Raw genomic sequence first — 115,343 nt, 5'->3', positions numbered from 1 at the left:
TTCGACCTCCTGCGCAATACGCCGCACCGCCTCGAAGTCGCCGGGAGAGCTATAGGCAAATCCCGCTTCAATGATATCGACGCCGAGCCGGGCCAGCTGCTTGGCGACCATGACCTTTTCTTCCACGTTCATGCTGGCGCCGGGCGATTGCTCGCCGTCCCTCAACGTCGTATCGAAAATTCTGATCATGCGTGCCATGGTGCCACCTCTTCTTTTATACAAGATCGCTCAAAATGCCTTTCCAGCAAGGCCGCAGGGAGCGGGACGACAGAGGCGTACCTCCAAGGTACGTCGCAGGGAGGCACGCGACCGAGAACACCGCTGGAAGGCATTTTCAGCGATCTAAAAATAGAAAAGCCTTCATCCCCCATAAGACCCAGGGACGAAGGCTTCACGCACTCCGTGGTACCACCCTGATTCAGCCTGAGGACCGACAGGTCGTCAGACCCTTCATTCTGCCTCTTACGGAGGCAAGGCGGAATCTCTTACTTCATGTTCAGAGATTCGGCTCGGAGGCGAGTTCGGCGACGCTTAGGCTGGTTTGCACCATCCACCAGCTCTCTCTGCAGAATGTTGACACCGGATCCAGCTTCGTTCTCGCACCGTTCAAAGGCTCAACGTACATCAAAACCGTACGCCTCGCCTTTTCACTCGCTGCGGCCCTGCTGGATAGCCGCTTTGAACATTCTGCTTTCTAAACGACTCGCGTACTACTCCTCGTCTTAGCCGTTCAAACCTTTTCAGTTCCTTCCACTGTCGCTCACCGTTATGAGTTCGATTCGATCGGCGAAGGCTCGGCTTTGCCGATGCTTTTTTTCCCGGCTGCCGGGACGACCATCGAAACGACTTTTTCGACCGGCCCCATCAATGCATAGCCGGCAAAGATGACGAATAACATGACCGCCGGCCAGGCCGCCACCATCATCAGCGTCAAAATGCCCCAGACCAGGTACGTGATCTGCCGGTGCCCCTTGAATTTCAGGTCTTTAAAGCTGCGATACTTAATCGTGCTGACCATCAAAAACGATAGCGCCAACGTCATCAACAAGACCACGATGGACCTGACGTCTCCTCCCATCTTGAGAAGATAATGATCAAAAACCACGAGGGACGCCACCACGCCTGCAGCGGCTGGAATAGCCAGACCGGTAAAGTATTTCCCATCTGCCAGCGCAACGGTAGAATTAAACCGCGCCAGCCGCACCGCACCCATGGCCACATAGGCAAACATCACGGCCACGCCAAACGTACCCTGCCCACTCAAGGCCCATGAGTAGATCAACAAACCCGGTGCGACACCGAATGACACCACGTCGGACAGTGAATCATACTCCAGCCCGAACTGACTCGTGCTGTTGGTCAATCTCGCCGACTTGCCGTCCAATACGTCAAAAATCATGGCGACAAAAACCGCGATGGCCGCTTCCAGGTAGTTGCCGTTGAAGACGGATAAGATCGCAAACACGCCGCAAAACAGGTTGCCGGTGGTAAAGAGGTTTGGAATGAGATGCATGGCGGCTTTTCGCCGTTTCCCATCTTTCCCAAAAGAATTCTTGAAACCTGCCGTTTTCATGGCAACTCTCCAATAATGGTTGCGCCGCCTTTCACGCGCTCACCAACCGCCACTCGAATCTGCGTGCCGATCGGCAGAAACGTGTCCATGCGCGATCCGAACCGAATCAAGCCGAACCGCTCACCGCGTATCGCCCGTTCCCGCTCGGAAATCCAACAAACGATCCGCCGAGCGATCAGTCCCGCGACTTGCACACAGAGTACCTTAATGCCCTCGTGCGTCTTGATCATGACGGCGTTCTGCTCATTCCTCAGCGTCGCTTCCGGTTTACTCGCAACTAAAAACAACCCCGGCTGATACTGGATACCTTCGACGACGCCGTCACAGGGCATCCGATTGATGTGCACATCGAACACATTCAAGAAGATCGTGAGCCGGATGGCGCGTTCTTTCAGATATCGCGGCTCGAACTCTTCTTCGATCGCGATCACCTTTCCGTCGCCGGGCGCAACGATCAGATTCGGACCTTGTGGGATAACCCTGGCCGGATTCCGAAAAAACCAAGCGGAAAACACGGTCGCGACGGCGCCGATACATGCGACGACCGGCCACCCCAGCCATGCCGTCACCAGTGTAACGCCGGCAGGAACCACAATGAAGGGAATTCCTTCTTTGGCAACGGGAACACCGACCGCTTGATCTGCCACGGCATCGCCTCAGTTTTTTGTTTTGTCGACGAGCTGATCCTTCTTGAGCCACGGCATCATCCCACGCAGCTTGGCTCCGACGGCTTCGATAGGATGGGCCTCGCCCTTCGCCAGGAGCGCATTGTAGACCGGTCGATTGGCTTGATTCTCCAAGACCCACTCTTTGGCGAACCGTCCGGTCTGGATCTCCTCAAGGATCTTCTTCATTTCCTGCTTCGTCTGTTCAGTCACCACGCGCGGACCTCTGGTCACATCACCGTATTTCGCCGTCGTGCTGATCGAGTAGCGCATGTTGGCGATCCCGCCCTGATAGATCAGATCGACGATGAGCTTCACCTCGTGCAAACATTCGAAGTAGGCCATCTCCGGCGAGTACCCGGCTTCGACCAGCGTCTCGTACCCGGCCTGGATCAGCGACGTCAGCCCACCGCAGAGCACGGCTTGTTCGCCGAAGAGATCAGTCTCGGTTTCCTCGCGAAAATTCGTCTCGATGACACCGGCTCGTCCACCGCCGATCGCGCTCGCATAAGCCAATCCGACCTGCTTCGTGGTGCCGCTGGGATCCTGATGAATCGCCAGTAGACAAGGTACCCCGCTGCCCTTCGTATATTCGGAACGAACGAGATGTCCCGGCCCTTTCGGAGCGACCATGAAGACATTGATAGAAGCCGGAGGCGCGATTTGACCGAAGTGAATATTGAAACCATGTCCGAACGCCAAATAGGATCCGGCTTTAAGATTGGGCGCCACGTCTTGCCGATAGATGGCGGCTTGCGCTTCATCCGGCGCAAGAATCATCACAACGTCGGAAGCCTTCACAGCATCGGCGACCGGCATGACCTTGAGTCCGCTCTGCTCGGCTTTTTTCCATGAGGCGCCCTCACGCAATCCAATGACGACACTCACCCCGCTCTCCTTCATGTTGAGCGCGTGCGCATGCCCCTGGCTTCCATAGCCGATCACAGCCACGGTCTTGTTTCGAATCTGCTGAATATCGGCATCCTTATCGTAGTAAATTTTCATGACCAACCCTTTCCCTTATCTTATCAGTATAAAGCAAAACGTGGCGTGCAGCGGGACGTTAGTCTCGGGCGACCTTCTTCGCTTGGACAGCAACGGGACGGACCGGCTCTCGCGCGACGGCCACCCGGCCGGTACGGACCAAATCCTTGATCCCAAGGGGCTGCAACAAATTGATGATCGCCTCAATCTTCTTGGGGTCTCCGGATACTTCGATGGTATAGGTGCTCGGGGTCGAATCGATCACGTTCGCCCGAAAGATATCCACGATTCTGAGCGCCTCAGCTCGATCCGCATCCTTCGTGTGCACCTTGATGATCGCCGTCTCTCGTGAAACGAACTCCGTTTCGTTCAAATCCACGACTTTGATGACATCGATGAGTTTGTTCAACTGCTTGACGATCTGCTCGATGATCCGCTCATCCCCCGAGGTCACAATCGTCATCTGAGACATGGACGGATCCAGCGTCGGTGCGACCGACAGGCTCTCGATATTGAATCCGCGACCGCTGAATAGCCCAGCGACCCGCGAGAGGACTCCAAACTTATTTTCGACCGTCACTGAAATAATGTGTTCCATACAACGCTTTCAACTGAGAGCCGTTCGCCGACGGTTTCCCCTATGCCGTGAGAACCGTATCCTTATCCTCCGGCGTCACCTTTTCCGCACCGACTTGTTTCTTTTTCAACTCCGGTGGATCTTCCAGGAGCATTTCGTGGTTGCAGCCGCCGGCCGGGATCATCGGATAACAATTCTCATAGGGATAGGTCGGCACATCCACGATGACGGGTTTATCCGTCGCCAAGGCTTCTTTCAGGACCGCATCGAGGTCTCCGACCTTCTTGACCCGCAACCCCACCGCTCCGTAGGCATCCGCGAGTTTGACGAAATCTGGAGTGGTGTCCAGATAGCTCGACGCGTAGCGTCCTTCGTAGAACAGATCCTGCCATTGGCGGACCATGCCGTGAAATCCATTGTTCAAGATAATGATCTTCACCGGCAACTTACTCACGACCGCCGTGGCCATTTCCTGCATATTCATCTGAATGCTGCCGTCTCCCGCAATACACAGGACCAGTCGGTTCCGGAACGCGGCTTGCGCCCCCATTGCGGCAGGGAATCCGAACCCCATCGTGCCAAGCCCGCCCGATGTCAACCATCGGTTTGGCTTTGCCAGCTTGAAATACTGCGCGGCCCACATTTGATGTTGTCCGACATCCGTCGAGACGATCGGATCCCGGTCCTTGGTCAGCTCATACAGCCGCTTGACCACCTCCTGCGGCTTGATCGGCCCGTCCTTCTCTTGGCGATACGCCAAGGGATGGGCCTGCTGCCATTCCTGAATTTGATCCCACCAGGGCTTCCGCAGATCTTTCTGTTCCCCGTTGACCGTCGCGCGCAAGATCTGATTCAACTCACGGAGCACGGTCCTACAGTCACCCACGATCGGAATATCGACATGGATGTTTTTCCGAATAGAGGTCGGATCGATATCGACATGAATCACTTTCGCATGGGGACAGAACTCCGACACCTTGCCCGTCACCCGATCATCAAACCGTGCGCCGACGGCGATCACCAGATCGGAGTAATGCATGGCCATGTTCGCCTGGTAGGTCCCGTGCATCCCGAGCATCCCGAGCGATAACGGATGCTCGCCTGGAAACGCGCCAAGCCCCATCAACGTCATGTCCACCGGAATCTGTGTCATCTCGGCCAGTTCAAGCAGCTCCTGTGAAGCACCAGAAAAAATCACCCCACCGCCGACATACAGAATCGGCTTCTTGGCCTTCATGATCGCTTCGGCTGCCTGTTTGATCTGCCATTTATTTCCGTCGTAGGTCGGGTTATACCCTCGAATCGAAACCGAATTTGGATAGGTGAATTCCGCTTTGGCCATCGAGACATCTTTCGGGATATCCACCAAGACCGGACCAGGGCGGCCGGTCGTCGCAATATAAAATGCCTCTTTGATTGTCGCCGCCAAGTCGTTCACGTCCTTGACGAGAAAATTGTACTTCGTGCAGGGTCGGCTCAATCCGATGTTGTCGGCTTCCTGAAAGGCATCGTTTCCGATCAAATTAGTCGGGACTTGGCCGCTGAAACAGACCACAGGAACAGAATCCATATAGGCATCGGCTAACGCCGTGATGACGTTGGTCATGCCAGGGCCCGAGGTGACCAGACACACGCCGGCCTTTCCAGTCGCCTTCGCATATCCTTCGGCCATATGGCCCGCGCCCTGTTCATGGCGCGTCAAAATCACTTCAACATCCTTCTGCTGATGGAGTGTATCGAAAATCTTCAAGACGACTCCGCCAGGAAGCGCGAAGACGGTCTTCACGCCTTCACGCTTCAAGCATTCGATGAAGATTTCAGCACCGGTGAGTTTCATACCAACCCTCCCTCCGATTGCATGATACGATCTGCCCTGAACAGTCAGATAGTAAAAGGACACGTCCGGCGGAGGACGCATCATCATGCAGAAATATCTTTGAAATCAAGGGGAAAGATTTGAGATCCTAGCATCCCCATCAAGACCCGTCAATACAGCGCCACGTGAATCACCGAGAGTGCCGGCCAAGGCGTTTCAGAAGAAGCGTGAGCGGAAGACCTATAAGCCGGATTCTGTCCCGCAAAGAAGTTGCCCTCTTTGCCTGGATGATCATTTCTCTGGGACTCGAGTTACCTCGAACCTCAAGCGACCTACCCGAAGACCTCGACCGGGCCGATCGGCATGCAACCGTCCGTGAGGAGCGCTGCATATGTCTTCCTATTTGGCCTTGCACCGGGCGACGCTTACCATGCCGGTGATGTCACCACCACCGCGGTGGGCTCTTACCCCACCGTTTCACCCTTACCTGAGCCGCAACGACCAGATGGGATCTCGTCGCTTTGGCCATCGGCGGTTTGATTTCTGTGGTGCTGGTGTCGGATTGCTCCGCCTGGGAGTTACCCAGCGCCCTGCCCATGGAGTCCGGACTTTCCTCTCGATGGAAACCCACCGAGCGACCATCCAATCTTCCACCCACGCAAAGTCAGTATAAAGAATGATGCGGGTCCGGGACAAGCATCCAGCAATCCCTCTTACAACCAGCCACCGACGACGTAGGCCTTTATCTGCCGCCTATTTCCGGGAGCGGTGCGGCCGGCATAGGAGCTCGTTTCTGGTAGATGGCCATGGCCTCCGGCATCCACTCCTTCAGCTGTTCGATTCGGGTACCGTGGCTGGGATGGGTGGATAGGAATTCAGATTGCCCCCCGCCGCCCGATGCTTGCCCCATTCGTTCCCAGAGCGCAACCGATTCACGCGGATCATACCCGGCATCGGCCGCGAGGAGGATCCCCACATAATCGGCCTCAGATTCATGTTTGCGGCTGAAGGGCAGCAACACACCGACCTGCGCCCCTGCGCCAAGCGCCGCCATCGTCGCCTGGCCAAGCACGGGATTGCCGCCGCTGAGCCCGATCGCCGCGCCCGCCACCTGCAACACCGTGTTCGTCAGTTGCCCCTGACTCATGCGCTCGGCGCCATGGCGGGCCAAGGCATGCACCACTTCATGCCCCATCACCGCCGCCAACCCCGCTTCCGTCTTAGCCATGGGAAAGATCCCGGTGTAGACCGCCATCTTTCCGCCAGGCAGCGCAAACGCGTTCGCGGTGTTGTCATCTTTAATGACCGTCACTTCCCACTGAAACTGCCGGGCCATCTCCGCATACTTCGACCGTTTTGCGGCTTCGACGATCCGAGCCGCAACCCGCGTCACCGGTTCGATCTCACGAGGATCTTGTGACGGTCTCATCTTGGGGTCGCTCTTGACCTGATCGTACGCCTGAGCTCCCATTTGCACTTCTTGACGCACCGACGTCATAAGTAACTGCTTCCGGCCGGTATAAGGATTGGTCTCGCATCCCACTAGGCCGATCCCCCCTAGGAGGAGACAGCAGATCGTCACTGCCCTCAGGTGTCGTGGCGCATCCATTTTCGATCCTCCAGCCAAGCGAGTCCGCAATAGATCCACGATGCTCGATTGACCATCATGCGATCCATTGGTAGATTACCGCGCCCTAGGAGGGATTTCCAGAGGAAGCGCGAGCCCCATGACAGCGTCACACCACGGCGACACGATTGAACGCATCGGCATCGACGAATCCGGGAAGGGTGATTACTTCGGCCCCCTCGTCATCGCCGCCGTCTTTGTCGACAGCACGACCCAAGGGGAACTCAGGCTCATGCAGGTCCGGGACAGCAAGAACATTTCGGATGGGCGGATTCTTGAGATGGCCCCCGACATCAAGACCATTTGCCCACACAGCGTCATCGCGATCGGGCCACAAAAGTACAACGAACTCTACGCCAAGATCAAAAATCTGAACCGCTTGCTCGCCTGGGGCCATGCCAAGGCGCTGGAAACCCTGCTCGCACAAGTGCATTGCGAGCGAGCCATCTCCGATCAATTTGGAAACGAGCGGTTGATTCTCAGTGTGCTGCAGGAAAAAGGACGAAAGATCGTATTGGAACAACGAACGAAAGCCGAATCGGACGTAGCCGTCGCCGCGGCATCGATCTTGGCACGGGCTGAATTTCTCCTTCGCCTCAAGCGCCTCTCCGGCGAAGTCGGCACCACTCTCCCCAAAGGCGCCTCTCCAGCCGTCGAACTCGCCGCGAAGATGATCATTAAGAAACACGGGCAGGATCGGCTGGGGTCGGTGGCGAAACTGCACTTCAAAACTACGAAGGCCGTGCTGGCGGGACTCGTCTAAACCGATTCCCCTACTTCGAGTTCGGACGTCTTACTGCCCGGCGAAGACGGCGTTTCCGCGACCGGCTCTCCTTCCCAGTAGAGAATCCGTCGGCAATAGGGGCAGACGTGAAGATCGTCGGAGCGTTTGACTTGCGCAATGAGCTGCGGTGGGATCTGTAGACGGCAGCCGAGACAGATGCCGTCACGCACGGCTGCAAGCGGCTGATCTTTCCGCGACGCTTTGACCTGGTTGTACCGATCAAGCAAAACTTTCTCAACCCGCGCTGAGGCCTCTCGATGGCGGAGTTCGAGTTGAGCCAGTTCCGCCGCCAACTCCTTATCCTGCGCGTCCAGTCCCTGCTTCTCCCCGGTAAACGCTTTCTCAAGCGCGGTCTTTTTCTCCTGAAGCTCTTTGACGGTCTTCTGAAGTTGATCGGCCTTGTCCATTGCCAAGAGAATCTTCTCTTCAAAGTCTCCCCGCTTCTTGTTCGCCAACTCGATTTCGAACAAATGCGCCTGATACTCTTTGTTGGTCTTCAGATTCGCCGCGTGCAATTTCATCTTCTCGGTGTGCGCTTCATGAGCTTCGAGATCCTTTTCGTAAGCACGCCGTTCCTTGACGGCGGCATCGCCGATGGCTTTCGTGTCATTCAGAAGCTGGGCTGCCTCTCGAAGAGGAGCTTCCGCATTGTGAAGACGTTCGGGAATTTTTCGGCGAATCTCGGTGATCTCCATGATCCGGAGATCGAGTTTTTGCAAGTCGATGAGCGGGGAAAGCTTTGGGTTCAACGTATCCTTTCCATCAATGCTGATGCACCGACATGGGTCAGACACCGGTTCGGACTGGTGGGCCCACTAGGACTTGAACCTAGGACCAGCTGATTATGAGTCAGCCGCTCTAACCACCTGAGCTATGGGCCCGACTCGGAACGCTTCGAACTCAGGCTGATGTCTCGTTGAGTGAATCATCCATCCTTAACGGCTTCGTCGGTTTCAGCCTCAACAGGGGTCCCGACCCGAATCGCAATTCTAGGCCGCTGCTCCGAGGAGAGTCAATTCATGCCGTCTCAGGCCTAGATGCTCTCGACAAAACTCCTCAGCTTTTTACTGCGGCTCGGATGTCGTAATTTCCTCAAGGCCTTGGCTTCGATCTGCCGGATGCGCTCGCGCGTCACTTCGAAGTCCTGCCCGACTTCCTCCAGCGTATGGTCCGTCGCCTCTCCGATACCGAACCGCTTGCGCAGCACCTTCTCCTCGCGAGGCGTCAAGGTCTCCAAGGCGCTGTTGATCTGGCGCTGCAAATCATAGCGAATGGCGGCTTCCAACGGAGACACGGCCTTCTTGTCTTCGATGAAATCCCCCAGATGGCTGTCTTCCTCTTCACCGATCGGTGTTTCGAGCGAGATGGGCTCGCGGGCGATCTTCAGAATCTTCCGAACCTTGTCCAACGGAAGGTCCATGCGCTCGGCAATCTCTTCCGGAAGCGGCTCACGACCCAGCTTCTGCACAAGGTGCCGGGAGGTTCGAATGAGCTTGTTGATCGTTTCGATCATGTGAACCGGGATCCGGATCGTTCGGGCTTGATCGGCAATCGCTCGGGTGATCGCCTGCCTGATCCACCAGGTCGCATAGGTGCTGAACTTATACCCGCGCTTATACTCGAATTTGTCCACCGCCTTCATCAGTCCGATGTTGCCTTCCTGAATCAGGTCGAGGAACTGCAGACCGCGATTCGTGTATTTCTTCGCGATGCTGACCACCAGCCGCAAATTCGCCTCAACCAGCTCAGCCTTCCCCCGCTTGACCTTTTCTTCCGCAAGATCCAGATGCTTGACGGCATCCTTGATCTCCTCAGCCGGAACGAGCGCCTCTTCCGTTTCCAACTGGCGAATCTTCGCTTTGGCGTTTTGGTAGACCTTCCGGATCTCCACCAGCGCTTCTTCCGACACCCCGGTCTTCCGCTTGACCGCCAGGAAGTCCGGACGGCTCCGGCACATCTTTCTCAACAGCTCGGCGCCTGCCTCTCCGCCCACGCCGATCCGCCGTTGGCAGCTGACCGCTTCCCGTTCGGCGACCCGAATCTGCACGGCCAAATCTCGGACACGCTGCACCATGCGGTCTTTCAGCACGCCATGGAGGTTGACCGATTCGATTTTATCGACGACTTGCTGGCGGATCGCATCGAACTGCTTCTTGAACTTCTTCTGCTTGACCGGATCACTGCCGAGATGCTTGCCTTTCTCGGCCAATGCCTTCAACGCAAGCGAGACTTTCCGCACGGCATTGAGCGACTCGAGGGTCTTGACCCGCAACTCCTCATAATCCCGTTCCACCGGCGGCTGATCTTCCTCAAACTCCTCTTCGGTCTCCTGGATCGGCACAATCTCACGCACGTCGATCTTGGCGTTCTTGAGCTGATCTCGGAGCGCCAACACGAATTCGATGGTCATCGGCATGCCGTAGATCACCGACGCGATATCTTTTTTCCCCTCTTCGATCCGTTTGGCGATTTCGATCTCGCCTTCGCGGCTCAGGAGCGCCACACTCCCCATTTCCTTGAGGTAGAGCCGCACGGGATCGTCGGTGCGGCTGAGCGCGCCCGGCGTCAGATCGATGGCCTTCTCGTTTTCCTCCTCGGAATCCGACTCGGCCTCTTCCACCTCTTCGCCGACTTCGCCTTCAGACCGTTTCTGAATCCGGTCGCCATCGCTTGCCTCGATGATTTCGATATCCATTTCACCGAACATCGCCATGATGCTGCCAAACTGATCCGATGACACGACTTCAGCGGGCAAGGTGCTGTTGAGCTCGTCGTACGTCAGAAAGCCTTTTTCCTTCCCGATCGTAATCAGCTTCTTCACCTCACCGAGCAACTCTTGTTTCGACATGACTACTCCTTCACCAATGAAACCACACCGGCGGTCGGCGTGCCGGCTTTCCGCATCCGTACCTCGTTGATCTGCATATTCAGCATGCGCGCTTCGTCCATCTGGCCTTCGCGCTCAGCCGTTTTCATCCTGGCGATCAGCTCTCTCAGGACCTGCTCCGATCGTTTTCGGTCCAGACAATCCAAACAGGCCGTGATGTGCGCCGGCGCGTCGTCGAAATGATCGTCACGAAGCGAGAGTTCCGCGGCCAGAGCCCCGCACTCGGGGTCGTCCATCGACGCATCGAGCAGCGCCTGGACCTGAACACGTCCATCGCGATCCCTATGAGTCAGAGCCAGCTCCGCAAGCTTGCGACAGGCTCCGACCGAGAACTGCTCAGGCCGGAGTCGGCGGACATCGGCCGGGGACAGCTTCCCCTGCAACAAGAGAAGCATAAGGTCTCGCTCTTCGGGAATTCCCTTGAAGAGGGAGTCATCCGACTTCCCGGCAAGAGGCGGCCGAAGCGCTCCCGAACCTTGCTTCTGCTGGGCCACGAGCGCAGGATACCGTTCGATCAGCCGTGACTGATTGATTCCCAATCGTTCCGCAACGAGCTTGAGTCGCTCCTCTCGCTCGATCGGATGCTCGCTCTTCTGCAGAATGCGCAGAAGCTCATCCACGCTCCGGATCCGTCCTTCGATCGTGCTGATTTCCGTCGCCTTGAGACTGTTTTCCAGCGCGAAGTCCAGCAGACTGGGGGCTTGCTCCTCCAATCGGGCAAAGGAGTCAGGACTTTCCTTTCGAATATACGTGTCGGGATCTTCCCCCGCAGGGAGCGTCACCACTTTGACACCCAACCCACTGTTCACAAACAAGTCCAATCCCCTCAACGCCGCTCGAACGCCGGCGGCATCCGGATCGAACAGCAACACCACCTTCGATGCAAACCGTCGGAGAACTTGAATATGTTCCGGCGTCAAGGCTGTACCCAATGTGGCCACCGTGTGCGTCAACCCAGCCTGATGAAGCGCGATCGCGTCGAAATAGCCTTCCACGACGATCACGGTCTTGATCCGGACGATGGCTTCGCGGGCTTGATCGAAGGCAAACAGCGTCTGCCCTTTCTTAAACAGAGGCGTATCGGGGGAATTCAGATACTTCGGCGTGCCGTCACCCAGCACGCGGCCGCCGAATCCGACCACGCGCTTGCGCAAATCCATGATCGTGAACATCAGCCGCGCATGAAACTTATCGTAGTAGCCATTCCCGTTGGTTCTCGCGCTGATGAGCCCGGCTGCCATGATGTCGCGGTGGGAGAACCCTTTTCGAGAAAGAAATTTAAACAGCCCATCCCAATCCGGAGATGAGACGCCGATTCGAAACGACTCCACCGTCGGTTCTTGTATGCCTCGTCCGACCAGATACTCGCGAGCCGTCGCGCCGATTTGTGGATCGCGCAGATTAGATTGAAACCACGTGAGGGAGGCCCGATTGATTTCTTCGATGCGATAGGCGTGCCCGCGTTGCGCTCGATCTATAGGCGACTCCTCCACCACAATGCCCACCTTGTCTCCAAGCTCCCGCAGCACTTCCGGAAAGGTTGCCCCTGTAATCTTGGTCAGAAAGGCAAAGACATCTCCCCCGGCCTTGCAGCCGAAGCAGTAAAACATTTGCTTGGAAGGACTGACGGAAAAAGAAGGGCTCTTTTCTTGATGAAATGGGCACAACCCCACCAGGTTCTGACCTGCCCGCCTCAGCGAGACGTGCTGACCGACGACATCCGCGATATCCGCCCGATCTCTTATTCGATTCTTGATATCGTCGGAAATCAAGCTTCGGCCCACCAGAGTCGCAGCTCCTACGGTCCCGTCACGCACGACCGGACGAGTCGGTTGCTAAGCAATAGGAATAATTGACCGTTCAGATTAACAGACGGGTGGAAAACCTGTCAATTCGACGAGATCCCCCTCATCCCGGAGGCCAAGCCATATGCCGGCCACCCATCACGTGGAAATGGAGATGGAAGACGGTTTGTCCGGCATCGCGACCGGTATTCGCAACCAGCCGATAACCGGACTCCTGCAGCCCTTTCAAAGCCGCGACTTTCGTACAACTCATCAACAACCGCGCCAGCAACGCCGCATCCTCCACCCCTAAATCTTGAACGGCCGAAACATGCCGCTTGGGTATCACCAGCGTATGGACGGGCGCCTGTGGATTGATATCGTCAAACGCCACTGTGTGCTCATCTTCTTGAACCAGCTTCGCTGGAATCTTCTTTTCCACAATCTTGCAAAAGAGGCAATCACTCATGACGCGCCGTTCACGTTGCTCGTAGACCGGACTTGCCGAACCGCTTTCCCAATTCGTGAAGAACCTCCTGAAGACTCACCCCGTGGTATCCCAACACCATAAGGGTGTGAAAGAACAGATCGGCTACTTCGTACACGATCTCCTCTTTCTTGCCGCCTTTGGACGCCAACAGGACTTCTCCGGCCTCCTCCGCCACCTTCTTCAGAATCTTGTCATGCCCCCCTTCGAACAGCTTTGAAGTATAGGAACCGGTCCGGGGGTTCGAGCGACGTTCATCAATCGTCCGCAAGACACTGTCAAGGATTCCGCCATGTGCGTCCTGTGGGTTGGAACGAACGACCTCGCCCTGTTCATCTAACCTGGAAAAAAAACATGCCCGCTCGCCTGTATGACAAGTCGGTCCCGCCGGTTGCGCTTTCACCAAAATGGTGTCGCGGTCGCAGTCGACAAAGAGTTCCTTCACATGCAGCGTATGACCGGAGGTTTCGCCTTTTTCCCAAAGCGTATTTCGAGACCGACTCCAAAAGTGCACCCTCCGTGTGGCGACCGTCTTCGCGAGGGCCTCTTGGTTCATGTATCCGAGCATCAAGACCGTTCCGTCAAGCCAATCCTGAATGACGGCCGGAAGCAGGCCGTGCCCGTCGAATTTCAACTGATCTGCGGATCCCTGACTCATCGTGTCAAGCCACTCGAGAAAGACTTTCTGATCGAACCGGGACGCCACGTTCCCGCAAATATGCCTTCGCCTGGGAGATTGTATAGGTCCGAAAATGAAAAATCGACGCCGCCAAGACCGCGTCGGCCTTCCCCTTCACAAAGCCCTGGTAGAGATGATCGAGCGTGCCGACTCCGCCGGAGGCGATCACGGGAATCGATACAGCCCCGGACACCGTCGCTGTCAGGTCCAGATCATATCCGGTCTGCCGGCCGTCCTGATCCATACTGGTCAATAAGATTTCTCCGGCGCCATACTGCCCCATCCGCGTGGCCCACTCCACCACATCCAGTCCCGTCGCCCGGCGACCGCCGTGCGTGAAAACCTCCCAGCGATCACCCCCTGCGCGCTTGGCATCGATGGCTACGACGATGCATTGCGTCCCAAAACGCCGAGCAGCCTCTTGCACGAACTCGGGCCGTCGGACGGCCGCGGTATTGATGCTCACCTTGTCCGCCCCGGCATTCAACAAGGCTCGAATATCGTCGAGCGTTCCCACGCCCCCTCCGACCGTTAGCGGCATGAATACCCGGGCAGCCGTCCGCTCAACGACCTCGATGATCGTTTTCCGGTTTTCATGCGAAGCGGTGATATCGAGAAAACACAGTTCGTCCGCTCCTTCGTGATCGTACCCCACCGCGGCTTCAACCGGATCTCCGGCATCGCGGAGATTCACAAAGCTGACGCCCTTGACCACGCGGCCTTCTTTGACGTCCAGACAGGGAATGATGCGTTTGGTCAACATGGCAACGCGTGAAATGTAAAACGTGAAACGTGAAACGCGCTCGATTCTCTTCGTCGCGTCATCCCTTACTCCTTGCCAAGGACCGCGAGAGCGGCCCGGAAGTCCAGTTTTCCATCGTACAGGGCCTTCCCCACGATCGCGCCCTCTATTTTTGGACCGAGTGATCGGACGGCTCGCAGGTCTTCCAGACGGGTGATCCCTCCCGAGGCAATCACCGGGAAGGAAGAGCATTCGACGATCTCCTTCAAGGCGGGCAGATTTGGTCCGCTGAGCATGCCGTCACGCGCGATGTCCGTATAGACCACGGCGGCAATCGAGCAGCCTGACAGCTCCTTCAACAAATCGATCGCTCGCACATCGGATACTGCGGTCCAGCCTTTCACAGCGATTCGACCGTCACGAGCGTCGAGCCCAAGGATGATCCGCCGCGGAAATTCCAGGCAGGCCCGTTCGAGAAAGACGCGATCAGTGATCGCAGCGGTGCCGAGCACAACGCGAGACACCCCGACATCGAGATACCGGCGAACCGTGTCGATTGTTCTGATGCCGCCGCCGACCTGAACCTTTACGCGAACTGCCTGTATGACGGACTCAATGTGAGGCAGATTCTTGGGCTCGCCATCGACGGCGCCGTTTAAATCCACGACGTGAATCAAGCCGGCTCCCTGTTCCTGCCACCTACCGGCCACCGCCGTCACATCGTCGGAATAGACCGTTTCCGCCGCCATATCGCCTTGACGTAATCGCACACAACGCCCATCTTTCACATCGATGGCAGGAATGATCAGCACCCTACTTCCCCTCCCTCGTACCAAACGGAAAATCGCTCAGGACTTCATCAACCCCATACTCTGCCAATTCTTCCGCCGTCACGAAGGCCCATCGCTGCAAAAATCCCATGAGATCCTCGGTCATCGGCCGCTGCCGTTCATAATAGCCCCCGACCCAGAGTACTTGCCCGTCAGCCGCTACGACCTTGGCCTCAAAACCAACCGTCGCAGCAGGGTTCGCTCCCAGTCGACTGCCCACCCGCTCTTGGTACACCGACACGAGACCGATCAATGCCGCATCCGCCTTCAATCGCTTCGCCACCTCAGCTGCCGCCTTTTCCATCCCCATTGTGGCCGGCTCTCCGTCGGCTGAGGAGACTCTGACCGCATCACCGGGAGCCAATACGAGAAGACCTTTCCGATCTCGGAGGCGACCCCAGAACAATTCCGTCACCTTCTCCGCCGCATACCCCGGCACCATCATAGTTTTTGTGCGCAGGGGTTGCCCTTCCGGAGGGACTCCCATGGAAATATCGGACCGACGGATGCTGTCAGGCGTCGGAAGAAAAAGATCGTCTTGATCGCGCGCTTGGGGCGTCGCAATCGACGTAAACGGGATCAAAGCAATGGACTGAATCCGGTAGCGAGAGAGTTCATTGGACGACTTCGTCGCCACCTTCGATCCGCTACACCCTGTAACGACGGCAGCCAATGCAACGGCGCTTATCATCGGAATCATGCGGGACAGGAGGCTGTGCACGATCACTTCCACGCTCCAAAATTCTTGATCAATTGCAGCCCGACCGCCTGACTCTTCTCTGGATGGAACTGGCACGCGACCACATTGTCCTTCCAAATACTCGAGGTGAAGGGAATACCGTACGTCGTGGTCGTGGCTGCGATCCGCTTGTCCTGCGGATCCACGAAAAAAGAATGCACGAAATACCAATGGGATCCGTCGACTATACCGTCGAACACCGGACAGGGGCTTTGGATCGCGATCTGATTCCAGCCCATGTGCGGAACTTTGAGCGCTTGGTCCGTTGAGAAGGCCCGAACTTTTCCAGGAAACAGGTCCAGACCTTCATGCCTGCCGAACTCTTCGCTTTCCGTAAACAACAGCTGGAACCCCAAACAGATCCCCAAGAACGGTTTTCCCGATCGAATCGCGGCCTTGATGGGCTCGATCAATCCATACTGCCGTAGATTCGCCATGCAATCGCCGAACGCTCCGACGCCCGGCAACACCACGTGGCCGGCATTCCGGATCGAAGCCGCCTCGCGCGTGACGATCGCCTGATGTCCCACCGCCTCAAAGGCCTTTGAGACACTGCGAAGGTTGCCCATTCCATAGTCGATAATGGCAATCATACATGGTTCCCAGACTCAGCGAGCCGTAACAATACCGTAACTGGAAGGTTCCTGCCACTGGCAATCTACGTCGCCGAATTTCGACTGGATATCAGCCAGCCCTTCTGAGAAAATCGAACCAGTAGCCTGCGCTGGTCCAAACAGGATTACCCGACATGAATGACAGCGCATTAATCGAATTCTTCAGCTAAGCACTACCCGACCTCATTGCTGTGTATCGATTCGGTTCACAGGCCAACGAACCTCACGCCCCGAGAGTGATGTGGACCTGCTTGATCTTCGCAGCGCCTCAACCGTGATGCGCATGCAGGTCATCTCGACCGGAGAATGCCTTGCCGCGCCGAATGAAGCGGCCCGTCGAGAATTCGAAATGTATGTGTATTCAGACTATGCCAGGCTCAATGAGGAACGGAGGGAAATTCTCAACCATGTCCGGACACGGGGGTCTGTGTATGCGGTGACGTAGTCATCAACAAGTTCGCCGGCATTGAACGATGTATTCGTCGCATTCTGGTTAGCATCTTGTGTCCTGACAGTCAGGTGTTGGAGAAACTTTTTTAAGTCCGCTTCCCATACCAGATTGCTCGGTACTTTGTGTTGAAGAGAGGTGCCGAACAACTCCTTTATCGTCAAACACAACTGTAAAAGACGATAAATTTGAAGTTGCGCCTCCTACGAAAAACCCCACGATAGGAAGAAACGTTGCTCTATCAACCTCAATAGCTATATGAGTATAATTCCACGACTCTACGAGTGTACTTGCAGAAGAAGCAGGCAATCCCGGGATTATGGCCAAACTCTCAGAATGCTTCGATGTGGAATTGGGTTATCCTAGTAGCTGTCGAACATCCTCCTTTGTGGAAACATTAGCCCGTATCTGTGACGTCAGTGTTTCATCCGTCACACTGGCGTTACCACTACTCACACATCCAGAGAGCGTGACAGCCACGCTAGCAACTAGGAGAGCACCACGCAACTTCTCTATGAGTTGGAATGAGTTGGAATCCGAATCTTTGCGCACACCTTTTCGAATAATTCGCACCAAGGATTAGCTAGAGCATCCCCTTCGTCGGCAGCACCTTTACCGTCAATCGCCCTTCCAGCAACATCGCTTGATCAAGCGCCTTGGACAGCGCCTTGAAGTTGGCTTCGATGATGTGGCGCATCACGCCGTCAGTTTTCGCGATGATTTCCTTCCAACTCGAACCAACGTTCGTAACGCTTCGTTCACGGACTCCGAAGTCCGGAATATTTTCGCAACATCGGGCGAGAGTACAACGACGTTACTGCCTTCTGCATACCGCTTCGCGTACTTCCCGCCAACACCCTTGCTGAAATCGTACTCCGGCAGCATGTCTGGTCGTCTCTCACGGACAAGCTTCTTCATAGGTTTCTTTCACGGCGCGTAGCAGGACGAGCACTGATGATACGTCCGCTCCGGTCCGTATGTACCACGATGAGCAAACGGTGCTTCGATGAATGACCCACTGTTACACACCGCTGCTCCCCCCACCGAATGGGAAAGATCGTCGATCTTAACCGACAATGTGTCGCCGATATTGTACTGGCCTCTTCAAATGAGATGCTGTGCTTGGCGAGATTCTGTTTAGCCTTCCGCTCATCCCACTCGAACAGCAACCCCATTCATTCCCCAACCAAAATCCCTACAGCATCCCCTTCGTCGAGAGCACCTTCCCCGCCAACCGCTCTTCCGGCATCGTCGCGTGATCGAGCGCCTTAGCGAGCGCTTTGAAGATGGCTTCCATGATGTGGTGGGGATTGCGGCCATAGAGCAGATTCACGTGCAGATTGAGCCCGCCGTGGGTCACGAAGGCTTGGAAGAAGTCTTCGAACAACCCGAGATCGAACGCCTTGATCTTCCGATCCGGCAGATTCACGTTGTACACCAGAAACGGCCGGCCACTCAGATCCACGGTAACCTGAGCCAAAGTTTCATCGAGCGGCGCCGAGGCAAACCCGAACCGCTTGATACCCGCCTTTTCGCCCAATGCCTGGTGCAGGGCCTGGCCCATGACAATGCCGACATCTTCGACGGTGTGGTGTTCGTCAATGTCGAGGTCGCCCTTTGCCTGCACGGTCAGGTCGAAAAACCCATGTTTGGCCAGGAGCTCCAGCATGTGATCGAAGAAACGGATGCCGGTATCGATCTTCCCCTGCCCCCTCCCATCCAAGGTCCACTCGACACGGATATCGGTCTCTTTGGTGGCTCGTTGGACACTCGCCTGTCGTGGAGTAATCCCGTTTTTCTTCATGAAAACCTACTCTGCGCTGATTTGGCGTGCGCATCGAACCCTTCGATCTGCGCCAGCCGAATCAAAGGATCTTTGACTTTGGCCAGTTCTTGTTTTGTGTAATGCACGATGTTGCTCACCTTGACATAATCATTGACGGACAGGGGCGAGAAGAACCGGGCGGTTCCTCCGGTCGGCAGGACATGATTGGGCCCTGCAACATAATCGGCCACCGACGGTGGCGTGTAGCGCCCCAAGAACAGCGCGCCTGCATGGCGGATCTTTTCCAAATAATCGAACGGATTATCCACCGAGAGCGTCAGATGTTCGGCCGCGATTTCGTTCGCCACTTCGATGGCTTCATCCATCGTGGTTACGACGAAGGCGACTGAATGACGGGCAATCGATTTCGACGCGATTCTTTCACGTTGGAGCCCTTTGAGCTGACTCTCGATCAGTTTCGACACATCCTTCGCCAATCGCTCCGAGGTCGTCACAAGGAACACCTGCGCGTCTTCATCATGCTCGGCTTCGCAGAGTAGATCCGCCGCCACGTGGGCTGGTTTCGCATCATCATCAGCTACCACGAGCAACTCACTGGGGCCGGCAACCATGTCGATTCCCACCGTGCCGTAGAGCAGTCGTTTGGCTGTGGCCACGTAGATATTCCCCGGTCCGACGATCTTGTCGACCCTCGCGATGGTGCTTGTTCCATAGGCCAGGGCCGCAACTGCTTGCACGCCTCCGACGCGATAAATCTCCGTGACTCCGGCTATGTCGGCGGCGACCAGCAAGTAGGGATTGATCCCGTCCTTCTGGGGCGGGGTGACCATCACGATGCGCGGGACACCGGCAACCTTGGCTGGAATCGCGCACATCAGCACGGACGACGGATACACGGCCTTGCCCCCCGGAACATACACCCCGACCGCGTCGACCGGGCCAACGAGCTGCCCCAAGGTGGCATCCCCGTCTTGATACATCCAGGTCTTGGTTCGTTGCCGCTCATGAAACGACGTAATCCGTTGAGCAGCCAACCGAAGCGCATCTCCCTCATCCTTTCGGATGTGGAAATAGGCATTCTTGACCTCTTCGGGAGTCACACGCAGCGCTTCCGGCTTCAACGCAACCTTGTCGAATTGCTTGGTGTAGCGGAGGATCGCTTTATCTCCTCCTCGCTCAACGCCTTTCAGGATGGCCTGCACGGTCTTTTCAACCGCCGCGCCGGTCGCCTGCCCGCGAAGCGCAACTTTTTTTAGGGATGGGAGAAAACTGCGATCCGCGTGTGTCACGATTTTCATGAACGAGCCGCCTTCCGCTTGCGCGCGCGTATGGCCGATGGGCGACCGTTGCCGGAGAGAGCGACCTGACTCCGCACCGCTGCCCGCAGTTTACGAATCAACTTCATCAACGGCTCCTGTTTGAGCCGAAAACTCGCCCGATTGACGATGAAACGGGCCGTCGATTGGGTAATGACTTCGATCTCGGCAAGATCATGGGCTTTGAGTGTGCTGCCGGTTTCGACCAAATCCACGATCCGATCTGCCAATCCCACCACAGGAGCCAACTCAATAGACCCATACAACTTGACGATCTCGACCGGAACCCCGCGCGTATTAAAATAGCGCTCGCTGATCCTCGGATATTTCGTCGCAATCCGAATCTTCGAGGAGAAGCGATCATGTGATCCCTCTCCCCGAAGCGCGGCGACGGAGATTCTACACGCTCCGAACCCTAAATCCAATGGTTCGTATACATCACTTTCCTGCTCCAACAAGACGTCTTTCCCGACGATCCCGGCATCCGCTCCCCCATATTCCACGTACGTCGGCACATCGCTGGGCCGAACGATGAGAAAGGTCATATCGTGCTCGGCGCTGACGAAGATGAGTCGACGGCTCTCGCCTGACAGCCCCCGAATGTCGTAGCCGGCTCGTCGGAAGAGATCCAGCGCGGACTCCATGAGTTTCCCTTTTGAGAGAGCGATCGTCACCATATATAACCCCTAAGGCATCTTCGTCGACGACTTTTGGCGCTGAACCTCAGCTCCCAACGCACCTAACTTTTCTTCCATTCTCTCGTATCCCCGGTCGAGATGGTACACACGCTGGACTTGCGTCACGCCCTCGGCAGCCAGTCCGGCGACGATCAACCCGGCGCTCGCTCGAAGATCCGAGGCCATGACCGGCGCCCCGGTCAGCTTCTTTCGTCCCGTCACCACCAACCGGTTTCCTTCAACGCGGATATCGGCTCCCATCCGCCGCAGTTCCTCGACATGCATGAACCGGCTTTCAAACACCGTTTCGGTCACGACGCTCGTGCCTTCGGCGAGACTCAGCAACGCCACCATTTGAGCTTGCATATCGGTGGGAAAGCCCGGGAAAGGCAACGTCCTGAGGTCGGTGCCTCGCAATTTTTCAGGCATGGTCAGACGCACATGATCGTGGCCTTCCTGCACGTCGGCCCCCGTCTCACGCAACTTCATCAGCACGGCCTCGAGATGGGCCGGACGACAATGCGTCGCGCTGACATCACCGTGCGTCATAGCCGCCGCCGCCAAGTATGTGCCGGCCTCGATGCGATCAGGAATGACTTCATGATCCCCGCCATGAAGTTCTCTCACCCCTTCGATCACAATCACATCGGTTCCCGCTCCTCGGATTCTCGCGCCGCGCTTGACGAGAAATTCGGCCAGGTCCACGATTTCCGGTTCCTTGGCCGCATTTTCTAACGTCGTCACTCCCTCAGCCAATGTCGCCGCCATCATGAGATTTTCAGTGCCGGTGACGGTCGGCGTATCGCAGTAGATACGCTCGCCTCTCAATCGTTTCGCCTTGGCCGTGATATAGCCGTGCTCAATGGAAATGTCAGCCCCTAATTTTGCCAAGCCCGCTAAATGCAGATTGACTGGCCGGGAGCCGATGGCACAGCCTCCGGGGAGAGAAACTTTCGCCTCTCCCCAACGAGCAACCAACGGACCAAGAACCAATACCGAAGCCCGCATCGTCTTCACGAGATCATAGGGAGCTTCCGTCGATTCAATGGCATCGACCTGAATGACCGCTCGATTGCCCTCATGGGATATCTTGGCGCCGAGAATCCCCAAGAGCTTTCCCATCGTCAGCACATCGACGACCCTTGGGACATTGGTGACGACGCACTCCCCGCCGCCCAGAATGGTCGAGGCCAAGATCGGAAGAGCGGAATTTTTCGCGCCGCTGATGCGAACGTCTCCGGCGAGTCTCTTGCCGCCGCTGATGATAATTTCATCCATCCCGTGGTCCTAGCCCGCCCGCCGCGCGATCACCACCCGTTCGATGCCGGCTTCATCGTTGACGGTTTGAAGCCTCGTGTAGCCCCCTGCCTGTTCCGCTGCCCGCCGCACATGTGGAGCTTGGCCCTGTCCAAGCTCCATGACGAGCAATCCACCGGGCACGAGGAATTGCCGTGCATCGTGGAGCAATCGTTCATGGAACTCCGTTCCGCTCCGTCCGGCCACCAACGCCAACCGCGGCTCAAAATCACGGACCTCCGGCTGCAAACCGGCCCAGATCTCTTCGGCGATGTATGGGGGGTTGGACACGATCGCATCCACGGCTCCGTCTACATGACATTCGCGCAAGGGGGATAACAGATCCCCTTCCTTCCAAGTAATTTTATCGCCGACCCCGTGTTTCTCCGCATTACTCTTTGCGACCGTCAACGCATCCCAGGAGCAGTCCAGGGCAAAAATTCGCGTATCGCTCAGGATAGTCGCCAAAGTCACCGCCACACATCCGGACCCTGTTCCCACATCGACCACCACCGCACCTTCTATAAATCGACCTTCTCGAAGAGTCTCCTGGACAAGAAGTTCGGTCTCAGGCCGAGGGATCAACACGGCCGGGTTCACATCAAAGTCGAGGCCGCAAAACTCCTGCGTCCCCAGAATGTACTGAAGGGGTTCATGCGCCATTCGCCTCGAGACGACTGATTCGGCAAGAGCGAGCCCTTCTGCCGACACCGTCTGGTCTCTCCGGCTCGCCAACTCGTGATGTTTCATTCCACACGCGTAAGCCACTAACCAGAGCGCTTCTTGAGACGCATTGGTCGATCCGGCTCTCTCCAAAGAGCGGTGGGCCCACGTGAGCAACATGCCAATCGTCTTCGGATCTGCGGTAATGGGGACGACTATCATGACACGTTGGCGGTTTCGGCCTGTTGCTGTTGCGCCTTCAGCGCTTGAACGATCTCGTCAAGATCACCTTCCATCACCAATTCCAGCTTGTGAAGCGTCATGCCGACTCGGTGATCCGTAACCCGATTCTGTGGAAAATTGTAGGTTCGAATTTTCTCGCTTCGTTCTCCGGTCCCTACCTGGGACTTCCTGTTCTGAGCAATCTCCGCTTCTTGCCTCTCCCGCTCAGCCTCGACAATCCTGGCGCGCAACGTCCGCATGGCCTTGGTCCGATTTTTCAGCTGAGACCGCTCATCCTGACAGGTCACGACCACACCAGTCGGCAGATGTGTAATGCGAACGGCTGAATAAGTGGTGTTCACACTCTGTCCGCCGGCTCCAGAGGAGCAAAACGTATCGATCCGCAAATCCTTTGGATCAATCTGCACGTCCACTTCGTCGACTTCCGGCATGACCGCCACGGTCACGGTGGACGTATGAATGCGACCACTCGCTTCGGTGACCGGAACCCGCTGTACACGGTGAACGCCGGCTTCATATTTAAAATGACCGTAGGCTCCTTTGCCCTCGATTAATGCGACAATGTTCTTATAGCCTCCGATGCCGGTCTCCGAAGCTTCGACGATATCGACCTTACATTTTTTCTTTTCGGCATATTTGACGTACAAGCGAAAGAGCTCCCCGGCAAACAAGCCTGCCTCGTTTCCACCGGTCCCGGCTCGGATTTCCAGCACCAGGCTCTTCTCGTCCCGCGGGTCCCTTGGAATCAAGAATTCCCTGACCTGCTCCTCGATTTCCGCCTGCTGTCGCTCCAACTCAATTCTTTCCTCCGTAGCCAGCTTGTGAAACTCACTGCCGAGCGATGGGTCGGCGAGAATCCCCCTCGCATCCTCCAGCTGCCTCGCACATTCATGATAGGTGTTAAAGAGCCTGGCCGCCGGTTCGAGATCGGTTCGCTCCTTACTCAGTTTGTGCAACAAACTAGGTTGCGTCGCGACCGACGGATCCATGAGCTGATCAGTCAACTCCTGAAACCGTGATGCGAGGCTCTCCCATTTTCTGAATAATGCCGCTTCCATCGTCTCGTACCTAAGACCTTGGTCACACCACGGCGACAAAAAAAGAGACCCTGCTTCGCACACGAAGCAGGGTCTCTTTTCTACCAAGATAGTGCGCTACTTACCCTTCTTCGCGTACTTCTTTTTGAACCGCTCCACGCGCCCTTCGGTATCGACGATCTTTTGCGTGCCCGTGAAGAACGGATGGCAATTGGAACAAATATCGACGCTGATCTCACCGATGGTGGTACGTGTCTTGAAAGAATTTCCGCAGGCGCAGTGAACCGTTGCCTCACGGTAGACCGGATGAATACCCTTCTGCATGACCTACAACTCCTTACCCAAGAATGGCTAACGCGCGTGGTCTCGTCGCTTCCTAAGGGGCAGTACTTTAACCGAAGGAAGATTAAGAAACAAGCACCACATTATCGATTCATCGACTGCAGAAACTCCTGATTGGTCTTGGTACCCCCGATTTTATCCATGAGGAATTCCATGGCTTCCATCGTCCCCAAGGGACTGAGCACCTTCCGGAGGATCCACATCTTGTTAAGACGATCCTTATCCACCAGCAATTCTTCCTTCCTGGTGCCGGACTGACTGATATCGATTGCAGGAAACAGGCGCTTGTCGGCCAAACGGCGATCCAAATGGACCTCCATATTCCCGGTCCCTTTGAACTCTTCAAAGATCACGTCGTCCATGCGACTACCGGTATCGACAAGCGCCGTTGCCATAATGGTAAGACTCCCGCCGTTTTCAATATTGCGGGCCGCTCCAAAGAAGCGTTTCGGCCTCTGCAGCGCGTTGGAATCCAGCCCCCCGGAGAGCACCTTGCCGCTGGGCGGCGCAATGGTGTTATAGGCCCGGGCGAGACGAGTGATACTGTCCAATAGGATGACGACGTCTTTCTTGTGTTCGACAAGTCGCTTCGCTTTCTCCAGTACCATTTCCGCCACCTGAGCATGTCGCTGCGCCGGCTCATCAAACGTCGAACTGATGACCTCAGCCTTCACCTGTCGCTGCCAGTCCGTGACTTCCTCCGGTCGTTCGTCGATCAATAGCACAATGAGTGTGACTTCTTTGTGATTTCTGAGAATGGCCCGAGCGATCGCCTGGAGAAGCATCGTTTTACCGGTACGAGGAGCCGCGACAATCAGTCCTCGCTGGCCTTTGCCAATCGGGGTAATCAGATCCATGACCCTGGTACAGTATTCTTCTCGATCGAATTCCACTTGAATCCGTTCTTCAGGGTACAGTGGTGTCAGGTTATCAAAGAGGATCTTATCGCGAGCGACCTCCGGATCTTCGTAGTTGACCTTCTCGACTTTCAGGAGAGCGAAATATCGTTCACTCTCTTTCGGAGGACGGATCTGTCCGGATACGATATCACCCGTGCGAAGGTTGAACCGACGAATCTGCGACGGTGAAATATAAATGTCGTCGGGACCCGGCAGGTAGTTGGAGTCCGGCGCCCGCAAGAAGCCGAATCCGTCCGGAAGAGTTTCCAGAACACCTTCCCCGAAGACCACGCCGTTTTTTTCGGTCTGAGCTTGGAGGATCGCAAAGATCAACTCCTGCTTTCTCAAATTGGCGGCCCCTTCGATTTTCAGCTCTCGCGCCACATCATTGAGGTCTGCAATTGACTTCTGTTTCAATTCTGCAAGATACATCACTTCCCCCCTAACTACTGACATACGACTCCTCTCGAACCTTGGGTTTGTTACTTTCCGGAATACACTCGAACTGAATTGGTCATGCGAAACGTGCTTTTATGTGGTGATGAGCGTTGCGTCTTGGTCTGTTTGGGTTGGAAATAGCTTGTGGAAGATTCGTTGTCCGCTTCTTTAATTAAACATTCTCTTTATGCACCGCAGGAGAACTTATGCCGTCTCTACATTGCTCCGAGGCCTACAGCCCAAGAGGACCTTTGATCGGCTCGCTTCAGTTACGTCACGCTCACTGCTGCTAGAGTTTGATTCGAGACAGGTTCCGGAGTTGAATTCTTCGATGGAGAGAATCAGCCCAGCCTTGGATGATGGGCTGATGATACTCAGGCATCGACCGGTTGTCAACTAGCATCTGGAATTTTGTTGTCCCCCGCATCATCAATCCTGCTTGGTGTCGCTCACGGGTTGTTCCCTGAATTTAAAGTGTGTTACACAGATACCCTTGAACCACCATCAGACAGCGAGCGCGACATGGCACGTGACGAAAACGAAACCAGCCCGGGCCGCACATTTTCACTCCTCGAAGCCAATCAGCTTATTCCCCAGCTCCAGTTGCATCTGTCAACCGTGCAAGAAGGTAAAACCGTCCTGATGCGAACTCGCAAGGAAGCTAGCAAAGCGTCGGCCAACGCATGTTTTGGCGGTGGGACACCAGCGGGCGTATCGTACGTGAAAAGCCTCCAGGACGTCAGCGCCAACCTCCATGCCATCCATGAGCTGGGAGTCGTAGTAAAGGACATCGACCTTGGGCTGTGCGACTTCCCACATATCCGCGATGGCCGAGTCGTCTACTTATGCTGGAAGCTTGGCGAGAAAGAAGTTCGTTGGTGGCACGAAGTCACATCCGGCTACGATGATCGTTGTCCCATCGAAGAAGATCCCGTTTAGTCCCATACTTCCTAGCAGAGCTCTGAAAACGGCGCCGAACCGCACATTGGATTTCATTAAGCATGAAGTTCGTCATCATCGGCTACGATAGCCCACAAGGGGAAGCCAAACGGAAAATCCATCGGGGCGCACACTTAGCCCACCTGGAACCGTTGGATAGCCAAGGGCGGGTCATTCTTGCAGGCCCCCTTACCGATAAAACTGGAAGCCTCCTGGTGCTGGAGTTTGAGACACAGGAGGAGGCTGAAGACTTCGCCCGCCGTGACCCCTATATGATTCACGGGATTTTTGAGCGAGTTGAAATTCACCCGTTTCTTCAGGTTCTTCCAAAATCATCTCGGCAAGCTCCGTTCATTCACTCCTAAGATTTGGCCTCCTCTTTGGAAGCATTGTCCGATGCTGAACCGAGCGGTATAGTTTCCTTATGAATGTTCGACGTGCATTAAGGATTCTTTTCGTCGTTGCCTCCTTCTTTATTCTGTATCAGTCGGCAAGTGCTTCAGAAACCACAGTAGTGACCGAGGGACGTTATGTGATGGGAGATAGCGACACTCTCGCAATGGCCGAGGAACGAGTCCTCCGGCTGGCTCAGCGCAGAGCGGTTGAAGAGGCCGGACTGTATATCGAGTCCACATTTCACGACATCGAAAAAGCCTCTCTCGGCACGAACTTCCAGTCCAGCACATTGGAGATCCGTACTATTGCTGCCGCGATAGCAAAAACCGAAATCCTGGAATTACGGCGCTCCTTCGACAACGATCGACCGAACTTTTACATCCGTATCCGCGCAGTCGTCGACCTCGACAATCTCCAAGCAGCCGTTCGACGGTGGCAATCCGAAAAGCGATTTGCCGAACATTTCCGTCGGCTTCAGAGCGAGAACGCGGAACTCAAGGCTCAGCTCCGTGAGCTAAGAACCGCTCCCACCGGCGTGCGAACTCTCACCATTGAACCGCTGGGACATTCGAAAGGTCGCGAGCAGGCTCGACTATTGGTCGAGAAAGCGATTCTCTCTCGGCATTTCCCCCAGAAGCTCGAGTTGAGTTCACAGGCGGCTGCTTGGGACCCTCAGTCTGCGGAACCTTTGATCGTGCGCGGGCAAACATATTTGCGACTCGCATCCGCTGCCTACTCCAACAAGTCCAGGCCGAGTGAATATTCCGAATATGTCGACAATGCCCGAATGGATTTCGACCGAGCCATTCTCATTGATCCAAAGAATACATGGGCGCTTCTTGGCCGAGGAGACGTCAACACGTGGCTGCATCAGCCTATGGAGGCCGCTCGCTCATTCGAACAGGCACTTGAGTTGGATCCTTTTTTTGATTTGGCGCGTCATCGCCTCATCAATCTCTATACCGCCGAGGCTCGTAGATTAGCTGCGTTGAAACAGTGGTCATCCGCCCTTACAGTCTTGCAGAAGTGCTTGCCTCCGCAAACCCCTGACAGTTGGATTCCGTATCAAAAAGAAGCCTATTTGCTCAGGAGCGGCATCTACAAGAAGCTGAACCAGCCGACCCAAGCAATCGATGACCTTAGTACGATCCTGCGAGTCGATTCCACTGATAGAGAGGCCTTACTCGCGAGAGCCGAGCTCTACCAGGAAGAGCTGCAAGGGCGTGCGGCGAAAGATGATCTGGAGCATGCGTGCATGCTCGGGTCGACGGCCGCCTGCGAACAGCTTCCATAATCACACTTCTCCCACCCTCACCAGACTTGACCGCAACCAGACTCCACGCACTCATTTGACAATCCCAAATGGCGACACCTATAATGCAGGGGGCTTCAATCGCCAAGCAGCTTCCACCAAATACGCAGACTGAGAGCAAATGGCCTACGCTATCTGCCCAAATAGTGGCCCGAAAGCTCTTTGAGTTGGGCCTTCTGTGACCTTGAACAAGAGTAGGGAAACAGCTTAGAGTAGAAAAAGAGAACCAAATGTACGTGAAAAACCACCGGTTCTTCCATTAACCAAAATTTTCACGGAGTGTAAGTTGTGATGAGTGACTATCGTGTGCTCCCAGGCCCAGAACACTTTCTTCCCCCGGCCGCCGCAAGCATGGGGATTCGCTTGCCGAATCCAGGAGAGGCCCATATCAATGGTGTGATCGCTCCAGAAGAAAAGGCTTATGAAGAAGCGGCACGTCAATTCTTAATGGCAAAAGTACCGACAATTTTCCCAGGTCCTCTCGTGTTGTGGGCCTGGAACGAAAAGGCCGCTAAGAAAGCCACCGCGGTTCGCCACCTTTTTAATACGCTCATTGAATGCGCTCAGCCTGGCCAAAAACCGATGCTGATCCCTATGCCTGATTACCGTCCAAAATATCCAAAAATCAATCCCGAAGTCGAGATCAATCCGAACCATCCGAACTTGACGATCTGGCACAACAGAATCGATTGCTGCATGTTTATCGGAGTGCATTGCCATCAAGCCAACCTGTCGCTGAAGATCATTCGCGGAGGCACTTCTTGTTACACGATCGCGATGTGCGCACAAGCCGGGCACGAAGATGCAATGCTTTCATTCCGCGATGCGTCGGTTGAGAAAATCATGAAGTTGGCCGATACAGTCAAGCGATTGAAAGGCACCGTCCAACCACGGCTGACATCGGCTAAAAATGGGGTTTCAAGTTAACGACCTGGAACCTTTCGGGCCTGTAAAAAGGAGGCTGGATCCATGGCAGATATACACTCAGTGATCGGCACAAAAAACAAAAAAGGCCAGACCTATACAGACACATGGAAAATGATGAACGAGGCTCCACGAACCCCGTCGTTCTATACGGGTTCCGAGGTCATCAAGGAAGCGGTTCGTCGGGCCAGCTGTGATGTGATGATCGCTTATCCCATCACACCGCAGAGTGAAGCCGCCGCATTGATCGGCGAGCTATTCGCTGAAGGCTACATCGGAGACTACTTCCGCGGTGAAAGCGAATTTGCCGTGATGTCGCAGTGCGCCGGTGCTGCGTTTGGCGGAGCCCGTGTATTTACCACGACTGCGGGACCGGGCACGATGCGCGCGATGGAAAACTTCCCGATGTGGTCCGGCGCAAGGTTGCCGATCCAAATGATCGTCACCTGCCGCGGGATTAACTCGCCTCTTTCGATTCAGCCGGACACTCTTGAGATTGCCTATTTGCTGAATACCGGCATGTTGGTATGGCATGCGGAAACGGCGCAGGACTTCTTTGATTGGATTTTAAAAGGCTATATGGTATCGGAAGAACCGGACGTGCATCTGCCGCTCGCGCTCTGCTGCGACGGATTCTTCGTGACGCATACGAAGGATGTCGTCAATCTCACGCCGGCCGACATGTGCTTGCCGCCGTACGATCCCTATCGCTCACCGGTGCCCTGCATGGACATGGAATGTCCGCCGGTCCGCATGATGCGCGATCCGTTCGTGATGAAGAGCAACTACATCAGCTATGCCACCCACGCGTCTTGGCAGCAAGAAATATGGGCTGCGGTCGAACGCTCGCGTAAACATTCGATCCACTGGCTGAACGGCCTGATCGACACGGAAAACACCGACGCGGAAATCATGATCGTGGCATCCGGCACTGCCGTCTCGCAGGGCCGCGAAGCGATCCGACTCCTGGAGGATGAGGGAGTACGTTGCGGACTCATCAAAGTGAAAACATTGCGTCCCTGGCCGGAAGAGGAAATCCGCGAAGCGACGAAGAACGCTAAACACATCTTCGTCCCGGAGTTCAATGTGACCGGCTGGCTGGCAAAAGAGATCAAGGCGACGATTCCCAATCATGAACGGGTGCACGCAGGACCTCATGTCTGCGGAGGCATGACGATGCCACCCGAGATCATCGTGTCTGAAATCAAGACGGCTCTGGGGATGAAAACCTTCTCCCTGGCCGGTCGTGGAAGCTGAGTTGCACTGAATTCAAACCTATGTCGCTCTGCGGAGCGACATTGAGGAGGCGATATGAGCAAAGAGCGTATACAAATATCCGAAGCCTTGTACGATATCATGCCATCGGATTATCAAGACCTTGTAAAGAGCGCCACATACGGCAAAGAAGACCGGGGCTGGAAGGATATCGGAACGTCGAAGGAACTGATTGAGCAACACTCACTCTGTGCCGGCTGTCCAGAATCGATGGCCTTCCGATACATCTTGGCCTCTCTCCCTAATCCGGAAGATACGGTTATGGTCGGCTCAACCGGTTGTACCAGCTTGGTATTTCCGATGGTCGCCGTGCATAACATCCACTCGTTGTTCGGCAACCAGAACGCCATCGCATCAGGTCTTAAACGTGCCTTGAGTGTCCGCTTCCCCGGCCGTGTCAAGGATGTCGTCGTCCTCGCCGGCGATGGTGCAACCGTCGACATCGGCTTAGATATGACGCTGCAGGCCTGGTTCCGCCAGGAGAAGTTCACGACAATTTGTTTTGACAACGAACTGTATGCCAATACCGGCGGCCAGGAAAGCGGATTGATGCAAAAGGGCTTTGTGGCCAAGATGGCACCGGTCGGCAAGTTATTCGATAAGGTGCGGTTGCCTGAAATCGCTCGGGAATCCGGCTGCCATTACGTGGTCAACTGCACGGTCAGCAAACCGTCACTGGTCGAGAAGGTCATCCGCAATGCCGTGCATATTGCCCGTGAAATCGGCCCGACCTATCTCCAGCTCTACACGCCGTGTATCCTGGAAATCGGCAAGAACAGCATGGAAGGTCTCCAGGAAATGCGCGATTCGGAAAAGCCGAACGAGCGGTTCGCCTACAAGGAATATGTCAGCGAGCCGGCCAAGCAACTGCTGGCGGAATTAGCAGCGAAGGATAAGGAACGGAAAGCGGCCGCCAAACAGCTGGCAGGACAAGCATCAGCATAAGTCAGACCGGAGGCAGACATGATTAAGAGACGATTGAATATCCGGATGTCGGGCTTGGGCGGACAGGGCGCGGTCACCGCAGCACATGTCTTGGCCATGGCCGCCAACCGGGACGGTAAGTTCTCCATCTCCAACCCGTTCTTCGGCGCCGAGAAACGTATGGCACCGGCAGAGAGCTATTGCCGCATCGGCATCGAGAGAATCTATGATCGCGGCGAGTTGGTATTTCCTGATGTCATTCAAGTTTTTCATCCCCAAGTCATCACGATGGGCAAAAGCTACACCATGCCGTTCTACTCCGGCGTGAAGGAAGGCGGCGTCGTCATTATTAATTCGGCCCAGCCGTTGCTCTCCGATGAGGATGTGGAACGCCTCAAGGACTTGAACGTCGCCGTATTTTATATCGCCGGCACCGAGTTGGCCATTGAAGTGGCCGGCACTGAGCTATCGACGAATATGGCGATGATCGGTTCTGTCTCAGGCATTACGAAATGCGTCTCGCTGGATGCTCTCGATGGCGCGCTCCAAGAGCGATTCGGAAAGAAGTTCGTGGCCTCCGGAGGAACCGCATCCTTGGACGAAGCGATCAAGAAAAAGTTCGCCAAAAAGGAAATGCTGTTGGCGAAGAACCTGGCAACGGTGAAGGCGGCGTATGAAGTCGCCAGCGAATGGGCTGAAAAGAATAAGATCGAGTTGCGCGTCGGAAATCCGGCCGTCGCCGCCTAAGAGAAGAAGGAACCAACACGTATGTATAACGTAGCGCAGGTCATCGACGAAAAATGCACAGCTAAAAAGGGCTGTCGGCTCTGCATCATGTATTGCCCGGAAGCAAATTGTTTAGACTTGAACAGCTCCAAGATGGTTGCAGAAGTTACCATCGATCGCTGCAAGGGCTGTGAGCTCTGCGTCATCGTCTGTGACGCAGCCAAACATTTCGCCATCACCATGCAGGCCGTCAGCGCGACCGGCCAACTGATGACCAAGAAGGGCGAGTCTGCAGCTTTAGGACAAGCGTATCAGGGATAATTCGTCACGGGCTGAACTTCTCAAAACCCCATGGCGTTCACGCTATGGGGTTTTTCTTTAGGCACGAGGTAACTGATGGAACACGAAGACAATATGATCGATGAGCTGCTCGGCGAGATTTCCGGCTTGATCATCCAATACCCCAAAGCCATCGAGCGGCAGGCTGCGATCATTCAAGCGACGGGCAAAGACCCTGAGCTTGTGGACAAACTGATCAAAGCGGCAGACACGATGCGTGATAGCGGCAACCTCTATCTGACATGGGCCAAACATTATGCCGCTATGGCAAAAGGCAACACAGACGCATCTTCCGATGAAGACGAAACCGAAGATTTCGACGTCTAAAAAATCTCCCTATTCCTCCAAGAGTTTTGCTAGAATAAGACAATCTTTCACTGACCCTTCTGTTCCCCGGTAGCTCAGTTGGTAGAGCAGCCGGCTGTTAACCGGCTGGTCGCAGGTTCGAGTCCTGCCCGGGGAGCCACAGCACTTTTCTCCCCCTTGCCCCTCCCCCTTCTTTCCTAATCTGTAGAAGTCAAAATTTCATCAGGGCTTGACCAGTCCGAGACGGTTTGCAATCACTCAACCAAGATCTTACAGAGCCACCGTCTGTATGAGTTCTCCAGGAAAAAAATGATACGGTTTCGCATTGAATGTCTGCATGTGAGGCCTTAGACTTGAGCCGCAAGCCTATCAGAAGCCCATTCAAGTATTTGCCCAGGCATAGCTGATAGAATGAATTATTTCACAAGGATAGATATCGCCTCGTCGTTTCATCCTCCGATCCCCCTCCGGAACGCTCATCTCATGACCGTTCTCCCTCGCTACCTGCCGCGAGATACGGCCTTGGTGGGATTACCTCAAGAGTCTCGTTTGTTTTCCGTTGAGCCACACACACAGCTTCAGGGATTCTGTCATTGGCAAAACGATCGCAAGGCCTCCCCCACAGCAGTACTCGTTCATGGCCTTGAAGGCTCCAGTGAGTCCCAATATATGCGGGGCATTGCGGTAAAGGCCTATCGAGCCGGCTTCAACGTCGTTCGCATGAATCAGCGCACCTGTGGCGGAACCGAGCATCTCACTCCGACTCTGTATAATAGCGGCTTGAGTGAAGACTACCGCACGATCCTCAATGAACTCGCTCACCGGGATGGGCTCAATCGCATATGGCTGATCGGATATTCCATGGGCGGGAATCTCGTCCTGAAAGCGGGTGGCGAACTCGGCAAGACCCAGCCGGCTCTAGCGGGAATCGCAGCAGTATGCCCGAATATCAACCCGACCATTTGCGCTCGTGCATTGGAGGAGCCTCGCAATTTCATCTATCATCGCCACTTTCTGACACGGTTGAAGTCGAGGCTGCGGAAAAAGGCGGCGCTATTGCCGGGGAAATGGGACCTTTCCCACCTCGATCGGATCGCCACGATCAGCGCATTTGATGATCGCTACACCGCTCACGACGGGGGCTACCGAGACGGAGCCGATTACTACAACCGGGCGGGCGCGCGCCATGTGCTCGATGCCATCGTGGCTCCTACGCTCATCATTACGGCACAGGACGACCCATTTATTCCGTACTCGATGTTTACCGTACCGACGATTCAGCGGCACCCGCACATCCGTTTGCTCGCGCCTCGCTATGGAGGCCATTGTGGGTTTTTCCACCGGGACAGAATCGGAGAGGACCCCTACTGGGCGGAGAACCGAATCGTAGACTTTTTGCTCGGTCGGCTATGACGGACAGTGCGCCGAACTTGCTCCCTGAGCAAAGACGGCTACACAGCTTTACGAGGCTTGAGAGGTTTCATGGCCGCAACGAGAGGAGCGCACTTCCATACCCAGCTGAGGATGAGCCAGATACTGTCGGCCACGATAGCCAGGATGAAGACCCAGTTGTAAATCGCCTTGCCTAGTTTTCCCAGAAACGGATCGAGAGCAAAGAGCAGCACGCCGTAGGCAATAGTGATCGCCAATAGCGTCGCGAGAGGCACAACCAGGCCTTGAAAGGGTACCAGCCACTTCCATTCCAGCGGCGGATTTCTCGCCAACTCTCTGGCGCCCAGCCACCCGATTACGACAGAAGCACTGTAGCCCACGAGTTGGACCAGGTCTGACGCTCGGAGTTTTCCTACCGAGGTTTCGCGAAACAACGACACTTGTCCAAGAATCATGGAAAAGAGAAATGCCAGAACCAGGGCGACGCCATATTCCATCACCCATCGCCTGGCTCCCATAACTCCCCCTCTCACGAAGCATCGCCGTCGGCGCTCACCGCTCGCCGCATGTGCCAAAGCTTAGCACGAGAGGATTCTGACTGAGAAACAAACCGTCATTCGTGAACCCCGCAGCCTAGCAGGCTGCGGGACGACTCGGTTGAGGCCCAAGGGTATGGCTGGAATGTTCCGTACAGTGCTGACGCCTGAATCACTTCAGGATGCTCAAAAAGGCTGCTGAGAACGCCGGCGGCAGACTTTTCAGCATCCCGTTAAACGATCACGCTGTCGAGATGTGTCCGCACATCTTCCACATAGGTCTTGAATGGATCCGGCATGGGAAACGGGGCACGACCCCTCACCTGGAAAATCGACCAATTAATGACATAGGCAGGAAACAATCCATCAGAGGCTGGAAGCTCATCCGTCACTGAAGCGGGCCGCTCACTCAGGAGATGTTTGACCAGTTCACTGCGGCCGTACGCACGCGTGTTCTTAGGTCCGGTTTCCATCGCGAGATCAATGAGGCCGTCCGTCGTCACACGAGGAACACGCCCCTCTTCTAATAATCCATGATACAAGCCCTTCGCCGGATTCAGATTGTGATACTCCAAGTCCAAACTCTTCAGCACAGGATCGGTCCACTCGACATGTTCCGCGTCTCGAAAGCAGTCCAACAACCACAATTTGGATGCCCAATCGACACGCCCGACGAGCTTCTGATAATCGCCGCGCAGATCATGGAGCACCGATGCCCATTGGGCAAGAACCCAATCGGTTTCTTCATCCTGCCCCCCGTAATGCCGGACGGCACAGTCAAGAAATCGTTCTTGAATGTCCACAGCCGACATCATCTTGTGAGACTGCAACCGAACCAACCAGCGCCGCTCTTGATCCTGCGAAATCTCCTGGAGCGCCTCCACCGGTTCATCGATCTCCAATTCTTGAGGCGCATGTCCCTCCTCGATCAGCTGCAGCACCAGCCCGGTCGTACCGAGCTTCAATGCCGTCGCATATTCGGTCATATTGGAATCGCCCAGCAGCAGATGAATCCGCCGGTATTGATTGGGATCGGCTAAGGGTTCATCTCTGGTATTCACAATCGCGCGGTTGTGCTGCACCCATTCGAAGAAGTCGTTCACGATATAGTCGGCGCGTTGAGAAATTTGAAAGGGCAACTCCGATACAGGCTGCGCACTGAAAGCCGAACGTGGAACAAGCAATCGATCCACCTGAATCCAGGCATCCTGCGGGGCTGCGGAACCGACACGCCCGGAGCCGGTAAAAATCTGCCTGGTCACAAGAAACGTCACAAGCGGAACCATCCCGCGTCTCGAAAAAGGGAACCGTCGAGACACCAGGTAATTCTCATGCGAGCCGAAGGTCGCATCCGTCTCATGGTCGATGTTGTTCTTGATCAACGACACCTGGTTACAGAACCCAAGCGCTTCGATCGTTCGCTGCAATAAGAGATCCCCGGCGCGGTCCGAGGCCACCACATCCATGAGGGAATGACATTCCGGCGAGGCATACTCCAAATGCCCCATGTCCAAATAAATTCGTCCGGCGTTGGTGAGAAATCCCCCATTGCCCGGAGGCTCATCATGCCCTCGATGGTGCAAGTCCGGCACACCCCGCCGTTGGACCTGGAAGAGATGGTCCCGAATCCTATGCGCAAACCATGTCGGGGAATGGTCCGGTCGATCCTCGTGGATCAAGAGTCCGTATTCAGTCTCTAAACCGAAGATGCGATTCAACATACTTTTACGAGAGTGATGGGCTTAGCTCTTTGGGGAGCACGGCTTTCAGATCATCGATCCCAAGGGCTCGATACTTGGAGGGTCCTTGCACATGGCGATCAAGCAAGGCACATTCGATCGTCTTTTCGGCAATGCACCGCCGCAGATAGGCATAGAGCGTCTCAGCGTCCGCCGCATCCTGATCAGAGCCGGCCCTCGCCTCGTCATGGCTCTCTCCCTCGTCCGTTGCTTGCCGTTGCGCTCGGTCACCGAGCGCCCAAGCACGAATCGCCGCACCCACAGCGTCCTCAAGAGAGCCGATCGACTGTTCTCGGAGATATTCGGCCATCTTCTGCTCGACCGCCGACGTCGCGGCCAGCACCGCATACCGGCTCTTTTCCTCAAAAGTCCCATCATAGTTGATCGTCAGGAAACCGTCTTTTCCGACTTTCCGGCCTAGCTCTGCCAGCAAGATTTTAACGATGAAGGGGGCCTTGAACACCTCTTCGAACGCCTGCTTGATTGTCGGCGCCATTCCGTACTTCATCAGCCGCCCTCCCGTCACATCGGAAGCTGAACGATTGAACCCTTCGACGTGAGCCATCTCCAACAGATTGAAGCGCAGCCTCTCAAGATCAGCCGGGTGCCCCATGCCCCCCAGGGCGAGACGATCGTAAATCTCATAGAGCTTGGCCGTGCCCTTGCTCATCGTCATGAGCACAATGCCGTGCGCACAGGTGACTCCGACGACAGGGGCCCCCTCCCTAAACTGCTCGTCGAGATAGGTCCGACGATTGCCGACCGCTTCAACCCATTTATATGGTTCTTCATACATGACGACTGACCTTTGCCTCGAACAGCGGCTTCAGTTGCACGTCCGGCATGGTGCGCACACCGGAAACGGTGATGAATTTGATCACCGGATAGAGACCGGCCTCGCGGTTGACTCCCCCGGTCGCGCTGTCGAATTCCGCGGCGCTCGTCAACAGTCGCAACGCCTGAACGGCCGCCTGCTCTTCCGGCATCGCACTCAGCGGCTGTTCGCCCCATGTGTTCACGTAATGGAGGATCCCGCGAATGGTCGGTGAACCGGACCCGGATACCGCGTAATCCACTCCTTCGAACTCCGCACCGAGAATGTCGTAAAAATAGATCTTTGCCGTTTCCTGCTCGAAATCGTACCCGGCAAAAATCGGCACCACGGCGCCCGTGCCAGCCAGCGCCGCCGGAACGTTGTCTTTCAGCAGTTTCGAGAGAGCCCTGAGTTTTCCTTCGAAGCTCAGTTCCTGAAGCTGCGTCCGCCGATAATACTTGAACGAATGTTCAAGGATGCGCGCCATTTCATACGCAGTCGCCGGCACTCCGGCGATCGCCATGACGCTATGTCGATCGATCTCCAACACCTTGTCGGTTCGGTCGTACATCACCATATTGCCGGCTGTCGCGCGCCGATCCCCGGCGACCAACACACCATCCCGATACTTGAATGCAAGGATCGTCGTAGCCGTCGTCAGCTCCTGCCCTCCCGCAGCCTGGCTCGACAGGCCAAACACATGCCCGTGTTCCTTCAACAACTGATAGAAATCGCTCTGCATGTCCATGCTTCTCTCCGTGATTCGGGAAACACAGGAAACGGAGTTCGCCGCTTACAACGCTTCACGATTCATGTTTAACGATTAACGCCTACTCGCCGGTTCTCTGCCGATACCGCTCTGCCTGTTTGGGATCGACCTTGCGCATCCGCTTCATGAGGCTATCCTTCTCGGGCGATCCCGTATCCGGCCGTCGCGGCCCGCCGCCTTCCTCCGGTGGACTCGGCGACTTCGGCATGGGATCAACCGGCCCCTCACGTCGTTCGGGCATCATACCCTGTGTCATGCCTGCCTATCCTTTCTATGGTTCCACGCCGCCAGCGCATCAGCCGGTGAATGGGCACACCGGAAGACATCCATGCATCGTCGAACTTCCTGTGGATCAAAGAGATCCCCCATGTCCAGACTCTGTGCGCGCAACCTTCCGACGAACTGAATCCGTTCCCATTGCATCGAGTGAATCTGATCGGAGAACCGCTGTACGCAGAGTCCGCGCAGCCCGCCACGGGTATCGCTTGGGCCGTTCCGAATCGCCTCGTTAATCGTCTCGTCGGTCGTCATCCGCCAAGCGTTTCCCTCGGCTTCCAATCCCAAGTAGAGCCCTTGTTCGGGATTGATATTGTGATACTCCAAGTCCAAGCTGGCCAACCAGGGATCATCCCAGCCGATCCGCTCTTCTCGGAGAAACGTCTCGAGCAACCACTGTTTCGTGATCCAATCCAGCTTGCCGACCAATTGGAACCGGTCATGCGCCAACAGATGCAAGGTCTCGCTCCATTCCATCAAGAGCCAGTCCGACTCTTCGTCTGATCCGGCCAACTCGCGACAGGCCGCCTCACAGTACTGCTCTTGCAGCTCCACGGCGGAAAGCCTCCGTCCGTTCTTGAGGCGAACCACCGCTTTCAAGTCCGGATCGCGCGACAACTGTTTCACGGCGCCCACCGGCTGTTCCAGCTCAAGATCAGGCGCAGCCTCTCGCTCAATGAGATCCAGCACGAGTCGCGTCGTCCCGACTTTGAGCGCCGTCGCATACTCGCACATGTTGGCATCGCCGATGATGAGATGGAGCCGCCGATACTTCTCACGATCCGCATGGGGCTCATCTCTGGTGTTGAGAATCGGTCGGTTATGCATCGTATCGACGCCCAACTCGGCTTCCATAAAGTCGGCGCGTTGCGAGAGCTGATACCGGCCTGGAACATGTCCGGACTCCTGTGCCTCAGTCCCGACCTTCCCCGCGCCGGCGATGACCTGTCGGCTCACCAAGAACGGCATCAAGCCGGCAACGAGGGCCGCAAAGGGAACGGCCCGCGAGACGAGATAGTTGTCGTGACAGCCATAACTGTGGCCGTGGAAATCCGTGTTGTTTTTGTACAGCCGGAGATGCGGGCCGCCGAGCGCCCGATTACGTCGTTGGGCGGCGCGGAGCACGATACGCTCTCCCGCGCGATCCTGGGCCAGCAGGTCTCGAAGTGTTCGGCACTCAGGCGTCGAATATTCCGGATGCGTATGATCGTTGTAGAATCGCGCGCCGTTCGGCAACACGAGGTCGCTCTTCATGTCATGGAAAGAAAAGGGACGATGGGCATCGCGTTGGGCGAACTCATCTTCCTCTCGATCTTGCTGCAAGCCCGAGGCACGAAAGCCGCGAGCATCCTCATGTGGATCCTCACCCGCATAATCCCAACGCCGCTCGAAAGAAGCGGCCAGATGGGCGCGCACCAATTCCATCGACTCGACGACCGGATCCATCTCCGGCACGTCATCGCGCGTAATCCCGTATTCTGTTTCGATTCCAAAGAGACGCATGATTCGTTATTTCGTTAAACGTGAACGGCGAAACGTAAAACGATCATCGCATTATTCTGTCAACACTCCAGCTTCTCACTTTTCACTTCTCACCTTTTACTTTTCACATTTCACATTAAATAATCTGATTCACGAGGCGTTCTTCGGTCCGACGCCCCCGCCGAAACGACGAAACCCCAACAACCTGTTCCGGGTGATGATCCAGCAGCTTCAGCCACTCCTCCGCCGCATCGTCCGGCGGCAACATTTCACCCTCTCGAAATTCCTCCGAGACGGAATCCAAGAGGTCTTTGGCCTGCAAACCGGACGGCTGCCCCGACTGAATCGTGCGGTCGATCGCCTTCTCCTTGGCGCGTTGAACGATCGAAGCCAAGATGGCTCCGCTCACCAGATCGCCGCGGTACAACACCTTGTTTTGCCCGCTCCGGAGCCGGATCGACAGAAGCCGATTATCCTCCGTTCGACGGAAGATGGACTCGATGATGTCTTCAACGAGTGACGCCACCGCCCGCACGTGCGCGCCGCCTCGTTCCTCGATCAACGCCGGATCCAGCGGCAGATCCGACGTTAAGTAAACCCTCATAATCTCAGCCGCCGCGTCCTTGTTCGGCCGGCTGACTTTGATTTTCCGATCAATGCGGCCTGGGCGCAGCACCGCTGGATCGATCAAGTCAGGGCGGTTGGAAGCCAGGATGATGACGACGTCGCGCAGCGACTCGATCCCGTCCATTTCGCTGCAGAACATCGGCACGAGCGTGTTCGAGATATTGAAGGAACGCATGGCGCGTCGCGTTCCCAAGATCGACTCCGCTTCATCGATGAAGATAAACGGCAAGGCTCCATCCCTGCGTCTCGCCCGTGCTTGCTCGAAGAGATCGCGAACCATTCGCTCGGATTCTCCCAGCCACATGTTGAGGATTTCAGGCCCTTTCACATGCAGGAATGCTCCGCTCGTCACCGGCGGACGTCTCTCCTGATCGGGCGCTTGCTGTTGCTTGGATTCGCCGACCAGCTTGGCCAAACTACCGGCCGCCGCTTGCCCGATAAGGGTCTTCCCGCAGCCGGGCGGCCCGTAGAGAAGAAAACCCTTGGGTTGCGAAAACTTGAACCGCTCGAATGTCTCGGCATGAAGCAGTGGATACTCGATCGCCTTTCGAATGGCAGCGATCGCTTCGTTCTGTCCGCCGATCTGCTCCCACGTAATGTTCGGGGTCTCGTCAAGGACATGTCGGCTTGCTTTGCGATCACTCAGTTTTTCGATCGCCACACGGTGGCTAGGATCGATACGGATTTCATCACCGGTCTTGAGCTCCACGCCGACGAGGTCGGTCGACCTCTGTAGGATCAACGATTGCCGGCCCATCTCCTGCTCAAACCGCAATCGTCCGTCAGGCATGGCCTCGGTCAGTTTCAAGATAGGGCCATTCCGATCGTACCCGAGCGTCTTGATCACTGTGTAGGCTTCGTTGACCAGAATCTGGGTTCCGACCTTCAGATCCGCAATAGAGACGCGGGGGTCCACATTGGCATAGTACTCGGCCCCACCGACGAGGATGCGGGCGAGCCCCTCACCTGGAACATCCAGCAAGATGCCGATTCGATTGGCCGGCGCCGTCAGTTTGGCAACGACCTCGCCGACTTTCTTGAATTCCACTTCACGTTGATGATGGGCGGCTTGAGAGAGCGTCACCGCATGGCGGAGCTTATACAGCAGTTTCTGTCGAGCATCCCCTTCGGGAAACAAGGCCAGACATTGCTCGATCAACTCGAGCGGATCGGCTCCTGTCTTCAGTGACGGCTCCTCGCTCCGATTGTTGGATTCATCCTGTTCAGGAGCTCTGCGATCACCCATGGAAGATCCTCCATAAAGACGGCACGGATGATCCTATCATACGCATGCCTTGAATTACCGTGGCGCTAATTGACGGCCTGAAGGACCACCGAAACCTTTTCACGCCGATTCCCGCGCAGAATTTCCACGCTCACCTGCTCACCGACTTTGTGTGCTTCCATCACATCCATCAGGTCATCGATGGTGGCTACCGGCTTTCCAGCGGCTGCGACAATGACGTCGCCGAGCTGGACCTGCCCCATCATGGTTTCACGCGCCCCCTTGAGCCCCGCGCGATCGGCGGCGCCGCCGCGCGCCACCTTGCCGATGATGACCCCCTTGATCCCCCATCGCTTCGCCATCGCGTCCGGCACGAGCGAGACGCCCAATCCGGGACGGATGAGCTTGCCGTGCTTGATGAGCTCCGGAACGATGCGGTTCACCGTATCGACGGGAACAGCGAACCCAATCCCCGCGTAGGCCCCGCTCGGACTCACGATTTGCGTATTCACGCCGATCAATCGGCCGGCTCCATCCAGAAGCGGGCCGCCTGAATTGCCGGGATTGATCGCCGCATCGGTCTGGATCACCCCTTCAATCGTCCGATTCGACATGGATTTGATGGTCCGTCCCAACGCGCTCACGACTCCGGCCGTCAACGTATGATCGAGCCCGAACGGATTCCCGATGGCCAACACCTTTTGACCCACCCGCAAATCATGCGAGGAACCAATCGCCAGCGGCTCCACATGGCCGTCAGGCACCTGAATTTGCAACACGGCCAGATCGTGATCAGGATCGGCGCCGACCAGTCTCGCCTCGTATTCGCTCCGATCGGCCAATGTGACCTTGATTGAGCTGGCCCCATAGATCACATGAAAGTTGGTGACGATATGGCCCTGCTTGCTCCATATAAAACCGGATCCCGACCCCTGCGGGACTTCCATGACATCCAGAGACCAGATATCCTGTTGGATCGCCGTATTGGCAATAAACACCACGGACTTGGTCGCCCGCTCAAACACCGCGATCGTCGATCGTTCATCGGCGCTCAGCTCCGGTGGCGGGGGCGTCAGGGGGCGTGGTTTCCCTTCAGGACCGTCATAGACACCACCGAGCGGCTTGCCCCACTCGGCGGCACCGATCGGTGAGCACAGTGTTGCCATGACCAGGAGCAGCGTCACGGACCTGACCAGGCTATTCACCCAGAACCTGCACGACGAGTTCACGGTTTCTGGCACGGGTATCGAAATCCACGACCACGATTTGCTGCCAGGTTCCGAGCAGAAGCGCGCCGGCCGCGAACGGAATGGTGACGGACGGTCCTTGGAGCTGCCCTCGAAGGTGACTGTGGCCGTTGTCTTCCCCGGGATTGACCCTGTTGTGCTGCCACCGGGGGTCAGGAGGAACGAGACGATCCCAAAACATTTTCGTGTCCGCGCGAATCCCCGGTTCGTCCTCAATGATCATGACGGAGGCGGTGGTATGTTTGACGAATACCGTCACAATTCCAGCTGTGAGATTGGAACCGGCCAGGGCATCGGCAACGGGTTTTGTGATGTTGTCGACCCGCGTGTCTCCTTCCATGCGGATCGTCAGCGAAACGGTGTGAACAGCCATCATCGTCTCCGATCTGCAAGGCTGCGAAGGTACCGGCGGTCGCTCCGGGTCAGCGGCTCGCCTCGTGCTTCTTCCAGAATCGGATCGAACACCCCTTCTGCGGTCAACGCCCGTACCGCGCTCAAGACTTGACTGCTCAGAATGCCTTCTTGGCCGAGCTTGTCGAGATAAGCAAAGGCCTCCGGCAGGCTCTCTTTGTTCCGGGCATAATAATCGCGTCCCCGGCGCTGATTGCTGTAGGCCTCAAACTGTTCGCAGGCGACAAGGATCTCCGCCAACTGTCGAACCCACGCTTTGGCCTTCGCCAGCCGTTCCGGATAATAGTAATACAGCATCACTTGCCGCATCCAAGGCTTCCACTCGATGCCCAACCTCTTCAACTTCGGCTTCACCGCCCGCAATCGTCTGGCAAGTCGCCGAGCATAGCCCAGCCGCATTTCGATCTGCTCGACCGCCCATGGGTCCATGGCCACGCCGGAGGCGATCAGATCCCGGCGATACAACGACACGAAGGCTTCGGTCTCCCGGCCATACGCCGTCCTCGGGTGAATGGCGCGCCATTCACGAGGCCTCGTCGGAATACCCCGTTGCTTGGCCCACGACCAAATCGTTCCAAAGAGTTGCCGATCGAGGCCGGCGCGGCCCAAGTCATGCAGAAGGCAGGCAACGTGATAGAGCCGGACCCGATCGCCCGGATGGCCTAGGCGATCGGCAACGGTGACGCACATCTTCGCCGTTCGCACGGCATGTGGCCGATCATAGCCGCGGATTGTGCGTCCCGGTCGGCGGGGGTGCGGATAATCGTAGAGTTTCATGAGGGCCGTCGCGAGAGGACGGGAGACTTCCAGAGGTTGTCGCCGACGAGATCCGGATAGAGCCATAGTTCACAGCATACGCGAAACGACCGAGCAGCCTGAGCGAGAATATCGTCGGCCGAAACAGCGTGTCAAGGCGACTCGTAGCCCGCATGATTCATGAGCGCTTCTACCGCCATCGCCGATCCGCTGTTCCGACGAGACTCGGCCGGCGGGCTCGCCTCTCGGGCTTCGCGCCCATCTCATGACGCGGCTTGGCGATTTCGCGACGAACTGTCATGAACCATGCGGGCCAGGGAATCGGCTTGCTTCAATTTTATGGACGTTGCCTACGGACTTTGCCCACGGACTTTGCTATGCTCGCCTACGGACCCAAGGCGCGAGGACATTGCAATGATGAACTGGTTACGACCCTGTTGCCTTGCCGCGGCTTCAGCCATCGCCACCGAACCGGTGTGCGGCTTCGCCGGAGTTCTGGATCAGTTGACCGATCTGACCGGACGGGTACAAACCATCGTGACATTGAAGGGTCGCGACAACTTCGCCAGCGAATATCGTTACGACGTGAGTGTCAGGAACCTTTCACCGGACCCGCTCACCGGCGACTCCCTGGTCATCGTGCTGGACAAGATTACCAACTTGGCCGGCGAAGATCGCGAGGGGCTGACGGGAGAATCTTTTCTGAAACGATTCGACGTGCTCGACCAAGACGGCCAGACCGACGACGGGAGGCCATACTTCCGCATTCCGGCCGGGACGTCCCCCGACCTCGTCCCGCAAACCGATAGTCTGCCCGCCGTGGTCCGAATCAGGAATCGAGATTACGTGGCGGTCTTCACCCCTTCGTTCAAAGTTCTCGGACAGAAGCGGCCTCCTCCGGAGGCGAAGCGAGCTGAGTCCCCGATAACTTCCGCAGCTCCGGCTCTCGGACCGTCGACAGCCGGCAATCGTCCTGCGGTCGACAAGCTGATTCAGCTGCTGATCAAAAAAGGCGTGTTGACTGAAGAAGAGTGGCGCAAAGCCAATCAGCCATGACGGACACCCCCTGCATGGCCTGCCAAGGAATCTGGCCGAGACAGGACCATTTCATCGCAGACCTCGGATCGTCGAAGGTCTATCTCCACGATGACCAATTCTTTCCCGGCTGGGCCGTCGTCGTATTTCAACGTCATGCGACTGAATTATTCCAGCTTGCGCCCACCGAACGCTGCGAGCTGATCGAAGCGGTCAACCGAGTGGCGGACATCTCGGCCAAAGTCCACCGAGCGAAGAAGATGAATTACGAACTCCTTGGGAACCAACTTCCCCATATCCATTGGCATATCATTCCCCGTCTGGCGGATGATCCGGCTCCACTGGAACCGGTATGGCGGGTGCCGCATAACCCTCTTCTTCTGACGGGAGCAGCGCTTCATGAAGCCATCGACCGTCTGGCACGCCCGCTTCGCCTGGCCCGGTGAATCCCTTCGTCGTCGTCCCGAATCCCTACAGACGTCATAATTTGGTTATCGTGACTCTCTTCCGATGCGTCCCGGATCGATACTGTTACCCTCCACCTTGCCGCAACCGTTAGCGCCTTCGCGCATTGACCGAATCTGGCTGGAAATGAAATGTACGGGACGCCATTTCTTATCCGTCGAAACACTGCCACAACGACACTTCCAACAGGACCGACTGGTTCGGTTCGAAGGGCAGACCAAGCGAGTCGGGACTTAGCTGAAAGTGAGGAGGCTCACGTAGCCAAACTCAGTGCCTCCCGACGAAGAACTTGTGCGCAAGATACAACACGATCATCATTACAGTACTGGCGGATCCTGCTAAGAGGATTTCGAAAGGCAACAGATTGTGTGAGGTAGGATCGCGAAACCCATCGACCACGATTCGCAGAATGACAAACGCCATCATTGCCGCCGGACCGGCTGCCGCCATTCTCCAGGCTCCGTGCCAGCGCCATACCGCCCAACCTGGCAAGACGAACCCTAAGAGTCCGGTCGCGAACGCGACCAAGACGAATCCCGTAACGAGAGCTATATCAGAGGCACTGACGGGCTCCTTCATTCGCGCTCGATAGGTCTCGTCTTGCGCCGCCTTGGCACGGGCGCTCATCTCCGCTATCCAAGCCGGCTGAGGCTGCCTCTCACCCGCCTCACTGTCTCTCACGATATCGCCGCGCCACACGGCAACAACGGATGTATTTGAGGTGCTGCCGTCCCCTGCCATAATCCGGACTTCATCCACCGCGCCCCCTTTGGAATCAAAGAAAAACCACGCAAAGGTCTCGCCGGTTCCCGAATAACTAGGCGAAGTATTAGTGCCGGCATTGACCTGCTTTCCATTGATATATGGACGAGCCCAGATATGGATAGGCTTGTCAGTCTCATATGCCAGCCGAAGATAAAAATACTCGTTCCTTCCCAAGGTGACGTAATTGCCGGGCGGCCAAGTTTCGACGACGCGAACAACCGTCTCAGCTTGAGCGCCGTCGATCGCCAAGCATGACAGCGGAAGCACAAGCAGAAGCATGAGCCGTTGCAGATGCGCGAAGACTAAAACAACGGCAGGTTTCAGATATCGGCATCGCATAGATATTGCTCGTAGACTCGAATGACGAACAGACAAGCCGTTCACAGGGGAACTCTAGCAGTCACGGACTTGCCGGCAAAGAATATTGCAAAACCGACTGAGAAGTTTGGCTGATTGAGGCGCGGCACCGAAAACTCAGGCGGCGAGCGCGTGGGTTGGTTGCGGAATTAGAGAGACATGCAGGAAGAAGACGTGACGCGGAGCACCGCTTCCTGCCGGAACCGTGTTTTGTAGGTTGTGATAATTTCCTGAACAGCCTTGTTCCGTAGCGGGTTATCCGGATGAACAAGGCTCAAGACATACGAGGGCTCGCGAATCACTTCACCGGAAGCCGAGCGCCATTGGCCGGACGCCTGCCAACTGGAGAGCCCTTCGGGGAAGCGCGGAGTGACCGTTTCACTGAGGAATTGCGTCCACTCTTCCGGCGTCACGCGACCGGATGGCGTATCTGTCCCGAAATACAGTACCTCCTGCAACGCGGTCCGGCCATCGTCGCCGCACTGACTCGCAGTCATCGCCCCACAACCCACGAGAGACACAAGGAGAAATAGCGCCTTCACCGAGGTTCGACACCGGTTTGGAATGTTCATTACTGCTCTACACTCGCCGCTCTCTCAACCGTATGAATGATACAGTGTCATCTGTGGCAGATATAGATATGCTGACTCTGTCACGCATCAACCCACTCTTGCCACCTCATCTGCGGGCGTAACCCCTCGTTGAATTCGGCTGTCGGTGAAGATTGTTCGTAGCGCTTCGCGGCGGCGTTGCCAATGGTTCTGCGCGGCCGATTCCATCCTTCCATCGACTTGCTTGGACCATCCCCACACCAACAGGCCGACGCAGGCATAGAGAACGCCGATGACGAGAGAGGGATACGGGCACCATTGAGCCATCGCGTCGGCAACCTGGGGAAACGCATACCACCCCCCAACGGCCGGGATCGAGGCCGCGACGAAGGTGTAGTACGACAGCTTTCCGCTTTTGACGGTTCCGGCCATGCCCTCCAGCACCGATTCGTTTTTCAGCGAACCAGCGACTGAATGCGCCATGCGCGGCATCTGCCGTTCAATCGCCCCCAGAGTCTGTTCCGGCGGCCATGACCGCTCATCGTTCGTCCGGACCACCTCACAGCGATGCGGAAGGTTGATAGGCGCATACCTTCCGGTGCCGTTGGCGATGCGCTCGAATACGCTGACATGGATCTTCGGACAGGCGATATTGTGGGCGTGACTGAGTGTGGCAATGTCGCGCGGTTCCCAACGATAATACACCCCTAATCCAGCGCGGGCGTCATAGAGCTCGTCATGAACATCCTGATGCGTGCGCACGTACTCGCGATCCGCCCGAATAAAGCGCAGCCCGCACCGCTCCGCTTCAGCCATCATCCAGTCCAAGGCCACGAGAGACATGCCGTGCTTCACATAACCGCCGCCCACATTTGAATGCACGCCCGCGAACCACACCTGATCCACCTGAGTCGCCGGAATCCCCTTCTCGTTCCACAACTCCGGGTAAAAGGTTCGGCGGTCGTCGTCGATCGATAAGGCATGACAGGCTCGCTTGATGCGGCTGCTGGGCGTCAATTCTGAAAACCGCATGGGGTAGATCCAGTTGAAGAGAGCGCGCAGTTCCTCAAACGGCATCCCGACCGCTCCGACCGTATCCCACACCCCGACAAAATCTATGGTCACCGCCCCGTCGGGAACAGATTCATCGTGGATGATCGCGCCGCACGATTCGCGCCGCGCGCGGTCTTGCTTGGCGATGTCGGACAACGGTTGATTGTTACGCCGTTCCGTCTCGGTCACCCGCTGGAACGCCTCTCGACGAAAGGCGGTCCAACATTCATCCACACTATTCGTGAGCACCTCATGGTCCACCTTCTTGAGGTCCAAAATGCCGCAATACTGGATAAGCCCGGAGAGGGCCCTGACCGTATAGGCGCCCCGGCTGAATCCGAAGAGGAAAATGTGATCGCCAGGCTCATAGACATGGATCAACTCCGTGTAGAGATCCTTGACGTTTTTGCGAAAGCCGTAACCGAACGCCCCTCCGATCAGCTTGAGGGGCGCCAGGCTCGAAGTTCCCACGCCATCGTCATAAAACGCGACCTGGGGCGTTAAGGTCTGATCGTACTTATGACCTTGAATGTCGACGGCCTCGTACAATTTGAAGACGTTGGTTCCTCGTGCCTTGATGGCGATATTGCCGGTTCCATCCGAACACAAGACGATGTTTTTCCCTGGCATGCCACCTCCTCTTCCTCTTGGCTGGATGGATTCACGCCATCCAAGAAACGGTAGCCACGTTCGGAACTAGACGGACATCCTGATCGGATGATCAGCAAACTTCATGCCGATCACGATAGTGAAAGAGCTTCTGCTCTGGTCCTCTCAAGTCTCCGCGAGCCATCGAACTCCGACCTTCCTGATTCAGCCTGCCGAGCCATCGCTCGGTTGCGCTGGGCAGACTACGGCACAGGCCCGGACGGTCACGACCAACCTTCAAGACGCCACCCACGCGACACAAACAATGGCACGAAGCTCGGTGGAATGAACAGCCTGTCCTCTGCATGAGGAATACGAAAATAATGCTGCGGCTGTAGCATGACATTGTCATTCCGACTCAAATCGATGACCGCGCGATCGGGGGCTTCCCGTCGCCCGAGATAGCGCACCTCGAATGCCTCGAAGCGAAGAGGGTTGGATGGATTGAAGATGCCGATTCCGCTCGCACGAGCTTGTCGAGCCAACACTCGCGCGCGGCGCAACCCTGGAGTGGACTCGGCGACCCGGTTCGCGGTGCCAGGCACGAGGACCGCATCGAGAATCGACGGGGATTCGCGGAACGGATCGATATTCGGCCATACGAAGAACGGCATGGCTGCCCCCTGTTCGAGCATCCGTTCGTTGTAGGTCGGGGGACGTGGCCCGGGACTGTTGCGGTTCGGCTGATTCCGATTGATAAATGCCAAGAAACGCCCAAAGGAATCGAAGACCTCGAAGGAGAAGGACAGAAAGTATCCGAATGTACCGGGGGTCTGCCCCAGTGCGGCCATATCGGCTTGAATCAGCCCGATCAGCGCTCGTTCGGCATTGTCACCATGGACGCGATGGTTGATACCGGCACCGGCTCCAACACGCGCGCGAAGATGGGCCGCAAGATCGGTATCGATATTAAACGGTCCGAACCGCGGGAGGAATGGATCGGTCAGATAGTCCTCCCATTCCGACGAGTCGAGGCGGCGCTGCGCGGAGGCGCCGGCGAGCGAGAAATTCTTTTCTGGCGTATCCACGCCGAGAAAGCGAACCGAACCACTCCCCTCGATATGAATCCCGGCTGTATCTCCGTCCGGGATCGAACCTTCAAGTGATTGCGGTTGGCCGTTTGCTCCACGACGGATTGATCCGATCGCCCGCACATTGCCATTCATGGTGAAAAATGCATCGGACATGACCACATCCCGCCTGTCAGTTGAGGATCAGCCACAGCTGGTACCTCCTGACTCAGGCAATGCCTGTACCGCGATTGCTAAAACATGTCTTTACCTTATTTTCCAGCTATCTGCACGGTAGCTGGACCATGGACACGAGAGGATGGCGAGGGCGCACTGTATCGGAACAGTCAACGGCAGTATCGAAAAAGATACGGGTTTATTATCGACATCGACTCGCGTCGCAGAACAATTCTCAAGCCTGTCTGCCCGATCGTGCCCCTTGCAGTCAAAGAGCCCTCTTGGCAGCGAGAAGTTGCTCGGCTTGCACGATCGCATCCCGCAAGGCCTTCAGCCTTGCATCGGGCTTCCTCGCTTTCGGAAGGCTGTTCACAAAGCGAGACGCTGCCTTGGTTAAGGCTTGCAACATCTCCCCGATATCGTCCACTTCGCGCAATTCCCCGGATGCCGCAGCGCGAGCCATCGCCAGCCGTCTTCGAGGGCCAACATATGGTTGGGGAGCGATGGGATTATCTTTTTCGAGTTCTGGGCGTCTGAATATCATGATGTCTCCTCCCAAATACGATCACAATCACGAGAACGCGCACGTTGTCTCGTACGGTGAGCCTGCGAGCCATGCGAGAGCGAAGGTGGAGAACAGGTTCAGCATCCTACTCGAATTTACAGTCATCCTCCTTGATCTCTGGTCCAGGAACGGGATGTCGGCGAACCTGCCGCACGTGGTTGCGGCAGTCCATCTCGGCTCCTTCCTTCGATGCCTTGCCTTCGTGGACCAACCGTCGCCATTGAATGATCCGCTCGGCGAACGGGTCGTATCGGCAAACATCCCTGCCCGAGGGTTGCCCGGCCAGTTGCTTACACTTGGTTACCCAGAGATCCGCGGTCAATGCGCCGCTCTCCACGGATCTGGTGAGTTCATAGAGCCGATCGGAAAACGATCCGAATTCACAGGCAGCAGGATCTACCGGCGGTGGCGCTGCATGATTCCGGTCGACGGCATTCAGCATCTGACGACAATTGGTTTCCCCGGCCTCTTTCGAGATCAGTCCCGTTTCGATCTGCCGTTTGGTTTCCGTCCGCCGCTCATCGAACTCAGATTTGGAGAGGAGGGCCGGCGCTCCGACCATCATGGCCGTCGTCGTGGGACATCCGGCTAAAACCAAGGGTAAGAGGCCAAGGAGCAGTCGTCGCATCGGCAACCTTACGTTCGACACAAACCGGCTCATAGCTGGATCCCGTGCGCGATCATGCGAACCGCGCCTATCGACCATACGAGCTCACCGTCTCCCCGTCTTCAGCTTGGCGTAATGCGCACAGCCTTTGGGCTCTCGGAGATCGCATGCTTTCCCGTAATACTTGAGGGCTTCGGCATCATCCTGTTTGACGCCTCGCCCGACTTGATAGACCATGCCGAGATGGATACAGCCCTTCGCTTCTCCGGCGTCACAGGCCTTCCGATAGAGGGTGGCCGCTCGCATGTCGTCCTGCTTGATCCCGGTCCCCTGGGCATACATCACGCCGAGATTGGAGCAGCCTCTCAGGCTTCCCCCGTCGCAGGCCTTCCGATAGAGATCGGCGGCTTGAAAACTATCCGTTTGGACCCCGCTCCCCTCGGCATGCATCACGCCAAGGTTGTAGCAGCTCCTCGCATTCCCTCCGTCGCAGGCCTTCCGGTAGAAGCCGGCGGCTTGCACGTCGTCCTGTGGGATCCCGACTCCCTCGGCATACATCACGCCAAGGTTGTAACAGCCCTTCATGCTCCCCCCGTCACAGGCTTTCCGAGAGAAGGCCGCGGCTTGCACCTCATCCTGAGAGACCCCGATTCCCTCGGCATACATCACGCCAAGATTGTAGCAGCCCTTCGCATTCCCTCCGTCACAGGCTTGCCTATAGAAGTCGGCGGCCTGAACGTCGTCCTGCTGGCCCCCGGTTCCGTCGGCATACATCACCCCGAGGTTGTAGCAGCCCTTCATGTTTCCACCATCACACGCGATCCTCGAAAGGGCGAGGGCTTGAGCCTCATCCTGTGGGACCCCGATTCCTTCGGCATACATCACGCCGAGGTTGGCGCAGCCACTCAAATCCCCGCCATCACAGGCTTTCTTGAAAAGCGCTGCAGCGCGAGCATCGTCTTGCTTCACCCCCTCGCCTTTCATAGACAACAATCCGAGGGAGTTGCATGCTGTCACAGTGCCTTTCTCACATATGGTCTTCAGGTGCTGCGGCTGATCGGCTGCCTCCGAAGGTCTCATCCCCGCTGAGACTAGCGCCGCGACAGCAATGATTACGTGAAGGAGGGGGCGAACCGTCATGGGGTAACCTCCGAAAATGCGAGAAAACTTGAGCGGGGCGCAGTCTAGCGAGACAGGCGATGAGATTCAAGACGGGGAGATCGAGCCTCTCTGCACATGAGGGGTTTGCGGGACAGTTTCACCGTTATGGACACGTTCACGAACAAGTGCTCACATTTCATGAGAAACCCGATGATGTCCTCATTACTATTCGTATTGAAGATCATCAAGATTACGAACAATTCTCGATTCCTCACTGTCAGCGGCACGGCATTTTGCTGTTCATCTTGTCCCCCGCGCGCAGCAGTTCATCGAGACGTCCGTGAACTGAACGAACCGCCCCCAACACGGAAGAGTTCGAGGCCTCGCGGCTTGGCGACTTCGATCTTCCGTCGCGTCAAACTGCTCAACCGGTATCAGGACGCTGCACCCGTTGCAAAGCGAATTACGAAGGCGATAGGATCTCCTTCCATTTTTTCTCTATCTTTCATGAAGCGGGGAAAATGCCGACCTCGGTGCGGTTGATTGAGGCGTTTCCGCCCATGCCTCGCGAGCGGGCTTCGTGGATATATGAGTGTCGCGCCATCCATTGGTGGAGCGCGAATTCGTTCTGAATCCTGCACCTTCTCTATTGGTGAGTGAGACATGATCATCAAGTTATCCGCCGTTGCCTGTATATCCATCGTCATGTGCTGCGGAACCGTCCCCATTGCAATAGCCGCCGAAGATTCAGACGGACAGCCGCAGGACGAATTGAGCGTGACGAAGACCCATCTTCAGCAGGCCAAGCAAAAAATCGATGAGCTCGAACGACAGCTCAAGCAACGGATCGGTGAACTCGTGCTCCAGCTTCATGCCAAGGAGAATGAGATCGCAACCCAGATCACCAACGCCCATGCGAATTCCAAGCAGCTTCGGGAAGACCTTGCGTCACGAACCGAGGAACTCAACCAAGCCAAGCGTCGTGTCGCTGAACTCGAACAACAGATAGCCACGTCGGGGAAGGGACAGGAGCTGGCGCAGGCGAAACGGCGCGTCGCCGAAGCCGAACAACTGGCAGCGAGGAAGGAACAGGAACTAGCCCAGGCCAAACGCCGTGTCACCGACGTCGAACAACAGCTGGCGGCTGTGGCCAAAGAGCAGGAACTGGCCCAGCCAAAGCGCCGCGCGGTCGAAGCCGATCAGCTGGCGGCGGGGAAAGAGCAAGAACTGACGCAGGCGAAACGGCGCGCTGCCGAAGCCGAACAACAATTGGCGTGGAAGGAGCAAGAGCTAGCCCAGGCCAAGCGTCGTGTCACTGAAATTGAGCAACAACTGTCGGGGAAAGAGCAAGAACTGGCCCAGGCGAGGCGTCGCGCCGGTGAAGTCGAACAGCAGTTGGCGGGGAAAGAACAGGAATTGGCTCAGGCCAAGCGCCGTACAGCCGAAGCCGACCAGCAGACAGCGGGAAAAGAGCAGGAGCTGGCCCAGGCCAAGCGCCGCGCCGGCGACGCGGAACAGCAGACGGCGAAGAAAGAGCAAGAACTGGCGCAGGTCAAGGAGGAGATCAAGCACGTCACGCAAAAACTGGCCGATCTCAATCCCCAACTCCTGGCAAAGGATGCGGAACTCACGCGCGCAAAGCAATTGCTGGTGGAGTTTGAGCTCAATTCATCCAAACCAGCCGCGCCGACCGCCGCGCAAGAAGAGAGCCCTCCCACCCTGTCTCTGCTGCCTATCGATCACACCCTATCCTTGAGCACTCCGACCGGACCCGACCCTGAAGGCACGGATGACGGCGAAGCCTTCTCATCAAACGGCGATCTCGGAAAAATCAGCGAAAGCCTGGCGAATCTCTTACAGCCTGAACTCAAGAAAGGCAGCGCGACCTTGAGGCAGCGAGGAAATAGATTGACCCTTGCGTTGACAACCGGTGAGTTATTCTCCACAGGCGATGCAACCGTCACCCTTGGTGGGACCTCGTTACTCGAGCGGCTCGGGGTGGCCTTGCACGGATTCCGTTACCAGAGCATCGAGATTGCCGGGCATACCGACAACACGCCGCTTCGGAACGATCCTCGGAAGGGCTTTCGGGATAATCTCGACCTCTCACGCGCACGAGCAGAACATGCCGTTCAGGTCCTGATCAACGGAGGGATCGAGGCCGACCGCGTCAAAGCCATTGGATACGCCGATAGCAAGCCGATCGCGACGAATGAGACTGAAAAAGGCCGGAATAAGAACCGCCGCATGGAAATCGTGATTACCCAGGGGACAGAATCGGGTGGCGCCGTCGGCGATGGGAAAACACAGGGCGGTCGGAGCGCCAAGGATGCCCTCCTCAAACGGTAGCCCCTCGTGGATACCGAGACACTCCGACCCCTTTACCCCGCACTGACGACCCTTCGACGGCTCGTCGCCGCGTTCATTATGATGTCTTGCTCATAGCCGACCGCGCAGCCGCTCATAGCCTTTCTTCAATTCGTCGATTGCCAGGCTGAGCGCGGCGCCGACGGATTCCGCCGTCTTCCCGGCTTCCTCCTTTGCAGCCTCCAGCTTGGGCTTTATTTCTTCCCACTGGGTCTCCAGGCGAGCCCACTCGTCCTTTGCCTCCGCCTTTGCCAAGTGAAGCTGAACTTGAAGCTCATCGCGCTGTTGGTTGAACTGCTCCAGTGCGTTCGTGATCTGCTCTTTGACGTCTGCCATGAAATAAGCTCCTTTGTTGAAAGTAAACGTGCCCCCTGTGTCTTCAGTTACCCTCGTTGTCGGAAAAGATGTTTTGCCGGGTCTCACCTCGAACGGCGATATGGCAGAGCGCTCCAAGAGATTCCATGCATAGCGGTTGGGCGATGACCCTAGTTTATCTCGTCGAGATACACAGAACTAGTCCCAGCCTCATCCTTCACTCAGGTACCCGATGCATTTCCAGTGACGGGGCATCGCACGTAAAGCTTCACCGCGGCCCAAGGGGAGCATATATGGACCCATCCTCTTTGCAAGGGCTTTGTCACGTCACGGCCCAGAGAGGCCCGACTGCTAGCATATATTCGGCCTTATGATGAGGAGGCTATGCCTCCTTGGCCCTGATGGAATGTGCGCTCTTTTGCCTTAACAGGATAACGGCCGCGAAGGCCTGCTCCCCTTACAGGTTTCAAAAGAGCTGGTCGTCCCCGTTACGCCATCACGCTGTCTCTGCCCTTGCAGTCTGGGGCGGGTCACCTCCGAATGTGTGTTGTGATCTCCGTGGCGTTACGCAACCTGACGGTACATTTCGCCCTTCGCCATCAAGGCCCACAGGATGCGCGCATTCGTATTCGCCACTGCGACACACGTCCGATTCGTACCGCGCCGCCGCTGAATCTCCATGATCCAGCGGCTCCGACTGTCCTGCTTGGCAGAAGCGCGTGCGACAACTGCGCGTGCCCCATGAATCAGCAACGTGCGGAGATATCGGTCGCCCCGCTTGCTGATTCCCAATAACCGTTGGGTGTTGCCACTTGACCGTTGCCGAGGTACAAGCCCAAGCCACGCGGCCAGTTGCCGGCCATTTTTAAATGCACGAGGATCCGATACCGACGCGATCACCGCGGTGGCGATTAATGGCCCGACCCCTTCAACTTGAGCGAGCCGCTGACAGACTTCGTTCTCAGCAAAGAGGTGTTTGATTCGGGCCTCGACCTGACTGATCCGCTCATTCAGGCCCGGCAAGTTCGCGAGCAAGATCGGCAAAGAGCTCACGGCCTAACGGCGTTAATTCATTTGTGGGATCGTCGAGGGCAATCGGCAACCGACGACGCAGTTGCGCAGCCTGTTGTGGAACCGTGATGCCATATTCAGCGAGGAGACCGCGAGTCTGGTTGATCAGGGCCGTGCGTGACTGAACCAGCCGCTGGCGGATGCGATGTAGCCCCTGCAGGTCCTGCTGGGCCACGGTCTTGGGCGCTACAAACCGCCTCGTCGGCCGAGAGACGGCCTCGCAAATTGCCTCCGCATCGTTACAATCATTTTTATTGGATTTGACATAGGGCTTTACGAACTGAGGACTCATGAGACGGACATCATGCCCATACGCTCGGAACTGTCGGCTCCAAGTTGGCACCTCCACAGACCTCCATGCCAACTCGGCACGGGGGCAGATTGGCCATGAAGGTGGGCAACGCCGACCGCGTGAACCGCTTTTTCACAACGACTGCACCATGCGTATCGATTCCGTGCACCTGGAATACCTGCTTCGCCAAGTCGATTCCCATCGTCGTTATCTGCATGGATCACCTCCTGTTCAGGTTACGTGCAGCCCCGAACGTCAGCTTGCGCTCATCTGAGCCAAGAGAAAAGAGGGATGGGTCCATTCCATTAGGTTACGTGTTGCTGGGTTGCCATGTGGACGGTCCGAAGTAGACCTGCGATCGGCACTGGCTCACCACCTTGCGAATCACCTGGAAGTGCGGATAGCACGACAGGCGATCAATCTCACTTGGAGCGAAGTAGCGCGAATCGGATGTCTCCTCATGATCCCGACGAGGGGTCCCTCTGAGAGGACGCGCGCCAAAGACCGTCGTGACACAGGCGAGCTGATCGCCATTCGAATACACACCGGCAAAATGTTCTCCTGCAAATACGCCGATGATGTGGGTGAGATCGACAAACACTCCGGCTTCTTCCCATGTCTCACGCACTGCCGCATCAGCCGGCAACTCATACGGATCGAGGATTCCACTCGGTGCTCCCCACAACCCAGAGTCCTTGTCTTGCACGAGCAACAGCCGCCCTTGGTCGTCGTAAGCCAGCACCGAAACCGTAGGAACCTGCAGCAAATCCGTACCGATCTTGGAACGGAGGGCTTTGATAAAGTTGGGAATGGCCGATCCTCCCGTTGGATGACTTCCGGTCTTCTCATGGCGTCTTATTCCTCAGCCTGCTGGCCTCCTACTTGATCGCCTTCGGAAAGGTTTTCAACTCAGTGGGCGCTCACGTGACGAGCGCCCTTTGTCGATGCCGAATTGTCCGTCAGAAATTCGAACCGCACATTGACAGAAGCGCTGACAAAGGTGCACCATGTCTCTCCTATTGATTGATGGAAAACGCGCATCACACAACTTGATTGCCCTACTCCTTGCGCCTAGGGTTTCATCAAGGTGTGTTGTGGGAAATACGATAAAAGAAGACATCGTGTTAAATCTTAGAGACGAAGGAGGCCCGAATCATGGCACTGCTGATTACCGATGAATGTATCAACTGTGGCGCCTGCTTGCCGGAATGTCCGAATGAGGCCATCTTCGAAACTCGCAGCGGCGCGGAGGAGAAGGGACTCCATGTGGGCGACGGCCAGGGCGTGGGGGATAATATTTACGTGATCGCCCACGATCGCTGTACCGAGTGTGTCGGCCATTTTGACGAACCCCAATGTGCGGCCGTCTGTCCGGTCGATAATTGCTGCATTTCTGATCCGGCGTATCCGGAGGGGGCCGATGTTTTGCTGGAAAGAGCAAAAACCCTCAATCCTGACAAGTCTATCGATCCGGCAAAAGTATGGAGCGGCGTGCGAAACTGATCGTCTTCACGTCGAGGGTCCGTGCCATTCTCAGTTGCTGAGAACGCACCTGTGCGGTCACGTGTGCCTTGACCTAACCGAAACGATGAGTCATGGCCGATAAAGGTCCAAGATTCCTCACCAATGCAACGGTCATCAAGGTGCTGGCGAAAGTCTTTGCGTTCCAAGCCATTGAAATCGATCTCTTGCGTTCCCATGCTGGAATATCCGATGCTGAGTGGAAAGTCCTCAAGACAAAAGCCTTTAAAAAAACCTACGCGAAGCAACGGGCGTTTTATGAAGATCGCCTGACAGGCGCGTTCGCGCTGGAGCACATTTCTCAGTCTGAACGCGAGACCAGATTGCTTGAACTCTGGCTCAAACAGAGCGAGGAATCGCCTAAAGAAGAACCATAAACCAAACATCTGGTGGAATACACCCCGATCACGGAGTTCCCGTCCAAGAAACCCAAGAGCACGTCAGCGAGCACTCGTGCTAGGACAGACCTAAATTACAGGAGAACAGCCATGAGCAAGAGTCGCTTTCCATGGGTGCAGGCCGGACGGGTGCTTCTGAGTGGGACTATCTTCTGCACCATACTGGTCGCAACGGGGGAATCTGCGCTGGCTCATGGGGACGGCATACCCGAGACGAGTTCATCACAATCGAGCCCGTCCAACCAATCAAATCTAGCCAGCCCCGAGGCAGCCCGGCTCCAAGCAGCCTGCTGGGCACTGACCATTCCCTACGGTGCCGCGAAAATGGCCTATGCGATCGGCGGAGGGATTGTGGGCGGCTTCGCTTGGGTGGTTACGGGCGGGAACATGGAAGCTGCAAAGTCTATCTGGGTTCCTTCGATGACAGGCGACTACATCGTCCAACCGCAGCATCTCACCAGAGAGAAACACCTCTACTTCGTGGGCGTGTCGTCAGAGGGCCCCCGGTCATAACACCCGCCCTACGGCCTTCAGCGTCCTGCAACCGAAGTGTGGGCAAGGGTCTGGACCGGAGCGTGTCAGGAGGTTGAACATCTCGCGTCGTCCTTCCCTGCATCTCGGGTTCGTGCCGGCCGGACTACTGACACAGCACTCTCCTGAAGCTCCCACCCGATCTTATGCATGTATGCGGCAGACTTGGCTTTAGCACGAAGACCCATGAGGTAGTCAAGCGAGAGCTTGTCCACCTTGTTGCATGCGATCTCTGAGATACGAGGCTGAACAACAGCAAGACGTTTCGCCGCTTGCGCCTGGCCTACCCCTTCCCGGTCCACCCACTTGCGAAACAGTTCAGCGAACTGGCACCGCAGCAATGTGACAGCCGCCTCGTGCGCTGGAATGTCAGATCAAGAAATACATTTCCGCGATACGATTGTGCCTGGCATCAGCCATTCGGCTCTGCCCTGAAGAAATTGGTCTCTAGATCTTCTTCCCCATCAATGGAGCCGTCTTTTCTTCTCCGCCCCCTTGACAGAAACGAAACCTCGCTCCTGCTGCTGAGAGCCGTCATCCCCAGAAAGCTGGCAAACCTGTGGATAACCATTGGATTACCGCAAGCGTCCACCTCTTAGCGTAGGCTGCTAGAATCCTGTCAAGGAATATTCCTAGGAATATGCAAGAAAGTAACTAACTTAGCCTAGTACTACTATTACTTGTGGCACAACCAGAATGAGGCGGATGCCTAGAAAATAGGCACTTCGCTGAATACACATGCCATTTGCACCGTCTTTTGCGGAATGATGAGACTTGTTCACATGGTTATCCACAGAAGATGTGGAATGGGAATTTTCATACCACACTCTCTATCCTGGACTATGGCTAAGCCCTCAATTACTGATCGCTATTGACGGTAGACATGTGCGATCCTGTGGGATGAGATGCTCAACAGATTTGCGCCAACGGGTTGTGGAGTTTGTTCGCGGTGGAGGCAGCAAGGCCGAAGCGGCTCGGCGGTTCAAGGTCGGTGAGGCGAGCGTGTACCGCTGGCTCAAGCCTGGCGGCCTGACGTACCAGCGTCCCGGCCCTCGCCGGGCCCGCAAGCTGGATTGGGAGCAGTTACGTCGGCATGTGGAGGCACAGCCCGATCAGACTCAAGCGGAACGGGCGCGGCAGTTCCAGGTCTCGCGGCACTGTATCTGGAACGCGCTGCGAAAATTGGGGGTGACCCGTAAAAAAAAGACTGGGCTATTCCGAACGCGACCCGCTCCGACGAAAACAGTTCCTCCGCCTTCGCGAGCGGTTCGTGCGCCGTGGCAAACACCCCGTGTACATCGATGAATGCGGGTTTGTGTCTTCGACGGCGCGGCGGCATGGATATGCGCCCAAAGGCCAGCGTGTGGACGGCCTGGTTTCCGGGCATCGACGGCCCCGCACGTCGCTCATCGCCGCTCGCATGGATGGGCGACTCGCCGAACCCTGTCTATTCGAAGGCACCTGCGATACAACCGTCTTCAACGCCTGGCTGAAGACGCGGCTGTGCCCGCGTCTGAACGTCCACCATCTCGTGATCATGGACAACGCCGCATTTCATACCGCACCCGAAACAGCGCAGCTCATCGCAGCGACTGGCGCGACCCTGCTGTTTCTCGCGCCCTATTCTCCCGACCTCAATCCCATCGAGCATGACTTCGCCGCTCTCAAGAAGCGCCGCGAGTATCAGGACCAGACCACCCTCGACGACATCGTGAGAGGCTATCAATGATTGTGGGCTTAGCTATAGCTTCCGTCAACCTCTAAGATTCTTAGGCTTCTTAACGATTGGATCGTATTGTCTCGAAATTAGGGACATGCTCATCCAAGACAATACTCAAAAATTCCGTGCCACATGGTCGTTACCCAGGCGCAGCATGACCGGACTGAGATAGGTTCACCGAGGCGCGGGGAGAATAGGTTCTACTGGTGGCGAGCAGGCCTCGTGGATTTCCACGTCCACGGTGGGATGGGATTGGGCTCGGACCACAGGCCTGTCCCTGCGGCTCTGGCTAGTTCTTCCATATCTTTCAGAGCTTGATTGCCGGACCCGCCAGGTTGCGCCCAGGCCAACCCTTCCTTAATCAGCTCATGCGCGATCTGTCTCCCGTCCGACAGCAGAATATCGGCGGTCATCCGACCCTGCCGATCCCGTTTCATATTCCGTACGACGACCTCACGGTTGGCGATATAAGCAGCTGTGGCATGCTTCGCCTGTTTCCCATAGGGCTGTTTCAGCTCGGGACAATCCACCTCGCGAAGATACACCATGTCCTTTCTACCTTGGTGGTGGATGGTGAGGCGATCTCCTTCGTGGACGATCAAGACTCGTGCGACGAACTCGGTCTGGGCAAGCGCAGGAGAGATGAGGATAAACGCCAGCGCCAGGCCTATTGCGATACGACGGTTCATCATGATTGCGTATGCTACCGTCAGTAATCCATTCAGCCAATCATTTCTTGGTTTTACTACTGAGACGCTTTCCCTTCGGAGTACAGCTACACAACGGCCTTGCGAGGAATGCGCAAAACCCTCACACCCTCCTAGAGGAAGAGGGTCCTGACATTCCCGAGCGCTCATGGTAGCTATTCCCGTATGCACCTGTTAGGATGTCGATGTTTCAGTGCGGAGGGCCTCGCATGAAACACGAATTTCAACGGCCTGTCACCGATGTTGTTCCTGCCGAGAATCTGATCGGAAGCCTGACCTGAGCCGTTCACCAACTACGTCTTCGGCCCTCTCCTTCCCCTCTGAAGTCCTTCTCGTGTCTCGGGCAATATCATTTTGGAAGGAGGAACCCCCATGGGTTCAAAATTGTATGTCGGCGGATTGCCTTATTCGGCAACCGAATCTCAACTCACCAGCCTGTTCGCGGAGCACGGCACGGTCGAATCGGCCCGCGTGATTGCGGACAAATTCACGGGCCAGTCGCGAGGATTCGGCTTTGTTGAAATGGCGACCGCCGAGGAAGCCAAGGCGGCCATCACTGCCCTGAACGGGTCACAGATGGACGGGCGGTCGTTGACCGTCAATGAAGCGAAGCCGATGGAGCCGCGTTCCGGCGGGGGTGGGGGCGGCGGTGGCTCACGATTCGGCGGGGGTGGGGGCAACCGCAACCGCTATTAATCACGCTACGCATTCTGACTGAAGACGAAAGGGGCGCTTCACTCGAAGCGCCCCTTCGATCTGACTTCATCTGACTTTACACGCGTCCATCTTCATGTAGTGAATGGCTCGCTCATCCCCATGTACGGTGGACTTCGCTCACCTGTTCGCCCCCCTCGGTCTTGGCAATCACCCAGTTCACGTCGTCAGGGATGGATACAACTTTGAGCTTCGCAGCATGCCCATCGGCTGCTTCCCGAAGTTCTTCCACCACACGAACCAGGTTCTCATCATCCCGCGGGATGAGCTTCCCATATTGATTCAGGCTCGGTTCCCGCGGCCCTGCTGCCTGCGGCCAATAGGCGCCACGATCCGTCTCCGCCAGCGCCTGTAATTGGCCTAGCTCACGCAGCCGAATCAGCGCCTTATGGCTGATACAGAATTCGTCATAGCTCCTGTTAATCACGATTCGCTTCATGTTCACTCCCTTGGTTGCGGCATCCGTTGTCGAAACGCCGGATGACAGCCGGCCTACCGCGTCGGAACTTCTTCCTTATACCCAAGATAGTTCCCTGACCAATGCGCGTAGCGGCGATCGGCCCATAGCTCGACCTCGGCTTTTTGGAGCTCCCCATACCGCTGTTGAAGCACTGTGCCGAACCTGTCCAGATCTCCCTTAATCTCAACGAGGTCCCCCTCCGTGATATTCACCCACTTGGCCTTGAGCGGCGTTTTGAGTTGCTCCCAGAATTGCCCGAATTGCTCCTTATTCATATGGACTCCTTGGTGAGAAGGTGAGGTCTCCACTCCTCTCGACGGCAAGACGCCTCCGGCCTGCTCGGTAGAGAGACAACCGTGGAAACTCTGGCGTAGAAGCGGCGACGACCGGGGAATCAGACGCGCATGAACGGTATGGGAAGGAATCGCGCGAGGGATAGGATAGTCAGCGATGGCTCAGTACGTCATTCCTCAGCCTACAAGGCAACCGTAGACTCTGTCAACGGAGACCAAGTAGAGAGGCACAGGCTCTTGACCAGGCTCTCGTCAGGGCGTAGGGTGAGTATCGTACTCCCAACCGCCTTCGTCTCGGAGGATGGCTATGGTCATCCGTCGAACTGAAATCAAACTGAGGGGAGATCGTACGCGCGGCCTCTGCTCCAGTTCGTCCCTTCCCAATCATCTCGCGGCGTTCCCTTCACCTTCTGTCATCGAGCCTCGATGCTCGACGACCCGATCCCCATGTGACACGTCGCGCACCTGCGACTGTCCCATATGGCAAGGAGGTATGTATGTCCTACCGCTACAACACCATTGATATCATCGTGGGTGTCGGACTCTGCGCCATTCTGTTCGGAGCGCTGTTGCTATTCGCCGCGGCCAATGGCACCTATCAGGCGGTCCAGCCGGGGGCTCTTGCGTCGGAACAACCAGCCACTAGTGACATGGGGATGGGTGTGCTCCAGCCGACTTTCGGTCAAGCTCTTCTCAACCAAGCGGTTTTCGAGCGTCAAATCGACCAGGTCATGACTCAATCAGTTGCCGAGTGGAATCGCGCAACGCTCGCGTTCCATGAGTTCGTATCAGGCTCGGGCCGTGCGTTGGGATTCGTGCTCCACCACGCTGAGGTCGTACCAGCCAACCACATGGCGCGCGTCGAGAATATCAAGGGACGTGCCATCGTCAACTTCACGACCCGCGGCGTTCGGAACGGTCTTTTGTCGGGTGATCAGTACGGCACAATCTACAACATGAAGATGATCGGCGCGGTCGAAGCCCAAGGTCTACGTGTGCATGACGAGTTCGCCTCGACCTGGCAAGCCACGCTTGGACACCGCATCGTTGAGGCGGCCCAGCAGGACTGGCTGCGGGCAAGGGTGATCCAAGAGCGACTCGGGACAGCTCTCGTTCAAGTGATTCACGTACAAATGAAGTCAGAACAAGAGCGCGCGGTCCAGCAAGAGCGGCTGGCGAGCTTGATATTCGCTTCAGTGCGCCATGCGACCTCGGCAGAGGTCGCTGTGCAGCCGATTATCCCGGCGACCTCTCGAGACATCGCCGTCGCCTCTACGGAACCAACATCATGGCCCGAAATCCCGATGAGCTACATGATCGCCGCCGGTCTCATGCTGGCCGCCGTCTTTTGGGGAGGGCTTTCCATGGCAGCGCAACAGAGGGAGACACGGGCTCTCGCCCAGATACGACGCGATGCGGACCGCTGGGCGTTTCGTATGGCCGCATAGCAACCATCACGAGCCGTCCCGGTGCCTGAGAAAGCCGTAAATCCGAGCGGTACGTCATGAGGTATCGGTGAGGTCTATCGGATGAAAGAAGAATTATCAACGTCCAACCGACGCACGAGAAACGCAACTTATCGAGTCGATCGTGGGGTGCGCCCCACATCCATCCAACTGCTCATCGTCGAAGCACAGCGATTGTTCCGACAGAGCCTGCGGCTGCTCTTGGAACGAGAGCGGGACGTCGACGCTGTCGTGGAAGCGACGAACGGGCGCGAGGCCTATCGATTGGCGATGGAACACAAACCCGATATTGTCCTTCTGGACGTCGACATGCTGGATCTCGATGTGGAAGCGGTCACTAAACTCATCCGCCGGCACATACCCGATACGAGAGTATTACTCTTGGCCCGGTATGATGAGGACACACGGATCGTGGCTGCCATGCAGGCTGGGGCCTCAGGCTATGTGCTGAAGGACACCGACCAGACCGACTTCCTCCGCATCATAAGGACCATCGCTCGAGGAGAGCATATCCTGTCACCGACCAGGCCGGACGGTTTCGTTCACAACGTTCCCGGCGCACTCAGGCAAACCCATGAGCACCACATCACCCTGCTCTCTAGCCTGACTGAGCGAGAACGAGAAATATTAGCCTGCGCCGCAGCCGGCCGAAGCAACAAAGAAATCGCCGAACAACTGTGCGTGTCGATCGATACCGTGAAAACACACCTGCATCATATTTATCAGAAACTTTCCGTCGACGGACGTGTCGAAGCCATTCTCACCTACCTCCAGACTCAGTGACTCGTATTTTTCTCGGGCCTTCGCTCTCACCCAATCGGTTAGGCCGTACTCGCAGCCTGCTAAGAGTTTCTTTCGCTCGACCTTTCCTTTTCCGCCCACCCTGTATCGATTCGCAATCATGGCTGCCGATATGGTATTCTTAACCGACGCACATCCCGTCCTTCGCGCCTCCCGTCCAAGGCTGCATTCGCGCGAACGATACCTTGACCGGTACCGTTCACCAGCCGGCGAGTGGCAACGGTTCCAGCTGTATGCGTATGACCGACCACCCGGTTGCGGTCCTGCCTAACCGGAACAGGTCCATACACCCGCATCTCAGTACTCCCCTGTCCTTACTGTGAAACGGAAGGAGTCCCGATGAGCCGTCTGAATCTACAACCCCTGATGACATTTTCTGATGGATCGTTTTTGGCCATCAGCACGGAATGTTCGAAGGAAGGTCATTTCTCTTGCTCAGTCTATACAGTCCTAGAGGATGGGGATCGCACAGCCTTCCGCAACGTTGCCAGCCATTTCCTCTCTGCATCGACCTGTTTAACCGCCCAAGAACAGGCCTATAGTTACACCCTCCGGCTCTACCCGAGCGCAGCCGAATTTATGAAGAAACCGCCATACTTGATCTGGCATGGGCCGCAATCGTCAGAGCGATCATGACCTATCGTTGCATACCACCGGAAGCGCGCGCGCGAACCATCTAGGAGAGGGCCAGAGCCGATTATCCGGACGACGGCGCACCTTCTTGGACAAATTCTCAACCAGTGTGACCGTAGCCCACATCAACGGCGTAGGGAACTCATTCATCGCGCGCCAATATGAACCTTGATGGCTGCCACGTCCCGATTTATCCCTCAGCCGGCACATCGAGCCGGCATCCGATAAGCCTCAGCGCCGAGGCGTCGGTCGAGAACGGCAGGATTCGCAATCCAGATCGGCATATGGTAGACTAAATCCATAGGAGTTCTGATCCTCGCGCCTTCCCTCCTTGTTCAGTTTCTGCGCGATTGCAATGATCAGTCTACAACAAGCTTAACGGCAACGGTCATGGTGTATAAGCCGTTAGTGGGCGTGACGAAGGCTCCGACATCGACGCCGTCGCGATCACCGTCAGATGAATAATGGAAGCCGGTGCAAGCCGCACAGGACCAACTCGTGCACTGATGCCCTCGCATCAAGGAGACTACACAGATGAACACCCGCAATCAAAGTGACCGCCCATGAGTGCCGCCAAAACAAACCAACCGACATCCGTTGAGCGTTGGGTCCGCATCCCCGACGGCACGAAAGTGCGTCATCGCTCGGAGGCTTATGAAGGGGTCATTGACGGCTTGACGGAGATCGTATCCGGATCGGAACGGAACCCGGACGGCAAAACGCAGTATCGCGTGAATGTGGGCGACAGTACGCGGCTGCTCGTCTCGGAGGATCACCTCAATATCCTGGTCGACAGCAAAAATATGGTTCTTCTCGCGCGTGAATCCGAACTTTATCGGCAGTCGGTGACCAACCGACTCCGAGCAGTTTTTCAGGAAGATCGGTTCGTGACGACTACGGGCAAAGTGCCTGCATCTATCGAGAAGTCGCGGTGAGTGAACGGCGGAAATCCTACCGCCTGTTTCATACGTTTCAATCTTAGACGATGGAGAAGCCATGAATACATCATGGGGGACCAAAGCCCCACACCGACGGAAGCGAGCCATTCTTCGAACCAAGGTCCGTTGGGAGATGCTGGGGCTCCAAGATCCGGCGCAGTCATCATTGGCGCCGTCGATCGAGGACATCCGCCGCCAGATCACTTCAGCCGCGAGTCAGGGATTGAGCCCCGATACGCTCTCCCGCTCTCGCGAGAAGGAAGGGCGCCAAAAACCTGGATCGAAAGCGTCGGCGGTTACCCGCAAGCGGGGCGCCGCTTCGCAGTAGCTTAACAGGGACGTATCGTTCCTGAAAGGAGGGCATCATCGGAGGAACAGGCAAAACCACACCGGCAAAGCGGGACCGTGAAAAAGCACGGCTGCAGAAGCAACGGGACAAGGAAGAGCGCCGTGTCCAACGAAAGTCCGCCAAGATCAATCGTCCGTCGCAAGAGGGCGAAGACCCGGATCTTGCCGGACTGCAATGGGGGCCTCAAGCTCCGCTCTATTGATGGACCGTGCCTGTACGCGGCGTAATTTTCCTCGGCGATGCCTGCCGATGTCGCTCACCGAATTGAACCGTATGTTCCGGACTAGTGCCTCATTCGTACGGACTGTGTGGCTCCATATGGAGTCGACATGTCGATGACGTAATATCCCACGAGACAAGGAGAAATCATGGACGTCAATACACTCACCTTCGCATTCGTCATTGTAGCGCTCGGCATCGGCGGAGTGATCGTTTACCTAAAGGGCAGGTAGCTTCACTCGTGCAATCCGTTCATTGCTGACGATCTATTGCTTCATCTATAGCATCAGATGAGCGATGACCGGTTTGCAATTCCCAATTATAGCTCCACAGCTTTGCAGGGATGGTTCCTTTCATTTATTGAGCGTTACCCGCCGAAACAGACCTCCTTCACCGGGGGACTGCGGAGCTCACTCGCTCCGCAGTCCTGCTTGACTTCGCCGTTGCGGTTTGTAGGGAACCGACAAAGTCATCTGAAACGAGAAGCATGGAGATGGTTATCCGCCGTCGCACAGCCCGCGCTGATGGTTCGAATGGCTGACCAGTCGGAAAGAGACAGATCCATGTTTGCATACGGAGTTATTTGACCATTTGATGATGAAGTTCGCCGATGTCACCCCTCTTTTCCAAGAAAATCTCTTCGAAGCGGATTTTTGACGCATATGGTTCGGTTCCTAGTTTGATTTCCAACACATCGCCGTCCGACATGTATTGCGAATAGAGATACAGACCATTCCCACCCCCCTGATCCATCACGCAACGAAACTCCGGCAGATATGCCCTCACCGAGCCTTTCCGGTTGATCCTCCAAGCGACATGCTCAGCCGCGACCGTCGCCTGCATCAGGGCCAGATGCCCCTGCCGGGGACCGGGATTGCCGATGCAATCCCCGACCGCATAAATGTTCCGGTGGATTGATTGGTCAGCGCGCCATGTGTTCCAGTCTGCGGGGACGAATCCTCGTTCGTCTGTCAGGCCGGAATTTTCCAGCGCCTTGATTCCTCGATACGGTGGCACCAGGACACATAAGTCATAGGGCAGAGCACTCCGATCATTAAAATAGAGCGTCTTTGCATCCATTCGTACAAGACCAACTTCCAGATGGACGATGATCCCGCGCTTTTCGAAGAGATCTTCCAGGTATTTCCAAACCTCCGGACCGCCTGGGGGCAAAAGACATTCCTTATCGCTGATCAGGTGAAGACGCGCATTCTCTCGAACACCTATCATGCGCAATCGGTGATCGAGATCCATGAGGACCTCCATCGGTGGACCATCGCAGGGTGTATAACCTGCGCCCACCCCACAGAAGAACTCTCCGCCTTGAAACTTCAGCAGAGCTTCCCGCGTTTCAAGGATTCTTCCTGGATCGCACACCGAATAGGCAAACTCGCGTGATCCGGGTAGGACTTCATAGGCATGACGTGCGCCTGTCGCCAAGATGAGGTAATCGAAATGGCGACGCCCGCTCTGACACACAATTTCATCGTTGTGCTGGTCTACGGAAATCATGGGGTCACAGATGAACTCAATGCCGGTAGCCTTGAAATTTTCGGCAAGATTCATGGTGATCTTCTCAAGGTCGAGATTTTCAAACAACACCCGGGGAAACGAGGCTCGAAATGTAGTCCGGGGTTTGTCGGAAATAATGAGAATTCGATGCTTCTCATCGAGAAGATGGCGCAGGTCCCACGCCGCTTTGATTCCAGCAAACGAGGCGCCAACGATGATGATTGTTCTCGTCATTGTATTCCCTATCTTTTCTGTTTATGCCGCGTTACCTCTGCACCTCGAGGGAACCACCCGGACGGCCTCGTGATCCGCAAAGATTGGTAACGATCAGCGGCCTCGACACATCTGCGCCCGCCTCGAATCCGACAGGATGCGAAAGACTCGGTGTTTAAATGGTTGCCCCGTTGTTCTCGTATTCCGAAAGGACTTGATACTCTTGGGCCTAAAGATTGACCGATGCTCAGTTGTCCTGACTTCCCCTGCTCGCAGGTGACAACACCGGCATCGTTACGCAAAGACCTATGTGAAAATGGTTTCAGAGCCCTTGGAGCCTTTCCCCTTGTCCAGAAATCCCGGTCGTGGGTCATATCCGATTCTTCACAGCGCGAGCGGCAATCATATTATCCTCGCATCCCACTGACATAGGCAGCAGTCAGCGGTTCACGCGGGGCCTCGAATATCTGTGTTGCTATCCCCGCTTCAATCAGCCTCCCTGCTCCGTCCTGCACCCAAAGCAACGCGGCATAATCTGCGATGCGTCGAGCTTGCGCAAGATTATGAGTCACAATCAACACGGTATAGCGGCCCTTCAAGCTCAGGATCAAGTCCTCGACGACGCCGCTGGAGATCGGGTCGAGTGCGCTGCATGGTTCATCCATTAGGAGTACTTCTGGCGAAAGGACCAGTGCTCGGGCCATGCACAGCCGCTGCTGTTGGCCACCAGAAAGCGCCAATGCCGGCGAGTCCAAGCGGTCCTTGACCTCGTCCCACAGGCCCACGTCACGCAGTCCTGTCTCGATAATGCCGGCGATCTCTTTCCGATCTCGGAACCCGTGCTCGCGCAGAGGCAATTCCATGTTCTTTCGGATCGAGAAAGGAAATGGATTCGGCTTTTGGAAAATCATGCCGATGCGGCGGCGAAGCTGGATCACATTCGTGCTTGGTGCCAACACATCGAGAGTATCGATTGTGATCCGCCCCGAAACACGACACCCGACGATCAGATTGGTGAGACGGTTTAGGCAGGTGAGGAAGCTGGTCTTTCCGCAGCCGGACGGTCCCACGAGAGCCGTAATGCATCCCTTGTTGATCGACAAGGTCACATCCTGAAACGCCGGTGTTTCCCCGTAGTGCAAGCTGAGCCGATCGATTTCAATGAATGGTTGAGGCTCACAGCAAGCAGATCGATTGTCGAGCGGAGGTCGGGGGCGTCGTCCTGTGATGGGTTCGACCGGCGTCATACCGTCACGACCTTTCGGTGGAGCCCGTATGTTGTCAGCCAGGAGGCGGTACCGTTGATGGCGAGCAACAAGACGACCAAGACCAGCGCTGAGGCATAGGCATTCGCGTCTCCTCCGGACACATTCATGGAGAGGTCGAAGATGTGGATAGACAATGCGCGACCGGAATCGAGCAGCGACTCCGGCATCCGATCTACATAGCCGCTGGTGAAAATGAGCGCAGCTGTCTCGGCAATCGCGCGGCCGACTCCCAGGACCAGACCCACCAAAAGGCCTGGCGCCGCTGCCGGCAGCAATAGATGAAGAAGGGTCGTGGCGCGCGACAGTCCCAATGCTGCGGCGGACAGCCGGTAACCGGCCGGCACGGCGCGAAACCCTTCTTCCGTTGATCGGATCAGGATCGGCAGCACCATGCAGGCCAGAGTCAGCCCGCCGGAGAGGATCGAAAAGCCGAGCCCCAGCGTTTTGCAAAAGAACGCGTTGCCGAACAGGCCGAAGACAATGGACGGCACACCGGCCAAGACATCAAGGCTGCGGCGAGTCATCCGTCCGAACAGGTTTTGGCCCGATGTATATTCGGCGAGGAGAACGGCGGTGCCGATCCCGATCGGGAGGGATACGGCGAGACAAACAGCCAAAATCAAGGATGTTGAGACCAGAATAGGGCCGATCCCGCCTCGGCGTCCTGCATTCTCCGGAGGGGCGGTCAGAAACATCCAGGAGACATGACTCAGTCCATGCCACACGATGTCCCCCAACAGCCAGCAGAATGCGGCGGTCACGAACGCTGCGGCTCCCCACACGCAGGCCGATGCAAGCCATTCACGGGGATTCCGTGATCGGCTCAGGACCTCAGCCATAGATCCTCCCGCGACTGACCCATTCCGCCGAGGCCGCAAGAGCCACGATCATGGCCATCAACACGAGGCCGCTGACGAATAACGCGGCACGATGGTCGCCGAGGGCATAGGCCATTTCCAGGGCGATGTTGGCGGTCAGCGTCCGGATCGGATCGAAAACGCTGGAAGGCGTTTGGACCACGTTCCCACAGACCATCAAAATCGCCATCGTCTCGCCGATGGCTCTCCCGGTTTCAAGGATGACTCCGGTGAACAATCCCGATCTTGCCGCCGGCAATACAACGCCTCGAATTGTCGCCCATCGCGGAAGCCCCAATGCTGCAGCCCCGCGTAGGTATTGTTGAGGCACATTGGCAAGACTGGCATCGGCCATCAAGGCGATGGTGGGAAGGATCATGATCGCGAGGATCAGGATGCCGGCTAAGAGACTGGGCCCGGGCGGTTGCATTTCTCCGATCAACGGGACCAGCACCACGAGCCCCCAGAATCCATAGACCACGGAAGGTATACCGGCAAGCAGCTCAATCAGGCCCCGATAGAGTCGCGCCAGACCGATCGGCGCATAGTAATGGCAAAATACGGCGGAGAGAATACCCAACGGCGTGGCGATCAATACGGAACCGGTCATGGCGAACAGCGTCCCCCACAACATCGGGGTGAGGTTGTAAAATCCCTCGGCTGGGTGCCACGAAGGATCGGTGAAGAATCGAAGTAACCCGACGTGGTAAAGGACAGGAAGGCCTTCCACGATCAGGAAGACTACGATGAGCATGACGATTGTGCCGGCGATGGCCGCGAGGCCGCGCAAGAGCCAGCACAGAAGATCGTCAGTCGACCAGCGGCACAAAGTATTGCTGTTGGATGATGTCATGCACGGCTTTGGATCGGGTGTAATCGATAAAGGCTTTGGCCAATCCGGTCGGTGGAGTGCGGGTTATAATGTGCAATGTGCGGGAAACGGGAAAGGTTCCATTCCGAACATTCTCAGTGGAGGCAGGGATTCCTCCGATCGGAAGGAGTTTAATCGGCACACTTTGTGATTCGTCATGTTCAGCGGTCCCGATGGAAACGTATCCGATTGCATGACGATTCCCCGCGACGGTCTTGATGCCCTGCTCATTGTCACCGATGACCACCTGCGCTTTGACGTCCGTATTTTTCAGCTTGAAGTAGTGCAAGAACACTTCCAGCGTAGACCGCCCCTCGGCTTTATTCACGACGGTAATGGAAGCGTCTTTCCCGCCGACATCCTTCCAATTGGTGATCTTACCCCTGTAGATCGCGACCACCTGCTCATCAGCGAGCACCTGAACGGGATTGCCGTTATGGAGAATGATCCCCACGCCGTCGCGGGCGACGGGAAACGCGTACAGATCCTTTTCTTCATCTTTCATCGCGCGGGAGACCATGCCGATATCGGCGAGCCCTTGACGCGCGTCGGCAACGCCACGCGACGAGCCTCCGCTTTGTACGTCAATGCGCACTCTGGGGTGAAGATTCTCGAATCGTTTGCCGATTTCAGCAATCAGCGGGGCTAGGGTGCTCGCGCCGGTCACGACAAGCTTCCCGGTCAGTTGGTCGGTAGCAATAGCTTGGCCTCCGACCAGTACATTCACACTCAGCAGGATGACCATCAGCACTGCCCTGATCACCTTCCGTGTCGTGAGATCACAAGAGCATTTCATGCGATATGGACAGCAACGATGTAGAGACTCGGCGCTAGATCCTGTGCGCGGTTAGGTTTGGGGCGATACAATCGCGATGAGGCCAGACGCTCATGAATTCCTTGTGCCAAGTAGAATCGCTTTGGTTTGGATCCGAGAGGCGAGAACCCCGTGCGAAAAGCTGATACGGCAACAGCCCAGCTCAAGGGTCGGTTGCCTGCTTTCTCTGTGATGGCGCTGGATAGACGGAGACACCCGATAGCAGACACGCTGTCCTTCGCGAACCCCTTCGACCAACCCCGCATCACGCAAGATACGCAAATGATGCGACACATGTGGCTGCTGCTTGCCCATCTCCACGACCAACTCGCTCACGCATTTTTCCTCTTTGAGAAGCGATTCCATAATCCTCAGGCGAGTCTCATCCCCCAACGCCCGCATGACGTCCGCACATTGCCCTCCCGTGAGGATCAGTTTTGTCATGCTAACTCGTCGTCTCGTCGGACATCCGTGCTTGCACTACATGCATATATATAGATTGCTCCATATATCAGACGTACGAAGTCGAGTCAATGCCGAAGAGAGACGGGACGGGATCAGGTTGGCTGGTAAGGTTTCTCTAAGTTGTTGAAATGCTGGAGCCGGCGACCCGGATTGAACGGGCGACCTGCGGTTTACGAAACCGCTGCTCTACCAACTGAGCTACGCCGGCACCTGGGTGAGACAGAAGGGGGGACTGAATCTCAGTCCGGCATGATAACGACCACCGGCGAGCCTGTCAATCAAGTAGTAGCCTCACCTACCCTTATGGACCAATCTGCATCGGATTGGGGGCTGCTGCGGATGGATCGGTAGGAAGGGGTGCGGGTTTCTGTACCGGAACCGGCTTGGGGTTATGGCCCCTCGCCACCGGATGGATTCGCACCATGCCTCCCCGCCCGGTCGCGGGCAAACAGAGCGCGTCTTGTTTGTTCCTGAACTGTTCACGGGCGACCAGCGCCGCCTGCCCACGGGCATATGTACAGAGTTCGCCGGCGATAACCGTTCCATCTCGATCCACATCAGCCATGCCCTGCAGCCCTCTTAGCAGATGATAGGTAAACAATCCGTGATTGCCTTCGTCGTACGCATGAGCTTCTTGCAGACTTCGATTGCCCACCATCCACATCTCCACATCTTTCCTTGCTTCGCTGACAGAGGATTCCCAGGCAGGCGCGGGGATGCCGGCGCCCGGAGACGGGTCCATCGAGACATCGAACATCAGAATCGCCCGGCGGATCGGCAGTCGCGAGAGCGCTTCCTGAAGGCGGGCGAGGGGATACAGCTGCTTCGCTTCGGAAAATGCGCCATCATACGGCACGAGCGAGATCGCGCCCGTCCCGCCGTCGACGAGTGCTCGGCCTGCAAAAAATACATACACAACGGTCTCCCGATCCGCCCGCTTTCGAAGCCATCGCTCGAAGGTGTCTTCCAAATCCCGTTCGAGAGCCTGTCGGTCGAGGAGTATGCGGATGCGCTCGCCTGGGACACCGCCGATGATACGGAGATATTCGGCCATGACTTCCGCATCGTGGCGGGCATACTTGACGGTCGGCACCAGTTCATCTCGAAACGTCCCGACGCCGATCGAAATAATGACGGCCTTCGGCTGATGAAACGCCGCCAGAGCATTCGGCAGGTTATCGACATCCGGAACCAAGGCCGGCTCGATGCCCTTGGGTTTGGCCGCGAAATGAAAGACCTTGGGGGGGGGACTGGACATGACCGGACTCATCGTCCGCAAGTTCAGGGTCAATTCTCCATACAGAGCTTCTTGGGAGGCGGTCACCCGTTGTGTAATCGAGGTGTGCTTGATTTCGCCCGGTTGGAGTAGGCCGAGGTGGACTTCGGAGGGAAACAAGGCCGCCAACTCGGCTTTTCCTTCCGCCATCAGCGTCACATCTTGCGCTGTTCCCGGGCCTTCGTTCTTCACTTCAATTTCGATCGTGATGGATTCATCCGGTTGGAGAAATTGGTCACGGTTTTCATCTCGGACGATGGCACGAAAACTGAGCTGGGCCGGCTCACCGGTCGTGGTCGAAGCCACCTTCGGTGAATCGTCCGCCGTCTCAATCACCGTGGGGAGTAACGTACCGGCCCCCGCTGCTGAGGCCTCTACGGAGGGGCGTCGACGTGCCGTCACCGGGACCCATGTGTTTTGTTGAGCCGCGTATTCCCTGATCTGCATCGATTGCGCGATCTGTTGAGCCAAACCGCGGGTCGCCGAGTCGATGGCGTTCTGGACAATGCTCTCCACCCCCTCTACGTCACACGACTGTCCCCCGACCGCTACTGTGCCGCGACCGGTACCTTCCAACTTCTTACTGAAGAGTAACGTTCCGTCGCGCGCCAAAAACACCATTTCCATTCCCACCGTGGCCGTTGCCGGATAGGTTCCCGGCTTCTGCTTTGGGACGGCGATCTCGAGCCTCCTCACCCCCACTCCGATCTCGACCACTCCGTCTGACGCGATGGGTTCATCAGCTTGGCTCTGAGCCTGGACGCCGGTAAAGACTCCCGTCAACTGTTTTGGAACGGAGGAGACAAGTGCGTCAGCCAGGGCCAATGATCTCCTGTCGCCACAACCATCGTGGTAGGACACCTCCGCCGTGGTCACGCTAGGCGAGAACCAGATCACCGGCGTCAGTGGAATCGGTTGAGCGCTGACCGGTTCCGTCCCTCGTTTGAGCAGCGAACAGCCGCCCCCGGACGACGCAACCGCCAAAACCACGCAGAAGGCAATCGCATGTCGACAGGGCAGGAAATAGACCGTCAGTATGGGTTGTAGCTTGTTCACGTTGTGGTTATACCGAATTCACACTGGCCTCACAACCGGGGGGAGACGCATTGACAGCCCATTTCACGTGGGCTAAGGTCGCGGCATGTCAGGTCCGGCCGCGTCATCATCCGCCTCCTCGGGTATTTTTTGGTCTGCGCTTGCCCGATTGATCCGGCTGCCGAACCAAACCGGCACCTATCTCTTACTCCTACCCACGCTATGGAGTCTCGTGCTCGCCGCCCGAGGAATTCCGCCGCCCCGCCTCTTAATTATTTTCATCGGCGGATCGTTCCTCATGCGAAGCGCCGGCGTCATCATGAACGATTTGGCCGATCAAACGTTCGACCGACAAGTCGCCCGGACCAAGACGCGGCCGTTGGCCTCCGGCGAATTATCGCGACGCGACGCGCTGATACTGCTCAGTGTACTGCTTGTTATGGCGGCAAGCCTCCTGCTCTTCCTTCTGCCGATCGTGACCTGGCTCGCCCCGGTCGCGGTCTTTCTTGCCGCCCTCTACCCATACTCCAAACGATGGATCCATATCCCGCAAGCCATGCTTGGCCTCGCGTTCGGCTGGGGAACGATCATGGCCTGGGCTGCGGTGCAAGGGCAATTGGACACCCCGGCGTGGTGTCTCTTTGGAGCAACCGCGGCCTGGGCCGTAGCCTATGACACGATCTACGCGATCCAGGACCAGGAGGATGATCGGCGCGTTGGGGTCAAGTCCGCCGCCCTGTACTTCGGGTCTTCAGTTCACCAAGGCGTGGGCTTGGCGTTCGGTATCATGCTGGCGTGCTTGACCGCTGCAGGGTGGTTTGCTCAGCTAGGGTGGCCATATTACATAGCGCTTTTGGGCGTGACGGTATTTTTCTTTCTCCAGATCAGGCGGCTCCGAAAGCCAATAACCCCTACCCACGCCTTTGCCATGTTCCAACAACACGTATGGGTCGGTGTGGCGATTGTCGTCGGACTTCTCGCGGGAACGGGCTAAGGTTTTTCGACCGGCTTCTCGGCTACGGGCTCCGCCTTCGGTGCACGCAAGGTGGCCACATACATGGTCACGGCTTTGGCATCCGCATCACTCAAACCCAAGGCCGGCATCCGCGTGTGCGCATCCATCGCCTGTGGATTCTTGAGCCAACGATACACCCACGTGGCATTCAATCGAAAGCCAGCCCGATCCAACACAGGACCGATCTTGCCGCCTTCACCGCCGACATTGTGGCAACCGTTGCAGCCATACTTATTTTCGTAGAGTCGTTTGCCGCGATCGACCAATTTTGCAACGTCTGCGGGCTTGGTCGTCAGATCCGGCCTAGATATACTGAGTCCCTTTCCCGGTCTCGTGGAAAAATTGTTGAGGGCGACCTGAGCGGCATCCATCTCTTTTTTGGCTTGCCCCATCGCCGCTTGTTCAGCCGCATAGACGGACTCATCCACATCGACATCTTTCTTCAACTGCTCACTCTTCCGCTCCGCTTCGTCGCTGGCTTTCTTCTCCGCCGCCTCATAGGCTTGTTTGGCCTGTTCAAACTTGGCTTGCGCGGTCTTCAACCCTTCTTCAAGCGAGGTCTTGCGCGCCGCGACGTTAAACTCCATCTTCATGCCATGCAACGTACGCACATGCCCGACGATCGCCCAAATTTCATCCTCAGAGAGCGTATATTTGAATGTCGGCATCGTGGGCACGGCAAAGTCGTCGTCGCCGATCGTATCGCCGCCTTCCTCGCTGGTATCCAGCATGTCCCGCGAGATGGTCGCGAAGAGCTCCTCATCCTTGAAGGTACTCATTTCTCCCTTATTGGAGAGATCCTTCGGCTTTGGATCCGGCATGGACGACCAATTGAATCCTTCGTTTTGCTTGCCGCTCTCGCCATGGCAATCGCTGCAATAATGGGTATAGAGTTCATGGCCTCGCTTTTCCTGTTCGCTCGCGCAGCCACCGGCGATCAAAGCCACGCCTCCGATCACACCCACCGCCAATCCTATGAGACCCAGCCTTGGCGCCTTCATGCTCACTGCCCTTTCTTGAGTTTTCGGATCAGGACAAACTGAAATCCCAAGGCTAATGCAGCGGCGATGGCCGCGTACATATAGCCGGAGTAGTCCGGCGGGGCATCGGCTCTGAAATACCACCAGGACGAGACGGCTTTTTGAGACCCCTTTTCAACCAGCTCACCGACGGCATCTTTTCGTCCATCCCATACGGCAAACGCGATGCTGATAAATTCGCCCGGCGTAATTTGGACATCCTCGTCGGGATGGTCGGTCGACAGATTTCTGGAAAAGACCACTTTCCACGCTCCGTTCGAGTACGTCCCCTTCGCTTTCACATCTTGATGCGTTTGCGGCTTCAAGGTGCCGAAGCCTTTGGCAGTCATATCGGTGGCCTTGTCGGACTTATTTTTCCAAAACCAAATATTGACCGGCCCGCCTTCCACCTGGAGCATCGGCTGACCATGGGCAAAGTGGGCCTTTTTGTCGCCTACCATGAACTCGAACGCCGCGGCGTCGTCAGGATCCTGGCTGGGGTCGCTATACTCAAGAAGAAAAACCACTTGTTTGCCGTCGTGCAACGCGCGCACCGAGACGTCCTTGACGGTGACTTCCTGAATGCGGTTCGGCCAATGCACTTGCGGCGACATCGGAAATGTCGCAGGCACCGCACTGCTCCAAGCCGCAGCGTTCGGATCGTCAAGGGGCAGGCCACCCGTCACAAGTGTCGCCCGAACGGCCACGCTCTCCTGCGCAACGCTGAACGGCACACCCCCAATGATCATGGCCGCGATCACAGCCGTTCCACCCCGCAGAACCTGCTTCATCAACTGAGTCGCCGGTTTCATACTACCCTCGCTCTCCTACACCTAATGCAGGATGCTGAAAAAGTCCGCCAGCTTCGTTCTCGCATCGCACGCCTCGCAAAGTCGGCGATGCGGGCTCAGAGGCTCCACGTACCGAAGGGTACGCCTCGCCCCTTCACTCGCTGCGACCTTGCCGGACCGCCGGAAATTATTCTGGCATTAGCACCGTACGGAAATTCCGGCCACATTTGGATGTCAACCGAGTTTTCCCGTAGCCAGCTAGATTGTCCACACTGCTTTTCTGCCTTACTCCCATGTTCGTGGGGACTGATGGGCTCCGTCGTATTCGCCCAGGATAATCTTCCAAATCCATTCGTCCGGCAATTCCGCTTCCCAACGAGGCATGGCGGACTTCCATGGCGCGCCCTCGATCGGAAGTCCGACGCCGCCTTTCTTGATCCGCCAGAAGAGGTAACTTTCCTGTAACATGGCGATCGTCGTCGGATCGGCAAAATTGGCCGGCGGCGGATTATACCCTCTTGCGGCAGGCCCTTTGCCGTCAAAATTTCCACCATGACAAGGGGAGCAAAAAGCCGCATAAAACCCTTTGCCCTGCATGATATTTTCCGGAGTCTTCGGGACAGGGTTCGACAGCCCCGTATACTCCCCGGGCGGCGCAGGATGTATCGTTCTACTCTCCGCCGGCGGCGCATCACTCGAGGCGGTGCTGCCGTACGTTTGCCAGCCTACCAGCAGAGGAAACAGAACCAGAACCCCATAGCGAAGCACCGTCAACCCTCCGATATTCTCCCCGGTCAGAAACCGTTGCATCGGTCCCCAAAAGGCATCTTTTGATTCTCCGCTCAATGTCTCAAAAATGACGATGCCGGCCGCAGTCAGCAGGAGATACAGAAATATGAGGCTGGAGGGAAGGGGCGCTGAGCCTGGGATATTCGGCAGCACGAACTTCAGGAACACATACATAGCTACCATCAGTATGATCGGTTTCCCTAACGCGCCCATATGTTCCTCCTAGTGCGCTTGTGCAATGGCTAATGGAGCAGATGCGGCTGCTTTGACCGGGGCCGGCGGTGCCTGGCCCGGCATTTCGAGCTCCGACGTGCTGACAGAGATCGGCTCCCCGCTCATTTGCTGCAGAAACGCGATAACGGCCAAGATTTCATTCTTCGAGAGCCCGATCGGATCCTTATTAATAGCGGGCATCGTGGCTGGATATTCCTTCGGCACGCCGCCATGACGATAATCCTGATACACGAACGCCTGAGGATCAGTCAGGCTTTCATAGAGGAAATCCTTGCTCAGCTTGGCGCCGATTCCCTTCAAATCCGGGCAACGGGCCGATTCACTTGGGCCGATGGAATGACACAGCGCACATTGGCCTTTGCTGAAGAACACCGTTTGCCCGATGGCGGCGATGTCCGTCGGGGTCTTGATGCTGGCGATGTCGATCTTTTCCTCGGCCGGAGGGAGAGACGCCAACTGCGGAACGGCGAGTGACATGAGCGAGAACAACCCCAATACGATGGCGACAAACCCCGTCACCCTAATAAACACGGCCTTAATGAACAACAGGATCAGAATTCCGATCCCAATGATGGACAGTGCGATCAATTGTAATTGTGCGACTTCACTCATAGCTCTCCAACTCGTACGTGTGTCGTGCGGTGTCTTCTTGATGCATGACTTTCACCTATTGCTGTGGCCGCTCTTCCGGAGCCCCTCCGGCCATCGCCGGGATGCCGTGCGGCAAGTCTCCCTTTCCTGTTCCGGAAGCGGTCTTGTACTTATCGCCCATGGTGGCGACCCAGAAGATAAACGCCACGAGAATGCAGAAGAAAAACGTGCAGAAGGCCATAATCAGCGAGGCGCTGCCGAGAGCCGGCGAATAGGCGTACGGCGACGTATCGCGCATCACCCCATACACATGCCAATGGACGCGGGACGAGGACCGGGCGTAACCCATCAACGTCATGAGGAGGATGACCATGACGGCATTGAGGACGAGGGCATAGCCGGCGCGCGGGGGCATGCTGCCCCAGACCATCTCCGTCGTCGTCTTGGCACTCTTGAGCAAGAGCGCTGTCAAGGGGGTGATCGTGAGAATGACGAAGCCCACGATCGCGACCTGAGAGGTAGAGAAATAATTGATGCGAACGATCGCCGGGACAAAGTAGCCCCATACCCCAAGGACGATGACGGCGATGCTGGCCAGCACCAACACGGCGCCCATGACCGCCTTTCCCAGCTTCGCCCATCCCGCTGTATCTTGCTTCCCAGCCCGCCAATACATGACGAAGCTCATGAAGGTAATCAGAATCATGAGATTCGACACCGTCATTTTAGCCGACATGACACCGAGAACCCCAAGCAACGGGTGATGAGCCCCTCCCATTTTCTGAGCCTCTTCAATGCTGGCGACCAGCGAGTGCGGGGTCATCCACACAGCCAAACACAGCAATAAACTGATCAGCATCATCAACATGGCTCGGCGGTATTTTTGCTCCGACCCGGGGATGCGATAGGTAATCCCAAGCCAGAAGTAATAGTTCGATCCGAGGAACAGCACCCCGATCAACATGGCCTGAATGATGAAGAGCCAGGACAGGAATCCCCCCATCAGCGTAATGCCCATCTGCTGGTTGTACTGGTAGATCTCCCGCATGAGCCAATAGCCGGCAAACGGCAGGGCCAGCAGACCGAACACGCCGATAAAGTTGCCGACATACCCCATCCAATCGTAATGCTCCCGTTCTTCGGCGCTCTTGACCGATAAGTACCGGACGCCTGCATAGGCTCCACAGATGTATCCGCCCAGCACGACGTTGGCGATGAGCCGATGGATATTGATCGGCCACCACGTCGGGTTCCACGTCGCGGCCCAGGCCCTTTCAAAGGCGGTCCCGTCTGAAATCACGACCGGGCTGGACTGGAACGTGGCCCAGGCATTGGGCACAATCATAATGAACAAAGCGAAGAAGTTCAGGAGAAACCCAAGAAACACGTGCAAGGTCTTCTTCCTGCCGTGCTGCATGGCATCCCATCCGTACCAGTACAGATACAGCGTCGCCGTTTCCAATAAGAACAGGAAGCAATAGAGCAAAAAGGAAGGGAAAAAGACGTCCGTCAAATAGTTCATCAGCTTGGGGTAAAACGAGACTAAGAGAAACAACAAGATCCCGCCGAACAACGCGGTGGTCGCATAGGCAGAGGTCAGGAGCTTGGTAAACTCTTTTGCGAGCTTATCGTAACGTTTTTCGCCCCCTCGCCAAGCGATCACCTCGCAGAGCCATGCGAAGATGGGCACGCCCAAGACAAATCCGGCAAGCAGGAGATGCAACTGCGCCACGATCCATACGAGATTCCGACTGCCGACATAGGGGATATCCCGATATTCCGTCGGACCGGCCGCCGTGCCTTCCGCCGCGATGCCGAGCGAAGGAAGCGCCAGCCAGACTGCCGTCAACAAGAGACCTCCGAACCATCCGCCCTGGTTTCTGACGGTTCGAAAAGCTGATTGAATCGTTTCCGTCTCTTGTCGTATGGCACTCACCACATCACCTCGTAAAGTTACGGTTTCGCCTTGGCAGTTGAATCCACGATCGTTCCGCCTTCGGTCTTCCCCTTGCCCTTTGTTTTTTGATCTTTTGCGGCGACCTTTTGCTGCTCCATGGTCTCGATTTGCGCCGCTAGCGTCGCAACACGCTGAGCGCTGCTGTTCAACGACTCGACCGGTTTGAATGCCGGCTCGACCCGTGCGTCTGGTTTTTTACAGCAGTCGTGCGGATGGGGAGTCGTCACGGGCAGTATCGACCAAAACATCACCGAAAACACGATGCCCACGCCCGCGAGCGTCGTCAACAGCAGCCCTTGATCGGTCGGCACACGCATCAGGTCCCAGCGCGTAATGAGTCCTTGATAACTTTCTGAAGTCGGTTTGCAATCTTCCGAAATGCGCCGAATGATTTGTCCAAAAATGGAGACTCCGATCAGCGAGAGGACGGTCAGTAAGGCTGAAGAGATGGTTCCCCAGATGGTCAGTTCAAGACCTATCCGTTCGGCTATCGGCAGGCCGTTGTCAAAGAGGTGCCGAAGACTTTCTATTTCGGCCATCGAGTGAGACGCGGTAATCGCGTTATCCGTGACGAAACTCACGGCACCCCAGAGCGCCGGGAGAAAGAAGGCCCCCACGAGAGCGGCTCTCCACCAAATGGCAAGTCCAAGCCCTTCGGGCGGCTCTTTCCTGAGTCGCTCAAGAAAAAACGTGCGGCCAACCAGGCCGAGGGCCCAAATATCGACCGGGATCGAGAGCCAGAACAGGATCTCGAGGCCGATCCCTTCGCCAAAGTGCGTCCCAAACACGGCCATGATGATCGGAATCGCAAAGACGGTGACCGGGCTGATCAGCAACATCACCACGGCAAGCCCGAATCTCCCTTCGAAATGCACCAATCCCATCGTCAAGAGAAGAACGGCAAACACCGACTTCACCACCATACCGGTCCAACAGGCGGACCAGAGGATGCTGAACCCTATCTTCGTTGGAGACATGGAGTCGCGTTCTTCAGCCATAGCCCACGTATACCAGAATCAGTCTAGGAACTCCCGGTTAATCACCGACGCCACCGTGAACAAGACGATGACCACCATGATGGCAATCCAGCTGATGAGGGCGATCGGCCGTTTGAAAATATTTCGCTCGGGATCCTTGTCGATGAACGGAAGCGCGACGAGCAAAGCCATGAAGGCGACGGGCAACGCCACGGCCCCCATGAATTGGCCAAACTCGCCGGCGAACAGTTTCAACCGAAGGAGCTGGAAGTAGAACAGAAAATACCATTCAGGCTCGGGATGGTAGTCCCCGGGGTCGGGCGCTGCCTCATCCAAGAGGACCACCGGCTCCCAGAGAGCCAATGCGCAGATACTGAAGAAGACGAACGCCATCCCGACCATGTCTTTCCAAATTTGACGGGGAAAGAAATAGTCGGTCTTTGCCTTGATCTCCTCCACCGTGCCGGTGAAGGGACCGGCGGGAGCGGCCACGCGAAACAGGAATATGTGCAACCCGGCAAGGGCCATGAGCGCGGCCGGGAGAATCATGACATGCAGGACAAAAAAACGACTCAAGGTCATCTGCCCGGGAGTCGGCCCACCTTTCAAAAACCGAGCGATAAAATCACCGATAACGGGGGTCTTATCGAGAATCTCGACACCAACCGTCGTCGCCCAGAACGCCCGTTGATCCCAGGGCAGGAGATAGCCGGTAAAGCCGAAGGTAATGACGACACCCAATAGGGCCAGACCAACGATCCAGAGCAACTCTCTCGGCTTTTTATAGGCACCCCACAGAAACACCTGCGACATGTGAGCGATCACACAGACGACCATGGCGCTGGACCCCCAGAAATGGTAGCCCAGGATGAACCAACCATAATCGACATCGTGAATGATAAATTGCGTACTGGCCCATGCATGGTCCGCCGTCGGCACATAATAGAACATGAGCAGCGTACCCGTCAGCGCCTGCATCGCAAAGATGAAGAGCAAGATAGAGCCGAACACATAGGCCCAGCGAGAGCCGCCGGGGATCGGCTCGTTGAGCATCTTGGCCTGCATTTCCTTGAGGCCGACCCGTTCGTCCAAGAACGCGACGAGCTTTTCCATCGTGCTGGGCTGATGATCGGAAATCGTTGCGGGAGATGACTGTTTACTATCCATATCGACCGCCAGCTTTCAAATGATCCGAATTTGCGACTTCGTACCGGCCTTGAACTCCATGTCGATGACCTCAACTTCCCCCGCCGCAGAAACCCTCACGGGCAAGGCGTCGAGCGCGCGCGGAGCCGGACCGTCGAGCACCTGTCCCGCAGCATCGTAAATGCTGAGATGGCACGGGCAGAGAAACACCTGTCCGAGTGATTTATGTTGCCGCCACTTGAACGCGCACCCCAAATGCGGGCACTTGCCGGAGAACGCCAGGTAGGGAACGTCTTTCTTGTTGGTCCAGATCGTCCTCCCTCTGGCATCACGGAATTCGGCATCCTTCCCTTGATACACTCTCTCAAGAAGCTCCGGAGTGGCGCGCAACACCCAGACGTTTTTATCGACTTCGGCCTCCGGCATATACACTTCTTTGACCTTTTTTTTGTACTTAAACTGCACACCAACGTCGTCCTGCTTGATCTTGCTGACATTCCCGACCTTCAACCATTCGTTGTCGAAATCCGCGTACATCGGCTTCATGAGAAAGCGGACGATCGGATACGCAATGGGAAGACCGATCAAAAACCCGATGACGTTGGTGAAATTCATGAAAAACGTGCGGCGTTTGACACTTTTCTCCAAATCCGGCAGAGGCACCAACACCTCGCCCGGAGTCACATGGATATGGTCTTCGAGATGCGAGATCTCCACTTCATGCGTGGTGACATAGTCGTCCCGCTTGAAAGGAGGTAACGCGAGAATTTCCGTTGACGGCGCGCGCAACTGCACAAGATCGTCCGTCACGACCTGGACATGGCCCATGGCGACTTGCCGTTCGCCGCTCCCGTTCATCGACACCACGATGTGGCTGATCTCGTGGGAAAGCGGATCGAGCACGACCTTCGTGACTTCACCAATGTCGTGGTCGGTGCACCGGACCTTGGATTTCAGCTTCGGTTGCAGCATTAGTTCTTCTTGATCGGCTTGGGGGTATTCACCGAGGTGTTCTTGAAGGTCCCTAACCAGGCGGCAAGGGCCTGCATTTCTTTGGGGTCCATGAGATCCTTAAACTTGTTGGGCATAATGCCCTTCTGCCATTCCTTCTCATATCCCTCGGCCATAAAGCTCTTAGGGTCCGCAATCTTCGTTTGAATCTCATCGACAGTCAGCAAGGTACCGATATTATCCAATTCGGGGCCGCGTTTCTTTCCGCCTTCGCCCCTCAGCTTGTGGCAGTTGTAACATTCCTGCAGTTGCCACTGCTCCTCACCCACCTTCATAATATCGCCGTCACCCCCGGCAGACGCACCGGCTGTCGAAGGAGGCTTATTCCCAGCAGGAGGCGCCGAGGTTGCCGTTGCAGCCTGACCGCCGCCCAGTCCCTTAAGCCGGTCCTCCAGAGCCTTCACTTGCCCATCGAGAGCCTTGGCTCGGGCAATCAACTCTTCCGCCTTACCCTGCGCGGACTGCTTTCGCTCTTTATCCAACAACTTGCCGATCTTTGCCTTTTCGTCTTCGGGGTCAAACTGAGGCAAGAGGGACGGTCCAGCGACAGACACGGTCAGCATGAAGACCCAGAACGCGATCACGGCCAATAGGGACTTCCCACCGCTCATCGTACCGAGCGGCCGCGCGTCAAGCAGTATGAAAACCAATGCCCCGACCAACGAGACGATGAAGAAGAGCAATTGGAAAGAGAACGGCAGCTCCTGCGAGTGCGTGATGGCGACAAGCACACCGCCAACCACTAACCCCAAACCCAGCTTATTGATTATGTTCCCCATGCAAATTCCCGTTGCCTTGGCAGGCGTTCGAAACGGTGATTATTTGGCCGCGATCGGAACGGCGCTTCCCTCCGGCTCCCGCACCCGCGCAACGGAAGTCCGAAGAGCCACAAGCGCAGCCACGCTAACGACCGCGATAAACACGACGGTAATCGCTGTAATCCATCCCGCGGAATACGAAAGCGTCGGAGTAAACGATTCCGGGCCGAGATCCGACACCAAACTATAGGTATGGAAATATTTTTTGAGCAATGACCGCACCGCCCCCATCAAACCCATGATCCATGTCGAGGTGAAGGCCAGGAAAATCAACACGAATTGCGACGCGAAGTCGATTTTTCCCCAGAGAATCGTGCCTTGCTTGATGGTCCGGTTATACAGAACGAAGTTGACAACCGTTACGAACACCAACGTCAAAATCGCAGAAAGTTTTGCCGGCATCGACGCCAGATAGTCCCATCCCTCCGGCAACTTCATCTCATCCGGCATATCGGTGCCGGTGGCCACAAATCCGGCCGGAGTCAGCCAGACGGCATCGCTGAGGAGCATGACGATAAAGCCGATCTTGATGACGGTCCTCGCGGAAACGGTCATTGGAACGAACCGACCCAGCAGGAACGGCGATACCGCTAAGGGCAGGAGGAATACCAGGGACATCGGATCTGGAATCCAATAGGTATTCATGACCCACATCGTGACGGGGAGCAACACCACCAAGACGATAGGCGCGAGAATGGTGATCCGAACATTGTCCGCGCCTTCGATTCGCTTGAGGCTGAGCCAACTGTAATAGTTGATAGCCAAGAACAGGAGCCCGATCATCACCCCCTGCATTTCAAAGAACATGGACAGCTGGTCGGCCATCATGTACGGACAAAACGAAAAATCGTAATCGCACATTTCGTAGGCCAACAAGAGTCCCGTGAACGGCTGTAACAATGACCCACCCACCGCAATCCAAATGGCGGCGAAACCCATCCAATCGTAGTAGGCCCTCTCCTCCTGCGTCTTGGCCCCCATATACATGTAGGCAGCGATCATCCCGGCGATAAAACCCCCGAACGCCACATTCCCATCAATCCGGTGAAGACTCAGAGGGAACCAACTTTGATTGGCAATCTTATCCCACAAGGTAGCCGCGGCGATAAAATCTTGAGGCGAAACCCCCTCGGCCTTCGGCGGTGTATTCATGAACGACGTGGGGCCATTGATCACGAACAAGATCAGCAAACACACGAGATTCAAGAGCACGCCCAAGGCGATATGACGCCCTTTCTTTTCGCCCTTCCACATATCCCATGTATAGAGATAGGCATACATGAGAATGGTCTCGGCGATAAACAACGCCGGATAGAGAATCGCAAAGACCATATAAAATTGATTAATGAACGACGTGGTAAACTGCGGATAGGCCGCAAGTAGGACGAAAATAAACAAACCGCCGGTCACAGCCGTCATGCTGAAGAGGATGACCGTGACCTTTGTGATCTCTTTCGCCAGTCGATCATAACGTGGGTCTTGCTTCCGATAGCCCAACCACTCCGAAATGACGACAAAGATCGGCGCGCCCAGGATGAACGCGGCAAACAAGATATGAAGCTGGGCGACGATCCATACAGCCGTTCGATTACCCGTGTACGGAAACTCCACCGGAGACATCCCAGACTCCTGGGCGCTCACGCCGGCGACACCAAGCACACACGGCGCCAGAATTGCTGCAAGAGTCAGGAGACTGCGCGACAGTTTTTTCACGGTGCCTCGATGCCCCCTATGCTTTTCTTTCTGTCCATATAATCCACACACCCTACTTAGCGTCGGTCAAGACTACCGCAAGACCTCCGGAATCGACCCACTGCTTTTTCTCTTCACTCCAGGTCTTTCCCGCCATTGCAAAATTCCGCTCATACAGCACAAGCTTCCAACGATCTTCATCTGAGAGCTTGCTCTTCCAGCCCTTCATCTTGGTATTGGGTACACCCTCGGAGATGCGCCAGAACCACACAGAGTCTGAATAAAGCTTCATCCTCTCAGGATTTCTGAAATCGGTGGCTCCCGCCTTCACCGGCTTTCCGTCTTTGCCATGGCAGCTGGCACAATTCACGTCGGGATTTGTCTCACCCACGTACAACTTCCGCCCTTGCTCAAACTTCTGAGCATCCCCCCACCAGTCTGCCGGCATATGTTTATCGGCATATTCAGCCGGAGGGGGAGGCGGCGGCACGATCGGCCCCTCTCCGCCTTGCTCTCCACCGCAACTCGACAACAGCCCGAGACTCATAACCAACACCGCGTGAATTGAGCCTATCCTCACATTCATTGCGATCCATCACTCTTGCATTGGGGGAGACTGTCGCCGAAACCACAAAGTGATCGAAAAAACGGCAGGCACACAAAAAAACGCTTCCGCCGAGGCACTTCACTTCCCCCAACAAAAGCGTTCTGCTTAGAATCGTTTCGATAGCCCTGCACAATACCCCTCGCCCCACTTCAGCCGATTCGGCGAGACACCCCGCAGCCCTCGGGCCCATTATCAGCTATTAAGATTTTCTTTTTCCCCGCGACTTCACCTTGACCCGCTGCCGCTGAGAACGGGCTAGCTTCATCCCGATCACACCGCCGACTACCGCAACCACCGCCCCGCCGCCCCACCAAATCCAGGAAGGAGGTCCACCCGCATCACAACCGGTTCCAAAGTTAACGCGGATCTTCCGGTCACTCTCTAGATCTTTTGGATCGAATTCAACTTTAAAGTTTTGCTGTTCCCCTCTTGCCTCTACCAAAAGGGGATCGCCCAAATTGTCGTTGTGCAGATGGAACATCGCCTTGTAGTAGCCATCCCCATCTGTCCGCACGACCTGACCGTACGAAATTCTCGTATCCTTGACAAGAACCTCGGTATTCGAAAGTCCCTTGCCGTCCGGCCCGCACACATAACCCTCCACCATGAAACGATGATCCGCTTCATGCGTGGCTGAAGCCACCGGTGGAAACATTATGCTCATTACTAGACCGCAAGTCAGGACAGACAGTCCTGCCAGACTTTGACTAGCAAGCTTCGAACTTGACCGCTGACTCGTCGCTCGCTCCTTTAAAAAATACACGCTCGCCGTATAACGAGCACGCTAGATTTGGGCAGGCGTTTCTAACACAGCACTCCATCTTTGTCAATGAAAAGGGAGGCGATTTCCCTGATAGACAAAGGTCTTGGACAATTTTGATTGTTAAGAATCGGCGGGCCGGCAGGAGTTCTAGAGATAGCCCTTTGTGCGCGCAACCGCTTCAATCTTTGCGGCTTCCGTCTGACGCTCGGACTCTTTTTTTGACACCCAGGACTCCCACGATTTTCCATTTGCCGTGTCTTCCCCGGTAAATGCAATCGTGGCAATTTCAGAGTACGGAATGCGCTGAGCATCCGGGCAGTCCGTGGAGAATAGCTCAAGATACGACTCGGAAGCGGCGACGTATCGATTGTAGAGATATCCGGTGACCGATTGGCCGGAACGGAGCGTTAACGTCACATCGCCACGATAGTCGAACGCGAGCTCGACGGCTTCCGTTATTTCCGCGGTAGAACTCGGCGTAAACACACGCCCTTCAAGAGAACCGGCCATGCCGGCTATATGATTCTTCGTGTCAGTCATTTGCAGGAGGCCGTTATCCGTGAATCGTCACTCGTTAAACGAAAAGAGTGCAAGGACTGCGATTAACGTTGAACGATTAACGAGACGTAGGCGACAGGGTCAATTTAGCTGTCCTCACAAATCCAGAGGCCGTGCTGAACGTATCCTCAACGGCCGATGCCTCGTAGCCGCAATGCACCATGCAATCGGCGCACTTTTCATTTCGGCCGGTCCCATACCGCTCCCACTCCGTCGAGTCCATCAGTTCCTGGAAGGTCGCGGCATATCCTTCTTGGAGTAAATAGCAGGGCTTCTGCCATCCGAAGACGTTGTACGTTGGGTTCCCCCATGGCGTGCATTGATACTCACGCCGACCCATAAGGAAATCCAAAAACAAGGGTGATTGATTGAACTGCCAACCCGGCTTGGGGCGAGCAAGGATCTTGGAAAAGAGTTCCTGAATTCGCGCCCGCTTCAAAAAATGTTGCTGATCCGGGGCCTTTTGATAACTATACCCTGGAGAGATGGTCATCCCTTCGACGCCGAGCGCCATCATTTCATCGAAAAATGTTCTGACCCGCTCTGGATTCGCATCATCGAATAAGGTGGTGTTGGTCGTCACCCGATGCCCGCGCTTGAGTGCCGCCTTGATCGCCCTGACAGCCACTTCATAGACCCCGTCCCGACAGACGGCTAAATCGTGTTCGTCCTTGAGTCCATCCATATGGACGCTGAAGGTCAGGTACTTCGAAGGCTGATACTCGTCCAGCTTTCGCTCCAAGAGAATGGCGTTCGTACAAAGATAAATATATTTCTTTCGGTCCACCAAGCCCTGGACGATTTTGGCGATTTCAGGATGAATGAGCGGCTCCCCTCCTGGAATACTCACCATGGGCGCTCCGCATTCTTCCGCCGCCGCCCAGCATTGTTCAGGCGTCAACCGCTTGTCGAGGATATGATCGGGATACTGGATCTTCCCACAGCCCGCGCACGCCAGGTTGCATCGAAAGAGTGGTTCGAGCATCAGTACCAAGGGATATCGCTTCACTCCCTTCAGCTTCTGGGAGAGCACATACGTCGCCACGGTATACATCTGGGAAATCGGAACAGCCATTCCGTTCTCCTTAACTAGTTCGCGTTGTTGTTCTTTCGGCCCTGTATATATGAACAGCTACGAACCGTAGCTGCACTTGGAAGCACAAGAATGGTCGGGATTGTAACATCTCACCTGAGAAGCGTCAATTTTTACGTCTTCCATTTCCTGGTCTTCCAGCCGTCACACAGACGCATGGAAAAGATCCCATCGCTCCATCCGCTGAACAGCAAGAAGTAATCCATTCGCGCCGAACCTGAAAGCGCGGGATCGTGCGAATGAAGAATGAGAGCCTAATGGTGGGGAAGTACCTATTCGCCGCGATTTGAATCGAACGCGGCGGCACAAGCGCAGTGAATAGCCGGACACTTGAGGAGTTTATCCGCGCGCGCCAGTCACCATAAAGCGTTAAATAGCGCGCGGGTCAACCAAAGGTTGGTATGGAGGCGCCGAGCGGGTTCGAACCGCTGCATCGCAGTTTTGCAGACTGCTCCCTTACCACTTGGGTACGGCGCCTCGGAACGTGCATTATAGTCGCTTCGTTTTCGGGAACACAACCCGAGACTACAGCTATCACCAGCCAGACCACAACTTCATGAGTCGGGCAAATTCGCTACGACGAAATGTTTCGGCATAAGCACGCAAGCATGGCCGGAGCAGGGTGCTAGGTGTCACGGACCATGCGGGAGTGGCCGGGCGGCATTTTCCCAAGACGCGAGCCGAGATCGCTCCCTGTGCCTCGGCTGCTCAGAAACAGCGCATACAGGATCAGCATGGCAATGCCAAGATGATGATAACTTTTCAGCGCTTCCCATTTGGCTGAACCCACAACCTCGTAATTCAAGACCATGGTCAACACCACATACACGGCCAGCATGATATATCCCGTGCGGGTTAACGCTCCGCTCAATCTCGCTGCGGCCGCTACGACGACACAGGCCGCCGGAATCATCCACACCAGGTGCTGGTCCCAGGTGATCGGAGAAAATAATAGGGCCAAGACCAAGGTTCCGGCGCAATCCCTTGCCCACGTAGGATCTCCCGGCCCTTGAAACGCCCGGCGACTCGACCACGCAAATACACCAAGCAGGCTGAGCGCGGCAACCCCAAAGATCCCGTTCGCGACGGGAGACGGCAGATCTAATACCGGTTGATATCCCGGATCCACCTGCCGAAGCCGATGAGTCGGCGGATATGTCACCAAATACCGTAACATGGTATGGCGGAGCGAGAGGTTCGCCTTCTGAAGCTCATTTTCCTGCCGACCCTCTGCCTGCCGATCAAGCACGGATAACACGGCATTCCTGGTCCATTCCGTGTGATGTTCCCACCAACTCGTGGGTCCCATATAGAGGACGGGCAGCAGAACCCACAAGATCGTCGCGAGCATCGTGTACGAGGCGACTCGCCATTGCCGCTTCCAAAGGAACAGCAGCACGAAGAGCGCCGGGGTAATCTTGAGCACGATGCCAAACCCAACCAACGCCGCTCCCAGCCGCTCTCTCCCAACCCATATCGCGTAGATTCCGCCGGCCAGAATCCCCAACAGGATGAGATGGGGGCCGCCGTCATCAAGATCATTCAAGATGAATTGCAGGGTCAACAGCCCTGCGCCGATGCCGACCACGAGCCGACTCCACACGTTCATGTCTGATCTGCCGCACAACATGCGGTGGAACAGCATGACAGTGATGACCAAACATCCGACAGCGACCGCGTACCGCAGGGCCAGGCTCGGGTTTCTGTTCAGGATAAGCAATGGGGAGAAATAGATGCCGGTCGTTGGTAAATACATGTAACAGTAATCGTTCGCGTAGAGATATTCCCCTGAGAGAAAGCGCCGTCCGATCTCGCGATGGATATCGATGTCACGGAAGTGAAATGACCGCCCAAAAGAGATGATGTAGCCGTGCACCGCTGCCGCGATCATAAGACCGACCTTCACCACTCTTACAGACAAGGGAGATCTGATGAACTCACTGAGTCGGCTGATGGTAGGCTTGGCTTCCATGATTCAGAGGCACAAATACATGACGCGGTGAAAGCGCGTCAATCGTTTCTTTTGTACAAGAGTGGGAAGCTTGATTATCGGTGAGTGTGACTATGTCTTCACAGCGCCCGTTACCTGAGAGGCAAGACCGGTATTTCTTTTCCTCGCGTCGAAGGATGATCGGATTGGGGCTCCAGCGATTCCCAGCCGTTCGAAGGGACAGATGCTATCGCTTCGCCGTTGCTTTCTGCTTCTTTTTCCTTGGCCAGCAATTCGACTTCTTCGATGAGTGTGTCCATCAATTCTTCCATGGGAACCTTGCGAACGAGCTTCCCTTTCTTGAATAAAATGCCTTTGCCCTCGCCGCCGGCAATCCCGATATCGGCCTCTTTCCCCTCTCCGATACCATTGACGACACAACCCAACACCGACACGTTCAACGGGGTCTTGATATGCCCGAGCTTCTTCTCCAATTCGTTCGCCATCCGGACGACGTCGATTTCAACGCGCCCACAAGTCGGGCACGCGATGACATTGATACCCCGATGACGTAATTCAAGTGACTTGAGAATTTCAAATCCGACTTTGACTTCGTCGACCGGATCCGCCGCCAACGACACACGCAACGTGTCCCCTATGCCCTGCGAAAGCAAGTACCCCAGGCCGATGGAAGACTTCACCGCACCCGTCATGGCCGTTCCCGCCTCGGTAATCCCGATATGCAAAGGATAATCGGACTGATGGGCAAAGAGCCAGTAGGCATCGATCGCGTGATGGACGTCCGAGGCTTTGAGCGACACTTTCATGTTGGTAAAGCCCACGTCTTCGAGCGCACGCACGGCGTTCAGCGCCGACTCGGCCAACGCCTCCGGAGAAGGCCATCCGTACTTCTCCAGCAATGGTCGTTCGAGCGACCCGCCATTGACGCCGACTCGAAGCGGAATTCCTCGCTCATTCACGGCCTTGATGACTTCTTCCACTTTCCACCACGCACCGATATTGCCGGGATTGATACGGACACAATCGACGATCTGGGCGGCCTTCAAGGCAAGCCGATGATCGAAGTGAATGTCGGCAATCAGCGGTACCGACATGGCCGCTTTGATGTGCGGAAGGGCTTGGGCGGCCTCGTCGTCCGGAACGGCCACGCGGATGATTTCGCAGCCGGCGGCTTCAAGCTGGTGAATCTGCGCGACCGTTGCAGTCACATCGCGTGTGTCCGTCGAACACATGGATTGCACGGACACGGGCGCATCGCCCCCGACCTTCACCTTGCCGACTTGGATTTGCCGAGTCTTGCGTCTGTTGATATGCATCGTCTGAACCGCTTAGCCCCCTACTGTTTACCGCTCACCTTTTACGTTTCACTGCCGAATCAGCTCCCCTGTTCATCTCCATGAGGGAGATGGCCGGCGAGCGCTGCACCTGTGAGGGGGGATTTTACGGCTGGGGCTTTACCGATCACTTCCTTCACGCTTTGATAGATTCCTTCAGCCGTCAACCCATACCGTTCCCGCAACAGATCCTGGGGCCCCTGTTCGATATACCAATCGGGCAGGCCTAGAACCTTTGTCTTCACGTCCGTCAGCCCGGCTTCAGAAAGGGTTTCCAGCACGGCGGACCCAAACCCACCGATCTTACAACCTTCTTCCACCGTCACGACGTAACGGACTCTCTTCGCCACATCGACGATCAATTCATGATCAAGTGGCTTGACGAATCGTCCGTTCACGACCGTCGTGGAGATCCCTTCATTACCGAGCCGTTCGGCTGCCTGAACAGCCTGCCACACTGAGACACCGATCGCAATGATCGCCACATCCGTTCCCTCACGGAGAAGCTCACCTTTCCCGAGAGGCAAGGCCTGAGGAACCGAGTCCATTTTCACTCCAAGACTCACCCCGCGTGGATATCGAACCGAAATCGGTCCGTTGAACTCCAAACAGGTTTTCACCATGTGCTGCAGTTCGTTTTCATCTTTGGGAGCCATGACAACCATATTGGGTACGTGCCGCAGGTACGCGTAGTCGAAGGCCCCATGATGAGTCGTCCCGTCCTCCGCGACGAGTCCTCCTCGATCAATGAAGAACGCCACTGGAAGATTCTGGGTGGCGACATCGTGCACGACCTGGTCATAGGCTCGCTGCAGGAAGGTCGCGTACATCGCCACCACCGGCTTCATGCCCTGCGTCGCAAGCCCCGCCGCGAACGTCACCGCATGTTGCTCGGCAATCCCGACGTCATACAGACGATCCGGAAACTCTTTTTCAAATCCCGTCAACCCCGTACCTTCACACATCGCTGCCGTAATGGCTACCACGCGCTTATCTTCACGGGCCAATTTGACGAGTGCATCCATCGCGATCGCCGTATACGAAGGGCGTGCTGCCTTTTTCGCTGGCGCCCCAGTCTCCCGAACAAACGGCGGGCAGGCATGGAACCACACCGGATTTTTCATGGCCGGCTCGTACCCGAGCCCCTTCTTCGTGATGATATGCAGCAGGACCGGCCCCCCCATCTTCAATACATTCTCAAGCGTGGGAAGGAGATGCTCGAAATTGTGGCCGTCGATGGGCCCACTGTACTGAAACCCCAGCTCTTCAAAGAGTAATCCCGGAAGAATCACGCCTTTCGCAAGTTCTTCGGCTCGGCGAGCGAGTTTCTGCATGTCGGAGCCGATGTGAGGAATCTTCCCCAGCAGCTGACCGGTCTCCTGGCGCACCTTGCCATAGAATTCGCCGGTAATCGTTCGACTCAGGTAGGCGGAAATGGCTCCCACGTTTTTCGAAATCGACATTTGGTTGTCGTTTAAAATCACGAGAAAGTCTTTTCCCAGTCCCCCGGCATGGTGCAGCCCTTCCAACGTCATCCCCGCCGTCATGGCGCCGTCGCCGACGACACAGACAACCTTGTTCTTCTGCTTCAACTGCTCTCTGGCCTCGACCATGCCGAAGGCGGCCGACACCCCGGTCCCCGCATGGCCGGCGTTGAACGTATCGTATTCACTCTCTTCCCGCTTACAAAACCCGCTCAATCCGCCATACTGACGAAGGGTGTGGAACTGCTCACGCCGGCCAGTGAGGAGTTTGTGCGTGTACGACTGATTGCTGGTGTCCCAGACGATTTTGTCGGTCGGCGTGTCCAGGAGATATTGCAAGGCGACCGTGAGCTCGACGACGCCTAAATTCGAAGCCAGATGTCCGCCCACATGTGAGACTGCTCCGATAATCTGTTCACGAATCTCCTGGCACAATGCCGGAAATTTGTCCGGAGACAACCGCTTCAGATCGGCAGGACTATGGATCGTCTTCAATATGGACATAGATGGTCTCCTTCGTTCACGCCTCATTAGCAGCTGGCCTACGTACAGGACCGACCGGCACTAGGTGCTAAATTTGGGTGGAGTTTCACACATGAACCACATGAAGTCAAGCACTTGTGCAAGATGTCGTGGTGAACATCCTCTCTCCTAGACCGTATGATCGCGAGACTGGGAACTGTCCTAGTGGTATGGGAACCGGATGATCGGCTAGTATGGAAAGTCGAGTCCAGCAAAAATAGCTCCTCCTTCTTTACTGAACCCGTAGTCGATCCGTCCCACGACATTGGGTCGAATGATCCCTCGAAATCCGATACCCGGCGTAATGCGATAGTCCTTGAAGCTTACATTCTTAAACGAGTTGAACACTTGCCCCGTATCGATGAACGGCGCAATCTCGAAATCCGCCATGACCCCGGCCAGACGCGTCCGCAGTATATGAATGCGCTCTTCAATACTGAAGGCAATCAGCTGCTTATCGATGTACCGATCAACACCAAACCCGCGCAGATTATTCGGTCCACCTAACGAGCTCTGCTCGTAAAACGGAACATCCGAGCCGAGTGTGGCTTGGAGATCGCCGCGAATCACCAAAATCGCCCGCTTGGATTCACTCGCAAACATCTTTTTGATTTCGAGACCGTACCTGGAATACAGAGGATCCGCGCTATTTTTGAAGTTGTAGTTCAGCTCAGCATAAGCCGTAACCGCCATCCCATCCGTCGGGGTCACCAAGTTATTCCGCGTGTCATAGTGAAAGCTGATCCGCTGGCCGAGAATCGTCGCCCCTCCCACACCCGGCGCATCGGGGAAAATATCCCTGGAAAAGGGGAGTTCCGTGGCGCCCTGTTGGATCGATTGCATGTGCCGCAATCGCTGGCTCACCGCAATTTGTGTGACCTCGTTCGCATAGACACCGAATTTCCAGTTCAACCTCGTCTCAGGAGCCGTGTAGTTGGACTCACTGCCCTCCACAGTGGTCGGACCAAGCCCGAAAAACCGCACCGTGGCGTTCTTGAAATACATGGCGCTGAACCCAATGCTATACCGGCCATTACTGAAACCCGGGTCGACATAGCTCAACAGGAATTTTCGCTCGATTTCTTCCGTCCAGGACGCGATGCCTCGGAGCTCCTTTCCCCCCGGCTCATAACGGAACAGATTGACGGTTCCACGGGTGCCTACGATCGAATTATAGACCACCATCGGCGCGACCAAATACTTGAGGTCTCCATCCGGTCCGGTGATGAGAGCCGGTACGATCATCCCTACATCATTGCCGTCGTTTTTGCTGGAACTGACGGCAGGAATCGGGAAAAGCCGCACATCGGCGAGCGCGCAGGTGAGCGCAACGGGGCACAGGCCCCAAAGCAGTAGGAGCGCGACACCGACCACAAGGCTACGCATAGACGTACTCATGATTCCGCAAACGACGTTATGGCGCCTTGAGCTTGTCGGTTTTTTTGCGGAGCTGATCGACGAGATCCGAATAGGAAGAGGCGCGGAGAATCTTCGAAAACTGCCCACGGTAGTTGTTCACCAGACTGACGCCGTCTACGATCACGTCATAGACTCGCCAATCATTTGCCTTGTTGATCAAGCGATAATCAAGCGGAATCTCCGTCTTGCCTGACAACACTTTGGTCCTGACTTCCGCGTACTCTTTCTCCGTTAGCTCATTGAGATACTGCACGCCCTCGCCAGAATAGGTTTCGACCTTATCCGCATACGAATTGGTCAGCAACGTTTGAAAGAGCTCGACAAATTCCTGTTTTTGCTGAGGGGTCAGCTGGTTCCAGGGAGCCCCGAGCGCTCGTCGGGACATCTCCGCATAGTCAAACCGTGCCGCCACCACCTTTTCCAGCAGGTTTCGCCGCTCCTCCGCCTTCTCCGGCTGCTTGAGTTCCTTTTCCCGCACGAGGCGGAGCACTTCGTCGATCGTCGCCTTCATGGAGTCCGTCGGAGGCCCCGCGTATCCCGGCACCGCCACCACTCCGAGGCAAAGCACCATCATGAGCACCATGAACCAGGAGCTGCCGCTCCGCTCAGCCCTAGTATTCCTGATCGCTATCATCGCACCCCTCTCTCCGACACCAATATATATCAATGTATATCTAGGTTGGTCTTTCCCGCCACGTCCGCAAACAAGTCCGGTTAGTTGACCTTACCATGAACGTATTGACTCACTAACTCCTCCAAGTCGAGCCCTGATTCCGTATCACGAATGGCATCACCCGGTTTCAAAGGATCTCCTCCTCCTCCCGGCGAAAGCGCAAGGTATTTTTCGCCGATGATCCCCCTGGTTTTGATCGAGGCAATGGTATCGGAGTAGAGCTTCGTCCCATTTTGCACCGCCAACCGCACCATCGCCCGGTCCTCTTTCAGACTGATCCCCTTGACTCGGCCCACCTCCACGCCGGCAACCTCCACAGCCGCTCCGGCTTTCAACCCTGTGGCTGAATTGAACAGCGCATCCACTTCGTAGACATCTCCCCCGATCAGTTCTAATTTGCCGAGTTTTATCGACAGATAGCCTAAGCAGACAATCCCGACCAGCACGAACACTCCGACGACCAGCTCCAACTTGCTTTTCTCCATCATGGCGCTCCTCTAGCGGGCTTTTGCGAATGGTCTGAGACTTCAGCATCCTGCTGGTCCGAAGAACCCGCTTTGGTCAGCGACACCGTGCCGCCGACCGAAATGAATTCCCTGATTTCAGGATCGGTCGTCCGTTGAAATTCTTCCGGCTCCGCCATCACGGCTATTCTCCCACGCTTCAACATCGCAACATAATCCGAAATCCCGAATATCTCCGGAATCTCATGGCTCACCATCACGGCGGTAAACCCGAACTTCCGCTGCATGCTGGTAATCAGATCATGAATCGACTTGGCCATGAGCGGATCGAGTCCCGTCGTCGGCTCGTCGAAAAGAATAATCTCCGGTTGCATCACCAACGCGCGGGCCAGGCCGGCGCGCTTCCGCATGCCCCCGCTCAATTCCGCCGGAAACTTGTGACCCATTCCGGCCAACCCTACTTGTTCCAGCTTTTCATCGACACGGCTGGTCACATCCGGCCCCTTCATTCGCAGTCGCTCTCTGAGGGGAAACGCCACGTTTTCAAAAACGGTCAACGAGTCGAACAGCGCCGCCCCTTGAAACAACATCGCGAACCGTTTGCGCACTTCGTTGAGGGCATGGCCGCGAAGTCGCGAGATCTCGACGCCGTCGACCCACACTTCCCCGGAGTCAGGCTGGAGCAAGCCGATCATGTGCTTGAGCAACACGCTCTTGCCTTCTCCGCTTCGGCCGATGATCGTCGTGAGCTTCCCTTCAGGCACGACAAGGTCGATGCCTCGCAGCACCGGTTGTCCTCCGAACATCTTTGTCACGCCGACGAGCTTCAGCATGGTTACATCAACAACGATGTCAGGAAATAGTCCCAGATGAGAATCAAGACCGACGACAACACGACCGCCTCCGTCGTGGCGGTGCCAAGCCCTTCAGCGCTCATCTTGGTGTAAAATCCTTTATAGCAACAGATCCAGCTCACGATCAGCCCAAAACTAATCGATTTGAGAATGCCGCCGTAGACATCTTTCCATTCCACCGCGGACTCGATGGAGTTCCAATACGAGCCGGCGTTGACGCCAAGCAGTTCCACCCCGACCAGATGGCCGCCGTAGATTCCCACCACGTCGAAGATTGCAACCAACAGCGGCACTCCGATCAACCCGGCGACCAGTTTCGGCGTAATCAGATACTGGAGCGGATTAATGGCCATCGTGTCGAGCGCGTCGATCTGTTCCGTGATCCGCATAATGCCGATCTCCGCGGTAATCGCGGAACCGGCGCGGGCCGTCACCATGAGCGCAGCCAACACCGGCCCCAATTCGCGAATCATGCTGATCGCAACCGCGGAACCTAACAGTCCTTCCGACCCAAACTTTCTTAACGTATAGTAGCCTTGCAGCGCCAGCACCATGCCGGTAAAGGCCGCCGTCAGCACGACAACGAACGTCGACTTGTAGCCGATGAAGTGGAGTTGCTTGATGATTTGGATGCCCCGCAGCGGCGGCCGCGCCAGCCAGGCGAAGGACGTGACCACAAAGATCAGCATCCGACCCATTTCCGCCACATAGGTAAGGGCCCAACGGCCCACGAGCTCGAATAGCTTCATGATCAAGTCGGCGAGAGTTCTTTCTTCGGTCGCTCGGTCGCCATGGCCGCCGCATAGGTCCGGAAAAAGACCCTCAAGGCCTCTGCTGCGATCAGACTTTGTCGACGAAGCCGGCCAAGACCCAAGAGGCATGAAGGGGCGGCCAAGACGGTGCCCATACCTTTGATCCACCCAGTGGGCCTGAGAAAAAGATTGAAGTCAAGCGGAAGATCTTCGTCCTGGAGATCCGAAACGGATCGGATGATCACAAAGGGAACCTGTGCGCGTTGCGCGTGAGCAGCCAACGTTGCACTTTCCATATCGAGGCCGATGGCCTGAATGCTTTGCGCAAGCTTTCGTTTTTCTTGGGCACTGCCGATCACATGATCGGTCGAGATAAATCGCCCGATGCGCTCGAACGGCACCAGGGTCTCGACAAACGTCATCGCGAGATCTCGCTCCTCACCCGGCATATCGAGAATTTCTGACGGCTCGCCACCGGGATTGCCTCGACGCACGACCTCACGACCGACCAAGAGCGCCCCGATATCCGCTGCAATAAGCGCACAGGCAAACCCCGTCGACACCACAAGGTTGAACGATTGGTTGTCGAGCAACTGGGCGGCACATTGTCCCGCTTTATCAGGACCGACGCCGGTTTGAGCCAGCCAATACTCCCTGTCACCTATCGTGCGCACGAAAACCTGGCGGCCACAGATTCGGCGTTCACTCCCAGGAGAGAACGCCGATTGAACAGCCCTCATTTCCCATGGGGTGGCTGCAAAAATGGCGATTCGCTTAGCTGGCGCAGCACCAGTTGAGTGCGTGGAAAGAGAGCCGGAGAGGGTCAATGCTCGGACCGATATGTGTCAGGTCCTTGAATATGATGGCGAAGTTCCTCAGCCCGTATCTTCCCGCGGGAACGGAGGTTACGGTACATCGCCAGAGCCCAGAGTGGGAAGTACTGGCAATACCAATGATAGCGAAGATAAAAGACACGCGGAAATCCCGTGCCGGTATGGCTAATTTCCTCCCACGATCCGTCCTTCATCTGCCAACGCAGGAGAAACTGCACCCCGCGCGCGACACTGAAGGAATCAATCGCACCAGCTGACATCAGCGCCATCAACGCCCATGCGGTTTGTGAGGGTGTGCTGTCCCCTTTCCCGTGAAACTCACACTCATCCCGATAGGAAAGACAAGACTCACCCCACCCGCCATCAGGATTCTGTCTCGATTCCAACCAGGCAACCGCTCGACGGATATACGGCGCTGAAAGATCCTCACCGATGGCTCTGAGCCCTGCCAAGACGGACCAGGTCCCGTAAATATAATTCACACCCCAGCGTCCGTACCAACTGCCGTCTTTCTCCTGCTCTTTTTTCAGAAACGCCAAGGCCGGTCCGGCGGCTGGATGCGTCTTGTCATATCCCAATGCACCGAGCATCTCCAGACAACGCCCGGCCAGATCAGAGGTACTGGGGTCCAAGAGCGCTTTATGATCGGCAAAAGGGATATAGTTGAAGACGACTCGATTGTTGTCTTTATCGTATGCGCCCCAGCCACCGTCGGATCCCTGCATTGCCAAAACCCATTGCATCCCGCGGCGAATAGACTCGTTCAGCTCGTTCTCCTGGCCGGAGATCTTCAATTTGGAGAGCGCCATGATGACCACTGCGGAATCGTCAACATCCGGATATGATTCATTCTCGAACTGGAAGTACCATCCACCCGGTTCTGCGTTCGGCGAGGAAATGATCCAGTCGCCGACTGTCTTGGTTTGCCGGGACATCAGATACCGGCCTGCCTTTTGGAGCGCCGGATGATCCTGCGGCACTCCCGCTTCAACCAGCGCATTCGTGAGCAACGCGGTATCCCAAATGGGAGAAAAACAGGGCTGGAGATGGAGAGTCGGGACGACCTCACTATCGATCATCGCGGAATCGCAAACTTCCAGCGCCTCAATCTCACGAAGCGCCTTAACCACCAATGGGTCATCGGCATCGTATCCCAGGCATTTAAGCGCCATGATGGAGTTGGCCATCGCCGGATAGATGGCACCGAGCCCCCCGGACCCTTTGAGGTGATCCACCATCCAGCAAGCGGCCTTGTGCAACGCCTTTTCCCGTAACACCCGCATGGGCATCCGATCATAGAGTTTCAGCATCACATCCAATGCCACAAAGAAGTTATGCGGAGTGAACCAGGCCTGATCCTTGTTGAACGGAGGGTATTTCCAATAGCGAACCTCCGGGCGCGGGGTCGAATACAACTCATCGATACCTTGTTCACGTGGAATACGACAGACCGGGCGGTGGGCAAAGACGATGAGCAAGGGAATCAGCACGGCCCGAGACCAATACGAGATCGCATAGATGCTGAAGTAGAACTTCTTCGGTAACAACATCAGTTCGACGGGCATGTGGGGAACACCTTCCCAATCGTACTGATCGAACAAGGCCAGCGTGATTTTTGTAAACACGTTGGCTTGTAGGACACCGCCCATCGCCAGAATCCGTTCTTTGGCCCGAACCATAAACGGTTCGTCCGCCGACACACCGCTTAATTTGAGCGCAAAGTATGCCTTAACCGATGCGCTGATCTCCGCCGGGCCGCCGTAATAGATCGGCCATCCGCCATCGGGTAGTTGCGTCGTTTGGAGGTATCGGACAGCCTTCGCCTCTCGATCAGGATCGATCCGATCAAGGAATCGACGCAGCATGATGTATTCGGAGGTCAGCGTGGTGTCCGCTTCCAGCTCGGCAACCCAATACCCTTCGGCATGCTGACGGTTGAAGAACCACGACTGACTCCGCCTGATCGCGTCATCTACCGCATCAGGTTGACTCACGGCATGACCGATGGGCCGGCGAGTAGCTGAAGAATCCAATGACGGTAAAATAACCGGTTTGTCAGAAACCAACCGAAGCGACGCGACAGGAGTCAATTCCGCGGCAGGATCGAGTCGCCCGTGCACAGTCGAGAGTAGGCTGTCGGAGAGGCGATTGAACAACGCCTTGATGATATTCATGAATTTTTATGACTTGATCGACAGGGCTGAGGAGGGTGAAAGACCGGCATCTTGCAATGGTCTCCCTTCGTAAACCTTTTCAATACCCACGGAGAACACACCTGAGGCTTATAACAGACGATTGGAAACGAGTCAAGCGAGGGACCTGAGAAGTGCCTGATGTACCTATAGTTTTTAGCTCGTGTCGTCGATCGGGAACACCACTTCCACAGCATCCATAACTGAACGTTGCGGCATTCCTCCACCATCCACTTCATGCGAGAGACGTCACCCCTCTCTCGTCAAAGCTACAGATAGCACGTGGACAGCACCCTGCACGAAGCGTGACTGATCGACACCGCGATCAGTGCCGGATCGGCATAAGGCAAGAGGCGAAAGTATCCCCCACCGGGAGTAGGAAGCTGAATACCGCAGAGGTTCGCTGTAGGCAGGAGTAACGATCCAGGAATTCATGCCATTCGAGGCACCCCCCCAACCGGCACAGTCACCGGCCCGGTCGCGACTCTCGTTGAGACTTGCAGCGTAAGTAATCTCCGGGCAAAGAAAGTTAGGGCCGCACACCAGTGAACGCGAGACGGAGGCGCCGTTCACCTTTCCCCTGGCGGAGACAGCTCGGGATTTCTTAGGATGACGAATGCTGGTTCGATTGGTGACTTATGCTGCTATTCACAACATATCCTCACCAAGGACACGTGAGTGTGAGTTAGAAAAAGGTGTGCACAGGAAAGCAATGAGGACAAGATGGGAAAAGATTACCGCGTCAAGAGGACAACGAGAGCAACGAAGCTCCACAAGGTGACTGAGAGACGTAGTCCGTTGACAATACCTCTTGCGGACCTCAAAGGGTCATGCTCCAACTCGTCCCTCCGCTCGTACTGCGTCACCCGCAATGGCTCCGCCTCCGCTTTGCAGTTGGGCGTGAGCAGTGCTTCCAAGGTCACATGAGCAAGAGCGACCGACTGTGGGTGGAGCCCTCTATCCTGAATTTGCGAAAGTGCCATGATCCCTCCTCGTTGATGCAGGTTGTGAAGCAGTTTTCACACTCTTGCTAGAGCAACAACGATACCGTGAGTCATTCGCCATTTCATAACAAAACCACTTTCTTTGACCCCACATCCACTATTGGCGGAGAAGAGTGATCACCTCCATAAACTGTTGACAAATTACGTCTTACTTCAATAAGGGCAACCACGTCTCAGTACGTGATGGGAGTACGATCCACAACTCTGTAGCTCTTTCGGATGACTAGAGCCTTTCCCGGCATATGACCTGGACATTCTTGAACAATAAAATGCCAATTACCTACGGGAATTGGCACCTGCAGAGACAAAAGATGCAACGGGTGGTAAGCAGAATGCTGTGTCCGTCACCTGGAGACAAGCCACGGCTGACGGTAAACCCGTCCGAAACGAGTCTAATCAGGACAGTGACGTACGGTGTGAAAACTCCAAATTCTTACGTTGCGCAGAAGCTCGTGGCGCCGGACGGCCGATAGCTATACCGGTTGCAAATCGCCGAGCCTGACGGACACCAATTTCGACACCCCCGGCTCTTCCATCGTGACGCCGAAGAGGGAATCAGCAATGCTCATCGTCCGCTTATTGTGCGTGATGACGAGAAACTGCGCGTTCTGCGCCAGCTCTTTCAAGACTCCGGTAAACCGGCCGATGTTTTCCTCGTCCAGCGGGGCATCGATTTCGTCCAACAGACAGAACGGTGTCGGCCTGATCAGAAAGCTGGCAAACAACAGCGCCATCGCCGTGAGTGTCTTTTCTCCGCCAGACAGCATCGTGATGCTCTTCAGCCGTTTTCCAGGCGGTTGCGCCACGATTTCAATACCCGGCTCTTGACTGCCGGAAGATTCACCGTTTTCAGCCGGCGGCTCATCGACCAACTGCAGCTCGGCCCGCCCGCCAGGGAAGAATTGGCCGAAAACCTCGGTGAACTTCTGCTGCAACTCCTGGTACGTGGCAGCAAACATCTCTTTGGTCGTCTGGTGAATCCGCTGAATAATTTCCTTCAGTGAAGCGATCGAATTCGACAAATCCTGCTCCTGGACTGACAAAAACGTATGGCGTTCTTCCAGCGCTTGGTGCTCGCTGATCGCCGCCAAATTGATGGGGCCCATTCGATCCAGTCGGTCACGGAGCTTCTGCAACTGTTCTTTCAACTCGGCATCGGAGCGGGGCGCAGTTTCTTGGACGGCCGTGGTCTCCGCCTCGTGTATCGGTTCGCTCAACTGCCTAGGATCGTCAATGAGTGTAAGGGGATCAAGCTGATACGTTCCCGACAATGTTCCTTCGACCGTCCCCAGGTGCGTGCGAATTTCTGCTCGGCGAACCTCAACCGTCATTCGAGCGTCTCGTAAGACCGAAATCCCTCGTCGCAACTCTTCCAGACCGGACTCACGCGTTTGACTCGCCACCAGTTGTTGCGCCTGTTGTTCCTGAGCGGCGACCAATTCTCCTTTCACCCGTCCGGCAATGACACCAAGCTCTTGGCAGAGGCCCTCCTGTCGAGCTTGTTCTGTCTGGCTCTGCTCGATGAACCCCTTCAGACTGTTCAGGTGTTCACCCAATGCGCGACGCCGATCTTCCGTCTCCTGAATCTGTTGGGTCACCCGAGTCCGGTTCAGTTGCTCATGTTGCCGTTTGGCTCGCAAGCTCTCTGCGGTCAGCTTTGCCTCGGTCACATGTTCCTGGTGCGTTCTCATATTTTGATCGAGCAGGCCCAGCCGCTCGCGCACCCGCCCCAACATCGTGTCCTGTCCGTTCTTCTCAGCCAGCCACTGACCCAATTGAGTCTGGAGCGAGTGCGATTCTTGTTCCAACCGCTGACCTTCGCTGACACCGTCCTGAATTTCCGTCTCCATCGCAGCGAGTCGATGGTCAAGGTCGTTCAGCACATGCTGAAGCTTCTCCGCATCCTTGCGCAGCGACAGATCCTGCATCTCGGCGTCACGAAGCGCATCTCCGAGTCGGCGGTCCTGCTGAGTGAGCATCTGGATCTGGACGGACACCATCTCCCGCTGTTGCTTGCTCTGATCGAGCTCCGTCACGAGCACCTGGCGTTTGGTTTCAAGATCGATCACCTCGCGCCGGCGTTCCAGCAACCCCGGCGTTCCTTGAACCTGACCACCCGTCACCATACCCGACGCATCCACCACTTCCCCGTCCAGAGACACTAGGATGGGACCGTCCGGAGCGCTCCACGCATGTTGCTCCCACAATTGCATTGCCTGGTCCAATGAGCGAACAATGACGACACGATCGAACAACGAATCGCGAGCCGCCGTTCGAGCCGCGTCGGTTTGAACCAGATCCACGGCGAGCCCGACAACGCCCGGCTGCGCCGCGATCGACGTCCACCAGTCATGAGTCCGTCCGCCTTCCCATCGTGGGCGCTGTGGGATAAAGCTGCCTCGCCCCAGCGATTCTTGTTGAAGGAATCGAATCAACCGTCGCCCGACGGACGGTTCATCCACAAACCACCCTCGAACGCGCTCCCCCAACACCGCCTCCACCGCCCGTTCCATCCCTGACGGAACCACCAACCATTCAGCCACCGCATCCCGTACCCCGTCGCAAGACTTCAAGGCGGGACCTTGCTGGGCCCCCTGCCGACCGTAGCCCATCTCCTCACGAACCACACCCTGCAATGCCTCAAGACGGGAATCCACTCCGGCCAGCTCTTCCGAACGTCGTAAGATTACCGGGTCCAGCGACTGGAGCACGCTCGTCGCTTGAGCGGCCTCTTCTTGCACGGTCCGTTGCTCCGTCCGAAGTTGCGTGACCAGGCGATCGGCCTCTCCATATTCCTTGCGCAAGATCTCGTAGCGTTCGATCGCCGATTCACGTTGGCTGCGCAGTTCGTCCCGCTCCGAGGATAAGCGAATACCGCGGCCCGCGAGATCGTCCATTCGCTTGGCCAATTGCGAGATGCCTTGTTCTGTATTCGCGACAAGCACCGCCAATTGCAGCACATCTTTGCGCCCTCGCTCCTCTTCCGCAACGGCTGCAGCCCGTTGATTGAGCAAGCGCATCAGCTCTTCATCGAGTTCCCCGAGAATCCGATCCCGAATCGCCATCTCCTCTTCGACCGACGTCAATGATGACTCGATGGCGTGAAGGCCGGCGGCCAGCTGCTCTTGTGATCGGACCAGTTCTTCCAGCTCAGCCGACTCCTGTACCTGTTGTTGGCTGAATAACAGTCCTCGATTTCGTTCGACCTCCGCCGCCGTCAGCGCGTGGGCCTGCCGCTGTTCGACGCCCGCCAGTTCCTCCCGAATCTTCCCGATGGAATCGGCGGTCGCGATCGCATCAAGGCGAGCCTGTTCGAGCTCTGTTGTCAATCGAGCCAGGTCGGCCGCTTTCTCAGACTCTTGTTGATCCAGGTTCAGAACGTCGGTGTCCGCCTCCTGCAACGTCTGTCGCAACACCTTGAATTCCCGGGTCAACAATATCACTTCGATTTCACGCGCCTCCCCCTGCAATGCCTGAAACGTGCGAGCCTGGCGCGCTTGGCGTTCCAACGAATTGAGTTGCTTCTTGACCTCCGCCACGATGTCTCGGACACGCAAGAGATTCTGCTGCGTCGATTCCAACTTCCGCAACGCCTCGGCCTTTTGCTTCTTATACCGGACGATGCCCGCAGTCTCCTCGATCAGTTCACGCCGGTCTTGCGGCGATGCATTCAGAATCTGATCGATCTGGCCCTGGGCAATGACCGTGTGTCCTTTGCTCCCAGCCCGTGTATCGAGCAACAAACTGCGGATATCCTTCAACCTGCAGTGAATCTTGTTGATGAGATACTCACTCTCACCGTTGCGGTACAACCGGCGGGTAATCATCATCTCTTGCGCTTCAGTCAGCTCGCTTGGAAGCCCCGAGCCACCATCCAACCTCATCATCGTGGGATCAAGACCGCCGATCACCAGCGACACCTCCGCCATTCCCAAGGGTTTGCGAAGTTCGGTGCCGTTAAAAATGACGTCTTCCATCTTTTCGCTTCTGAGGGTTTTGGTGCTTTGCTCGCCTAACACCCATAGGATGGCATCTACGACATTGCTCTTTCCGCTCCCATTCGGACCGACGATCGCGGTGACTCCCTCGGGAAATTCAATCTTGGCTTCCGCGAACGACTTGAAGCCCATCATGCTCATGGATTTCAGATGCATCGGCTCACCTTCGTTACGCCCACATCAGGCACGTGCGAGAAACAAAAAAGTTTCCGGCCTTGTATCACAAGGGTTCTGAGAAATCAAAATAAAACACATTGCATGGTGTGCGGTTGATATGGCCCTACAACATGTAGGGCCATATGGGATATGCGCGGATGGCACCGCCGGCTAACCAGCGATGCTACCTACCGGCTTTTTCGAGGATTCTATCTGGACAAGTTCCTTCGGCAAGAGGAATTCGACGTCTTCCTCGATCACCGTGAGTTCTTCAACATCGGACGGTTCCGACGCTCTCAGGAACGCAACCACCTCCGTGACCAGGATTTCCGGAGCTGACGCGCCGGCCGCAATCCCGACTGCCTTGGCCCCTTGCAGCCACGCAGGATCAATGTCGGCGGCTGAATCGATCAGATACGACGGAATGCCGCATTGTTCCCCCAATTCGCGGAGACGATTGGAATTGGAGCTGTTCGGCGACCCGATGACCAGAATGACGTCCACCAAACGAGACAATTCCTTGACGGCATTCTGCCGGTTTTGCGTTGCGTAGCAGATGTCTTCCTGATGTGGACCCTTGATGTTGGGAAATCGCTGATGCAATGCGCCGACGATGTCCCGACATTCATCTACACTCAGCGTCGTCTGTGTGACATACGACAGATTGACGGTGTTGTCCACCTGCAGCTTTTCTACGTCTTCCACCGAAGACACCAAATGAAACTTGTCGGGAACCTGACCCAGCGTCCCGATCACTTCCGGGTGACCGGCGTGACCGATCAAAATCAATTCATACCCCTGGGTATAATCGCGGTTGACTTCGTTGTGAACCTTGATCACGAGCGGGCAGGTTGCATCGATCACGTGCAGACGACGATGATTCGCTTCTTCCCACACCGACTTCGCCACGCCATGCGCGCTGAAAATGACGACCGACCCCTCAGGCACTTCGTTCAACTCTTCCACAAAGACCGCGCCTTTTCGTCGGAGCGAATTCACGACGTGTCGGCTATGGACGATCTCGTGACGAACATAAATCGGAGCGCCGTACTTCTTGAGCGACAAATCCACGATATCGATCGCCCGATCGACACCGGCGCAAAACCCACGGGGATTGGCGAGATATATCTTCATGATGGCGGAACTCCTCGGTTCAGCACTAAAACCATGTCGGCATATAAGGGCTGACGATACGTCAGATCAGCGGGTCTCGTCAACCGAATTGCTTGCACCGCCAACGTCAGAGGTCTTCCTCCCATATTGAGATCATACTGGAGTATCTGCGTGCGCATCATCGCCAAGCGGACTCTTCGTGATTTCCGGCAACGGCAACCTCAGGCGAAGGCTCCTTTGGAAGCCTGACATCAAGAAGCCGCGCGAGCCGATTGGGCTTCGCCGTCGGCAGTGAAACTCCGCTTCAGGACCGTCGGTCGTATCGCAGGATAACCGAGTGGTCTTCAACATCACGTGCAATCACTATCGTATCGTGACCAAGATCAATTGCCCTTATCGAATCGTCGCATACGCTTTATTGGAATGCATAAAGAAGAGTACGACTCTGCCGATGTCACAACAATATGACGGTTCGGAGGAACTATGACCATTGCGCCGATCAGATCAAAGCGAGACTATGAACGAGCGCCGCGCCGTATCGAAGAACTGATGGGTGCCAAGCCAAGGACCAAAGCGGCATCCCCGACCACAGGCGAGTTGACAAACACCGTCATTTGTACGTGTGCTCATCCCGCTTGGCAAGTTTCAAGATCACTACCTTTTTTTGTTGATCGTCGACATCGTACAGCACCCGGTAAGGACCGATGCGGAGGCGGTACTCAGCCGTGAATTGCGACACGATGAGCCGACCGGCGAGCTTCTTGGTCCGTTTGCCCTGAGGCTTCGGATTCGTCGCGAGAGTTCGAATGGCTGTGACAATAGCGTCGCGGTAGTCGGCGGCAACATGCTCTAACGACTTTTGAAATGCACGCTCGACTCGCTCGCTCGGAAAGACAACTTCGTAGGGCAACTATAGCCCCATCTTTTTGAAGAGACGTTCGGCAGGAACCTGTTTGCCTTGGGCGTGCTCGGCGCGCGCCCGTTCAATTTCGCCGAGGAGCTTCTTGTCCTTCAGCTCATCAAGGGTTTCGACCAAGTCCAACATGTCTTCGTAGGGCACAAGGAATGAGACGGGTTTTCCATGGGACACCACCAGGGAGGGAGACTTTGAACGGATGAGTTTGGAAAGTTGCGCCTGTGCCTCCCGCACATTGACCGGCCTGGCATTTCGAAGCAAGTTACTCGCGCCCATTCGTATCTCCGTTTGTATGGCAGTTGTATAGACATTAGCAGGTTCGGTTCCGGCCCGCAAGGTGATTATTGAACAACATGCGGACACGCTGTGGAAACAGCTCGCATCGCGCAAGCGGATCACAAGTCGGGTCAGTTGTGCCGGTTGCTATCCTCTACGGAGGCAATAAAAATGGCGCACGGCTAAAAGATACGGAGCACGCATGCCGGGCCGGACTGCCGCACTCGCGAAACTTACTCCTCCCAGACTCTATGCAGTAACCCCTCGTGAGCGCCTCTTCACATTGGTCAAAGAACGATGTCGGCACCACCCGTTGATTTGGGTGGCCGGTCCTCCGGGAGCGGGCAAGACTTCCCTCGTCGCCAGTTATCTCGCCGCGCACAAGCAGCGCGCGCTGTGGTATCACGTCGATCCCGGCGATGCCGATCTTGCCACATTTTTTCACTACCTTGCGCTGGCCGCTCAAGCCGCGGCCGGGCGGAGGCGGCTTCGCTTACCGGCACTGACGCCGGAATTCATGGCGGATGTGCCGGGATTCACGAGACGGTTCATGCGCGAGCTGTGGTCGAAGGTTCCCCTGCCGGCGGTGTTGGTTCTCGACAATTATCAAGAGGTACCGGTCGGGGCGGCCCTTCACAGTATACTTCCCATCGCGCTCGCCGAGTTTCCAGAGGGAGCGGCGCTCATTAGCATCAGCCGTGGAGAAGCGCCTGAGCCGTTTGTAAGAGAACTGGTGCACAATGGGGTGGGACACATTCGGTGGGAAGATTTGAGACTCACCTTCGAAGAAACCGCCTCATTAGCAAGGTCTGTATCAGACATCGATGAAGAAGCTCTTCGGTCTCTTCATGCTAGAGCCAACGGTTGGGTGGCCGGCACGATACTGTTGTTGGAACGGATCAAGGTGAATGAAAGCCTAAGCATGCCCGCTCCACCCGAAACAAAGACTGAAGTATTTCACTACTTCGCAAAACAAGTGTTCATGGGCATGGATTCACGCACCAGAGAAGTCTTGATGCGCACGGCGCTTCTCCCGTGGGTGACGGGGCCCATGGCTGAAGAGGTCAGCGGGAATCCCGATGCCGCGCGGATCGTTCGCGATCTGTACGAACGAGGGCTGTTCGTGGATCGGCGCGCCGACGCGCAGGTGCGCTATCAGTACCATGATCTGTTCCGGGAGTTTCTTCTCTATCAAGGCCGCGCGCATTTCGACGCGGAGGCACTGCAAAGTATCACGCACACCGCCGCGCAAGTGGCCGAGCGGCATGGGCAGCAGGATACAGCCGTCGCGCTCTACGCGGAGACACAATCATGGGATGATCTCAGCCGGCTGATCTGCGAGATAGCTGAGAAGTTGCTCCAACAAGGACGAAACCAAACGTTACAGAGATACATATCGCTCTTTCCGCATGACGAGCAGGAACAACGGCCATGGCTACTGTACTGGTCTGGAATCAGCCGATTAGTGTTCGATCCGATCACCGCCCGAACGGATTTAGAAACGGCGTATCACCTCTTTAAAGCTACTGGGGGTGACGTTACTGGATTGCTTCTCACCTGCAGCGGCATTATTGAGGCCTACTATTGTCGCGCGGATGATATGGCCCCTGCTATTATCTGGGGAGACCGGCTTCATAAAATCCTTCAGCAGCATAATGGATTTCCCTCTTCAGCCACTAAGGTAAACGTACTTGCAAATCTTCAAGGACTGATCTTCGCCTGCCCACATCACCAGCTGCTCGAAGAACTGGATCAATCCTTAGACCAAATCCTCAATGAGATAGAAGATCCGGCTGCTCGCGTAGGTGTGGCAACCACATTCATGAACCTGATGCTCTGGAGAGGAGAATTCCCTCGCCTGCGCCAAACTCTGGGTAGCTTAACCACACGGAATAAGGGTGTCATTCTTTCGCCTGTATATCTCTTAACCTGGAAGGCAATGGAAGCACATTACGCATGGGGCACCGGCCATCCTGCACAGGCGACGGCAAAGCTAGAGGAGGCGCTTGGGATCGCAGAAAGGCACGGGCTCCTGGTGTTCAGGACGTTAGTGAGAGCCTGTCAGGCATGTAATGCATCGGTCGTCGGAGACAATCAAGGGGTGGAAAGATTCGCTGACCTATTGGAAGAGGAAAATCATTTCAACCAACAATTCTCCCTTGGGCTGTGTAGTCACTACCGGGCGGCGGCATCACTCATGAGAGGAGATTTTTCTTCAGCTCTCGACTTTGCCTTATCAGCAGTCGAAAAAATCAGTTCCCTCTGTCTGCCTTACTTTGCTGGTTATGTCCATAGTGGAATGGCAAAGGTATTGATTGGATTGAGTGAAATGGAGAAGGCCCGCGAGCATTTGGGGACGGTAATTGACTATGCTCGAGTGATACGCAGTCCTTGGATGAGAGCAGAATGTCATATGACGTTCGCACACTCCCATCTGCTAGATGGTCAATTTGATCTGGTTAATGAACATCTTCGAAAAGGGCTGGGAATTGCTTGTCGTCACGACTACCTCGTATTGGACTTTTGGTGGCGACCAAAGGTGATGGCCGATCTTTTGACTCATGCACTGGAGGCGGATATCGAGATCGAGTACGTCCGCAGCGTGATCCGTCGCCGTAACCTGCGCGCTCCTTCTGCTGGAGTGAAACACTGGCCTTACCCGGTAAGGATTACCACCTTGGGGAAATTCGAAGTGGCGATTGATGACGTTTCGCTGACCACCACCGGGAAGACTCAACGCAAGCCCCTCGAACTCTTAAAGTACCTCTGTGCAGCTGGACCATCAGGAGCGAATCAAGAACTCATTGAAGAAGCCTTGTGGCCAGAGGCCGATGGCGAAGCGGCCGACCAGGCCTTTCGGACGACGCTGCACCGCCTCCAAAAACTCCTGCGTCATGATGACGCGGTGCAACTTTCCGATCGGCACGTCTCGCTCGATCCATCGCTGGTGTCGCTGGATCACGTGGCATTTGAACGTTTAGCCCATGACGTTGATCGCGCAGACACCATCGCCATTGAGCGCGTGCTCAGCTTCTATCATGGACATTTCCTGCAAGGCGAGACTGCTTCCTGGGCTTTGCCAGTTCGAGAACGATTGCGCGCACAGTTCCTCGATCTCACCGAACGGCTGGGCGCACTCTTGGAAGAGCGCGGTCAAGTTGGCGACGCGGCGCAAAAGTATTTGCATGCGCTTGAGGTGGAGCCGGTTGCGGAAGTGATGTGCCGGCGGGTGATGATGACCTATGTGCGGCTAGGACGTCGATCGGAGGCCATCGGCGTGTATCAGCGATTCAGCCAAGCACTCCATACCAAACTCGGCGTCCCGCCGACTCCGGAAACCGTGTCGCTGTATTACACCATTAGTAAAACCTAGGGAAGATCTGATTAATTCACGTTTCCACTCGGCAATCTGTTTCTGGGGTGATCACCAGGGTGAATTCGGTGGGCATCCGCTGGCTCGGAAGCCTTTTTATCGGGCGCACCCACCGTCCGATGGCCCGCTGTCCGCCTCCGGACACACGTCTTCTACGTCCCCGCCATGAGCCGCCGTCGCGCTACGTACAGATTCGCCAACCCGCAGCTGATATGCAGCCAATGGGTATTCTTCGCCAACCCGCGATAGCGGACTTTGGCCCAGCCGAAGATGCGCTTGATCACCAAGAACGTATGCTCCACTTTGGCCCGCACTTTCGATTTCGTCCGGTTCCTGGCCCGCTCCTCCTCACTCAGCGGTCGATAGCGGTATGCTTTCGCCTGGATGAAACTCTTGGCCTTAGGCGCATGCTGCCGGATCACCTCGCGTTGCCCACTGTAGGCGGCATCGCCCCACACCCGAGTCTCCTGGCCATGCAGCAACTCCGGTAACATCTGACTGTCATGCACATTGGCAGCGGTCGCCGCGACCGAATGAATCAGTTTCGTCTGGCTGTCCACGCCGATATGGGCCTTCATACCGAAATACCACTGATTGCCCTTCTTGGTCTGATGCATCTCGGGATCCCGCTCCTTTGTCCGGTTCTTCGTCGAACTGGGCGCACTGATGATGGTCGCATCGACGATGGTGCCGCGGCTCACCTGGAGCCCTTGCTTCGTCAGATACGCACCGATCTGTGCAAAGAGCTGCTCACCCAACTGGTGGGCTTCCAGGAGGTGGCGAAACTTGCAGATCGTCGTCTCATCGGGTACGGGCTCACGGCCCAGATCAATCCCGACGAACTGTCGCATGGCCCGTGAGTCATACAGCGCTTCTTCCACAGCTGGGTCCGACAGGTTAAACCACTGTTGCAGGCAATGGAGGCGCAGCATGCGTTCGATCCCGACCGGTGGACGCCCCGGCCCATCGGCCTTGGGATAAACCGGCTCGATCACGGCCACTAATTCCGCCCATGGCACCACGCGATTCATCTCGTCGAGGAACTGCTCACGGCGGGTGGGCTTGCGATATTGCTCAAACGTGACCTCGGCAAACGTCGATTGCTGCATAGATGCGCCTCCTCATCAGGACTGCGTGTCCTTTAGCACATCCCGCGGGAAGAATAAATCAGACCTTCCCT

The 115,343-nt window shown here is 56.1% G+C and carries 111 protein-coding genes, 4 tRNA genes, 1 other RNA gene and 1 pseudogene (1 of these 117 running past the window's edge); 28 read left to right on the top strand and 89 right to left on the bottom strand.

The window, feature by feature from the left end:
* The 8 genes from COMA2_RS15920 to COMA2_RS15880 all read right to left on the bottom strand — a co-directional run.
* Positions 1–198 carry the 5' end (the start) of a 2-isopropylmalate synthase gene (locus COMA2_RS15920; protein WP_090900531.1) on the bottom strand. The gene continues 1,350 nt to the left of window position 1, outside the view, so 198 of the gene's 1,548 nt are visible here — the first part of the coding sequence; its start codon is at positions 196–198; the stop codon falls past the left edge of the window.
* Positions 199–766: 568 nt separating this feature from the next.
* Positions 767–1,573, bottom strand: a complete 807-nt coding sequence (gene pssA, locus COMA2_RS15910; RefSeq protein ID WP_090900526.1) for a CDP-diacylglycerol--serine O-phosphatidyltransferase — start codon at positions 1,571–1,573, stop codon at positions 767–769.
* The gene (locus tag COMA2_RS15905; protein ID WP_090900523.1) at positions 1,570–2,220 is read right to left on the bottom strand and encodes a phosphatidylserine decarboxylase family protein; all 651 of its coding nucleotides are present in this window, start codon (positions 2,218–2,220) and stop codon (positions 1,570–1,572) included. The genes pssA and COMA2_RS15905 overlap by 4 nt, the downstream gene beginning before the upstream one ends.
* A 9-nt stretch (positions 2,221–2,229) precedes the next feature.
* Complete coding sequence (gene ilvC, locus COMA2_RS15900; RefSeq protein ID WP_090900520.1) at positions 2,230–3,243, bottom strand: ketol-acid reductoisomerase; 1,014 nt, start codon at positions 3,241–3,243, stop codon at positions 2,230–2,232.
* Positions 3,244–3,301: 58 nt separating this feature from the next.
* The gene (ilvN, locus tag COMA2_RS15895; RefSeq protein ID WP_090900514.1) at positions 3,302–3,820 is read right to left on the bottom strand and encodes an acetolactate synthase small subunit; all 519 of its coding nucleotides are present in this window, start codon (positions 3,818–3,820) and stop codon (positions 3,302–3,304) included.
* A gap of 40 nt (positions 3,821–3,860) precedes the next feature.
* Positions 3,861–5,636, bottom strand: a complete 1,776-nt coding sequence (gene ilvB / locus COMA2_RS15890) for a biosynthetic-type acetolactate synthase large subunit (RefSeq protein ID WP_090900511.1) — start codon at positions 5,634–5,636, stop codon at positions 3,861–3,863.
* 206 nt (positions 5,637–5,842) lie between these two features.
* Positions 5,843–6,269: RNase P RNA component class A (gene rnpB, locus COMA2_RS15885), an RNA gene on the bottom strand.
* 88 nt (positions 6,270–6,357) lie between these two features.
* Positions 6,358–7,113, bottom strand: a complete 756-nt coding sequence (locus tag COMA2_RS15880) for a M48 family metallopeptidase (protein ID WP_245631061.1) — start codon at positions 7,111–7,113, stop codon at positions 6,358–6,360.
* 229 nt (positions 7,114–7,342) lie between these two features.
* Between COMA2_RS15880 and rnhC the strand changes: the two genes are divergently transcribed.
* Complete coding sequence (rnhC, locus tag COMA2_RS15875; protein WP_090900507.1) at positions 7,343–8,005, top strand: ribonuclease HIII; 663 nt, start codon at positions 7,343–7,345, stop codon at positions 8,003–8,005.
* On the opposite strand, the gene COMA2_RS15870 is transcribed toward rnhC, so the two are convergent.
* From COMA2_RS15870 to hisH, 10 genes are all read right to left on the bottom strand, one after another.
* Positions 8,002–8,775: a zinc ribbon domain-containing protein gene (locus COMA2_RS15870; RefSeq protein ID WP_090900504.1), complete on the bottom strand. Its 774-nt coding sequence runs from the start codon at positions 8,773–8,775 to the stop codon at positions 8,002–8,004. The genes rnhC and COMA2_RS15870 overlap by 4 nt on opposite strands.
* Before the next feature lie 55 nt (positions 8,776–8,830).
* A tRNA-Ile gene (locus COMA2_RS15865) sits at positions 8,831–8,907 on the bottom strand.
* A gap of 152 nt (positions 8,908–9,059) precedes the next feature.
* Complete coding sequence (gene rpoD, locus COMA2_RS15860; RefSeq protein WP_090900501.1) at positions 9,060–10,874, bottom strand: RNA polymerase sigma factor RpoD; 1,815 nt, start codon at positions 10,872–10,874, stop codon at positions 9,060–9,062.
* 2 nt (positions 10,875–10,876) lie between these two features.
* On the bottom strand, positions 10,877–12,697 hold the full coding sequence (dnaG, locus tag COMA2_RS15855; protein WP_175304661.1) for a DNA primase: 1,821 nt from the start codon (positions 12,695–12,697) through the stop codon (positions 10,877–10,879).
* 124 nt (positions 12,698–12,821) lie between these two features.
* The gene (locus COMA2_RS15850; RefSeq protein WP_090900494.1) at positions 12,822–13,166 is read right to left on the bottom strand and encodes a histidine triad nucleotide-binding protein; all 345 of its coding nucleotides are present in this window, start codon (positions 13,164–13,166) and stop codon (positions 12,822–12,824) included.
* Between the two features lie 10 nt (positions 13,167–13,176).
* On the bottom strand, positions 13,177–13,842 hold the full coding sequence (gene hisIE, locus COMA2_RS15845) for a bifunctional phosphoribosyl-AMP cyclohydrolase/phosphoribosyl-ATP diphosphatase HisIE (protein WP_090900490.1): 666 nt from the start codon (positions 13,840–13,842) through the stop codon (positions 13,177–13,179).
* Positions 13,843–13,846: 4 nt separating this feature from the next.
* A complete protein-coding gene (gene hisF / locus COMA2_RS15840) occupies positions 13,847–14,626 on the bottom strand; it encodes an imidazole glycerol phosphate synthase subunit HisF (RefSeq protein WP_090900488.1) in 780 nt (259 codons plus the stop codon).
* Between the two features lie 65 nt (positions 14,627–14,691).
* Positions 14,692–15,417, bottom strand: coding sequence for a 1-(5-phosphoribosyl)-5-[(5-phosphoribosylamino)methylideneamino]imidazole-4-carboxamide isomerase (gene hisA / locus COMA2_RS15835; RefSeq protein ID WP_090900485.1), 726 nt, complete (start codon positions 15,415–15,417; stop codon positions 14,692–14,694).
* Position 15,418: 1 nt separating this feature from the next.
* A complete protein-coding gene (locus tag COMA2_RS15830) occupies positions 15,419–16,168 on the bottom strand; it encodes a zinc-binding metallopeptidase family protein (protein ID WP_139077424.1) in 750 nt (249 codons plus the stop codon).
* Entirely contained in the window at positions 16,159–16,767 is a 609-nt protein-coding gene (gene hisH, locus COMA2_RS15825; RefSeq protein ID WP_090900478.1) for an imidazole glycerol phosphate synthase subunit HisH, read from the bottom strand. Before hisH ends, COMA2_RS15830 begins: the two co-directional genes overlap by 10 nt.
* A 262-nt stretch (positions 16,768–17,029) precedes the next feature.
* Between hisH and COMA2_RS15820 the strand changes: the two genes are divergently transcribed.
* The gene (locus COMA2_RS15820) at positions 17,030–17,233 is read left to right on the top strand and encodes a hypothetical protein (RefSeq protein ID WP_090900475.1); all 204 of its coding nucleotides are present in this window, start codon (positions 17,030–17,032) and stop codon (positions 17,231–17,233) included.
* A 917-nt stretch (positions 17,234–18,150) separates the two neighbouring features.
* Here the strand turns inward: COMA2_RS15820 and COMA2_RS21160 are convergent.
* From COMA2_RS21160 to rho, 9 genes are all read right to left on the bottom strand, one after another.
* Complete coding sequence (locus COMA2_RS21160; protein WP_090900472.1) at positions 18,151–18,411, bottom strand: BrnT family toxin; 261 nt, start codon at positions 18,409–18,411, stop codon at positions 18,151–18,153.
* Between the two features lie 20 nt (positions 18,412–18,431).
* On the bottom strand, positions 18,432–19,040 hold the full coding sequence (gene hisB / locus COMA2_RS15805) for an imidazoleglycerol-phosphate dehydratase HisB (RefSeq protein ID WP_090900469.1): 609 nt from the start codon (positions 19,038–19,040) through the stop codon (positions 18,432–18,434).
* The gene (gene hisD, locus COMA2_RS15800) at positions 19,037–20,320 is read right to left on the bottom strand and encodes a histidinol dehydrogenase (RefSeq protein WP_090900466.1); all 1,284 of its coding nucleotides are present in this window, start codon (positions 20,318–20,320) and stop codon (positions 19,037–19,039) included. Before hisD ends, hisB begins: the two co-directional genes overlap by 4 nt.
* On the bottom strand, positions 20,317–21,015 hold the full coding sequence (gene hisG, locus COMA2_RS15795) for an ATP phosphoribosyltransferase (protein ID WP_090900463.1): 699 nt from the start codon (positions 21,013–21,015) through the stop codon (positions 20,317–20,319). The genes hisD and hisG overlap by 4 nt, the downstream gene beginning before the upstream one ends.
* A gap of 9 nt (positions 21,016–21,024) precedes the next feature.
* Positions 21,025–22,293 (bottom strand): UDP-N-acetylglucosamine 1-carboxyvinyltransferase, encoded by a 1,269-nt coding sequence (gene murA, locus COMA2_RS15790; RefSeq protein WP_090900460.1) that lies wholly within the window; start codon positions 22,291–22,293, stop codon positions 21,025–21,027.
* Positions 22,294–22,302: 9 nt separating this feature from the next.
* Positions 22,303–23,154, bottom strand: a complete 852-nt coding sequence (gene prmC / locus COMA2_RS15785; RefSeq protein ID WP_175304660.1) for a peptide chain release factor N(5)-glutamine methyltransferase — start codon at positions 23,152–23,154, stop codon at positions 22,303–22,305.
* 38 nt (positions 23,155–23,192) lie between these two features.
* The gene (gene prfA / locus COMA2_RS15780; RefSeq protein WP_090900454.1) at positions 23,193–24,275 is read right to left on the bottom strand and encodes a peptide chain release factor 1; all 1,083 of its coding nucleotides are present in this window, start codon (positions 24,273–24,275) and stop codon (positions 23,193–23,195) included.
* Between the two features lie 96 nt (positions 24,276–24,371).
* Positions 24,372–24,578 carry a 50S ribosomal protein L31 gene (gene rpmE, locus COMA2_RS15775; RefSeq protein WP_090900451.1) on the bottom strand — a complete coding sequence of 69 codons (207 nt, stop codon included), beginning with the start codon at positions 24,576–24,578 and terminating at the stop codon, positions 24,372–24,374.
* A gap of 101 nt (positions 24,579–24,679) precedes the next feature.
* Positions 24,680–25,927, bottom strand: coding sequence for a transcription termination factor Rho (rho, locus tag COMA2_RS15770; protein ID WP_090900447.1), 1,248 nt, complete (start codon positions 25,925–25,927; stop codon positions 24,680–24,682).
* A gap of 528 nt (positions 25,928–26,455) precedes the next feature.
* Here rho and COMA2_RS15765 point away from each other — a divergent pair.
* From COMA2_RS15765 to COMA2_RS15715, 11 genes are all read left to right on the top strand, one after another.
* Entirely contained in the window at positions 26,456–26,872 is a 417-nt protein-coding gene (locus COMA2_RS15765; RefSeq protein ID WP_090900444.1) for a DUF2203 domain-containing protein, read from the top strand.
* 62 nt (positions 26,873–26,934) lie between these two features.
* Complete coding sequence (locus tag COMA2_RS15760) at positions 26,935–27,237, top strand: YciI family protein (protein ID WP_090900441.1); 303 nt, start codon at positions 26,935–26,937, stop codon at positions 27,235–27,237.
* A 170-nt stretch (positions 27,238–27,407) separates the two neighbouring features.
* A complete protein-coding gene (locus tag COMA2_RS15755; RefSeq protein WP_139077422.1) occupies positions 27,408–28,562 on the top strand; it encodes a tetratricopeptide repeat protein in 1,155 nt (384 codons plus the stop codon).
* A gap of 309 nt (positions 28,563–28,871) precedes the next feature.
* Positions 28,872–29,507, top strand: coding sequence for a carbon monoxide dehydrogenase beta subunit family protein (locus COMA2_RS15750; protein ID WP_090900435.1), 636 nt, complete (start codon positions 28,872–28,874; stop codon positions 29,505–29,507).
* A gap of 42 nt (positions 29,508–29,549) precedes the next feature.
* Entirely contained in the window at positions 29,550–30,761 is a 1,212-nt protein-coding gene (locus COMA2_RS15745; protein WP_090900432.1) for a transketolase C-terminal domain-containing protein, read from the top strand.
* Between the two features lie 54 nt (positions 30,762–30,815).
* Entirely contained in the window at positions 30,816–31,724 is a 909-nt protein-coding gene (locus tag COMA2_RS15740; RefSeq protein ID WP_090900428.1) for a thiamine pyrophosphate-dependent enzyme, read from the top strand.
* 18 nt (positions 31,725–31,742) lie between these two features.
* The gene (locus COMA2_RS15735; RefSeq protein WP_090900426.1) at positions 31,743–32,450 is read left to right on the top strand and encodes a 2-oxoacid:acceptor oxidoreductase family protein; all 708 of its coding nucleotides are present in this window, start codon (positions 31,743–31,745) and stop codon (positions 32,448–32,450) included.
* Positions 32,451–32,471: 21 nt separating this feature from the next.
* A complete protein-coding gene (locus COMA2_RS15730; RefSeq protein WP_090900423.1) occupies positions 32,472–32,750 on the top strand; it encodes a pyruvate ferredoxin oxidoreductase in 279 nt (92 codons plus the stop codon).
* Positions 32,751–32,825: 75 nt separating this feature from the next.
* Positions 32,826–33,095: a hypothetical protein gene (locus COMA2_RS15725; RefSeq protein ID WP_090900420.1), complete on the top strand. Its 270-nt coding sequence runs from the start codon at positions 32,826–32,828 to the stop codon at positions 33,093–33,095.
* A gap of 63 nt (positions 33,096–33,158) precedes the next feature.
* A tRNA-Asn gene (locus tag COMA2_RS15720) sits at positions 33,159–33,234 on the top strand.
* A 323-nt stretch (positions 33,235–33,557) separates the two neighbouring features.
* Complete coding sequence (locus COMA2_RS15715) at positions 33,558–34,487, top strand: YheT family hydrolase (RefSeq protein ID WP_175304659.1); 930 nt, start codon at positions 33,558–33,560, stop codon at positions 34,485–34,487.
* Positions 34,488–34,525: 38 nt separating this feature from the next.
* Here the strand turns inward: COMA2_RS15715 and COMA2_RS15710 are convergent, their stop codons facing one another.
* From COMA2_RS15710 to COMA2_RS15665, 10 genes are all read right to left on the bottom strand, one after another.
* On the bottom strand, positions 34,526–34,984 hold the full coding sequence (locus COMA2_RS15710; RefSeq protein WP_090900414.1) for a hypothetical protein: 459 nt from the start codon (positions 34,982–34,984) through the stop codon (positions 34,526–34,528).
* 251 nt (positions 34,985–35,235) lie between these two features.
* Entirely contained in the window at positions 35,236–36,723 is a 1,488-nt protein-coding gene (locus COMA2_RS15705; protein WP_090900411.1) for a proteasome accessory factor PafA2 family protein, read from the bottom strand.
* 4 nt (positions 36,724–36,727) lie between these two features.
* Complete coding sequence (locus COMA2_RS15700; protein WP_090900408.1) at positions 36,728–37,537, bottom strand: hypothetical protein; 810 nt, start codon at positions 37,535–37,537, stop codon at positions 36,728–36,730.
* Positions 37,530–38,303, bottom strand: a complete 774-nt coding sequence (locus COMA2_RS15695; protein WP_090900405.1) for a proteasome subunit alpha — start codon at positions 38,301–38,303, stop codon at positions 37,530–37,532. The genes COMA2_RS15700 and COMA2_RS15695 overlap by 8 nt, the downstream gene beginning before the upstream one ends.
* An 82-nt stretch (positions 38,304–38,385) precedes the next feature.
* Positions 38,386–38,580 (bottom strand): ubiquitin-like protein UBact, encoded by a 195-nt coding sequence (locus COMA2_RS15690; RefSeq protein WP_090900402.1) that lies wholly within the window; start codon positions 38,578–38,580, stop codon positions 38,386–38,388.
* Positions 38,577–40,103, bottom strand: coding sequence for a proteasome accessory factor PafA2 family protein (locus COMA2_RS15685; protein WP_090900399.1), 1,527 nt, complete (start codon positions 40,101–40,103; stop codon positions 38,577–38,579). Before COMA2_RS15685 ends, COMA2_RS15690 begins: the two co-directional genes overlap by 4 nt.
* Before the next feature lie 115 nt (positions 40,104–40,218).
* A complete protein-coding gene (locus COMA2_RS15680) occupies positions 40,219–41,955 on the bottom strand; it encodes an AAA family ATPase (RefSeq protein ID WP_090900396.1) in 1,737 nt (578 codons plus the stop codon).
* Between the two features lie 65 nt (positions 41,956–42,020).
* Positions 42,021–43,139 carry a S1C family serine protease gene (locus tag COMA2_RS15675; RefSeq protein ID WP_245631059.1) on the bottom strand — a complete coding sequence of 373 codons (1,119 nt, stop codon included), beginning with the start codon at positions 43,137–43,139 and terminating at the stop codon, positions 42,021–42,023.
* On the bottom strand, positions 43,132–43,557 hold the full coding sequence (locus COMA2_RS15670; RefSeq protein WP_245631058.1) for a secondary thiamine-phosphate synthase enzyme YjbQ: 426 nt from the start codon (positions 43,555–43,557) through the stop codon (positions 43,132–43,134). Before COMA2_RS15670 ends, COMA2_RS15675 begins: the two co-directional genes overlap by 8 nt.
* Positions 43,554–44,369, bottom strand: coding sequence for an HD-GYP domain-containing protein (locus tag COMA2_RS15665; protein ID WP_090900391.1), 816 nt, complete (start codon positions 44,367–44,369; stop codon positions 43,554–43,556). The genes COMA2_RS15670 and COMA2_RS15665 overlap by 4 nt, the downstream gene beginning before the upstream one ends.
* A gap of 393 nt (positions 44,370–44,762) precedes the next feature.
* Between COMA2_RS15665 and COMA2_RS15660 the strand changes: the two genes are divergently transcribed.
* Positions 44,763–45,404, top strand: a complete 642-nt coding sequence (locus tag COMA2_RS15660; RefSeq protein WP_090900388.1) for a hypothetical protein — start codon at positions 44,763–44,765, stop codon at positions 45,402–45,404.
* Positions 45,405–45,418: 14 nt separating this feature from the next.
* Complete coding sequence (locus tag COMA2_RS15655) at positions 45,419–45,829, top strand: HIT family protein (RefSeq protein WP_175304658.1); 411 nt, start codon at positions 45,419–45,421, stop codon at positions 45,827–45,829.
* Between the two features lie 286 nt (positions 45,830–46,115).
* Here the strand turns inward: COMA2_RS15655 and COMA2_RS15650 are convergent, their stop codons facing one another.
* The 7 genes from COMA2_RS15650 to COMA2_RS20560 form a co-directional block, all read right to left on the bottom strand.
* Positions 46,116–46,952 carry a hypothetical protein gene (locus tag COMA2_RS15650; RefSeq protein WP_090900382.1) on the bottom strand — a complete coding sequence of 279 codons (837 nt, stop codon included), beginning with the start codon at positions 46,950–46,952 and terminating at the stop codon, positions 46,116–46,118.
* Between the two features lie 167 nt (positions 46,953–47,119).
* Positions 47,120–47,542, bottom strand: coding sequence for a DUF3574 domain-containing protein (locus COMA2_RS15645; protein ID WP_090900379.1), 423 nt, complete (start codon positions 47,540–47,542; stop codon positions 47,120–47,122).
* Between the two features lie 87 nt (positions 47,543–47,629).
* A complete protein-coding gene (locus COMA2_RS15640; RefSeq protein WP_090900376.1) occupies positions 47,630–49,204 on the bottom strand; it encodes a DUF2235 domain-containing protein in 1,575 nt (524 codons plus the stop codon).
* Positions 49,205–49,446: 242 nt separating this feature from the next.
* Positions 49,447–50,409 (bottom strand): hypothetical protein, encoded by a 963-nt coding sequence (locus COMA2_RS15635; RefSeq protein ID WP_090900373.1) that lies wholly within the window; start codon positions 50,407–50,409, stop codon positions 49,447–49,449.
* A 268-nt stretch (positions 50,410–50,677) separates the two neighbouring features.
* Complete coding sequence (locus tag COMA2_RS15630; protein WP_090900370.1) at positions 50,678–50,953, bottom strand: SIMPL domain-containing protein; 276 nt, start codon at positions 50,951–50,953, stop codon at positions 50,678–50,680.
* A 106-nt stretch (positions 50,954–51,059) separates the two neighbouring features.
* On the bottom strand, positions 51,060–51,602 hold the full coding sequence (locus COMA2_RS15625; RefSeq protein ID WP_090900367.1) for a hypothetical protein: 543 nt from the start codon (positions 51,600–51,602) through the stop codon (positions 51,060–51,062).
* Between the two features lie 84 nt (positions 51,603–51,686).
* Entirely contained in the window at positions 51,687–52,661 is a 975-nt protein-coding gene (locus tag COMA2_RS20560) for an SEL1-like repeat protein (RefSeq protein WP_281176458.1), read from the bottom strand.
* A gap of 684 nt (positions 52,662–53,345) precedes the next feature.
* Between COMA2_RS20560 and COMA2_RS15610 the strand changes: the two genes are divergently transcribed.
* Positions 53,346–55,031 carry an OmpA family protein gene (locus COMA2_RS15610; protein WP_090900355.1) on the top strand — a complete coding sequence of 562 codons (1,686 nt, stop codon included), beginning with the start codon at positions 53,346–53,348 and terminating at the stop codon, positions 55,029–55,031.
* A gap of 90 nt (positions 55,032–55,121) precedes the next feature.
* On the opposite strand, the gene COMA2_RS15605 is transcribed toward COMA2_RS15610, so the two are convergent.
* From COMA2_RS15605 to COMA2_RS15595, 3 genes and pseudogenes are all read right to left on the bottom strand, one after another.
* The gene (locus COMA2_RS15605; protein ID WP_090900353.1) at positions 55,122–55,385 is read right to left on the bottom strand and encodes a hypothetical protein; all 264 of its coding nucleotides are present in this window, start codon (positions 55,383–55,385) and stop codon (positions 55,122–55,124) included.
* Positions 55,386–55,928: 543 nt separating this feature from the next.
* Positions 55,929–56,944, bottom strand: a pseudogene (locus COMA2_RS15600) (IS110 family RNA-guided transposase).
* Between the two features lie 93 nt (positions 56,945–57,037).
* Positions 57,038–57,493: an NUDIX domain-containing protein gene (locus COMA2_RS15595; RefSeq protein WP_175304657.1), complete on the bottom strand. Its 456-nt coding sequence runs from the start codon at positions 57,491–57,493 to the stop codon at positions 57,038–57,040.
* Between the two features lie 389 nt (positions 57,494–57,882).
* Here COMA2_RS15595 and COMA2_RS15590 point away from each other — a divergent pair, with 389 nt between their 5' ends.
* The 3 genes from COMA2_RS15590 (at position 57,883) to COMA2_RS15580 (ending at position 59,159) form a co-directional block, all read left to right on the top strand.
* A complete protein-coding gene (locus tag COMA2_RS15590; protein WP_090900348.1) occupies positions 57,883–58,230 on the top strand; it encodes a 4Fe-4S dicluster domain-containing protein in 348 nt (115 codons plus the stop codon).
* A 92-nt stretch (positions 58,231–58,322) separates the two neighbouring features.
* Positions 58,323–58,625 (top strand): hypothetical protein, encoded by a 303-nt coding sequence (locus tag COMA2_RS15585; RefSeq protein WP_090900346.1) that lies wholly within the window; start codon positions 58,323–58,325, stop codon positions 58,623–58,625.
* 111 nt (positions 58,626–58,736) lie between these two features.
* A complete protein-coding gene (locus COMA2_RS15580) occupies positions 58,737–59,159 on the top strand; it encodes a hypothetical protein (protein ID WP_090900343.1) in 423 nt (140 codons plus the stop codon).
* Positions 59,160–59,224: 65 nt separating this feature from the next.
* On the opposite strand, the gene COMA2_RS21405 is transcribed toward COMA2_RS15580, so the two are convergent.
* The gene (locus tag COMA2_RS21405; protein ID WP_407919019.1) at positions 59,225–59,545 is read right to left on the bottom strand and encodes an XRE family transcriptional regulator; all 321 of its coding nucleotides are present in this window, start codon (positions 59,543–59,545) and stop codon (positions 59,225–59,227) included.
* 532 nt (positions 59,546–60,077) lie between these two features.
* Here COMA2_RS21405 and COMA2_RS15570 point away from each other — a divergent pair.
* Together COMA2_RS15570 and COMA2_RS15565 are read left to right on the top strand one after the other, a co-directional pair.
* Complete coding sequence (locus tag COMA2_RS15570) at positions 60,078–60,482, top strand: IS630 transposase-related protein (RefSeq protein WP_090898248.1); 405 nt, start codon at positions 60,078–60,080, stop codon at positions 60,480–60,482.
* Positions 60,448–60,906 carry a transposase gene (locus COMA2_RS15565; protein ID WP_175304559.1) on the top strand — a complete coding sequence of 153 codons (459 nt, stop codon included), beginning with the start codon at positions 60,448–60,450 and terminating at the stop codon, positions 60,904–60,906. The genes COMA2_RS15570 and COMA2_RS15565 overlap by 35 nt, the downstream gene beginning before the upstream one ends.
* Positions 60,907–61,097: 191 nt before the next feature.
* On the opposite strand, the gene COMA2_RS15560 is transcribed toward COMA2_RS15565, so the two are convergent.
* Complete coding sequence (locus tag COMA2_RS15560; RefSeq protein ID WP_175304655.1) at positions 61,098–61,589, bottom strand: thermonuclease family protein; 492 nt, start codon at positions 61,587–61,589, stop codon at positions 61,098–61,100.
* Between the two features lie 387 nt (positions 61,590–61,976).
* Between COMA2_RS15560 and COMA2_RS15555 the strand changes: the two genes are divergently transcribed.
* On the top strand, positions 61,977–62,300 hold the full coding sequence (locus COMA2_RS15555) for an RNA recognition motif domain-containing protein (RefSeq protein ID WP_090900334.1): 324 nt from the start codon (positions 61,977–61,979) through the stop codon (positions 62,298–62,300).
* A gap of 112 nt (positions 62,301–62,412) precedes the next feature.
* Here the strand turns inward: COMA2_RS15555 and COMA2_RS15550 are convergent, their stop codons facing one another.
* Entirely contained in the window at positions 62,413–62,757 is a 345-nt protein-coding gene (locus COMA2_RS15550; protein WP_090900331.1) for a hypothetical protein, read from the bottom strand.
* 53 nt (positions 62,758–62,810) lie between these two features.
* On the bottom strand, positions 62,811–63,053 hold the full coding sequence (locus COMA2_RS15545; RefSeq protein WP_090900328.1) for a CsbD family protein: 243 nt from the start codon (positions 63,051–63,053) through the stop codon (positions 62,811–62,813).
* 515 nt (positions 63,054–63,568) lie between these two features.
* Here COMA2_RS15545 and COMA2_RS15540 point away from each other — a divergent pair.
* The 4 genes from COMA2_RS15540 to COMA2_RS15520 all read left to right on the top strand — a co-directional run bounded on the left by COMA2_RS15540 (position 63,569) and on the right by COMA2_RS15520 (position 67,237).
* Positions 63,569–64,519, top strand: coding sequence for a hypothetical protein (locus COMA2_RS15540; protein ID WP_090900325.1), 951 nt, complete (start codon positions 63,569–63,571; stop codon positions 64,517–64,519).
* Between the two features lie 81 nt (positions 64,520–64,600).
* Positions 64,601–65,320, top strand: coding sequence for a response regulator (locus COMA2_RS15535; RefSeq protein ID WP_090900321.1), 720 nt, complete (start codon positions 64,601–64,603; stop codon positions 65,318–65,320).
* 1,214 nt (positions 65,321–66,534) lie between these two features.
* Positions 66,535–66,906, top strand: coding sequence for a hypothetical protein (locus COMA2_RS15525; protein WP_090900315.1), 372 nt, complete (start codon positions 66,535–66,537; stop codon positions 66,904–66,906).
* Between the two features lie 61 nt (positions 66,907–66,967).
* Positions 66,968–67,237, top strand: coding sequence for a hypothetical protein (locus COMA2_RS15520; RefSeq protein ID WP_090900312.1), 270 nt, complete (start codon positions 66,968–66,970; stop codon positions 67,235–67,237).
* An 819-nt stretch (positions 67,238–68,056) separates the two neighbouring features.
* On the opposite strand, the gene COMA2_RS15510 is transcribed toward COMA2_RS15520, so the two are convergent.
* The 8 genes from COMA2_RS15510 to COMA2_RS15475 form a co-directional block, all read right to left on the bottom strand.
* A complete protein-coding gene (locus tag COMA2_RS15510; protein WP_090900310.1) occupies positions 68,057–69,223 on the bottom strand; it encodes an NAD(P)/FAD-dependent oxidoreductase in 1,167 nt (388 codons plus the stop codon).
* A 386-nt stretch (positions 69,224–69,609) separates the two neighbouring features.
* Positions 69,610–70,449, bottom strand: coding sequence for a phosphate ABC transporter ATP-binding protein (locus tag COMA2_RS15505; RefSeq protein ID WP_090900307.1), 840 nt, complete (start codon positions 70,447–70,449; stop codon positions 69,610–69,612).
* Entirely contained in the window at positions 70,446–71,309 is an 864-nt protein-coding gene (gene pstA / locus COMA2_RS15500) for a phosphate ABC transporter permease PstA (protein ID WP_090900304.1), read from the bottom strand. Before pstA ends, COMA2_RS15505 begins: the two co-directional genes overlap by 4 nt.
* Positions 71,302–72,180, bottom strand: a complete 879-nt coding sequence (pstC, locus tag COMA2_RS15495) for a phosphate ABC transporter permease subunit PstC (protein WP_090900300.1) — start codon at positions 72,178–72,180, stop codon at positions 71,302–71,304. Before pstC ends, pstA begins: the two co-directional genes overlap by 8 nt.
* Positions 72,137–72,943, bottom strand: coding sequence for a phosphate ABC transporter substrate-binding protein (locus tag COMA2_RS15490; RefSeq protein WP_090900297.1), 807 nt, complete (start codon positions 72,941–72,943; stop codon positions 72,137–72,139). The genes pstC and COMA2_RS15490 overlap by 44 nt, the downstream gene beginning before the upstream one ends.
* Before the next feature lie 141 nt (positions 72,944–73,084).
* On the bottom strand, positions 73,085–73,456 hold the full coding sequence (locus COMA2_RS15485) for an ArsR/SmtB family transcription factor (protein WP_090900294.1): 372 nt from the start codon (positions 73,454–73,456) through the stop codon (positions 73,085–73,087).
* 153 nt (positions 73,457–73,609) lie between these two features.
* A tRNA-Thr gene (locus COMA2_RS15480) sits at positions 73,610–73,685 on the bottom strand.
* A 93-nt stretch (positions 73,686–73,778) separates the two neighbouring features.
* A complete protein-coding gene (locus COMA2_RS15475) occupies positions 73,779–75,809 on the bottom strand; it encodes a hypothetical protein (RefSeq protein ID WP_090900291.1) in 2,031 nt (676 codons plus the stop codon).
* 85 nt (positions 75,810–75,894) lie between these two features.
* Here COMA2_RS15475 and ubiA point away from each other — a divergent pair, with 85 nt between their 5' ends.
* Positions 75,895–76,782 carry a 4-hydroxybenzoate octaprenyltransferase gene (gene ubiA / locus COMA2_RS15470; RefSeq protein ID WP_090900288.1) on the top strand — a complete coding sequence of 296 codons (888 nt, stop codon included), beginning with the start codon at positions 75,895–75,897 and terminating at the stop codon, positions 76,780–76,782.
* Here ubiA and COMA2_RS15465 read toward each other — a convergent pair.
* The 29 genes from COMA2_RS15465 to COMA2_RS15320 form a co-directional block, all read right to left on the bottom strand.
* Complete coding sequence (locus tag COMA2_RS15465) at positions 76,779–77,804, bottom strand: c-type cytochrome (protein ID WP_090900285.1); 1,026 nt, start codon at positions 77,802–77,804, stop codon at positions 76,779–76,781. The genes ubiA and COMA2_RS15465 overlap by 4 nt on opposite strands.
* 2 nt (positions 77,805–77,806) lie before the next feature.
* Complete coding sequence (locus tag COMA2_RS15460; RefSeq protein WP_090900282.1) at positions 77,807–78,634, bottom strand: ethylbenzene dehydrogenase-related protein; 828 nt, start codon at positions 78,632–78,634, stop codon at positions 77,807–77,809.
* 264 nt (positions 78,635–78,898) lie between these two features.
* Positions 78,899–79,615, bottom strand: coding sequence for a c-type cytochrome (locus COMA2_RS15455; protein ID WP_090900279.1), 717 nt, complete (start codon positions 79,613–79,615; stop codon positions 78,899–78,901).
* Between the two features lie 9 nt (positions 79,616–79,624).
* Positions 79,625–80,248 carry a c-type cytochrome gene (locus tag COMA2_RS15450; RefSeq protein WP_090900273.1) on the bottom strand — a complete coding sequence of 208 codons (624 nt, stop codon included), beginning with the start codon at positions 80,246–80,248 and terminating at the stop codon, positions 79,625–79,627.
* 55 nt (positions 80,249–80,303) lie between these two features.
* On the bottom strand, positions 80,304–82,163 hold the full coding sequence (locus COMA2_RS15445; protein WP_175304654.1) for a cytochrome ubiquinol oxidase subunit I: 1,860 nt from the start codon (positions 82,161–82,163) through the stop codon (positions 80,304–80,306).
* 17 nt (positions 82,164–82,180) lie between these two features.
* Positions 82,181–83,161 carry a hypothetical protein gene (locus COMA2_RS20305; protein WP_175304653.1) on the bottom strand — a complete coding sequence of 327 codons (981 nt, stop codon included), beginning with the start codon at positions 83,159–83,161 and terminating at the stop codon, positions 82,181–82,183.
* A gap of 39 nt (positions 83,162–83,200) precedes the next feature.
* Positions 83,201–84,328, bottom strand: coding sequence for a cytochrome b (locus COMA2_RS15440; RefSeq protein WP_090900267.1), 1,128 nt, complete (start codon positions 84,326–84,328; stop codon positions 83,201–83,203).
* A 15-nt stretch (positions 84,329–84,343) separates the two neighbouring features.
* Positions 84,344–85,279, bottom strand: coding sequence for a QcrA and Rieske domain-containing protein (locus COMA2_RS15435; RefSeq protein ID WP_090900264.1), 936 nt, complete (start codon positions 85,277–85,279; stop codon positions 84,344–84,346).
* Positions 85,279–86,097: a c-type cytochrome gene (locus COMA2_RS15430; protein WP_090900261.1), complete on the bottom strand. Its 819-nt coding sequence runs from the start codon at positions 86,095–86,097 to the stop codon at positions 85,279–85,281. Before COMA2_RS15430 ends, COMA2_RS15435 begins: the two co-directional genes overlap by 1 nt.
* 39 nt (positions 86,098–86,136) lie before the next feature.
* Positions 86,137–87,849, bottom strand: a complete 1,713-nt coding sequence (locus COMA2_RS15425; RefSeq protein WP_139077420.1) for a cytochrome ubiquinol oxidase subunit I — start codon at positions 87,847–87,849, stop codon at positions 86,137–86,139.
* A gap of 52 nt (positions 87,850–87,901) precedes the next feature.
* Complete coding sequence (locus tag COMA2_RS15420; RefSeq protein WP_175304652.1) at positions 87,902–88,375, bottom strand: c-type cytochrome; 474 nt, start codon at positions 88,373–88,375, stop codon at positions 87,902–87,904.
* A 259-nt stretch (positions 88,376–88,634) separates the two neighbouring features.
* Positions 88,635–89,090 (bottom strand): hypothetical protein, encoded by a 456-nt coding sequence (locus tag COMA2_RS15415; protein WP_090900252.1) that lies wholly within the window; start codon positions 89,088–89,090, stop codon positions 88,635–88,637.
* Positions 89,091–89,345: 255 nt separating this feature from the next.
* Complete coding sequence (locus COMA2_RS15410; protein WP_090900250.1) at positions 89,346–89,738, bottom strand: hypothetical protein; 393 nt, start codon at positions 89,736–89,738, stop codon at positions 89,346–89,348.
* A 76-nt stretch (positions 89,739–89,814) separates the two neighbouring features.
* On the bottom strand, positions 89,815–90,831 hold the full coding sequence (hpnH, locus tag COMA2_RS15405; RefSeq protein WP_090900247.1) for an adenosyl-hopene transferase HpnH: 1,017 nt from the start codon (positions 90,829–90,831) through the stop codon (positions 89,815–89,817).
* Positions 90,832–91,251: 420 nt separating this feature from the next.
* Positions 91,252–91,326: transfer RNA gene (locus COMA2_RS15400), tRNA-Cys, on the bottom strand.
* Positions 91,327–91,474: 148 nt separating this feature from the next.
* Complete coding sequence (locus tag COMA2_RS15395) at positions 91,475–92,821, bottom strand: glycosyltransferase family 87 protein (RefSeq protein WP_090900244.1); 1,347 nt, start codon at positions 92,819–92,821, stop codon at positions 91,475–91,477.
* Between the two features lie 110 nt (positions 92,822–92,931).
* Positions 92,932–94,116 carry a flavodoxin-dependent (E)-4-hydroxy-3-methylbut-2-enyl-diphosphate synthase gene (gene ispG, locus COMA2_RS15390; protein WP_245631056.1) on the bottom strand — a complete coding sequence of 395 codons (1,185 nt, stop codon included), beginning with the start codon at positions 94,114–94,116 and terminating at the stop codon, positions 92,932–92,934.
* A 59-nt stretch (positions 94,117–94,175) separates the two neighbouring features.
* Positions 94,176–96,122: a 1-deoxy-D-xylulose-5-phosphate synthase gene (dxs, locus tag COMA2_RS15385; RefSeq protein ID WP_090900241.1), complete on the bottom strand. Its 1,947-nt coding sequence runs from the start codon at positions 96,120–96,122 to the stop codon at positions 94,176–94,178.
* Positions 96,123–96,329: 207 nt separating this feature from the next.
* Positions 96,330–97,526: a BamA/TamA family outer membrane protein gene (locus tag COMA2_RS15380; RefSeq protein WP_175304651.1), complete on the bottom strand. Its 1,197-nt coding sequence runs from the start codon at positions 97,524–97,526 to the stop codon at positions 96,330–96,332.
* Positions 97,527–97,554: 28 nt separating this feature from the next.
* Positions 97,555–98,193, bottom strand: coding sequence for an MlaC/ttg2D family ABC transporter substrate-binding protein (locus tag COMA2_RS15375; protein WP_175304650.1), 639 nt, complete (start codon positions 98,191–98,193; stop codon positions 97,555–97,557).
* 80 nt (positions 98,194–98,273) lie between these two features.
* On the bottom strand, positions 98,274–98,717 hold the full coding sequence (gene mlaD / locus COMA2_RS15370) for an outer membrane lipid asymmetry maintenance protein MlaD (RefSeq protein WP_090900232.1): 444 nt from the start codon (positions 98,715–98,717) through the stop codon (positions 98,274–98,276).
* Positions 98,717–99,529, bottom strand: a complete 813-nt coding sequence (locus COMA2_RS15365; RefSeq protein ID WP_090900229.1) for an ABC transporter ATP-binding protein — start codon at positions 99,527–99,529, stop codon at positions 98,717–98,719. The genes mlaD and COMA2_RS15365 overlap by 1 nt, the downstream gene beginning before the upstream one ends.
* Before the next feature lie 2 nt (positions 99,530–99,531).
* A complete protein-coding gene (locus COMA2_RS15360) occupies positions 99,532–100,299 on the bottom strand; it encodes an MlaE family ABC transporter permease (RefSeq protein ID WP_090900226.1) in 768 nt (255 codons plus the stop codon).
* 2 nt (positions 100,300–100,301) lie between these two features.
* Positions 100,302–101,129, bottom strand: a complete 828-nt coding sequence (locus COMA2_RS15355) for a 5'-methylthioadenosine/S-adenosylhomocysteine nucleosidase family protein (RefSeq protein ID WP_281176456.1) — start codon at positions 101,127–101,129, stop codon at positions 100,302–100,304.
* Positions 101,126–103,309, bottom strand: a complete 2,184-nt coding sequence (shc, locus tag COMA2_RS15350; protein WP_090900220.1) for a squalene--hopene cyclase — start codon at positions 103,307–103,309, stop codon at positions 101,126–101,128. Before shc ends, COMA2_RS15355 begins: the two co-directional genes overlap by 4 nt.
* A gap of 1,495 nt (positions 103,310–104,804) precedes the next feature.
* The gene (gene smc / locus COMA2_RS15340; RefSeq protein WP_090900213.1) at positions 104,805–108,485 is read right to left on the bottom strand and encodes a chromosome segregation protein SMC; all 3,681 of its coding nucleotides are present in this window, start codon (positions 108,483–108,485) and stop codon (positions 104,805–104,807) included.
* Between the two features lie 171 nt (positions 108,486–108,656).
* Positions 108,657–109,619, bottom strand: a complete 963-nt coding sequence (ispH, locus tag COMA2_RS15335) for a 4-hydroxy-3-methylbut-2-enyl diphosphate reductase (protein WP_090900211.1) — start codon at positions 109,617–109,619, stop codon at positions 108,657–108,659.
* A gap of 589 nt (positions 109,620–110,208) precedes the next feature.
* Positions 110,209–110,508 (bottom strand): type II toxin-antitoxin system RelE family toxin, encoded by a 300-nt coding sequence (locus COMA2_RS15325; protein WP_090900206.1) that lies wholly within the window; start codon positions 110,506–110,508, stop codon positions 110,209–110,211.
* On the bottom strand, positions 110,509–110,790 hold the full coding sequence (locus COMA2_RS15320) for a type II toxin-antitoxin system Phd/YefM family antitoxin (protein WP_090900203.1): 282 nt from the start codon (positions 110,788–110,790) through the stop codon (positions 110,509–110,511). It lies immediately after the preceding gene.
* 202 nt (positions 110,791–110,992) lie between these two features.
* On the opposite strand from COMA2_RS15320, the gene COMA2_RS15315 reads away from it, so the two are divergent.
* The gene (locus tag COMA2_RS15315; protein ID WP_090900200.1) at positions 110,993–114,163 is read left to right on the top strand and encodes an ATP-binding protein; all 3,171 of its coding nucleotides are present in this window, start codon (positions 110,993–110,995) and stop codon (positions 114,161–114,163) included.
* Positions 114,164–114,315: 152 nt separating this feature from the next.
* Here COMA2_RS15315 and COMA2_RS15310 read toward each other — a convergent pair whose 3' ends face one another.
* On the bottom strand, positions 114,316–115,272 hold the full coding sequence (locus tag COMA2_RS15310) for an IS5 family transposase (RefSeq protein WP_090894682.1): 957 nt from the start codon (positions 115,270–115,272) through the stop codon (positions 114,316–114,318).
* Positions 115,273–115,343: the final 71 nt, after the last annotated feature.

This window comes from Candidatus Nitrospira nitrificans, assembly GCF_001458775.1.
GTDB classification, from domain to species: Bacteria; Nitrospirota; Nitrospiria; order Nitrospirales; family Nitrospiraceae; genus Nitrospira_D; species Nitrospira_D nitrificans.
The sequence above is the reverse complement of the archived record's forward strand: the minus strand, read 5'-3'. Positions and strand labels throughout refer to the sequence as shown.

Excerpts from the sequence above, each read along its gene's own strand:
- pssA (WP_090900526.1), bottom strand. The coding sequence starts at position 1,573 with ATGAAAACGGCAGGTTTCAAGAATTCTTTTGGGAAAGATGGGAAACGG.
- ilvC (WP_090900520.1), bottom strand. The coding sequence starts at position 3,243 with ATGAAAATTTACTACGATAAGGATGCCGATATTCAGCAGATTCGAAAC.
- ilvN (WP_090900514.1), bottom strand. The coding sequence starts at position 3,820 with ATGGAACACATTATTTCAGTGACGGTCGAAAATAAGTTTGGAGTCCTC.
- ilvB (WP_090900511.1), bottom strand. The coding sequence starts at position 5,636 with ATGAAACTCACCGGTGCTGAAATCTTCATCGAATGCTTGAAGCGTGAA.
- COMA2_RS15880 (WP_245631061.1), bottom strand. The coding sequence starts at position 7,113 with ATGACGTCGGTGCGTCAAGAAGTGCAAATGGGAGCTCAGGCGTACGAT.
- rnhC (WP_090900507.1), top strand. The coding sequence starts at position 7,343 with ATGACAGCGTCACACCACGGCGACACGATTGAACGCATCGGCATCGAC.
- rpoD (WP_090900501.1), bottom strand. The coding sequence starts at position 10,874 with ATGTCGAAACAAGAGTTGCTCGGTGAGGTGAAGAAGCTGATTACGATC.
- COMA2_RS15850 (WP_090900494.1), bottom strand. The coding sequence starts at position 13,166 with ATGAGTGATTGCCTCTTTTGCAAGATTGTGGAAAAGAAGATTCCAGCG.
- hisIE (WP_090900490.1), bottom strand. The coding sequence starts at position 13,842 with ATGAGTCAGGGATCCGCAGATCAGTTGAAATTCGACGGGCACGGCCTG.
- hisF (WP_090900488.1), bottom strand. The coding sequence starts at position 14,626 with ATGTTGACCAAACGCATCATTCCCTGTCTGGACGTCAAAGAAGGCCGC.
- hisH (WP_090900478.1), bottom strand. The coding sequence starts at position 16,767 with ATGATTGCCATTATCGACTATGGAATGGGCAACCTTCGCAGTGTCTCA.
- COMA2_RS21160 (WP_090900472.1), bottom strand. The coding sequence starts at position 18,411 with ATGGGGTTGCTGTTCGAGTGGGATGAGCGGAAGGCTAAACAGAATCTC.
- hisB (WP_090900469.1), bottom strand. The coding sequence starts at position 19,040 with ATGAAGAAAAACGGGATTACTCCACGACAGGCGAGTGTCCAACGAGCC.
- hisD (WP_090900466.1), bottom strand. The coding sequence starts at position 20,320 with ATGAAAATCGTGACACACGCGGATCGCAGTTTTCTCCCATCCCTAAAA.
- hisG (WP_090900463.1), bottom strand. The coding sequence starts at position 21,015 with ATGGTGACGATCGCTCTCTCAAAAGGGAAACTCATGGAGTCCGCGCTG.
- murA (WP_090900460.1), bottom strand. The coding sequence starts at position 22,293 with ATGGATGAAATTATCATCAGCGGCGGCAAGAGACTCGCCGGAGACGTT.
- prmC (WP_175304660.1), bottom strand. The coding sequence starts at position 23,154 with ATGTTGCTCACGTGGGCCCACCGCTCTTTGGAGAGAGCCGGATCGACC.
- prfA (WP_090900454.1), bottom strand. The coding sequence starts at position 24,275 with ATGGAAGCGGCATTATTCAGAAAATGGGAGAGCCTCGCATCACGGTTT.
- rpmE (WP_090900451.1), bottom strand. The coding sequence starts at position 24,578 with ATGCAGAAGGGTATTCATCCGGTCTACCGTGAGGCAACGGTTCACTGC.
- rho (WP_090900447.1), bottom strand. The coding sequence starts at position 25,927 with ATGTATCTTGCAGAATTGAAACAGAAGTCAATTGCAGACCTCAATGAT.
- COMA2_RS15765 (WP_090900444.1), top strand. The coding sequence starts at position 26,456 with ATGGCACGTGACGAAAACGAAACCAGCCCGGGCCGCACATTTTCACTC.
- COMA2_RS15760 (WP_090900441.1), top strand. The coding sequence starts at position 26,935 with ATGAAGTTCGTCATCATCGGCTACGATAGCCCACAAGGGGAAGCCAAA.
- COMA2_RS15755 (WP_139077422.1), top strand. The coding sequence starts at position 27,408 with ATGGGAGATAGCGACACTCTCGCAATGGCCGAGGAACGAGTCCTCCGG.
- COMA2_RS15750 (WP_090900435.1), top strand. The coding sequence starts at position 28,872 with ATGAGTGACTATCGTGTGCTCCCAGGCCCAGAACACTTTCTTCCCCCG.
- COMA2_RS15745 (WP_090900432.1), top strand. The coding sequence starts at position 29,550 with ATGGCAGATATACACTCAGTGATCGGCACAAAAAACAAAAAAGGCCAG.
- COMA2_RS15740 (WP_090900428.1), top strand. The coding sequence starts at position 30,816 with ATGAGCAAAGAGCGTATACAAATATCCGAAGCCTTGTACGATATCATG.
- COMA2_RS15735 (WP_090900426.1), top strand. The coding sequence starts at position 31,743 with ATGATTAAGAGACGATTGAATATCCGGATGTCGGGCTTGGGCGGACAG.
- COMA2_RS15730 (WP_090900423.1), top strand. The coding sequence starts at position 32,472 with ATGTATAACGTAGCGCAGGTCATCGACGAAAAATGCACAGCTAAAAAG.
- COMA2_RS15725 (WP_090900420.1), top strand. The coding sequence starts at position 32,826 with ATGGAACACGAAGACAATATGATCGATGAGCTGCTCGGCGAGATTTCC.
- COMA2_RS15715 (WP_175304659.1), top strand. The coding sequence starts at position 33,558 with ATGACCGTTCTCCCTCGCTACCTGCCGCGAGATACGGCCTTGGTGGGA.
- COMA2_RS15710 (WP_090900414.1), bottom strand. The coding sequence starts at position 34,984 with ATGGGAGCCAGGCGATGGGTGATGGAATATGGCGTCGCCCTGGTTCTG.
- COMA2_RS15705 (WP_090900411.1), bottom strand. The coding sequence starts at position 36,723 with ATGTTGAATCGCATCTTCGGTTTAGAGACTGAATACGGACTCTTGATC.
- COMA2_RS15700 (WP_090900408.1), bottom strand. The coding sequence starts at position 37,537 with ATGTATGAAGAACCATATAAATGGGTTGAAGCGGTCGGCAATCGTCGG.
- COMA2_RS15695 (WP_090900405.1), bottom strand. The coding sequence starts at position 38,303 with ATGGACATGCAGAGCGATTTCTATCAGTTGTTGAAGGAACACGGGCAT.
- COMA2_RS15690 (WP_090900402.1), bottom strand. The coding sequence starts at position 38,580 with ATGACACAGGGTATGATGCCCGAACGACGTGAGGGGCCGGTTGATCCC.
- COMA2_RS15685 (WP_090900399.1), bottom strand. The coding sequence starts at position 40,103 with ATGCGTCTCTTTGGAATCGAAACAGAATACGGGATTACGCGCGATGAC.
- COMA2_RS15680 (WP_090900396.1), bottom strand. The coding sequence starts at position 41,955 with ATGGGTGATCGCAGAGCTCCTGAACAGGATGAATCCAACAATCGGAGC.
- COMA2_RS15670 (WP_245631058.1), bottom strand. The coding sequence starts at position 43,557 with ATGATGGCTGTTCACACCGTTTCGCTGACGATCCGCATGGAAGGAGAC.
- COMA2_RS15665 (WP_090900391.1), bottom strand. The coding sequence starts at position 44,369 with ATGAAACTCTACGATTATCCGCACCCCCGCCGACCGGGACGCACAATC.
- COMA2_RS15660 (WP_090900388.1), top strand. The coding sequence starts at position 44,763 with ATGATGAACTGGTTACGACCCTGTTGCCTTGCCGCGGCTTCAGCCATC.
- COMA2_RS15655 (WP_175304658.1), top strand. The coding sequence starts at position 45,419 with ATGGCCTGCCAAGGAATCTGGCCGAGACAGGACCATTTCATCGCAGAC.
- COMA2_RS15650 (WP_090900382.1), bottom strand. The coding sequence starts at position 46,952 with ATGCGATGCCGATATCTGAAACCTGCCGTTGTTTTAGTCTTCGCGCAT.
- COMA2_RS15645 (WP_090900379.1), bottom strand. The coding sequence starts at position 47,542 with ATGAACATTCCAAACCGGTGTCGAACCTCGGTGAAGGCGCTATTTCTC.
- COMA2_RS15640 (WP_090900376.1), bottom strand. The coding sequence starts at position 49,204 with ATGCCAGGGAAAAACATCGTCTTGTGTTCGGATGGAACCGGCAATATC.
- COMA2_RS15635 (WP_090900373.1), bottom strand. The coding sequence starts at position 50,409 with ATGTCCGATGCATTTTTCACCATGAATGGCAATGTGCGGGCGATCGGA.
- COMA2_RS15630 (WP_090900370.1), bottom strand. The coding sequence starts at position 50,953 with ATGATATTCAGACGCCCAGAACTCGAAAAAGATAATCCCATCGCTCCC.
- COMA2_RS15625 (WP_090900367.1), bottom strand. The coding sequence starts at position 51,602 with ATGCGACGACTGCTCCTTGGCCTCTTACCCTTGGTTTTAGCCGGATGT.
- COMA2_RS20560 (WP_281176458.1), bottom strand. The coding sequence starts at position 52,661 with ATGAGACCTTCGGAGGCAGCCGATCAGCCGCAGCACCTGAAGACCATA.
- COMA2_RS15610 (WP_090900355.1), top strand. The coding sequence starts at position 53,346 with ATGATCATCAAGTTATCCGCCGTTGCCTGTATATCCATCGTCATGTGC.
- COMA2_RS15605 (WP_090900353.1), bottom strand. The coding sequence starts at position 55,385 with ATGGCAGACGTCAAAGAGCAGATCACGAACGCACTGGAGCAGTTCAAC.
- COMA2_RS15590 (WP_090900348.1), top strand. The coding sequence starts at position 57,883 with ATGGCACTGCTGATTACCGATGAATGTATCAACTGTGGCGCCTGCTTG.
- COMA2_RS15585 (WP_090900346.1), top strand. The coding sequence starts at position 58,323 with ATGGCCGATAAAGGTCCAAGATTCCTCACCAATGCAACGGTCATCAAG.
- COMA2_RS15580 (WP_090900343.1), top strand. The coding sequence starts at position 58,737 with ATGAGCAAGAGTCGCTTTCCATGGGTGCAGGCCGGACGGGTGCTTCTG.
- COMA2_RS15570 (WP_090898248.1), top strand. The coding sequence starts at position 60,078 with ATGAGATGCTCAACAGATTTGCGCCAACGGGTTGTGGAGTTTGTTCGC.
- COMA2_RS15560 (WP_175304655.1), bottom strand. The coding sequence starts at position 61,589 with ATGATGAACCGTCGTATCGCAATAGGCCTGGCGCTGGCGTTTATCCTC.
- COMA2_RS15555 (WP_090900334.1), top strand. The coding sequence starts at position 61,977 with ATGGGTTCAAAATTGTATGTCGGCGGATTGCCTTATTCGGCAACCGAA.
- COMA2_RS15550 (WP_090900331.1), bottom strand. The coding sequence starts at position 62,757 with ATGAAGCGAATCGTGATTAACAGGAGCTATGACGAATTCTGTATCAGC.
- COMA2_RS15545 (WP_090900328.1), bottom strand. The coding sequence starts at position 63,053 with ATGAATAAGGAGCAATTCGGGCAATTCTGGGAGCAACTCAAAACGCCG.
- COMA2_RS15540 (WP_090900325.1), top strand. The coding sequence starts at position 63,569 with ATGTCCTACCGCTACAACACCATTGATATCATCGTGGGTGTCGGACTC.
- COMA2_RS15535 (WP_090900321.1), top strand. The coding sequence starts at position 64,601 with ATGAAAGAAGAATTATCAACGTCCAACCGACGCACGAGAAACGCAACT.
- COMA2_RS15525 (WP_090900315.1), top strand. The coding sequence starts at position 66,535 with ATGAGTGCCGCCAAAACAAACCAACCGACATCCGTTGAGCGTTGGGTC.
- COMA2_RS15520 (WP_090900312.1), top strand. The coding sequence starts at position 66,968 with ATGAATACATCATGGGGGACCAAAGCCCCACACCGACGGAAGCGAGCC.
- COMA2_RS15510 (WP_090900310.1), bottom strand. The coding sequence starts at position 69,223 with ATGACGAGAACAATCATCATCGTTGGCGCCTCGTTTGCTGGAATCAAA.
- COMA2_RS15505 (WP_090900307.1), bottom strand. The coding sequence starts at position 70,449 with ATGACGCCGGTCGAACCCATCACAGGACGACGCCCCCGACCTCCGCTC.
- pstA (WP_090900304.1), bottom strand. The coding sequence starts at position 71,309 with ATGGCTGAGGTCCTGAGCCGATCACGGAATCCCCGTGAATGGCTTGCA.
- pstC (WP_090900300.1), bottom strand. The coding sequence starts at position 72,180 with ATGACATCATCCAACAGCAATACTTTGTGCCGCTGGTCGACTGACGAT.
- COMA2_RS15490 (WP_090900297.1), bottom strand. The coding sequence starts at position 72,943 with ATGGTCATCCTGCTGAGTGTGAATGTACTGGTCGGAGGCCAAGCTATT.
- COMA2_RS15485 (WP_090900294.1), bottom strand. The coding sequence starts at position 73,456 with ATGACAAAACTGATCCTCACGGGAGGGCAATGTGCGGACGTCATGCGG.
- ubiA (WP_090900288.1), top strand. The coding sequence starts at position 75,895 with ATGTCAGGTCCGGCCGCGTCATCATCCGCCTCCTCGGGTATTTTTTGG.
- COMA2_RS15465 (WP_090900285.1), bottom strand. The coding sequence starts at position 77,804 with ATGAAGGCGCCAAGGCTGGGTCTCATAGGATTGGCGGTGGGTGTGATC.
- COMA2_RS15460 (WP_090900282.1), bottom strand. The coding sequence starts at position 78,634 with ATGAAACCGGCGACTCAGTTGATGAAGCAGGTTCTGCGGGGTGGAACG.
- COMA2_RS15455 (WP_090900279.1), bottom strand. The coding sequence starts at position 79,615 with ATGGGCGCGTTAGGGAAACCGATCATACTGATGGTAGCTATGTATGTG.
- COMA2_RS15450 (WP_090900273.1), bottom strand. The coding sequence starts at position 80,248 with ATGAGTGAAGTCGCACAATTACAATTGATCGCACTGTCCATCATTGGG.
- COMA2_RS20305 (WP_175304653.1), bottom strand. The coding sequence starts at position 83,161 with ATGTCTCCAACGAAGATAGGGTTCAGCATCCTCTGGTCCGCCTGTTGG.
- COMA2_RS15440 (WP_090900267.1), bottom strand. The coding sequence starts at position 84,328 with ATGGATAGTAAACAGTCATCTCCCGCAACGATTTCCGATCATCAGCCC.
- COMA2_RS15435 (WP_090900264.1), bottom strand. The coding sequence starts at position 85,279 with ATGCTGCAACCGAAGCTGAAATCCAAGGTCCGGTGCACCGACCACGAC.
- COMA2_RS15430 (WP_090900261.1), bottom strand. The coding sequence starts at position 86,097 with ATGGGGAACATAATCAATAAGCTGGGTTTGGGGTTAGTGGTTGGCGGT.
- COMA2_RS15420 (WP_175304652.1), bottom strand. The coding sequence starts at position 88,375 with ATGAGTCTCGGGCTGTTGTCGAGTTGCGGTGGAGAGCAAGGCGGAGAG.
- COMA2_RS15415 (WP_090900252.1), bottom strand. The coding sequence starts at position 89,090 with ATGTTTCCACCGGTGGCTTCAGCCACGCATGAAGCGGATCATCGTTTC.
- COMA2_RS15410 (WP_090900250.1), bottom strand. The coding sequence starts at position 89,738 with ATGACTGACACGAAGAATCATATAGCCGGCATGGCCGGTTCTCTTGAA.
- hpnH (WP_090900247.1), bottom strand. The coding sequence starts at position 90,831 with ATGGCTGTTCCGATTTCCCAGATGTATACCGTGGCGACGTATGTGCTC.
- COMA2_RS15395 (WP_090900244.1), bottom strand. The coding sequence starts at position 92,821 with ATGGAAGCCAAGCCTACCATCAGCCGACTCAGTGAGTTCATCAGATCT.
- ispG (WP_245631056.1), bottom strand. The coding sequence starts at position 94,116 with ATGCATATCAACAGACGCAAGACTCGGCAAATCCAAGTCGGCAAGGTG.
- dxs (WP_090900241.1), bottom strand. The coding sequence starts at position 96,122 with ATGTCCATATTGAAGACGATCCATAGTCCTGCCGATCTGAAGCGGTTG.
- COMA2_RS15380 (WP_175304651.1), bottom strand. The coding sequence starts at position 97,526 with ATGCGTAGCCTTGTGGTCGGTGTCGCGCTCCTACTGCTTTGGGGCCTG.
- COMA2_RS15375 (WP_175304650.1), bottom strand. The coding sequence starts at position 98,193 with ATGATAGCGATCAGGAATACTAGGGCTGAGCGGAGCGGCAGCTCCTGG.
- mlaD (WP_090900232.1), bottom strand. The coding sequence starts at position 98,717 with ATGGAGAAAAGCAAGTTGGAGCTGGTCGTCGGAGTGTTCGTGCTGGTC.
- COMA2_RS15365 (WP_090900229.1), bottom strand. The coding sequence starts at position 99,529 with ATGCTGAAGCTCGTCGGCGTGACAAAGATGTTCGGAGGACAACCGGTG.
- COMA2_RS15360 (WP_090900226.1), bottom strand. The coding sequence starts at position 100,299 with ATGAAGCTATTCGAGCTCGTGGGCCGTTGGGCCCTTACCTATGTGGCG.
- shc (WP_090900220.1), bottom strand. The coding sequence starts at position 103,309 with ATGAATATCATCAAGGCGTTGTTCAATCGCCTCTCCGACAGCCTACTC.
- smc (WP_090900213.1), bottom strand. The coding sequence starts at position 108,485 with ATGCATCTGAAATCCATGAGCATGATGGGCTTCAAGTCGTTCGCGGAA.
- ispH (WP_090900211.1), bottom strand. The coding sequence starts at position 109,619 with ATGAAGATATATCTCGCCAATCCCCGTGGGTTTTGCGCCGGTGTCGAT.
- COMA2_RS15320 (WP_090900203.1), bottom strand. The coding sequence starts at position 110,790 with ATGGGCGCGAGTAACTTGCTTCGAAATGCCAGGCCGGTCAATGTGCGG.
- COMA2_RS15315 (WP_090900200.1), top strand. The coding sequence starts at position 110,993 with ATGCCGGGCCGGACTGCCGCACTCGCGAAACTTACTCCTCCCAGACTC.
- COMA2_RS15310 (WP_090894682.1), bottom strand. The coding sequence starts at position 115,272 with ATGCAGCAATCGACGTTTGCCGAGGTCACGTTTGAGCAATATCGCAAG.